98 protein-coding genes, 1 tRNA gene and 1 other RNA gene (1 of these 100 cut by a window edge) are annotated in these 115,343 nt (G+C 64.6%); 31 read left to right on the top strand and 69 right to left on the bottom strand.

All coding sequences use genetic code 11. The features are described from left to right. Positions 1-467: 467 nt before the first annotated feature. The 5 genes from W930_RS0101885 to ffs all read right to left on the bottom strand — a co-directional run bounded on the left by W930_RS0101885 (position 468) and on the right by ffs (position 5,562). A complete protein-coding gene (locus tag W930_RS0101885; RefSeq protein WP_023596549.1) occupies positions 468-1,826 on the bottom strand; it encodes a sigma-54 dependent transcriptional regulator in 1,359 nt (452 codons plus the stop codon). A gap of 248 nt (positions 1,827-2,074) precedes the next feature. Next, positions 2,075-2,671: a recombination mediator RecR gene (gene recR, locus W930_RS0101880; protein ID WP_023596550.1), complete on the bottom strand. Its 597-nt coding sequence runs from the start codon at positions 2,669-2,671 to the stop codon at positions 2,075-2,077. Positions 2,672-2,708: 37 nt separating this feature from the next. Continuing rightward, a complete protein-coding gene (locus W930_RS0101875) occupies positions 2,709-3,035 on the bottom strand; it encodes a YbaB/EbfC family nucleoid-associated protein (RefSeq protein WP_023596551.1) in 327 nt (108 codons plus the stop codon). Positions 3,036-3,230: 195 nt separating this feature from the next. Then, positions 3,231-5,153 carry a DNA polymerase III subunit gamma/tau gene (gene dnaX / locus W930_RS0101870; protein WP_023873920.1) on the bottom strand — a complete coding sequence of 641 codons (1,923 nt, stop codon included), beginning with the start codon at positions 5,151-5,153 and terminating at the stop codon, positions 3,231-3,233. A 310-nt stretch (positions 5,154-5,463) separates the two neighbouring features. Then, an RNA gene (gene ffs, locus W930_RS29420) (signal recognition particle sRNA small type) lies at positions 5,464-5,562 on the bottom strand. A 287-nt stretch (positions 5,563-5,849) separates the two neighbouring features. Between ffs and trxA the strand changes: the two genes are divergently transcribed. The 3 genes from trxA to W930_RS0101855 all read left to right on the top strand — a co-directional run bounded on the left by trxA (position 5,850) and on the right by W930_RS0101855 (position 8,862). Further along, the gene (gene trxA, locus W930_RS0101865; protein ID WP_023596553.1) at positions 5,850-6,176 is read left to right on the top strand and encodes a thioredoxin TrxA; all 327 of its coding nucleotides are present in this window, start codon (positions 5,850-5,852) and stop codon (positions 6,174-6,176) included. A 192-nt stretch (positions 6,177-6,368) separates the two neighbouring features. Continuing rightward, entirely contained in the window at positions 6,369-7,631 is a 1,263-nt protein-coding gene (gene rho / locus W930_RS0101860; protein WP_023596554.1) for a transcription termination factor Rho, read from the top strand. Between the two features lie 229 nt (positions 7,632-7,860). Further along, a complete protein-coding gene (locus W930_RS0101855) occupies positions 7,861-8,862 on the top strand; it encodes a tetratricopeptide repeat protein (RefSeq protein WP_023873919.1) in 1,002 nt (333 codons plus the stop codon). A 169-nt stretch (positions 8,863-9,031) separates the two neighbouring features. Here W930_RS0101855 and W930_RS0101850 read toward each other — a convergent pair whose 3' ends face one another. Next, on the bottom strand, positions 9,032-10,084 hold the full coding sequence (locus W930_RS0101850; RefSeq protein WP_023596556.1) for a Fe(3+) ABC transporter substrate-binding protein: 1,053 nt from the start codon (positions 10,082-10,084) through the stop codon (positions 9,032-9,034). 399 nt (positions 10,085-10,483) lie between these two features. Here W930_RS0101850 and W930_RS0101845 point away from each other — a divergent pair, with 399 nt between their 5' ends. After that, positions 10,484-11,587, top strand: coding sequence for a patatin-like phospholipase family protein (locus W930_RS0101845; RefSeq protein WP_023596558.1), 1,104 nt, complete (start codon positions 10,484-10,486; stop codon positions 11,585-11,587). Positions 11,588-11,714: 127 nt separating this feature from the next. Here the strand turns inward: W930_RS0101845 and W930_RS25630 are convergent, their stop codons facing one another. From W930_RS25630 to W930_RS25625, 5 genes are all read right to left on the bottom strand, one after another. Beyond that, entirely contained in the window at positions 11,715-12,452 is a 738-nt protein-coding gene (locus tag W930_RS25630) for a C40 family peptidase (RefSeq protein WP_080685069.1), read from the bottom strand. 311 nt (positions 12,453-12,763) lie between these two features. Next, positions 12,764-14,359 carry an ABC transporter ATP-binding protein gene (locus W930_RS0101835; RefSeq protein WP_023873917.1) on the bottom strand — a complete coding sequence of 532 codons (1,596 nt, stop codon included), beginning with the start codon at positions 14,357-14,359 and terminating at the stop codon, positions 12,764-12,766. Then, the gene (locus W930_RS0101830; protein WP_023596561.1) at positions 14,356-15,465 is read right to left on the bottom strand and encodes an ABC transporter permease; all 1,110 of its coding nucleotides are present in this window, start codon (positions 15,463-15,465) and stop codon (positions 14,356-14,358) included. The genes W930_RS0101835 and W930_RS0101830 overlap by 4 nt, the downstream gene beginning before the upstream one ends. Before the next feature lies 1 nt (position 15,466). Further along, complete coding sequence (locus W930_RS0101825) at positions 15,467-16,522, bottom strand: microcin C ABC transporter permease YejB (RefSeq protein WP_023596562.1); 1,056 nt, start codon at positions 16,520-16,522, stop codon at positions 15,467-15,469. Between the two features lie 43 nt (positions 16,523-16,565). After that, entirely contained in the window at positions 16,566-18,635 is a 2,070-nt protein-coding gene (locus tag W930_RS25625) for an extracellular solute-binding protein (protein WP_023873916.1), read from the bottom strand. Between the two features lie 255 nt (positions 18,636-18,890). Here W930_RS25625 and W930_RS25620 point away from each other — a divergent pair, with 255 nt between their 5' ends. Further along, a complete protein-coding gene (locus W930_RS25620) occupies positions 18,891-19,742 on the top strand; it encodes an aspartyl/asparaginyl beta-hydroxylase domain-containing protein (protein WP_023596564.1) in 852 nt (283 codons plus the stop codon). 114 nt (positions 19,743-19,856) lie between these two features. On the opposite strand, the gene W930_RS25615 is transcribed toward W930_RS25620, so the two are convergent. From W930_RS25615 to cysS, 8 genes are all read right to left on the bottom strand, one after another. Next, a complete protein-coding gene (locus W930_RS25615) occupies positions 19,857-21,089 on the bottom strand; it encodes an MFS transporter (protein WP_023596565.1) in 1,233 nt (410 codons plus the stop codon). A gap of 133 nt (positions 21,090-21,222) precedes the next feature. After that, positions 21,223-21,564, bottom strand: a complete 342-nt coding sequence (locus W930_RS0101805) for an FKBP-type peptidyl-prolyl cis-trans isomerase (protein WP_023873915.1) — start codon at positions 21,562-21,564, stop codon at positions 21,223-21,225. Between the two features lie 129 nt (positions 21,565-21,693). Then, positions 21,694-21,787 (bottom strand) — tRNA-Ser (locus W930_RS0101800). 235 nt (positions 21,788-22,022) lie between these two features. Beyond that, positions 22,023-23,273, bottom strand: a complete 1,251-nt coding sequence (locus tag W930_RS0101795) for an aspartate kinase (protein WP_023596567.1) — start codon at positions 23,271-23,273, stop codon at positions 22,023-22,025. Positions 23,274-23,504: 231 nt separating this feature from the next. After that, positions 23,505-24,959, bottom strand: a complete 1,455-nt coding sequence (tilS, locus tag W930_RS0101790; RefSeq protein ID WP_028730754.1) for a tRNA lysidine(34) synthetase TilS — start codon at positions 24,957-24,959, stop codon at positions 23,505-23,507. Positions 24,960-25,074: 115 nt separating this feature from the next. Continuing rightward, positions 25,075-26,043 carry an acetyl-CoA carboxylase carboxyltransferase subunit alpha gene (locus W930_RS0101785; protein ID WP_023596569.1) on the bottom strand — a complete coding sequence of 323 codons (969 nt, stop codon included), beginning with the start codon at positions 26,041-26,043 and terminating at the stop codon, positions 25,075-25,077. Positions 26,044-26,197: 154 nt separating this feature from the next. Further along, positions 26,198-27,376, bottom strand: coding sequence for a DNA-3-methyladenine glycosylase (locus W930_RS0101780; RefSeq protein WP_028730753.1), 1,179 nt, complete (start codon positions 27,374-27,376; stop codon positions 26,198-26,200). 24 nt (positions 27,377-27,400) lie between these two features. Continuing rightward, positions 27,401-28,804: a cysteine--tRNA ligase gene (cysS, locus tag W930_RS0101775; protein ID WP_023873911.1), complete on the bottom strand. Its 1,404-nt coding sequence runs from the start codon at positions 28,802-28,804 to the stop codon at positions 27,401-27,403. Between the two features lie 291 nt (positions 28,805-29,095). Here cysS and W930_RS25610 point away from each other — a divergent pair, with 291 nt between their 5' ends. The 4 genes from W930_RS25610 to W930_RS0101755 all read left to right on the top strand — a co-directional run bounded on the left by W930_RS25610 (position 29,096) and on the right by W930_RS0101755 (position 31,892). Further along, a complete protein-coding gene (locus W930_RS25610; protein WP_023873910.1) occupies positions 29,096-29,800 on the top strand; it encodes a tetratricopeptide repeat protein in 705 nt (234 codons plus the stop codon). Positions 29,801-29,883: 83 nt separating this feature from the next. Beyond that, positions 29,884-30,471, top strand: coding sequence for a peptidylprolyl isomerase (locus tag W930_RS0101765; protein ID WP_024788397.1), 588 nt, complete (start codon positions 29,884-29,886; stop codon positions 30,469-30,471). A gap of 44 nt (positions 30,472-30,515) precedes the next feature. Beyond that, positions 30,516-31,010: a peptidylprolyl isomerase gene (locus W930_RS0101760; RefSeq protein WP_023596574.1), complete on the top strand. Its 495-nt coding sequence runs from the start codon at positions 30,516-30,518 to the stop codon at positions 31,008-31,010. A gap of 24 nt (positions 31,011-31,034) precedes the next feature. Further along, positions 31,035-31,892: a UDP-2,3-diacylglucosamine diphosphatase gene (locus tag W930_RS0101755; RefSeq protein ID WP_063504853.1), complete on the top strand. Its 858-nt coding sequence runs from the start codon at positions 31,035-31,037 to the stop codon at positions 31,890-31,892. Between the two features lie 13 nt (positions 31,893-31,905). Here the strand turns inward: W930_RS0101755 and cysE are convergent, their stop codons facing one another. Continuing rightward, on the bottom strand, positions 31,906-32,685 hold the full coding sequence (cysE, locus tag W930_RS0101750; protein ID WP_023596576.1) for a serine O-acetyltransferase: 780 nt from the start codon (positions 32,683-32,685) through the stop codon (positions 31,906-31,908). Positions 32,686-32,995: 310 nt separating this feature from the next. Beyond that, complete coding sequence (locus tag W930_RS0101745) at positions 32,996-33,805, bottom strand: RNA methyltransferase (protein ID WP_023873907.1); 810 nt, start codon at positions 33,803-33,805, stop codon at positions 32,996-32,998. 393 nt (positions 33,806-34,198) lie between these two features. Here W930_RS0101745 and W930_RS0101740 point away from each other — a divergent pair, with 393 nt between their 5' ends. Beyond that, positions 34,199-35,059 (top strand): inositol monophosphatase family protein, encoded by an 861-nt coding sequence (locus W930_RS0101740; RefSeq protein WP_023596578.1) that lies wholly within the window; start codon positions 34,199-34,201, stop codon positions 35,057-35,059. Positions 35,060-35,263: 204 nt separating this feature from the next. Here the strand turns inward: W930_RS0101740 and gltX are convergent, their stop codons facing one another. Further along, positions 35,264-36,655, bottom strand: coding sequence for a glutamate--tRNA ligase (gene gltX / locus W930_RS0101735; RefSeq protein ID WP_023596579.1), 1,392 nt, complete (start codon positions 36,653-36,655; stop codon positions 35,264-35,266). 302 nt (positions 36,656-36,957) lie between these two features. Between gltX and W930_RS0101730 the strand changes: the two genes are divergently transcribed. The 4 genes from W930_RS0101730 to W930_RS0101715 all read left to right on the top strand — a co-directional run bounded on the left by W930_RS0101730 (position 36,958) and on the right by W930_RS0101715 (position 41,596). Beyond that, positions 36,958-37,734, top strand: a complete 777-nt coding sequence (locus tag W930_RS0101730) for an AraC family transcriptional regulator (protein ID WP_023873906.1) — start codon at positions 36,958-36,960, stop codon at positions 37,732-37,734. 103 nt (positions 37,735-37,837) lie between these two features. Continuing rightward, positions 37,838-38,176 (top strand): tRNA-binding protein, encoded by a 339-nt coding sequence (locus tag W930_RS0101725; RefSeq protein WP_023596581.1) that lies wholly within the window; start codon positions 37,838-37,840, stop codon positions 38,174-38,176. Between the two features lie 187 nt (positions 38,177-38,363). Then, on the top strand, positions 38,364-40,070 hold the full coding sequence (locus W930_RS25605; RefSeq protein ID WP_023873905.1) for a phosphoethanolamine transferase: 1,707 nt from the start codon (positions 38,364-38,366) through the stop codon (positions 40,068-40,070). A 143-nt stretch (positions 40,071-40,213) separates the two neighbouring features. Next, positions 40,214-41,596, top strand: a complete 1,383-nt coding sequence (locus tag W930_RS0101715) for an MFS transporter (RefSeq protein WP_235195472.1) — start codon at positions 40,214-40,216, stop codon at positions 41,594-41,596. A 66-nt stretch (positions 41,597-41,662) separates the two neighbouring features. Here W930_RS0101715 and hisC read toward each other — a convergent pair whose 3' ends face one another. From hisC to W930_RS0101590, 25 genes are all read right to left on the bottom strand, one after another. Beyond that, complete coding sequence (gene hisC, locus W930_RS0101710) at positions 41,663-42,736, bottom strand: histidinol-phosphate transaminase (protein ID WP_023596583.1); 1,074 nt, start codon at positions 42,734-42,736, stop codon at positions 41,663-41,665. Between the two features lie 14 nt (positions 42,737-42,750). Next, entirely contained in the window at positions 42,751-43,938 is a 1,188-nt protein-coding gene (locus W930_RS0101705) for an O-succinylhomoserine sulfhydrylase (protein ID WP_023596584.1), read from the bottom strand. A gap of 291 nt (positions 43,939-44,229) precedes the next feature. Continuing rightward, positions 44,230-45,750 carry an amidophosphoribosyltransferase gene (purF, locus tag W930_RS0101700; RefSeq protein ID WP_023596585.1) on the bottom strand — a complete coding sequence of 507 codons (1,521 nt, stop codon included), beginning with the start codon at positions 45,748-45,750 and terminating at the stop codon, positions 44,230-44,232. Between the two features lie 55 nt (positions 45,751-45,805). After that, a complete protein-coding gene (locus W930_RS28960; RefSeq protein ID WP_051399253.1) occupies positions 45,806-46,729 on the bottom strand; it encodes a CvpA family protein in 924 nt (307 codons plus the stop codon). 13 nt (positions 46,730-46,742) lie between these two features. After that, a complete protein-coding gene (locus W930_RS0101690) occupies positions 46,743-47,762 on the bottom strand; it encodes an SPOR domain-containing protein (RefSeq protein WP_051443728.1) in 1,020 nt (339 codons plus the stop codon). 45 nt (positions 47,763-47,807) lie between these two features. Then, on the bottom strand, positions 47,808-49,106 hold the full coding sequence (gene folC, locus W930_RS0101685) for a bifunctional tetrahydrofolate synthase/dihydrofolate synthase (protein WP_023596588.1): 1,299 nt from the start codon (positions 49,104-49,106) through the stop codon (positions 47,808-47,810). A gap of 206 nt (positions 49,107-49,312) precedes the next feature. Further along, positions 49,313-50,188 (bottom strand): acetyl-CoA carboxylase, carboxyltransferase subunit beta, encoded by an 876-nt coding sequence (gene accD, locus W930_RS0101680; protein WP_023596589.1) that lies wholly within the window; start codon positions 50,186-50,188, stop codon positions 49,313-49,315. A 136-nt stretch (positions 50,189-50,324) separates the two neighbouring features. Beyond that, positions 50,325-51,149: a tryptophan synthase subunit alpha gene (gene trpA / locus W930_RS0101675; RefSeq protein ID WP_023873902.1), complete on the bottom strand. Its 825-nt coding sequence runs from the start codon at positions 51,147-51,149 to the stop codon at positions 50,325-50,327. Then, the gene (locus W930_RS0101670) at positions 51,103-52,032 is read right to left on the bottom strand and encodes a site-specific DNA-methyltransferase (RefSeq protein ID WP_023596591.1); all 930 of its coding nucleotides are present in this window, start codon (positions 52,030-52,032) and stop codon (positions 51,103-51,105) included. Before W930_RS0101670 ends, trpA begins: the two co-directional genes overlap by 47 nt. Before the next feature lie 73 nt (positions 52,033-52,105). Beyond that, positions 52,106-53,308, bottom strand: a complete 1,203-nt coding sequence (gene trpB / locus W930_RS0101665) for a tryptophan synthase subunit beta (RefSeq protein ID WP_023596592.1) — start codon at positions 53,306-53,308, stop codon at positions 52,106-52,108. A gap of 56 nt (positions 53,309-53,364) precedes the next feature. Continuing rightward, the gene (locus W930_RS0101660) at positions 53,365-54,030 is read right to left on the bottom strand and encodes a phosphoribosylanthranilate isomerase (protein WP_029754106.1); all 666 of its coding nucleotides are present in this window, start codon (positions 54,028-54,030) and stop codon (positions 53,365-53,367) included. Further along, entirely contained in the window at positions 54,027-54,827 is an 801-nt protein-coding gene (truA, locus tag W930_RS0101655) for a tRNA pseudouridine(38-40) synthase TruA (protein WP_023596594.1), read from the bottom strand. Before truA ends, W930_RS0101660 begins: the two co-directional genes overlap by 4 nt. Positions 54,828-54,910: 83 nt before the next feature. Further along, positions 54,911-58,015, bottom strand: a complete 3,105-nt coding sequence (locus W930_RS0101650) for a FimV/HubP family polar landmark protein (protein ID WP_023873900.1) — start codon at positions 58,013-58,015, stop codon at positions 54,911-54,913. A gap of 179 nt (positions 58,016-58,194) precedes the next feature. After that, positions 58,195-59,325: an aspartate-semialdehyde dehydrogenase gene (gene asd / locus W930_RS0101645; protein ID WP_023596596.1), complete on the bottom strand. Its 1,131-nt coding sequence runs from the start codon at positions 59,323-59,325 to the stop codon at positions 58,195-58,197. A 60-nt stretch (positions 59,326-59,385) separates the two neighbouring features. After that, entirely contained in the window at positions 59,386-60,453 is a 1,068-nt protein-coding gene (gene leuB / locus W930_RS0101640) for a 3-isopropylmalate dehydrogenase (protein ID WP_023596597.1), read from the bottom strand. A gap of 34 nt (positions 60,454-60,487) precedes the next feature. Then, entirely contained in the window at positions 60,488-61,138 is a 651-nt protein-coding gene (leuD, locus tag W930_RS0101635; RefSeq protein ID WP_023873898.1) for a 3-isopropylmalate dehydratase small subunit, read from the bottom strand. 120 nt (positions 61,139-61,258) lie between these two features. Then, positions 61,259-61,387 (bottom strand): entericidin A/B family lipoprotein, encoded by a 129-nt coding sequence (locus W930_RS0101630; protein ID WP_023596599.1) that lies wholly within the window; start codon positions 61,385-61,387, stop codon positions 61,259-61,261. A gap of 55 nt (positions 61,388-61,442) precedes the next feature. Beyond that, positions 61,443-62,852: a 3-isopropylmalate dehydratase large subunit gene (gene leuC, locus W930_RS0101625; RefSeq protein WP_023596600.1), complete on the bottom strand. Its 1,410-nt coding sequence runs from the start codon at positions 62,850-62,852 to the stop codon at positions 61,443-61,445. A gap of 279 nt (positions 62,853-63,131) precedes the next feature. Then, on the bottom strand, positions 63,132-64,433 hold the full coding sequence (gltA, locus tag W930_RS0101620; protein ID WP_023596601.1) for a citrate synthase: 1,302 nt from the start codon (positions 64,431-64,433) through the stop codon (positions 63,132-63,134). A gap of 30 nt (positions 64,434-64,463) precedes the next feature. Then, positions 64,464-64,736, bottom strand: a complete 273-nt coding sequence (locus tag W930_RS0101615) for a succinate dehydrogenase assembly factor 2 (RefSeq protein ID WP_023596602.1) — start codon at positions 64,734-64,736, stop codon at positions 64,464-64,466. Between the two features lie 10 nt (positions 64,737-64,746). After that, positions 64,747-65,451: a succinate dehydrogenase iron-sulfur subunit gene (locus tag W930_RS0101610; RefSeq protein ID WP_023873897.1), complete on the bottom strand. Its 705-nt coding sequence runs from the start codon at positions 65,449-65,451 to the stop codon at positions 64,747-64,749. Between the two features lie 12 nt (positions 65,452-65,463). After that, entirely contained in the window at positions 65,464-67,239 is a 1,776-nt protein-coding gene (gene sdhA, locus W930_RS0101605; RefSeq protein WP_023596603.1) for a succinate dehydrogenase flavoprotein subunit, read from the bottom strand. Between the two features lie 3 nt (positions 67,240-67,242). Next, entirely contained in the window at positions 67,243-67,608 is a 366-nt protein-coding gene (gene sdhD, locus W930_RS0101600; protein WP_023873896.1) for a succinate dehydrogenase, hydrophobic membrane anchor protein, read from the bottom strand. 1 nt (position 67,609) lies between these two features. Beyond that, positions 67,610-68,023: a succinate dehydrogenase, cytochrome b556 subunit gene (gene sdhC / locus W930_RS0101595; protein ID WP_023596605.1), complete on the bottom strand. Its 414-nt coding sequence runs from the start codon at positions 68,021-68,023 to the stop codon at positions 67,610-67,612. 201 nt (positions 68,024-68,224) lie between these two features. Then, positions 68,225-69,067 (bottom strand): GntR family transcriptional regulator, encoded by an 843-nt coding sequence (locus W930_RS0101590; protein WP_023596606.1) that lies wholly within the window; start codon positions 69,065-69,067, stop codon positions 68,225-68,227. Between the two features lie 343 nt (positions 69,068-69,410). Between W930_RS0101590 and W930_RS0101585 the strand changes: the two genes are divergently transcribed. The 6 genes from W930_RS0101585 to W930_RS0101560 all read left to right on the top strand — a co-directional run bounded on the left by W930_RS0101585 (position 69,411) and on the right by W930_RS0101560 (position 78,085). Beyond that, positions 69,411-70,394, top strand: coding sequence for a malate dehydrogenase (locus W930_RS0101585; protein WP_023873895.1), 984 nt, complete (start codon positions 69,411-69,413; stop codon positions 70,392-70,394). A gap of 585 nt (positions 70,395-70,979) precedes the next feature. After that, complete coding sequence (locus tag W930_RS0101580; protein ID WP_023873894.1) at positions 70,980-71,471, top strand: hypothetical protein; 492 nt, start codon at positions 70,980-70,982, stop codon at positions 71,469-71,471. Positions 71,472-71,686: 215 nt separating this feature from the next. Next, on the top strand, positions 71,687-74,395 hold the full coding sequence (acnA, locus tag W930_RS0101575) for an aconitate hydratase AcnA (protein WP_023596609.1): 2,709 nt from the start codon (positions 71,687-71,689) through the stop codon (positions 74,393-74,395). A 350-nt stretch (positions 74,396-74,745) separates the two neighbouring features. Further along, positions 74,746-76,233 carry a DNA-3-methyladenine glycosylase 2 family protein gene (locus tag W930_RS0101570; protein WP_023596610.1) on the top strand — a complete coding sequence of 496 codons (1,488 nt, stop codon included), beginning with the start codon at positions 74,746-74,748 and terminating at the stop codon, positions 76,231-76,233. Next, a complete protein-coding gene (locus W930_RS0101565) occupies positions 76,230-76,793 on the top strand; it encodes a methylated-DNA--[protein]-cysteine S-methyltransferase (RefSeq protein ID WP_023873893.1) in 564 nt (187 codons plus the stop codon). The genes W930_RS0101570 and W930_RS0101565 overlap by 4 nt, the downstream gene beginning before the upstream one ends. A gap of 113 nt (positions 76,794-76,906) precedes the next feature. Beyond that, on the top strand, positions 76,907-78,085 hold the full coding sequence (locus tag W930_RS0101560) for a DUF2863 family protein (protein WP_023596612.1): 1,179 nt from the start codon (positions 76,907-76,909) through the stop codon (positions 78,083-78,085). Between the two features lie 45 nt (positions 78,086-78,130). On the opposite strand, the gene W930_RS0101555 is transcribed toward W930_RS0101560, so the two are convergent. Next, positions 78,131-78,811, bottom strand: coding sequence for a tRNA (guanosine(46)-N(7))-methyltransferase TrmB (locus W930_RS0101555; RefSeq protein ID WP_023596613.1), 681 nt, complete (start codon positions 78,809-78,811; stop codon positions 78,131-78,133). A 316-nt stretch (positions 78,812-79,127) separates the two neighbouring features. On the opposite strand from W930_RS0101555, the gene W930_RS0101550 reads away from it, so the two are divergent. Then, positions 79,128-79,766: a BspC domain-containing protein gene (locus W930_RS0101550; protein WP_023596614.1), complete on the top strand. Its 639-nt coding sequence runs from the start codon at positions 79,128-79,130 to the stop codon at positions 79,764-79,766. A 43-nt stretch (positions 79,767-79,809) separates the two neighbouring features. Here the strand turns inward: W930_RS0101550 and W930_RS0101545 are convergent, their stop codons facing one another. Further along, the gene (locus W930_RS0101545) at positions 79,810-80,958 is read right to left on the bottom strand and encodes a M14-type cytosolic carboxypeptidase (RefSeq protein ID WP_023873892.1); all 1,149 of its coding nucleotides are present in this window, start codon (positions 80,956-80,958) and stop codon (positions 79,810-79,812) included. 79 nt (positions 80,959-81,037) lie between these two features. Beyond that, the gene (gene yaaA / locus W930_RS0101540; protein WP_023873891.1) at positions 81,038-81,817 is read right to left on the bottom strand and encodes a peroxide stress protein YaaA; all 780 of its coding nucleotides are present in this window, start codon (positions 81,815-81,817) and stop codon (positions 81,038-81,040) included. A gap of 47 nt (positions 81,818-81,864) precedes the next feature. Here yaaA and W930_RS0101535 point away from each other — a divergent pair, with 47 nt between their 5' ends. Together W930_RS0101535 and W930_RS0101530 are read left to right on the top strand one after the other, a co-directional pair. After that, complete coding sequence (locus W930_RS0101535; protein WP_023873890.1) at positions 81,865-82,377, top strand: putative toxin-antitoxin system toxin component, PIN family; 513 nt, start codon at positions 81,865-81,867, stop codon at positions 82,375-82,377. A gap of 87 nt (positions 82,378-82,464) precedes the next feature. Further along, positions 82,465-83,652 carry a pyridoxal phosphate-dependent aminotransferase gene (locus W930_RS0101530; protein ID WP_023873888.1) on the top strand — a complete coding sequence of 396 codons (1,188 nt, stop codon included), beginning with the start codon at positions 82,465-82,467 and terminating at the stop codon, positions 83,650-83,652. Between the two features lie 107 nt (positions 83,653-83,759). On the opposite strand, the gene W930_RS0101525 is transcribed toward W930_RS0101530, so the two are convergent. The 5 genes from W930_RS0101525 to W930_RS0101505 form a co-directional block, all read right to left on the bottom strand. Beyond that, entirely contained in the window at positions 83,760-84,299 is a 540-nt protein-coding gene (locus tag W930_RS0101525) for a carboxymuconolactone decarboxylase family protein (protein ID WP_023873886.1), read from the bottom strand. A 74-nt stretch (positions 84,300-84,373) separates the two neighbouring features. Continuing rightward, positions 84,374-85,615, bottom strand: coding sequence for an MFS transporter (locus tag W930_RS25590; protein WP_023873884.1), 1,242 nt, complete (start codon positions 85,613-85,615; stop codon positions 84,374-84,376). Between the two features lie 63 nt (positions 85,616-85,678). Continuing rightward, positions 85,679-86,437 (bottom strand): SDR family oxidoreductase, encoded by a 759-nt coding sequence (locus tag W930_RS0101515; RefSeq protein ID WP_023873883.1) that lies wholly within the window; start codon positions 86,435-86,437, stop codon positions 85,679-85,681. A 336-nt stretch (positions 86,438-86,773) separates the two neighbouring features. Beyond that, positions 86,774-87,724, bottom strand: coding sequence for a GlxA family transcriptional regulator (locus W930_RS0101510; protein ID WP_023873881.1), 951 nt, complete (start codon positions 87,722-87,724; stop codon positions 86,774-86,776). A gap of 173 nt (positions 87,725-87,897) precedes the next feature. Beyond that, positions 87,898-88,554, bottom strand: coding sequence for a glutathione S-transferase (locus W930_RS0101505; protein WP_023873879.1), 657 nt, complete (start codon positions 88,552-88,554; stop codon positions 87,898-87,900). A 507-nt stretch (positions 88,555-89,061) separates the two neighbouring features. Here W930_RS0101505 and W930_RS0101500 point away from each other — a divergent pair. From W930_RS0101500 to W930_RS0101465, 8 genes are all read left to right on the top strand, one after another. Then, entirely contained in the window at positions 89,062-90,609 is a 1,548-nt protein-coding gene (locus tag W930_RS0101500) for a 3-hydroxyacyl-CoA dehydrogenase (protein WP_051399250.1), read from the top strand. 16 nt (positions 90,610-90,625) lie between these two features. Next, positions 90,626-91,405, top strand: coding sequence for an oxepin-CoA hydrolase, alternative type (locus W930_RS0101495; RefSeq protein WP_023596626.1), 780 nt, complete (start codon positions 90,626-90,628; stop codon positions 91,403-91,405). A gap of 167 nt (positions 91,406-91,572) precedes the next feature. Further along, a complete protein-coding gene (locus W930_RS0101490) occupies positions 91,573-92,289 on the top strand; it encodes a histidine phosphatase family protein (RefSeq protein WP_023873875.1) in 717 nt (238 codons plus the stop codon). A gap of 98 nt (positions 92,290-92,387) precedes the next feature. Next, positions 92,388-93,485 (top strand): phosphotransferase, encoded by a 1,098-nt coding sequence (locus tag W930_RS0101485; RefSeq protein WP_023873873.1) that lies wholly within the window; start codon positions 92,388-92,390, stop codon positions 93,483-93,485. 113 nt (positions 93,486-93,598) lie between these two features. Then, a complete protein-coding gene (locus W930_RS0101480; protein WP_023596629.1) occupies positions 93,599-94,852 on the top strand; it encodes an acyl-CoA dehydrogenase family protein in 1,254 nt (417 codons plus the stop codon). 202 nt (positions 94,853-95,054) lie between these two features. Continuing rightward, the gene (locus W930_RS0101475) at positions 95,055-95,747 is read left to right on the top strand and encodes a glutathione binding-like protein (protein ID WP_023873871.1); all 693 of its coding nucleotides are present in this window, start codon (positions 95,055-95,057) and stop codon (positions 95,745-95,747) included. A 426-nt stretch (positions 95,748-96,173) separates the two neighbouring features. Next, a complete protein-coding gene (locus tag W930_RS0101470) occupies positions 96,174-96,512 on the top strand; it encodes a YegP family protein (protein WP_023596631.1) in 339 nt (112 codons plus the stop codon). Between the two features lie 332 nt (positions 96,513-96,844). Continuing rightward, positions 96,845-101,695, top strand: a complete 4,851-nt coding sequence (locus W930_RS0101465; protein WP_145929448.1) for a dermonecrotic toxin domain-containing protein — start codon at positions 96,845-96,847, stop codon at positions 101,693-101,695. A 13-nt stretch (positions 101,696-101,708) separates the two neighbouring features. Here the strand turns inward: W930_RS0101465 and W930_RS0101460 are convergent, their stop codons facing one another. From W930_RS0101460 to nuoE, 14 genes are all read right to left on the bottom strand, one after another. Further along, positions 101,709-102,164 carry a MaoC family dehydratase gene (locus W930_RS0101460; RefSeq protein ID WP_023596633.1) on the bottom strand — a complete coding sequence of 152 codons (456 nt, stop codon included), beginning with the start codon at positions 102,162-102,164 and terminating at the stop codon, positions 101,709-101,711. 117 nt (positions 102,165-102,281) lie between these two features. After that, on the bottom strand, positions 102,282-102,743 hold the full coding sequence (locus W930_RS0101455) for a DUF1178 family protein (RefSeq protein ID WP_023873868.1): 462 nt from the start codon (positions 102,741-102,743) through the stop codon (positions 102,282-102,284). Between the two features lie 70 nt (positions 102,744-102,813). Beyond that, positions 102,814-103,407 (bottom strand): NUDIX domain-containing protein, encoded by a 594-nt coding sequence (locus W930_RS0101450; protein ID WP_023596635.1) that lies wholly within the window; start codon positions 103,405-103,407, stop codon positions 102,814-102,816. 78 nt (positions 103,408-103,485) lie between these two features. Continuing rightward, the gene (locus W930_RS0101445) at positions 103,486-103,797 is read right to left on the bottom strand and encodes a DUF2818 family protein (protein ID WP_024788716.1); all 312 of its coding nucleotides are present in this window, start codon (positions 103,795-103,797) and stop codon (positions 103,486-103,488) included. A 114-nt stretch (positions 103,798-103,911) separates the two neighbouring features. Beyond that, positions 103,912-105,381, bottom strand: coding sequence for an NADH-quinone oxidoreductase subunit NuoN (nuoN, locus tag W930_RS0101440; RefSeq protein WP_023596637.1), 1,470 nt, complete (start codon positions 105,379-105,381; stop codon positions 103,912-103,914). Positions 105,382-105,401: 20 nt separating this feature from the next. Continuing rightward, the gene (locus W930_RS0101435; RefSeq protein ID WP_023596638.1) at positions 105,402-106,883 is read right to left on the bottom strand and encodes an NADH-quinone oxidoreductase subunit M; all 1,482 of its coding nucleotides are present in this window, start codon (positions 106,881-106,883) and stop codon (positions 105,402-105,404) included. 18 nt (positions 106,884-106,901) lie between these two features. Beyond that, the gene (gene nuoL / locus W930_RS0101430; protein ID WP_023596639.1) at positions 106,902-108,953 is read right to left on the bottom strand and encodes an NADH-quinone oxidoreductase subunit L; all 2,052 of its coding nucleotides are present in this window, start codon (positions 108,951-108,953) and stop codon (positions 106,902-106,904) included. Between the two features lie 17 nt (positions 108,954-108,970). After that, positions 108,971-109,282, bottom strand: a complete 312-nt coding sequence (gene nuoK, locus W930_RS0101425) for an NADH-quinone oxidoreductase subunit NuoK (RefSeq protein WP_023596640.1) — start codon at positions 109,280-109,282, stop codon at positions 108,971-108,973. 9 nt (positions 109,283-109,291) lie between these two features. Then, positions 109,292-109,927, bottom strand: coding sequence for an NADH-quinone oxidoreductase subunit J (locus W930_RS0101420; protein WP_023596641.1), 636 nt, complete (start codon positions 109,925-109,927; stop codon positions 109,292-109,294). 80 nt (positions 109,928-110,007) lie between these two features. Further along, positions 110,008-110,499 carry an NADH-quinone oxidoreductase subunit NuoI gene (gene nuoI, locus W930_RS0101415; RefSeq protein ID WP_024788717.1) on the bottom strand — a complete coding sequence of 164 codons (492 nt, stop codon included), beginning with the start codon at positions 110,497-110,499 and terminating at the stop codon, positions 110,008-110,010. 23 nt (positions 110,500-110,522) lie between these two features. Then, positions 110,523-111,587 carry an NADH-quinone oxidoreductase subunit NuoH gene (gene nuoH, locus W930_RS0101410; RefSeq protein WP_023596643.1) on the bottom strand — a complete coding sequence of 355 codons (1,065 nt, stop codon included), beginning with the start codon at positions 111,585-111,587 and terminating at the stop codon, positions 110,523-110,525. Next, positions 111,588-113,900: an NADH-quinone oxidoreductase subunit NuoG gene (gene nuoG, locus W930_RS0101405; protein WP_023596644.1), complete on the bottom strand. Its 2,313-nt coding sequence runs from the start codon at positions 113,898-113,900 to the stop codon at positions 111,588-111,590. It lies immediately after the preceding gene. Between the two features lie 29 nt (positions 113,901-113,929). Beyond that, positions 113,930-115,222: an NADH-quinone oxidoreductase subunit NuoF gene (nuoF, locus tag W930_RS0101400; protein ID WP_023596645.1), complete on the bottom strand. Its 1,293-nt coding sequence runs from the start codon at positions 115,220-115,222 to the stop codon at positions 113,930-113,932. Then, positions 115,219-115,343, bottom strand: partial view of an NADH-quinone oxidoreductase subunit NuoE gene (gene nuoE / locus W930_RS0101395; RefSeq protein WP_023596646.1) — the final stretch only. It continues 376 nt past the right edge of the window; only the last 125 of its 501 coding nucleotides appear in the window; the start codon falls outside the window, past its right edge — the gene reads right to left on this strand; the stop codon is at positions 115,219-115,221. The genes nuoF and nuoE overlap by 4 nt, the downstream gene beginning before the upstream one ends.

Here is a 115,343-nt window from a genome sequence, read left to right as displayed (position 1 = left end):
GCTCCTGTGACGGAGCGATGCCAAATTTGCCGCGCGGGCGCACAACGACACGACGCCGTCACACGGGTTCGCGCGATGCCTTGGCGAATGCGGCGCCACGGATGTTTCATCTTTGATGTGTGCCTCCGACGCGCACGCGGCGCGCGCACCGATCGTGTTGGCGACGCGCTTCAAACGCGCGCTGCATGGCATCGCGTTATGGCAGGCGTGACGTCGCGACATGAGGTCTTTCGAAGCGCGAGAGAACGCATTGCGTACGGAGCGCGCGACAGGCGAAGGCAACGGAAATGGCGCGATTTTTCCGTCGTTATTGGCGACGTCAGGATTCGCGGAATGCGAAGACGCCGCAGCGAGGGCGTGTGTCGCAGCGTGACTTCAATGGTGTGTCAGGGAGATCTTCAGGACCCCAAAAAGAAACGACCGCCCTGTTCATCACAGGACGGTCGCCCTCTCTTCGCCAGAAGATATCAGGCCGGCACGCCCGATTCGTCACCACGCAATCCGTAGCGGCACATGAGCCGATAGAGGGTGATGCGTGAAATGCCCAACTCTGCGGCCACCTCGGTGAGCCGATGACAATGGCGCAGCAATGCTTGCTCGATGGCCGTTCGTTCGGCCTCGGCACGGATTTCCTCGAGCGTGCGCACCTGCGTCGGCACCCACGGCAGCAGGTCGAGATCCTTGGCCGAGATCACGCGACTGTCGGCCATCACGATGGCGCGGCGCACGCGGTTGATCAACTCGCGCACGTTGCCCGGCCAGTGATATTCGTACATCGCCTGCACCGCGCACTGCGTAAAACCGCGGATCTTGCGATGGTTATCGCCCTTGAAGCGTTGCAGCACATGATGCGCCAGGATCTCGATATCCTGGCCGCGGGCACGCAACGGCGGCTCGTCCACACGCAACACGCACAGGCGATGGAACAGATCCATGCGGAACCGGCCTTCCTTGACCGCGGTCTCGAGGTCCACATGGGTCGCGGAAATGATGCGCACGTTCACGGGAATGACTTCATGTCCGCCCAGACGTTCGATCGCACCTTGCTGCAGGAAGCGCAACAGGCTCGCCTGACTCTCGATGGGCAGATCGCCGATTTCGTCGAGGAACAAGGTACCGCCGTTGGCCGACTCGACGCGCCCGACCTTGCGCGCGTTCGCACCGGTGAAGGCGCCGCGCTCGTAGCCGAACAGTTCGGACTGCATCAGGTGCGGCGGAATGGCGCCACAGTTGATCGCCACGAACGGGCCCTTGGCGCGCAGCGAGCGCTCGTGAATCGCCACGGCACTCAATTCCTTGCCCGTGCCCGATTCACCGGAGATGAACACGGGCGCGTCCGTGTTGGCAACCTTGCGGATCGTTCGGAAGAGCTGCTGCATCGCCTCGCACGTGCCGACCATTTCCTGGTCGCCACCGACCTGCGGTGTGATGATCGGCACTTCCGAGAGCGACGCCATGCCCCATGCGTGACCGATCGAATGCGCAAGCTGATCGTTCGTGCAAGGCACGTTGACGTAATCGAAGCAGTAGTCGCGAATCAAACGACGAATCGAGGTCGTCGTCAGTTGCTCGGGGTGCGTTGCGGCAACCCAGCCGACCGTGGCCGGCTGCATGCAAGACTCGAATGCCCCCATCTCGCGGTCGCTGTAACCGCTCGCCAGGTCAATGAGTGCTGCGCTGGTGATCCCCGGATTCAGAATGCGACCGACGTCGCTGGCGCTCTTGGCCGGCATGACTTGCCAGCCTTGCTCTCCCAGAAACGACAGCAACCCGTCGTTGTGCTTTCGGGAGGCGTAAATCAGGGTGCGCCCGGTATCGTTAGCCATACCTTAACTCCCTGCCTAAGCAGTGCCCGCGCGCCATTATTGGGTTTCAGACCGGTTGGCACGACAGGTATACAGCCCCACGCCGCTCGGGAGTTATGGTGTTCCCCGTGTTGTTTGGGTCCCCAAGTCGGCAGGTTCAGTCTAGAAGACCGGAATAGGCGCAGGAATACCGAATAACAACTAATCCGATTGGATGAGAGTACGAGTACCTACGCGCAAGGGCGCGTGGCGTCACGCGAGCTTCATGCTCAGAGCGTATGCCGATCGAGCACGGCGCGGGCGATGGTGCCGGCATCGACGTACTCCAATTCGCCCCCGACAGGCACGCCTCGCGCGAGCCGGCTCACGCGCAGGCCGCGCGCCTTGAGCGTCTGACCGATGTAATGCGCGGTGGCCTCGCCTTCGTTGGTGAAGTTGGTCGCGAGCACCACTTCCTTGACCACGCCGTCGGTGGCGCGGCGAATCAACTGCTCGAAATGGATCTCGCCCGGGCCGACACCGTCAAGCGGCGACAGGTGCCCCATCAGCACGAAATAAAGCCCCTTGAAGGTCATGGTCTGCTCGAGCATGTTTTGGTCGGCGGGGGTTTCCACCACGCAAAGCAGGCTCGTGTCGCGCTCGGAATCGAGGCACGTCTCGCAGATCTCGACTTCGGAAAACGTATTGCAGCGCGCACAATGGCGAATCTGTTCGGACGCATGCACCAGCGCCTCTCCCAGCCGCACCGCCCCTTTGCGGTCGCGTTGCAGCAGGTGATAAGCGATGCGTTGCGCGGACTTCGGACCGACACCCGGCAGCGCGCGCAGGGCGTCGACGAGTTCTTGCAGGCTCGAGAGCTGAGGCATGCGTCGTCTTTCGATACTTGTGACTGGCCGGCGCGGTTCAGAACGGCATCTTGAAGCCCGGCGGCAGCGGCAGACCGGCGGTCAGGCCACCCATCTTTTCCGCGGCAGTCGCCTCGGCCTTGCGCACGGCATCGTTGAACGCCGCGGCCACGAGATCCTCGAGCATGTCCTTGTCGTCGGCCAGGAGGCTCGGATCGATGGTCACGCGACGCACATCGTTCTTGCACGTCATCACCACCTTCACCAGGCCGGCCCCCGACTGCCCCTCGACTTCGATCTGCGCGAGCTGCTCCTGCGCCTTCTTCATGTTTTCCTGCATTTGCTGGGCCTGTTTCATCAGACCCGCGATGTTTCCTTTCAGCATGTCGACTCCTGAGTAAATCGTATGAGGGGCTTGGCGCGCGTTGCCGTTTTGCAGCGTTGACGTCAGGACGACCACCCTGTCCCACGGCGTACAGCGGCGTGCCGCATCGTCGCGCCGCGCCCTGTAACGCGCGTTTGGGTGACGCCCTCCGAAACGCTCGGAAAGCGGCGACCCGGTTATCGAAAACGAACCCGATTATTGTACCGGGCGAATGCTGCCCGGCAGGATCTGTGCACCGAAATCCTCGATCAATTCGCGCACGAGCGGATCCTCGGCAATGGCCTGCTCGGCGGCGCGCTGCCTTGCGGCAGCCGCTTCGGCCGCCAGCGAAGCCGCCGTCGTGCCGACCTGTCCCAGCGCCACGTGCAGTTGCACTTCCGTGCCGAAATGCTCGTTGAGCGCCTGTCGCAGCTTGTCGGTGGTGGCGGCGTCGGCCAGTTGACGCAGCGGCACGCGCAAATGCAGCGCGCGCCCCGCGACTTCCGTCAATTCGCTCTGGAATGCCAGTTGCTGGGCAAGCCCCCGCGCCGGCAGTTCGACCGCCAGCGCCGGCCAATCGCCCGTGAACACGGGCGCCACGCCGTCGGCTTCGCGATAGACACAGGCGTGCGGCGCGACGGCCGGTGCAGGTGCCGGCGGGGCAGGCTCAGGTTCAGGATCGGCGCCGGCCGGGGCATCGTCCGAGGCGCGCGACGGATTGCCTCGGTTGGCGCCTGCGGCAGCGCCCCCGTTGCTGGTGCGCCCGGCCGTGCCCTTGCGTCCGGCATTGAGTGCGGCAAGCGCCGCCCGGGCGGGCGACATCGGTGCGCCGTCGGCCGGCGCGGCGGTACTGCGCGCGGCGGGCACGCGGCGCGCCTCGGGCTGTGCGGGTGCTGCCACGGCGCCCGCCCCCCCCATAGGCGACGATGCCGACGACGTCATGCGGCCCGGCTCACCCGTCGGCACGCGTGCCGGCGCGCCGGTCGAGGGCGCCGCGGCGCGAGCGGCACCGGCGGCCTGGGGCATGGGTGGTTCGGCCAGCGTGCCGCCTGCGAGCAGCGGCGTGAATGCCGCCATGCGCAGTAGCGCCATGGAGAAACCGGTGTATTCGTCGGGTGCGAGACCCAATTCGCCGCGCGCACGCGTGGCGATCTGGTAATAGAGTTGCACGGCCTCGGGCGACAACGCCTCGGCCAGACGCCGCACGTCCGCCGCTTCCGGCCAATCGTCGGAGACGGCCTGGGGTGCGTACTGCGCCAGCGCAATTTTGTGCAGCAGACTCCCGAGGTCCTGGAGCCCGGCGGCAAACGAGAAACTGCGCTCGGCCATTTCATCGGCGATCGCCAGCAGGTCGGTACGCGATTCGTCCTTGAGGGCATCGAGCAAGCGCACGAGCACACTCTGGTCGATGGCGCCGAGCATGCCGCGTACCGCTGTCTCGGACAGCGGCCCCGCCGCATAGGCGATGGCCTGATCGGTGAGCGAGAGCGCGTCGCGCATGCTGCCCCCCGCCGCCTTGGCGAGCAGGCGCAGCGCCTGTGGCTCGCTCTCGATGCCCTCTTCGCCCAGGATATTCGTGAGGTGCGACACGATATGCCCGGCAGGCATCTGCTTCAGGTTGAATTGCAGGCAACGCGAGAGCACGGTGACCGGAATCTTTTGCGGATCGGTCGTCGCCAGGATGAACTTGACGTGTGCGGGCGGCTCCTCGAGCGTCTTGAGCATCGCGTTGAACGCGTGCCCCGTGAGCATGTGCACTTCGTCGATCATGTAGACCTTGAAGCGGGCATCCGCGGGCGCGTAGACGGCCTTCTCGAGCAACGACGTCATTTCATCGACGCCCCGGTTCGACGCCGCATCCATTTCGACGTAATCGACGAAACGGCCCTCGTCGATCGCGCGGCACGCCTTGCACACACCACACGGCTCGGCCGTGATCCCCGTCTCGCAGTTGAGCGCCTTGGCCAAAATACGCGAGAGCGTCGTCTTGCCGACGCCGCGCGTGCCCGTAAACAAATAGGCGTGATGCAGACGCTGTTGCTCGAGCGCGTGCGTCAACGCACGCACGACATGCTCCTGGCCCACCAGGGTCGAGAAGCCTTTGGGGCGCCATTTGCGCGCGAGTACTTGATAGGTCATGCCAAATTGTAACAGTTCGGCGTTGGGCGCCCGCACCGATATCCTGCCGCGGCCGGGTCGTCCGGCACCCGCCCGAGGCGGTGGCTATCAGTGCGATAGAAAAAAATGTTGCGCGATTCTACCAAGGGCATCCCGGACATGCGACACGTCGGCGCCCGCCCATCGTCGCGCGCGTGCGTCTGGCCCGTGTGCACGGCGAGGCGCACCGATCACATGCCCGGCAATGGGTGGCGGCAACGGATTCACGCAAAGGTTTCGGGGGAAAAACGTGCGCAGAACGCGCGGAGAACATCGATAAAACAAGGAGGTAGGTGACGAGCCTGACCCTCGGCACTGGTAGAAAACGGTTGTGGCTGCTTCGTTCCCGACCTGACCAGATTGGCCGCGCCACCATGCGAGGAGGCCCGTCAGTGATAGATTCTACCAGAGTCGACGCGCCAACAGAAGCCCCATTCCGCCAGAAGATGCGTCAGGGCGCCGCCGTGCCCCGGGCACGGGCCGTGGGCGCGCGCGCAAGCGTTTGCGATTTCCGCTAAGATGAGCACAAACTGCATTGGCGGGCGCTATTGAAGCCCGCGATTGCAGCCTCCATATGGGGAATGCACGCCCGGAACGTCGGGTGACATCTCCAGCGTCGGCGAGAGCGAGGGGCTTTCGCCGCACGTTTCCGAATAGTCAGACGAGGCAACAATACTCATGAGCGAAGCCATCAAACACATCTCCGACGCCAGCTTCGATGCGGACGTTCTGAATTCCGACAAGCCGGTGCTTCTCGACTTCTGGGCAGAGTGGTGCGGTCCGTGCAAGATGATCGCGCCCATCCTGGAAGAGGTCACGAAGGAATACGGCGACAAGGTCCAGGTCGCCAAGATGAACGTCGACGACAACCAGGCCACGCCGGCCAAGTTCGGCATCCGCGGTATTCCCACGCTGATCCTGTTCAAGAACGGCGCCGTCGCCGCTCAGAAGGTCGGCGCCCTGTCGAAGTCGCAACTGACCGCGTTCCTCGACGGCAATCTGTAATCCCCGCCGGTGGGAGCATACGCCGGGGCCTTTGTCGCCACAGTGCGACACCCCGGCGGCGCGCAGGCAGGACAGTGCTTGCGCGCCGCGCTGCTTGCTATATAATCCGGCGAAAAGCATCTCAAAGTTCTTCGAGCGTTCGCTCACTTTTCCCTGATCCTTCACTTGTCGTCCGATGGACGGCACCTCCGTATGCATTTATCCGAACTAAAGTCCCAGCACGTCTCCGAGCTGCTTGAAATGGCGAACGGTCTCGAGATCGAGAACGCGAACCGCCTTCGCAAGCAGGAGCTGATGTTCGCCATTCTGAAGAAGCGCGCAAAGTCCGGCGAAACCATCTTTGGCGACGGTACGCTCGAGGTGCTGCCGGACGGCTTCGGTTTCCTGCGTTCGCCCGAAACGTCGTATCTCGCCAGCACGGACGATATCTATATCAGCCCGTCGCAGATTCGTCGCTTCAACCTGCATACCGGAGACACGATCGAAGGCGAAGTGCGCACGCCCAAGGACGGCGAACGCTATTTCGCGCTGGTGAAGGTCGACAAAGTCAACGGCCACCCGCCCGAGGCCTCGAAACATAAGATCATGTTCGAGAACCTCACGCCGCTGCATCCGAACAAGCCGCTGCTGCTCGAGCGCGACATTCGCGGCGAGGAAAACGTCACGGGCCGCATCATCGACATGATCGCCCCGATCGGCAAGGGCCAGCGCGGCCTGCTGGTCGCCTCGCCGAAGTCGGGCAAGACGGTCATGCTGCAGCACATCGCGCACGCCATCACCGCCAATCATCCGGAAGCCAAGCTTTTCGTGCTGCTCATCGACGAGCGCCCGGAAGAAGTGACGGAAATGCAGCGCTCGGTGCGCGGGGAAGTGATCGCGTCGACGTTCGACGAACCCGCCACGCGTCACGTGCAAGTCGCCGAAATGGTGATCGAGAAGGCCAAGCGCCTGATCGAAATGAAAGAAGACGTGGTGATTCTGCTGGACTCGATCACACGTCTGGCTCGCGCCTACAACACCGTGATCCCGGCATCGGGCAAGGTGCTCACCGGCGGTGTGGACGCCAACGCCCTGCAGCGCCCGAAGCGCTTCTTCGGCGCGGCGCGCAACGTCGAGGAAGGCGGCTCGCTCACGATTATCGCCACGGCCCTGATCGAGACCGGCAGCCGCATGGACGACGTGATCTATGAAGAATTCAAGGGCACCGGCAACATGGAAGTGCACCTCGAGCGCCGCCTCGCGGAAAAGCGCGTCTACCCGGCGATCAACCTGAACAAGTCGGGCACGCGTCGCGAAGAGTTGCTCATCAAGCCCGAGATCCTGCAGAAGATCTGGGTGCTGCGCAAGCTCATTTACGACATGGACGAAGCCGAGGCAATGGAATTCCTGCTTGGCAAGATCAAGCAGACGAAGAACAACGCCGAGTTCTTCGACCTGATGCGCCGCGGCGGCTGATCCCACCGACAACGCCACGAAGCATCACGAGAAAAAGCCGCGACCCTGTCGCGGCTTTTTCATTGCGCCCGCCTGCCGGCGGCGCCGACCTCCGCCTTCACGTAGGCCGCCCCTGCCCGCGCTTCACCCGGCGCGGTTCGGGCTGTCACGATGACTGTTATATGATGGGACGTACCGTGCGCCGGTCGCCGGCACGCCTCCCCCCTGCTGTTCCCGAAGGAGAAATGCAATGTCCGAGCAAGACGATTTGATGACGGAAGCCTTTGCCCACCTCGAAGCCGGCGACCCCGAGTCGGCACTGGAGATCGGCAAGACGCTCGAGTCGATGCGGTACTCGGGCGCCTATGAGGTGCAGGCGATGGCCTATGCCGACATGGATGAAATGGAGCAGGCGGTGGCGGTGCTCGAAGCCGGCGTCGCCCATGCACCGGGCGTCTGGCTGCTATGGCAACTGCTTGGCAACTATCGCTCCGATCTGGGGCGTTTCCCCGAAGCGATCGAAGCCTACGAGGCCGCCGCCAACTGCGCCCCCGATGAAGACCTCGTGATCGTCGACTTCAATCACGCCAACGCGCTGGCACGACACGGCGACCTGCCCGCCGCGCAGAAACGTCTCGATCGGGTGCTGGATAGTCCGCATCTCGCCCAAGCGGGGCGGGCATTCATCGAAAACGCCGTGACATTGCGCATGCATCTGTTCAATGCGCAGGGAGAGCCCAAGGCCGCCATCGCGACCTACGAAGCCCTGCACAAGCAGGAGCATGACGAGGAAGGCAGCAACGTGTCGATGGCCGACGTGCTGGCCGAATTGTCGCTGGCTTACAAGCAGTCGGGCGACAACGACAAGGCGCTCGCCCATGCGCTCGAAGCCGTGCAGTTGTACAAATGGAGCGAGGCCGCCCTGTGGGCGCTGCGCGCGGCTCGCGAGGCGCAATCGGACACCGCGCACATGATGCATCTGATCGTGGAAGGCGAGTGGTTCGAGCCGCTCGAAGACGAGGACCCCGACGGCCCGCCGCCGTCGTTCGTGACCACGTACGACGTCGTTGCCGACGACGAGGCGGAGGCGCGTCGCCTGATCGCCGAGTGCGAGCCGCCGCAGGTGCGCGAATCGCTGCGCGTGGTGGAAACGCACCCCATCGAGCACGATCCGGAGGCGCCCACGCCGTACAAGGGTGTCTATGCCACGGGCGACTACCACATGTACCAGCCTGGCGACGATATCGACTGACCGATGACGGACGCGCCGCCGGACGACGATAACGCGCGCGCGGAACACGAATGCCAAGCGGGCACCGGATCATCTCCGGTGCCCGCTTCGTTTCGATGCCGGCATCCCGCATCGGTATGCCGGATGGTGTCCGGACGCCAACGCCCTCGCGTCCGGTGCGCCGCGCTTTTTACTTGTAACCCGCACGATCGAGGATACGCTGCGCTTCGGGCAAGTTCCTGGCGATGGTGCCGATGGATACGTCCTCCGCCTTGAACTCGCCCAGCGCCGCGAGCGCCGGGTTGTCGAGCTTGGTCGTCGGCACGGCGGGCCACTCGTTGTTGCCGTTGGCGAAATACTGCTGCGCCTCGTCGCTGGCGAGGTACTCCAGGAACTTGACCGCGTTCGCGTGATTTGGCGCGTGCTTGGCAATGCCGGCCCCCGCCACGTTCACATGCGTACCCTTGCCGGCCTGATCCGGCCAGATGAAGCCGACCTTCGACATCAGGGCCTTGTCCTCGGGCTTGTCCGAACGCGCCATGCGCACGTAGTAATACGAGTTCGCGAGCGCCACGCCGCACTCACCGGTGGCCACTGCCTTGATTTGATCGGTGTCGCCACCACGCGGCGCGCGCGCGAAGTTCGCCACCATGCCTTCCGCCCACTTCTGCGTGGCTTGCGCACCGTCGCGTGCAATCAGCGCGCCGACGAGCGACAGCATGTAAGGGTGCGAGCCCGAGCGCGTGCAGACCTGCCCCTTGTGCGACGGATCGGCCAGCGAGGCGTACGTCTGGACCGTCTTCGGGTCTACCTTGTCCTTGTTGTAGACGATCACGCGCGCCCGGGTCGAAAAACCATACCAGTCGGTGCCCGCCTTCGACGCCGCGGCATGCAGCTTGGCCGGAATGCGTGCATCGAGCGTTGCCGACTTCGTCGGCTGGAACAGACCCGCTTCGTCCGCCTTGGCCAGACGCGCCGCGTCGACCATCAGGATCACGTCGGCCGGGCTCTTGGCGCCTTCGCTCTTCAAACGCTCGAGCAGCGCAGCGTCGTCTGCCTCGATGCGGTTGATCTTGATGCCAGTCTGCTTGGTGAACGTGCCGTAGAGCTGCTCATCGGTCTGGTAGTGACGCGCCGAGTAGAGGTTCAACACCTTCGTTTCCGCTTGCACGGCGAACGCCGTACATGCTGCGGCGCCAAGCACCGTCAGTCGCGCCAGTTTGCCGATCGTCTTCGCCTTCATGGGCCATTCCCCCGCCGTCGTGGTTTCGTAGAGAGGAACAGCATAATGAAAAACGCCGATCAACGCAAATGATTCCCATTATTGTTAGACAGGATATTCTGGCTTGCCGCTGGAATCGGTGGAGCGTCGGGGCCAGGCGGGGAATCCGCCAGGAATGGGGGGCTCGCGACGACAGCGATCGAGCGATCGCCGCCATGAAGATGTGGCAGATAAGATGAGTCGGCCCCGTAAAGGTTCCACAACATGTCGCCGCTCGTCGATGACACCCTCCAAAAGTGAACTGATTTATGCCCGGGCGGCTCCAATCGCCGTAAAATTGCGCGTCGACGCACCGCCTCCCCACCCTCCCGGGCGATTCGGGGGCGCCGCGCGCTTGTCCTGCCCTGCCGGAGTTTCTCCTTGTTGTCGTTGATCAGAATCCTGCGCCGCGCTGTCACACCGACAGCCGACGGCGCCCCCGCCGTGCCCTCGTTCCCGGAATCGGCATCGCCGCAAGCCCTGCGTCGTACGTCCATCTCCGCTTCCTCCCCGCGCACTGCCCTGAGCGCCCTGGCCATGCTCGCCGTGCTGGGGGGTTGTGCAAGCGCGCCGTCGGTCGACTCTCAGGGCAACGCGCCAGACACGCCGCAGGTGGCACAAGTGCCCGCGTCGCCGACGACCCCGGCGACGCCGCCCAAGGTCGTTCGTCCCCTCAAGATCGGACTGGCGCTTGGCGGCGGCGCCGCACGCGGTTTCGCGCATGTGGGTGTCATCAAGGCCCTCGAAGCGCGCGGCATCCATGCGGATATCGTCGTCGGGACCAGCGCCGGCAGCGTGGTGGGTGCCATGTATGCGTCGGGCCTGAACGGCTTCCAGCTCAACCGGCTCGCCTCGACCATGGATGAAGCCTCGATCAGCGACTGGACGATGCCGTTCCGCTCGCGCGGCATGCTGCGCGGCGAAGCACTGCAGTCGTACGTCAACAAGATTCTCAAGGACCGTCCGATCGAACAGATGCCGCGCCAGTTGGGCATCGTGGCGACCGATCTGCAAAGCGGTGCGCCGATTCTGTTCCGGCGCGGCAATACCGGCCAGGCCGTTCGGGCGTCGAGCAGCGTGCCGGGGGTGTTCGAGCCGGTGCACATCGGCACGCGCGACTATGTCGACGGGGGGCTCGTTGCCCCCGTGCCAGCGGAATATGCGCGCCAGATGGGTGCCGACTTCGTGATTGCCGTCGACATCTCGGCGAATCCGACGGCGCAGGCGACACAGGGGCAGTTCGACATCCTGATGCAGACATTCACGATCATGGGTCAGTCGATCAAGCAGTACGAGCTGGAAAAGAATGCCGATGTCGTGATTCGTCCGTCGCTCGCAAAAATGGGCGCATCGGACTTCCAGGGCCGCAACCGCGCAATTCTGGCGGGCGAGGAAGCCGTCGCGAAGCAATGGCCGCAAATCCAGCGCAAGCTCGCCGAAGCGCAGTCGGATGCGACGCGCGGCATGCCGCAGGCCTCTCGCTGAGCGTTTCGACTCGGGGTTGCGATGCGCGGGCGGTCCCGCGCAAGATCCAGACGCAATCCGGGACGTCCCAATGAAGAATGCCGCCCAAGGGCGGCATTCTTCATGTCTGCGGCAAACGCCGGAAAACTTACATCGGGTGATCGTTCTTGAACAACTGCTCGACGCGCGTCAGTTCGGCGCTGGCCTTGAGCGTTTCGACGCGACGGGCACCGTTGTAGCGAGCCGACCAATACGACTCGCGCAGATCTTCCACACGAATCTTGCCGCCGGTCGCCGGGGCATGCACGAACTTGTCGCCGCCAATGTAAATACCGACGTGCGAAAAACTGCGACGCATCGTATTGAAGAACACCAGATCGCCCGGCTTCAGGTCGGTCTTGGCGATACGCTCGCCGACCTGGCTCATCTCTTCCGAGCGGCGCGGTAGCATGAAGTTGAGCGTGTCCTGAAACACGTAGCGCACGAAGCCGCTGCAATCCAGACCGCTGTCAGGCGTATTGCCGCCGTACTTGTAACGAACGCCGATGTAGTTCAACGCGCCGAGCACCACGTCCGACGCCTTGTCGGTCACGTTCGAGAGCAGCTTCTGCGCCCGTTGCACACGCGTCTCTTCGACGGCTGCCTGCGGGACATCGGAGGCTGTCGTGGCGACGTTGGACGAAGCGTTCTGGGAATTCGCGGCGCCCGCGCTGTTGCCGGACTTCGCGGCCTTGGCTGCCTGAATGGCTTCGGCGGCGGCGCGTGCGGCGGGTGAGGGACCGTTGTTGTAGTCGTCTGCCTTCGCCGTCAACGAGGCGGTGACGAGGCCGGCAGCAGTGAACGCGAGAAGGAGAGTCTTGCGGGTGCGCTTGGGGATCGTCTGCATTGGTCGCCGGGTTGGTTGAGTCGGATGGCCGATGAGTAGCTCGTCAGATACAACAGGATGCTGTGGTGCTGAAACCCTTCGAGTTACGCCCGGCAGTCTCACCGCCGAACCTGTCGCCTGAAATGACCTGGTTAACTCGTTGAATATTCAACTTAATTGGTACGCGATAGTAATGTGAACGTCACATGATGTCAAAAGGTAATAGAAAAAAACAATCAGCACAATCGGAAAATTTTCATTACCAATCAAGCGCTTGTGATTTAGCCGACATTCCGCGACGTTACGCGGTCTTTCACGCCGACGTCACGGACCTACAGCATGGCTGCCGCCACCAGTTCCCGCGTGTAGTCGTTACGCGGATCGAAAAATACCGATTCCGTATCGCCCTGCTCCACCAGACGGCCGTCGCGGAACACCAGAACGCGATGCGCCATCGCGCGCATGACCGCCAGATCGTGACTGATGAAGAGGTAGCTCAGGTTGTACTTGATCTGCAATTGCGCGAGCAAATGAAGCACCTGCTGCTGAATCGACACGTCAAGCGCGCTGGTCGGCTCGTCGAGCACAAGAATCTGCGGATCGACCACGAGCGCCCGGGCAATCGCGATCCGTTGTCGCTGGCCGCCGGAAAACTCGTGCGGATAGCGTGACATCGCCCGTGCATCGATGCCCACCTCGCGCAGCACGTCGGCGACGCGCGCGCGCCGCTCGTCTTCCGTCAAATGCGGACGATGCAGCGCCAGCCCTTCGCCGACGATTTCCTCGATCGTCATGCGCGGCGAGAGCGAGCCGAACGGGTCCTGAAACACGATCTGCATCTGGGAGCGCAACTTGCGCTGTGCGGCCCCGCGATACGACGACAACGGTTCGCCGTGAAATGCGATCTGCCCTTCGCTCGCGCGCTGCAGGCCGAGCAGCGCCATGGCAAGCGTCGACTTGCCGGAGCCGGACTCGCCAACCACGCCCAGCGTCTCGCCCTGGCGCAGCGCGAGATCGACCGGGTGCACCGCGCGAAAGCGTCCGCGCCGGAACCAGCCGCGCAAGCCGGGCTGCGACATGGCGTAATCCACCGCGACCCCCTTCGCCTCGAGCAATACGGGCGCAATCGGCAGCACTGGATGAATCTCCCGCTGCGGACGGCTGTCGATCAGCTTGCGCGTGTATGGATGCTGCGGATTGGTGAAAAGCGTCTCGGTGTCGGCACACTCCACAAGCACGCCCTTCTCCATCACGGCCACGCGCTGGGCGAAGCGCCGCACGAGATTGAGGTCGTGCGTGATCAGCAGCACGGCCATGCCGCGCTTTTCGGCCGCGTCGCGCTGTAGCTCCAGCAACAATTCGATGATCTGTGCGCGAATGGTCACGTCGAGCGCGGTCGTCGGCTCGTCGGCCAGCAGGAGCTTCGGACGGCAGGCGAGCGCCATGGCAATCATGGCGCGCTGGCGCTGCCCGCCCGAGAGTTCGTGCGGGAAATGCGACACGCGACGCTCCGGCTCAGGAATGCCCGTGCGACGCAGCAGGTCGACGGCACGTGCTTTCGCGTCCTTCGGCGAGAGCCCTTCGTGCAATTCGAGCGCTTCCGCGATCTGTTCCCCGATCGGATAGAGCGGATTGAGGGCGGTCATCGGCTCCTGGAAGATCATGGCGATGTCATTGCCACGCATGCCGCGCATCGCGCGCTCGCTCACCGACGCGAGGTCCACGCCGTCGAGCAGTATGCGTCCCCGAACCTGCGCGTCCTGGAGCAGCCGCAGGATCGCCAGCGCGGTCACGCTCTTGCCCGACCCCGACTCGCCGACCAATGCCACGCGCTCTCCGCGCGCGATCGCCAGGCTCACGTCCTTTACCGCCTCGGTGTCGCCAAAGCGCACCGACAGATTCTCGATACTGAGCAGCGGTGCGTTCACATTGCCCTCCCGGCCGCGGCCTGCTTGTCCGCCATGCGCGTGTCGAGCGCATTGCGCAGGGCGTCGCCCATGAACGTGAGCAACAACAACGTGAGCACCAGCACGACGAACGTCGCGAGCGAAATCCACCACGCGTCGAGATTCGCCTTGCCCTGATTGAGCAATTCGCCCAGGCTCGGGGTCGGTGGCGGCACGCCGAGTCCGAGAAAATCGAGACTGGTGAGCGAGAGGATCGCCCCGCTCATGCGGAACGGCAGGAATGTAATGACGGGCGTCATGCTGTTGGGCAGCACGTGGCGCCGGATGATCTGCCAGTTCGAGAGCCCCATGGCGCGCGCAGCACGAACGTAATCGAGCTGCCGATTGCGCAGAAACTCGGCACGCACGTAATCCGACAGTCCGATCCAGCCGAACAACGACAGCAGCACGAAGAGCAGCCACAGATGCGGCTCGAAGATCGACGCAAAAATGATGAGCAGATAGAGCTCCGGCAGCGAACCCCATATCTCGATCAGCCGCTGCAACGTCAGGTCGATGCGCCCCCCGTAAAAGCCCTGCACGGCGCCGGCCAGCATGCCGAGCAGCGTGCCGGAGATCGTCAGCGCCAGTGCGAAGATCACCGACAGGCGAAAGCCGTACAGCAGGCGGGCGAAGACGTCGCGACCGCGGTCGTCCGTGCCGAGCCAGTTCTCGGCCGACGGCGGCGCCGGGTTCGGTACCTTCGCGAAGTAGTTGATGGTGTCGTAGCTGTAGCGCACGGGCGGATAGATCGCGAAGTTGTCGCCCGCGCGAATGCGCGACTCGATGAACGGATCGAGATAGTCGGTCGGCGTCGGGAAGTCGCCGCCGAAGGTCGACTCGGGATAGGTCTTCACCAGTGGGAAATACCAGTTTCCTTCGTACCGCACGACCCACGGCTTGTCGTTGGCGATGACCTCGGCAAAGAGACTGAGGCCGAACAGAATGACGAAGGCGACCAGGCTCCAGTAGCCCAGCCGCTGCTGGCGAAAGCGTCGCCACACGCGCCATCGCGGCGAGCGCGAAGGCGATGCGCTCGACGCGGCAAGGGACGACGGACGAGGCGTTGGCGTGGTGGATCGGGTCACGTCAGTGCTCCAGTCGATCGAATTGAATGCGCGGGTCGACCATCACGTAGCAGAGGTCGGAAATGAGCTTGGTCACCAGACCGATGAGCGTGAAGAGATACAGCGAGCCGAGTACGACGGGATAATCGCGACGCTGCACCGACTCATATGACAGACGGCCCAGACCATCGAGCGAGAACAGGGTTTCGATGAGCAGGCTGCCCGCGAAGAACGCCCCGATGAACGCGGCCGGGAACCCGGTGATGAGCGGGATCAGGGCATTGCGGAACACGTGCTTGAACAGCACCTTGCGCTCGGAGAGCCCCTTCGCGCGCGCGGTAAGCACATATTGACGGCGAATCTCGTCGAGAAACGCGTTCTTCGTGAGCATGGTGATCACCGCGAAACTGCCCACGACGGACGCCGTCACCGGCAGCGTGATATGCCAGAGGTAATCGGTGATCTTCGCGGGCCACGACAGTTCGCTCCAGTTGTCGGAGACCAGTTCGCGCAGCGGGAACAACTGCCAGAACGTACCGCCGCCGAAGAGCACCAGCAGCAACACGCCGAGCACGAAGCCAGGAATGGCGTAGCCCACGAGCACGACCATGCTGGTGAGCGTATCGAAGCGGGACCCGTTGCGCACCGCCTTGGCGATGCCTAACGGCACCGATATCAGATACGTCAGGAAAAACGTCCAAAGACCGAGCGAAATCGACACCGGCAGCTTCGAGACGATGAGCGACCATACGCTCTGGTGGTGAAAGTAGCTTTGTCCGAGATCGAATCTGGCGAAGCGCTTGAGCATCAGCCAGTAACGTTGCGCCGGCGTCTTGTCGAAGCCGTACAGGGCCTTGATCTGCGCGAGCTGCTGCGGGTCGATGCCGCGACGTCCTCGATACTCGCTGCCGCCCCCGCCGCTCGCTTCCCCACCGCCGCCGGCGCGCCCCTTGAGCTCGAGCATGACCTGCTCGACCGGCCCGCCCGGCACGAATTGAATGACCACGAAGGTCAGCGTGATCACGCCGAGCAGCGTCGGAATCATGATCAGCAGTCGTTTGAGGATGTAAGACCACATGGCTGGGGGACGGCTCCTATCAGTGTCTGAAGCGCGGCAAAAGCTATCGGGCGACGCCGGACGCGACGACAGGCGGCGCCACCGGCTGCGGTCGATCCGTCGAAGGGGGCGTGCCGGACGCCGAAGCGCGGCCCCGCTCCAGACGCGAGTCCCACCACATCGACACCAGCCAGCCTTCGGCGGTGAAGTACAGCGGCAACTTGTCCGGGAAGTGCAGATACTGCTTGTAGGCCATGCGATGGGTGGACGAGAACCAGTGCGGCACGATGTAGTACCCATGCATGAGCACGCGGTCGAGCGCGCGTGCGGCCGCGACGAGATCGTCGTAGGTGCGCGCACGCACGAGTTCGCCAAGCAACGTATCGACGGCCGGGTCCTTGAGCCCGATGACGTTGTCGGACCCCTCCACGTCGGCCGAACGGCTGCCGAAACGGTCGAGCAGCTCGGTGCCCGGAATCTGCGAGTCCGGATAACGCAGCGAAATCATGTCGAAGTCGAACGCCTCGAGGCGCTTCTGGTACAGCGCGAAATCGCTCGTGCGAAAGTTCAGCGTGATGCCGAGCTTCGCGAGATTGCGCGCGTAGGCCGAGGCGACCGGCCCCATCGCCCCGCCGTCGTCGAGGAATTCGAACACGAACGGCTCGCCTTTCGCATTGCGCAGCGCGCCGTCGCGATAGGTCCAGCCCGCCTGCGCCAACAACTCACGCGCCTGACGCAGGTTTTCGCGCAGGCTCGCGGGTGGAGCAGTCGTCGGCTGCACGACCATCGGCCCGAACACGGCCGGGTCGAGCGACTTGCGCAGCGGATCGAGCAGCTTGCGCTCGGCCTCACCCGGCATGCCGCGTGCCGCGAGGTCACTGTTGGTGAAATAGCTGTAGATGCGCTGGTACTGGTTGTAGAACAACTGACGATTCAGCCACTGGAAGTCCAGTGCGAGGTCCAGCGCGCGGCGCACACGCACGTCGCGGAACTTGTCGCGGCGCGTGTTCAGAATGAAGCCCTGCATGCCGGCCGCATTGTGATGAGCGAATTCGCGCTTGACCAGTTCCCCGTCGCGAAAGCGCTTGCCCACGTAACTGCGTACCCAACTGCGCGCGCGATATTCGGTGGTAGCGTCGAATTCGCCCGCCTTGAAGCCTTCGAGCCGCACGATATCGTCGGCGTACATCTTGTAGACGATGCGCTCGAAGTTGTAGGTCCCGCGCCGCACCGGCAGGTCGTTGCCCCAGTAGTTCGGGTCGCGGTGGAAGGCAATGCGACGGCCGCCTTCGTACGACTCGATCAGATACGGACCACTCGCGATCGGCGTCTCGAACGTGATGGCGTCGAATGCTTTGCGCTTGCCGTCGGCCCCCACGCCCCACTTCGGCGAGAACACCGGCACCGACGCCGCGAGCAGCGGCAGGTCGGGACTGACACGCCGGAAGTCGAAGCGCACCCGACGATTGTCGATCACCGTCACGCCCTTCACGTCGGCGAGCATCACCTTGTAACCCGGCGCTGCCTGCGGGCTCATGAGGGTGTCGAACGAGTATTTGACGTCCTGGGCGGTCACCGGGTCGCCGTTGTTGAAGTGCGCGGCCCGATTGATGTGAAACGTGACCGACGCCCCGTCGGGCGCCACCGCGATATCGTCGGCCAGCAGGCCGTATACGGTCGCCGGTTCATCCGCGCTGCCAATGCCGAGCGTCTCGAACATCAGGCCCGACACGCCGGGCGGCGACGTGCCGCGCAGCGTGAACGGATTGAATTTATCGAAGCTCGTGCGCCGGTCCGGATTGGCCAGTGTGAGCGTGCCGCCACGCGGCGCATCCGGATTGACGTAATCGAAGTGCGTGAACCCTTTCGGATATTTCGGCTCGCCGTACTGCGCGATGGCGTACTTGGCGTGTGCCTCCGGCGCAAACCACAGGATCGCCGACACAACGATGCCGACGACGGTCATGGCGAAGCGGGTCGAGAAGCGCGCGCCGGACACGATGGACGCAGCGCACGCGAAGGTCTGGACGACCGGCGCGACGACGGCGCGCATCGACGCCGTTCGTCCGGCAATACGTGAGGCGGCAAACGAGGCCTGCGTCGAGTGTGGATGCCGTGTTGTGCGCGCGTTCATGCGTCTCCTGTATTTGTCGGCGAGCCCCCGCCTGCCGGGGCACGGACGCATCCAGCCCCTCCCCCTGCCGCCGGTCGGAATCTCTCGCGGCCCGTGCTCGCGCAGCTTTGCCGCACGAGACTTGGCGTCACGACCAGACCGCGCGACAATTGTACCCAAAAGCCCGGCGATCACCGCACTGAAAGACACATGCGCGCCGGCCCGGTTCCCCCATCCGCGCCCTGGAGGCCGACGTTGCCCGCAACACGATCCCCCGTGCAAAACCCCAACCGCACCCTGCCCCGCTGGCTCGCGAAATTCTTCTTTCAGTGTGTCGAAGCGGCGCAGCGCCTGATTGCCCGGGGTTCGCTGGTCGGCGACAAACCCATCTTCGACAATGCGCAGTTCCCGTGGGTCGAAGCGATCGAAGCGCAGGCACCGGCCATCGCGCGCGAACTCGAAGCGGTGCTTGCCACGCCGGGCCGTCTGCCCGCGTTCCACGAAATCTCGCCCGACGTTGCCACCATCACGCAGGACCATCAGTGGCAGACCTTCGTGTTTCTCGGCTATGGCATGCGCGCCGAGCGCAATCTTGCACGCTGCCCCGCCACCGCTGCCGCGCTCGACGGCATTCCGGGCCTGCGCACCGCCTTCTTCTCGATCCTCTCGCCAGGCAAGCAGATTCCGCTGCATCGCGGCCCCTACAACGGCGTATTGCGGCTGCATCTTGCGCTGAAGGTGCCGCGCGAGCGGGAGAAGTGCTGGATCGAGGTCGACGGCCAGCGCTATGTGTGGCAGGTCAATCGCGCCGTCATCTTCGACGATGCATACCCGCATCAGGTGCACAACGACACCGACGAGACGCGCGTGGTGCTGTTCGTCGATTTCGAGCGCCCGTGCAAGCCACCCGTTTCCTGGCTCAACCGGCTGCTCCTCGCCTTCGCCCCGCTCACGCCCGAGCTTCAGCAAGCCAAGGCGAATCACGAGAAGTGGGAGCGGGACTATTACTCGGCGCCCAAGCCGGCCGCGGGTGATCCCGCCGGACCTGTCGGCGCGTCTGCCGCACCGTCCGGTGCGAGCGACGCACATCGCGCCGAAACGCTGTCGGACGAGCGGGCTCATCACTGAGCGTCGGCCCATGAAAAACCCCCAAGGGTTGGCGGTGCATCCAACGCTTGGGGGGGAATTTCAAAACTCGCTGGCGCCTTTCTTGTCTTTTTTGTTTACCGCGCGGCACGCCTATCACGGCTGGCGTGCCGGATGCGCAAGCGGATCGTGCGCGGGCGGCGGCACGAAATTCGCCGCCAGCACGGCCACCAGCGCCGCGGCCGTCATTGCGCCGATGCCCAGCGCGGCGTCGCCGAAGTGCAGGTACGCCAGCTTCATCGATTCGATCACCGCAACGGCCACGACAATGGTAATCATGCTGAGCATGCCGGCGACCGTGGCACGGTTGGGGCTATCCACCGCGAACAACGACTGGCGATACACCACGCCGTAGCACATGCCCATGCCGAACGCGTGCAACGTCGTGCCCACGAGCAGCGCCGGATATCCCGGCGCGAGAATCGCGGTCCCGATGAGCGAGACGGCCGCGCCGATGAGCATCGCCGCCACACCGGTGGCCAGCACGCGAGCGTTCGACCAGCGACCCACCTGACGCGACAGGAGCAGATTGCCGAGAATCAGCGCCGCGAACACCGGCAACTGCAGCAGTGCATATTGCATCTGCGACATTCCCGCACGCTCGATCAGGAATACCGGGCCGAGCGCAATCCATGTGAGCAGCGGCGTCACCGCCAACCCGGTGAGCACCGCACCGCGCCAAAAGCGCGTGCTCGAGAGCGGCAGCCTGTAACCCTGCCACAACGAGCGGGCGTTGAGCGCGCTGCGATCGTGTCGCGAGAGTTCCGGCATGGTGCGGTACAAGCCGACGAAAGAGACCACGGCGACCAGCGCGATCAGCCAGAAGATGCTGCGCCACGACAGGTACGACACCACGGCGGCGCCCGCGAGCGGGCCGAACATCGGCGAGAGCAGCGAGACGTTCGCCATGAGCGCCATGACCCGCACGGCAGTCTTCTCTTCGAATGCTTCATGGACAGTCGGATAACCCACCGTCAGCACGAAACAGCAGCCCATGCCCTGAAGGAAGCGCAGCAGAATGAATTGCGACATGGTCTGCACATAATGCATCGTCACACAGGCCGCGATGAACATGACCAGTCCCGAGAGCAGCACCCGGCGCCGCCCGAAGCGATCGGCCAGCGGGCCGAGCAGCCACTGCAGGCTCGCATTGCCGAGCATGGCGGCCGTCAGGGCCAGCGTAATCATGTCCGCCGTCGCACCGAACTCGCGCGTGACGAGCGGCATGCCCGGCATGATCATGTCGTTCGAGACGTAGACGGCAAACTCGAAGAGCACCAGCGACAGGGGAAACCAGAATCGTGAGACAGGCTTGGCGAAGTGAGACACCTCGTTAAGGCTCCTTTGTGCGGCCACGGCTCGTGACAATGGCGCACGTAAAAAGACAACACCCCCGGCGCCTGCGAGGCACCGGGGGTGTCTGTTGCATCGACTATGCCGTATTCGTACGGCTTTCGATGGTTCAGACGTCCAACAGTTCAACCTCGAAGACCAGCGTTGCGTTGGGCGGAATCACACCGCCGGCGCCGCGGGCGCCGTAACCGAGTTGCGGCGGAATGACCAGCTTGCGCTTGCCGCCGACCTTCATGCCCTGAACGCCTTCGTCCCAGCCGCGAATGACCATGCCGCCGCCGAGCACGAAGTCGAACGGTTGGTTACGGTCCTTGCTGGAGTCGAATTTCGTGCCGTCGGTGAGCCATCCCGTGTAGTGCACGGAGACGGTCTTGCCTGCGACGGCTTCGGCGCCTTCGCCCACTTGCAGGTCGTCGTATTCCAGGCCGGAAGAGATGGTGATGGTCGACATGTTGATCCTCGCTCGAAAGGCGGATGATGGGATGATACCGACGCGCGAGATATCGCCAACGCGCGAACTCGGGAAAGAAAAAACCCCCGGCTCTCCGCGAAGAGCCGGGGGTGTTCCGCCAAGGCGACTTGGCGGAGACGGAGGGATTCGAACCCTCGATCCAGGTTTTGGCCCAGATGCTCCCTTAGCAGGGGAGTGCCTTCGACCTCTCGGCCACGTCTCCCAAACTTGTCGTCACATCAGGGAGGTGATGTAACGAAGGCGTGATATTACCTACTGTTCGCGGTGTCGTCAAACATTATGCGCATGGAAATCCAACTTTTTTTGCGTACGTGTCATGCACTCGACACGTTAGGGGATTTTTCTGCGCATCACCTGACACCACGGCGCGCATTTCGCGCTTCGGGCCGCACACCTCGCACAGATATGCGGCACCGGTCTTCACGACGCCGGATCGCTTATGCCTGATCGAGCTCGAACGCCTTGTGCAGCGCGCGCACTGCGAGCTCCATGTACTTCTCGTCGATCAGCACCGAGATCTTGATTTCCGACGTCGAAATCAACTGGATGTTGATGCCCTCTTCCGACAGCGTGCGGAACGCCTTGCTGGCGATTCCGACGTGCGAGCGCATGCCCACGCCGACGATCGAGACCTTCGAGACCTTCGGGTCACCCACGACTTCCGCCGCACCGATGTGACCCTGCACGTCGTTCTGCAGCAATGCCATGGCGCGCTGATATTCGCCGCGCGGCACCGTGAACGTGAAGTCGGTCTTCCCCTCGACGCTCAGGTTCTGGATGATCATGTCGACATCGATGTTCGCGTCGGCGATCGGGCCGAGGATCTGATAGGCAATGCCCGGGCGATCCGGCACGCCGCGCACGGTGATCTTGGCCTCGTCGCGCTGGAATGCGATACCCGAGATGATGGCCTTTTCCATTTGTTCGTCTTCCTCAAAAGTAATCAGCGTGCCCGAGCGCGCTTCTTCGTCGAGCGCGATCATCGGATCGGTCAGGCTCGAGAGCACACGAGTCTTGACCTGGTACTTGCCGGCAAACTCCACCGAGCGGATCTGCAGCACCTTCGAGCCGAGGCTGGCCATTTCCAGCATCTCTTCGAAAGTGACCTTGTCCAGACGGCGCGCTTCGTCCACCACGCGCGGATCGGTCGTGTACACGCCGTCGACGTCGGTGTAGATCAGGCATTCGTCGGCCTTGAGCGCGGCCGCCACGGCCACGGCCGAGGTGTCGGAGCCGCCGCGACCGAGCGTGGTCACGTTGCCGTTCGGATCGATCCCCTGGAAGCCGGTAATGACCACCACGCGTCCGGCGTCGAGATCGGCCATCACGCGCTTGTCGTCGATTTCCGAAATGCGGGCCTTCGTGAAAGCACTGTCGGTCTTGATCGGTACTTGCCAGCCGGCGTAGCTCACGGCATCGACGCCCGCTTCCTTGAGGGCAATCGCCAGCAGGCCAACGCTCACCTGCTCGCCGGTGGCGGCAATGGCGTCGAGTTCGCGCGGGTCGGGTTGGGCCGAAATTTCCTTGGCCAGACCCAGCAGACGATTGGTCTCGCCGGACATCGCCGACGGCACCACCACCATCTTGTGACCGGCCTTGTGCCACTTGGCCACGCGCTTGGCGACATTCTTGATGCGCTCCACCGAGCCCATCGACGTGCCGCCGTATTTGTGTACGATCAGAGCCATAACATTGCTAACACATTGATTTAAAACCGTTTATGAATCCTGCGCGGATACCCTCGCCGGAGTATCGGTGACGTTTCGATTCGCGAACTTTTGATTATCGCACGAATGTATCGCGCCTGAGGCAGTTCGGCGCAGATTGCACTGCGCACACCGTCGCCGGCCGCACGCGGCGGCAGATTGTGCTGCATTTCGCAGACGTTTCGGAACGAGATGCTTCCGTGGCTGCGGCGCTCACGCCTCGTCGCGCCACGTCATTTGCCAGCGAGCACCGCCCTGCTCGCCCTGCGATCCGCCATCGATACCGAGGCGAGGCACGAAAAGGATCGCGTCGCCCTGCCAGACGATCGGCACGTTGCGCAACCACGCAGCGATGCCGCGACTCTGATACCAGTGCTTCAGCGAACGCGAGTGCCCCCGCGCATGCTGGCGCCACCGCTCGCCGCCCGCTCTCGCCCGCGCAACCAACGGCCGGGCACGCAGCACATGTTCGTCGACCGTCCCACCGGCGGCGGCCCCCGGGGTCGCCGGCGAGTTCGGTGAAAGCGGTGAAAGCGGTGAAAGCGGCGTGAAGACGATGCTTCCTTTCCACGCGGGCAGGCGCCACTCTCGCTCCCCTGACCAGCGCAACATCACGTCCGGCGCCACGTCGTCGCGACCGGCGGCGTCGTAGACGGCCGTCCACTGCAACGCATCGCGATACAGACGCAACACGGCGTCGCCGTGCGGCAATTCAAGCGACGCGTCGACATGCGCATCGCGAATCTGGCGAACCCACTCGTCGAGTCGCGCCTCCGGGGGCGTCGCCAGGCCGCGGCGCGCCGCCCAGAACCGCAACAGGTTGGCAAGCCTTGCGGCATCGAGCGACTGCAACCGGCTGCGCTGCAATCGTTCCCGCCCGTCCCCATGCGCATCGCACGGCACGCAGGCCATGTCGAAGTCGAGTTGCGCCAGCTGGTCGAGCAGTGTTTGGGCTTGCGCCGCGTGGCGCGCGAATCGCGCAAGCGTCTCGCGATACGCGGGCACATGCCGTGCGATGGCGGGCATGACATCGTGGCGAAGCGCGTTGCGCAAATACTGGCGATCCTCGTTCGACGGATCCTCGACCCAGGACAATGAGCGCGCCTTCGCGTACGCATGCATCGTCTCGCGCGAGACATCGAGCAAAGGGCGCAGCAAACGCGTGCGGGTCGCCTCGCGTGCGGCGCCCGGCAACGACCCTTCCACGGCCATCGCCGCCACCCCCGGCAAACCGGCGCCGCGCAGCATCTGCAACAGGACGGTTTCCGCCTGATCATTCGCGTGGTGCGCCGTGAGCAGTGCGTCGATGTCGTGCTCGCGGCAACTCGCCGCAAGCGCCTCGTAACGCAAGGCGCGTGCCGCACCTTCGGTGCCCTGACGGGCGTCTCGCGGCACGTCGACCCGATGCGATGCGAAAGCGAAGCCGCGCATACGCGCCTCGCGCTCGCATATCGCAAGCCAATCGTCAGCGTGAGGAGACAATCCGTGATGAATGTGGACGGCCAGCGGCTGGGCTACCGCGTCGCCGGCCTGACGTCTCGCGTGCACCCAACGGGCGAGCGCGTCGAGCAACACCATCGAGTCCAGCCCGCCGCTCAGGGCCAGCGCGAGACGCGGCGTGCCGGGCGTGCCGGGCGTGGCGAGCGCCATGCGCAACGCGACGTCCACATGTGCAACTGCCGCGTCGCATCGGGGGGATGCGAACGCGGCAGTGGATGAATCGTGATGTGGCATCGGATTCGGCGTCATCGCCACCAAGGGCGACGACGCATCGGCCATCGAATTACTTCGCGCCGGCTTCCTTGAATTTGCCATAAGTCATCAGGCGCTCGAAGCGGCGCTCGAGCAACTCCTTGTGGCTCATGCCCTGGAACTGACGCAGCGAATCGGCCAGTGCGCGCTTGAGCATGCCGGCCATGCCGAGCGGATCGCGATGCGCGCCGCCCAGCGGCTCATTGATGATCTTGTCGATCAGGCCAAGCGCCTTCAGGCGGTGCGCCGTCAGGCCCAGGGCTTCCGCGGCCTCGGGCGCCTTGGCGGCACTCTTCCACAGGATGGATGCGCAACCTTCGGGCGAGATGACCGAGTAGGTCGAGAACTGCAACATCATGACCGTATCGGCGACGGCCACGGCCAACGCACCGCCCGAACCGCCCTCGCCGATGATCGTGGTGATGATCGGCGTCTTGAGTTCGGTCATCACGTACAGGTTGCGACCGATGGCCTCCGACTGACCACGCTCTTCGGCGTCGATGCCCGGATAGGCCCCCGGCGTATCGACGAACGTGAAGATCGGCAGGCCGAACTTCTCGGCGAGCTTCATCAGGCGCATGGCCTTGCGATAGCCCTCCGGTCGCGGCATGCCGAAATTGCGCATGGCGCGCTCCTTCGTGTCGCGCCCCTTCTGGTGACCGATCACCATGCAGGCCTGACCGTTGAAACGCGCCATGCCGCCCACGATCGCGTGATCGTCCGAGAAGGCCCGGTCGCCATGCAGTTCGTGGAAGTCGGTAAAGATGTCGCGAATGTAGTCAAGCGTATACGGACGCTGCGGGTGACGCGAAATTTGCGAAACCTGCCACGGCGACAGGTTCGTATAGATGTCTTTGGTGAGCTGCTGGCTCTTCTTGGAGAGGCGCTCGATCTCTTCGGAAATATCGACGGCGGAGTCGTCTTGCACGAAGCGCAGCTCTTCAATCTTCGCTTCGAGCTCGGCGATCGGCTGTTCAAAATCCAAAAAGGTGTTCTTCATCAGGTTTCCCCGGAAATGCGGCAGCGTATTGTACCGCCGGCAACGTCTACCCGGTCGACATAGACAACTTTCATCGACTCGCAACTCACAATAGACGTCAATAATGGCTGGATGAAACGGAATGGACGCGGATTATACGTCCTGGGCAAAACAATCAGTATTCGACCGGCACCGGTTCGAGACTTCGCCACATGTACCACGTGGCGACGGAGCGCCACGGCTCCCAGTTGGCGGCCACTTCACGCGCTTCGCTGCGCGTGACGGGTTCGCCGCTGAAATAGTTGACGCTGATGGCATTGATCAGCCCCACGTCGTCGAGCGGAAGCACATCGGGGCGCATGAGGTTGAACATCAGAAACATCTCCGCCGTCCAGCGGCCGATGCCGCGAATGCCGGTCAATTCGGCGATAACGGCCTCGTCTTCCATGCTCGCCCAGGCGTCGACGTGCAGCGCGCCCGATTTGAAATGCGTGGCCAGGTCGAGGATGTATTCGGCCTTGCGGCGCGACAGCCCGCACCCGGCAAGCGCGTCATGACCGGCCTTCATGAACTGCGCCGGGGTGAGCTTCGGACAGACCGCCACCACGCGATCCCACACGGACTGTGCGGCCTTCACGGAAATCTGCTGACCGACAATGGAGCGCGCCAGCGTGACGAACGGCTCGCCGCGCCCGGTCAGATGCGCAGGGCCAAACTGCGGAATCAATTTCTTGAGAATGCGGTCGCGCCGCATCAGATCGGCGCACGCCTGATCCCAGAAGTCGGGGCGCGTTGCGCCCGGCGCGACCGGTAGCGGCACCACGCCCGTCACCGCCTCCTCGACGACATCGTGCTCGATGCGTTCGATCTCCGGCGTGACGATGCGCGTTTCACCGTCGCGCTTCGCGATGACTCGGCGCGCGGTAGCCGCGCCGGCCGCCGCACCCGAGGCCCCGGATGACGCAGGCGCCGTGCGGGACGACTTCGACGCCACTCTCGATGCGACCTTCCGAGGTGTATTCGCACCCGTCTTCGTCGGCGCCTTGACGGACTCCCTGGCCGACACCTTCGCAGGTGTCTTGGCCGGCACCTTCACTGCCGGCCTCGGCGCTGCCTTCCGGGCGTCCTTGCGCGCGACCTTCGGGGAGACTTGCGGCGCCGCCGAGCGCGCACTGCCGGCCTTGGTCGCCGTGGCGGTCTTTCCCCCGGCCTTGGCCACGGTCGTCTTGCCGTCGGACTTGGTCACGCCCTTGGCGGGCGCAGGTCGCACCGACGCCGCCCTGGCGGGCTTCGTTGCGCCCCTGGCGGGAGATTGGGTCGCGGTCTTCGCGGCCACGGATTTACGAGTCACCATGAGTTTTGTCTCGATGCGCCGCGCTCAGGCACGACGCCATTCGGTGGCGCCTCCGGGACGATCTTCCAGCACGATACCTTCGGACAGCAGCTCCGCACGAATACGATCGGCCTCGGCGAAATTGCGATCGCGCTTGGCCTGCGCACGTGCCTCGATGCGCGCCTCGACGGAAGCTCGCAGCGCATCGCCGTCACCGGCCGATTCCGCCCCCGTCGCCCCTTGCAGGAACGACTGCGGATCGCGCCCGAGCAGCCCCAGCGTGGCCGCCAGCCCCTGGAGCTGGCGCACCAGCACGGGATCGCACTGTCGGTTGATTTCGCCGGCGAGTTCGAAGAGGACGGCGATGGCCACCGGCGTGTTGAAGTCGTCGTTCATGGCCGCGGCGAAACGCTGTGCGAATGCCTCGTTCCAATCCAGCGGCGCGCCGTCGCCCACGGCGTCCTTGAGTGCCGTGTACAACCGCGTGAGACCGCTACGCGCGTCATCGAGATGCGCGTCGCTGTAATTGAGCGGGCTGCGATACTGGGCACGAAGAATGAAGAAGCGCACGACTTCCGCGTCGAACTTCTCGAGCACCTCGCGGATCGTGAAGAAATTGCCCAGCGACTTGGACATCTTCTCGTTGTCCACGCGCACGAAGCCGTTGTGCAGCCAGTAATTCACGAACGTCTCGCCCGTCGCGCCCTCGCTCTGCGCGATTTCATTCTCGTGGTGCGGGAACTGCAGGTCGGCACCGCCGCCATGAATGTCGAAGTGATTGCCCAGCAGCTGGCAGCTCATCGCCGAGCATTCGATATGCCAGCCGGGACGGCCCTCGCCCCACGGCGACGCCCACTTGGACTCCTCGGGCTCGGTATCCTTCGCGCGCTTCCACAGCACGAAATCGAGCGGATCCTGCTTCGACGCATTGGCCGCCACGCGCTCGCCCGCACGCAGGTCCTCGATCGACTTGCCGGACAGCTGTCCGTAGCCGGCGAACTTGCGAACCGCATAGTTCACGTCGCCGTCGTCGGCCTGATAGGCGTACCCGTTGCGCTGCAGCGCGCCGATCATGTCCACCATCCGGGGAATGAAGTCGGTCGCACGCGGCTCGTGATCGGGACGCTGCACACCGAGCGCGTCGGCGTCTTCATGCATGGCGGCAATGAACCGCGTGGTGAGTTCGCGCAGCGTCTCGCCGTTCTCGACGGCGCGCTTGATGATCTTGTCGTCGATGTCGGTGATGTTGCGCACATAGGTCACCCGATACCCGAGCGTGCGCAGCCAGCGCTGCACCATGTCGAACACCACCATCACGCGCGCATGACCGACGTGACAGTAGTCGTACACCGTCATGCCGCAGACATACATGCGGACTTCGCCGGGAACAAGAGGTACGAACGGCTGTTTGTCTCGCGCGAGCGAGTTGTAGACGCGGAGTGAATCCATAGATAAGCGCTTGACCATCGTCGCAGCGGGCGCCAGCAGCGCCGGACGCTGCGACGATGTCGGGCGCATCGCCACATGCCGTGACGGGAGCGACATCGCGAGGCGGGCTGCGCGCCGTGCGGTAGAAAAAACGAACCTGCGAACCGAATCCGCCACCACTTCACGAAAGACCGGGAGAAATGGCGCGGGACGAGCGCAGGTGTTTTGTTAGAATGCGGCCGAGTATAGCATCTCTTGCGCACCTCTCAGGTATCCCAAGCACCCACTATGACGCAACGAAGCCGGTCACTTTTGCCCCCTGCAACGCGCCTTCTCTCCCGCCTTCGCCCGGCCGCGGCCATCGCGCGAAGCCCCCGTGCCCTCACGCTCGCGGGCGCCACCCTGGGTCTGGCGGGCGTGCTGTTCGCGCTGCCCGCCGGTGCGCAGGCCATCATCGATCCGCCGCCGCCCGCGCCGCTGCAAACCCCGCAGCAGGCCAGCGAGTCGGCCATCAACAAGCTGGTCGACGCCGGCAAGTTCAACGACGCCCTGACCAGGATCGACGAACATCTGAAGCAGTACCCGCGCGACGCGCAGGTGCGCTTCACGCGCGGTCGTGTGCTCATGGAAATGGGCCGTAACGCGGAAGCCATCGACGACTTCACCGCACTCACCCAGGATTTCCCGGAACTGCCCGAGCCATACAACAATCTCGCGGCGCTGTACGCGCAGGCAGGCGAGTACGACAAGGCGCGCGCCGCCCTGGAAAACGCGATCCGCAATAATCCAGGCTTCGCCGTGGCGTACGCCAACCTGGGTGACATCTACGCCAAGCTTGCGCAACAGGCTTATCAGAAATCGCTCAGGCTCGCGCCCACGGCGCGCGTGTCGAACCGCGAGAAGCTGCTCTCGGACATGCTTGCCCCACAACGCGCCAAGCCGGTCAGCCAGGCACCCGCGCCGGCGAAATCGGGCGAGGCCGGCGCACTCAAAAACATCGGCAAGTCGGGAAATTGAGAACCCGGCGCCCGCCTGCGAATCGAATCGAACTCGATCGCCCCTTCCTCGCAACGGAGACACTCATGTCCTTTCCGAATCGCCTGCGTCGCGCGCTGCTCGGCAGCGCCGGCACCTTCATCGTCGCCGCCGCCCTGTCGGGTGCGAGCGTGAGCGCGATGGCACAGAATGTGCAACCGCAGGTACTGTTCAAGACATCGGCCGGCAATTTCGTGGTCGAAGTCAATCCGAAGGCCGCTCCGAAGACTGTCGACAACTTCCTGCAATACGTCAACAGCGGCTTCTACAACGGCACGATCTTTCACCGCGTGATCAACAACTTCATGATCCAGGGCGGCGGCTTCACGCCCGACATGCAGCAAAAGCCCACGCGCGCGCCCGTGCCGATCGAATCGAAGAACGGCCTGAAGAATCTGACGGGCACCATCGCCATGGCGCGCACGTCCGATCCGAATTCCGCGACCGCGCAATTCTTCATCAATGTGAAGGATAATGCGTCATTGGATTACCCGAACCCCGACGGATATGGCTATACCGTATTCGGCAAAGTGGTGTCCGGCATGGATACCGTCGAGAAAATCAAGGGTGTTGCCACGACCCGCAGTGGCATGTACGCAGACGTGCCGGCCACGCCGGTCGTGATCGAATCGGCCAGCGTGGTCAAGCGCTGAAATCCTCCGGCCCACAGGGACCATTTCTTCAGAAGGAAAGCATCATGGTTGAACTGCAAACGAATCACGGCGTCATCCGCATCGAACTGGACGCCGCCAAGGCGCCGAAGACGGTCGAGAACTTCCTGAACTACGTCAAGAAGGGCTTCTACGACAACACGGTGTTCCACCGCGTAATCAACGGCTTCATGATCCAGGGCGGCGGCTTCGAACCGGGCATGAAGCAAAAGCAGACGGACGCCCCGATCGAGAACGAAGCCAACAACGGCCTGAAGAACGACAAGTACACGCTGGCCATGGCCCGCACGAACGATCCGCACTCGGCCACGGCGCAGTTCTTCATCAACGTGAATGACAACGACTTCCTGAACCACAGCTCGCCCACGCCGCAAGGCTGGGGCTACGCCGTGTTCGGCAAGGTCGTCCAAGGCCAGGAGATCGTCGACCAGATCAAGGGCGTGCAGACCGGATCGAAGGGCTTTCACCAGGACGTGCCGGTCGAGGACGTCATCATCGAGAAAGCAGTGATCGTCGCGTAAGCCACCTGCCGACTGCGACAATCGATGCCCGTATCGACTGCGCGGTGCCCGCAATGCCCTGTGACACCTCGGGGCGACGGGCCCGCGCTTTTCATTTCCGATCTTCACCTCTCGCCGGCGCTGCCGCGTACGGTGCAAGTCTTCGAGGACTTCCTGCGCGGCCCCGCGCGCGAAGCGTCCGTGCTTTTCATTCTCGGCGATCTGTTCGAATACTGGATCGGCGACGACATGCTCGGCGCCGACCTGCCACCCCGCCTCGCCCCCCCTGCCCCTGAAGTGTCCGGCCCCGAACCCCTGGGTGCGTTCGCCCGTCGCATGACGGCGGCCATGGCGGAATTGTCGGCAAGCGGTGTGCCCATCGCCGTGATGCGCGGCAACCGCGATTTCCTGCTCGGCGCGCGATTCGCCCGTGCCGCCGGTGCGGTAATGCTCGACGATCCGTGCGTCTTTTCGTTTCTGGGTCAGGCGCTCGTGCTCAGTCACGGCGACCAGTTGTGCACCGATGACGTTGGGTATCAGCGCTTTCGCCGCATTGCCCACTCGCCGCTCGGCAAGCGCTTTTTCCTGAGCCTGCCGCTGCGCCTGCGCATGGCGATCGCGGAGCGCGTGCGGCGGCGTAGCGCCGCCAAGGGTGCGCACCGCATGGGTTACGCGGACGCCAACGCCCACGCCATCGACGCACTGCTCGACGCCGCCGGCGAGCGCACGCTCGTGCACGGCCACACGCATCGGCCCGCGCGGCATGCCCACGGGCGTCGCGTTCGGTGGGTGCTACCCGACTGGGAGTTCGACGTGGCGCCCCCGCGCGGCGGCTATCTGCAATGGGATGCGCGCGGGTTGCGCGCCGTCGACCTCTCGCCCTCCCAGCCTTCTCAGCCCTGACGGCGCACGTCCGTCACATGTCCTGGATTTCCTTGCCGAGCTTGCGCAGCTCGGCGGTATCGATCTTGCTCGCGCCGAGCGCTTCGAGGTGTGCGCCGAGCTGATTGAGCGCCGCCACCATGACATCGATCTTGTGTGCCTGGTCGGTCGCGTTCTCGATCAACCCATGGATGGCCAGCGATACGGGATCGTCGGCGTTCGGCGCGATGCCGTACGCCGAGAACTCCGCCTTGCGTCCCTGATCATCCCGCCTTGCCTGCGCATCGTCCTTCGGCGCGTTCGGACGAATGACGCGCGCCGGATTCCCCACGGCGGTACCGCCCGCGGGCACGGCCTTGACGACGACGGCGTTCGAGCCGATCTTCGCCCCTTCGCCGACCGTGAAGCCACCCAGCACCTTGGCACCCGCGCCGACGATGACACCGGCCTCCAGCGTCGGGTGGCGCTTGGCGCCGCGCGCCAGCGATGTCCCCCCGAGCGTGACGCCCTGGTAGATCGTGCAATCGTCGCCGATAACGGCAGTCTCGCCGATCACCACCCCCATCCCGTGATCGATGAAGACCCGGCGACCCAACGTCGCGCCCGGATGGATTTCGATCCCGGTGAGAAAGCGGGCGTACTGCGAGACGTATCGACCGAGCCACTTGAAGCCCGACGTCCAGCACGCGTGCGCCACGCGATGCAGCATGACGGCGTGCAAGCCGGGGTAGCACGTGAGGACTTCCCAGTTGCTGCGGGCGGCGGGATCCTTTTGCCGGATGGCGGCGATATCTTCGCGAAGACGAGTGAACATGAGCCTGATTCGATCCTGTGAAGCGCTTCCCGCCCACCCGGCAGAGGAGCGGCGGATCGGCGCGGAGGGTGATGTCTGGAGCAAGGGCACCGGCCGTGATCGGCGGGCGTTGCAGTGCGGTGTGAGTGACGGCGGCGCACGCAGCGGCGCAGGTCACTCGGGTCGGCGCAGGGCTAACAGTGCACGTGATAAGGCAGGGAGGCGGCGCAACGCTGGCGCAAACGGTTCATATCCGCGAAGGCTGATGAGCTTATGACGGGAAATTGTATGGCGTTTTCGCGAAGTTTGCAGGCGCGCAAGGTGCGCCACCTCAGCGGCGCACCTTGCGCTCGAGGATGTGCTTCGCGATACCCCGGAGGATGTTGACTTCCTCGCGCTCCAGATGACTCTTGGCGAAGAGCCGGCGCAGGCGCGTCATGAGCTTCTTCGGATTGTCGGGATCGAGGAAATCGAGGTCGACGAGCGCTCGCTCCAGGTGCGCGAGCATGCCCTCGACGTCGTCGCGCGTGGCGAGCGCCTCGTGCCCCGTGGCATCGATGACCGCGGGCGCCACGATCGGCGTGTTCATCGGCTCGCCCCGTTCGTGCGCCAGACACGCGAGGCGCACTTCGTAGGCGATCAGTTGCACCGCCTGGGAAAGATTCAACGAGCTGTACACCGGGTTGGCGGGGATGTGCACCAGCGCGTTGCAACGCTCCACGTCGGCATTCGAAAGTCCGGTGCGCTCGCTGCCGAAGACGAACGCGACAGTCTCGCCCTGCCCCGCGTGCTGCACCGCCATCGCGGCGCTCTCGCGCGGCTCGGCGTTGGGTGGTCCGTATTCGCGCGAACGCGCGGAGAGCGCCACCGCCCAGCTCACGCCCGCCAATGCGGCGTCGAGGTCGGCCACGACCCGCGCGTTGGCCAGCACGTCGTCGGCCCCGCTCGCAAGCGCCACCGCGTCCGGATCGCGCAGAACGTCCGCCCCGGCACGCGGCGCGGCCAGCACGAGACTGCCGAACCCCATCGTCTTGATCGCCCGGGCTGCGGAGCCGACGTTCCCGGGATGGCTGGTCTCGTTGAGCACGAAACGCACTTGATCGAACAGTGGCGACGAATGAGTGGGAGCGGACAAAGGCATGGGACGGCGATGGTGGCGAAAAAACCTGATGAGGTGGAAAGGCAAGCACCCTGCGGGCGATCCGGCCCCCCTCAATGGGCGGCCCGGCGGCAAACGTCGCTATTTTGCCCTGAAATGCGCACGCTGCGGGCCGACTTACATGGCCCGCCCCCCAACGAAGGGTCCCTCGGCAAAACGTGAAAAAGGGTCAGAATCCACAGACACGCCAGCGCGTCGGCCGTATTTTTGTTAGAATGCGCGTTTTCGCCCGGCAATCGCCTCGACACCTTCGGGGGGTCGTGCTTGTCGGGCATCGCTCTTGCTCAATTTGTTCGCTTTGTCTGCCATGCCTGCCGGCCCGCCCAGAGAATGGGTTGCGCGTATCGTCGGCGGTGGCCTTAACAGGAATCTGTCATGCAGCATCCCATGCTCAATATCGCGGTGAAGGCCGCGCGCCGCGCCGGCAACATCATCAGCCGTGCCTCCCTCGACATCGATACTGTCAAGGTCAGCAAGAAGCAGCACAATGACTTCGTGACGGAAGTGGACAAGGCGGCTGAGCTGGCGATCATCGAAACCCTCCTCCAGGCTTACCCCGACCACGCCATCCTTGCCGAAGAAACCGGCGAGGAACATGGCAATGGCGATTCGGAATATCAGTGGATCATCGATCCGCTCGATGGCACGACCAACTTCATTCATGGTCTGCCCTATTACTGCACTTCGATCGCGCTTGCCCACAAGGGTATCGTCTCGCAGGCCGTGATCTATGACCCGACGCGCAACGAACTCTTCACCGCCTCGCGCGGCCGGGGTGCGTTCCTCGACGGCAAGCGCATCCGGGTGTCGCGGCGCGATCGCCTGGCCGATGGCCTGATCGGCACCGGATTCCCGTTCCGCGATCTGCAGGGCGTGGAGAATTACCTCAAGATGTTCGGCACGATGACCGAGCATTGCGCCGGCATCCGACGCCCGGGCGCCGCCGCGCTCGATCTGGCGAACGTCGCCGCGGGCCGAATGGACGGCTTCTTCGAACAGGGTCTGAACGCCTGGGACATGGCCGCCGGCAGCCTGCTGATTACCGAGGCGGGGGGTCTGGTGGGCAATTACACCGGCGAATCGAACTTCCTGTTCGAAGGCGAGATCCTCGCGGGCAATCCGAAGATCTACGCGCAGATGGTCAACCTGCTCGAAGGCTACTCGCGCACGCAACGACCGGCGTCGACGAAGCGGGCGCCCGCCCCGGCCGCCAAGGAAGACGGCCCACAGGCGTAATCGGCACGCCGCCGCTCACGAACGGATAGCCAAGGGCCGCAACGTACCCTCGCGCCCCGCGTAAAAAACCCCGGCGATGCTCGCGCATCCCGGGGTTTTTGCATGGTACGTCGCCACGTCGCCACGTCGACACATCGGGCGCGGCGGCGTCCGCTTCAGCCGCGCTGGTCGCGCCGGTCGCGCTGGTCGCGATATCGGCGAGTGTCAGTTGCCAAGACGCGCCAGCACCGTGTCGCGGCCGAGCAACTCGAGCACGGCGTCGATCGACGGGGTGTGCGTGGTGCCGACCACCAGCAGACGCACCGGCATCGCGAGCTGCGGCATCTTCATCCCGTGCTGCGCGAGCGTCGCCTTGAACACCGGCGAGATCGCTTCCTTCTTCCACTCGGGCAGTGCCGCGAGCGCCGTGGCGAGATCCTTCACCGCGGCGCGTGCGGCGTCCGTCATGTGTTGCGCGAGGTCGGCGTCCGACGGCGCCGGCTTGCGATAGAACATTTCCGCGCTTTGCGCGATGTCCTTGACGGTATTCGCGCGGTCCTTGAACAGACCCACCACGCCGGAGAGCGACGGGCCGCCCTCGATCGACACGCCCGCCTTTTGCAGGAACGGCTCGGTCAACCCGGCCAGACGCTCGTTGTCGGCCTGCTTCAGGTACTGGTTGTTCAACCACAGCAGCTTTTCGGGATTGTGCTGCGCCGGCGACTTGCCCAGATGCTCGAGGTCGAACCAAGCGACGAACTGGTCGCGCGTGAAGACTTCCGCGTCGCCATGCGCCCAGCCGAGTCGGGCCAGATAGTTCACCACGGCCTCGGGCAGGAAGCCTTCTTCGCGGTACTGCACCACGCTCATGGCGCCATTGCGCTTGGACATCTTCTCGCCCTGGTCGTTGAGCACCGTGGGCAGATGCGCGTAGACCGGCGGCTGCTTGCCGAGCGCTTCGAAGATGTTGATCTGGCGCGGCGTGTTGTTCACGTGGTCGTCGCCGCGAATCACATGCGTGATGTCCATGTCGATGTCGTCCACGACCACGCAGAAGTTATACGTGGGCGTGCCATCCGGGCGCGCGATCACGAGATCGTCGAGTTCCTCGTTGGAGATTTCGATCCGCCCCTTGACCGCGTCCTCCCACACCACGCTGCCCGTGAGCGGGTTCTTGAAGCGCAGCACCGGCTGCACGCCCACGGGCGGCTCGGGCAGCACCTTGCCCGGCTCCGGACGCCAGCGGCCGTCGTAACGCGGCTTCTCGCCGCGCGCACGCTGCTGCTCGCGCAATTCGTCGAGTTCTTCCATGCTCATGTAGCACGGGTAGACGTGACCGGCAGCCTTCAATTGCGCGAGCACCTCGCGATAGCGATCCATGCGCTGCATCTGGTAGAACGGGCCCTCGTCATAGTCGAGACCGAGCCAGGCCATGCCCTCGAGAATGACCTGTACGGCTTCCGGGGTCGAGCGCTCGAGATCGGTGTCTTCGATGCGCAGCACGAACGCGCCGTGGTTGTGACGCGCGAACGCCCACGGATAGAGAGCGGAACGGATGTTGCCCAGATGGATGAATCCGGTCGGGCTAGGCGCAAAGCGGGTGCGGACAGTGGTCATGGTTTGGCTTCGGTGCATCGCGTCGGCAACAAACAAAAACGCCCGCGGCGGAAGGTCTCGCGCAGGCGGGTCGCCAACATTGGGAAGCCATCATTATATCAGCCGAGTGCGTGCATTCGCGGCACAGTCCGAGTGCGGCATCGGAATTTCCCGCCTTGCCCCTCGGACATCGCTCGCCCGCTTCGCATGACCTCGGCGGCAACGGTCCCCTGTAGCGCGCACCAACGCCGCACGTGGGCGATAATGCGCCATAGCCGAGCGTCGTGAGCCTCCGCCACGTGCCTTCCGAACCGCTTTCCGTCATGTCCGGCCCCATCCTCGAACTGCGCGAATACCGTCCAACGCACAGCACCGACATCCACGACTTTCACCAAGTCGTGATCGGGCTCTCGGGACGCATGGCGTTGTCGCTCGACGGCGAGACGGCACAGTCCGGTCGCGTGAGCGCGCGCAACGGCGTGGTGATTCCCGCCGGCGTGCGTCACGACTATCGCGGCGACGGCCCGAATCGCCAGGTCGTGCTCGACGTTCCCGCGCGCGTGGCCGAGATCACCGGCACCGCACGCGCGTTTGCGCATGAGGCCTTCTTCGCGCTCGACGCCCGGCTGCTGGCGCTCGCACAACGTGTGAGTGCGAGCCTCGCTGGCGGGCAGCCGCTCAACGAACACGACCCCGTCGTGCGCGAATGGCTCATGGCGCTGACGTCGCGACTGGCGCCGGCGCGCCACGCGTCTCGCACGGTCCGGTTGAATCTGGCCCACATCGACGCCCGGCTGCATGCCGACCTGGCCGCGCCGCCGGATACCGCGACCCTCGCGCGCGAGGCCGGCATGAGCGTACGCCACTTCCACGACTGTTTCGTCGCCATGGCCGGCGAGACGCCGCACCGTCACCTCATGCGTCTGCGGCTCGCCCGTGCAGCCGCGCTGCTCGTGGCCGACGACACCGCGCTCGCGGACATCGCACTGGAGGTTGGATTCAACGACCAGAGCGCCCTGACCCACGCGTTTCGCCAGCACTTCGGTCTCACGCCCGCGACATGGCGACGCGAACATGGCGCACGCGACGCGGCGCACTGAGGCGCGTCGACGCCCCGTGTGCAGAAATTCACAAGCCGTCGGCCCAGCGCTCCCGATACGCTCACGGAATTTTCAGGCATCGCAACAGAACCGGGAGCAGCCCATGGCCGAGACCATCGAGTGGCAGGATTTCGAGAAAGTGGAACTTCGTGTGGGGACGATCGTGACCGCACGCGTCAACGAGAAGGCGAAGAAGCCGGCCTACGTGCTGGAGGTCGATCTCGGGGAACTGGGTGTGAAGACGTCCAGCGCACAGATCACGGTGCACTACACGCCGGCATCGCTCGTCGGGCGGCAGGTGCTCTGCGTATGCAATTTTCCGCCGAAGCGGATCGCCGGCATCGTCTCGGAAGTGCTCGTGACGGGTTTCGCGGACACTGACGGCGCGATCGTCCTCGCCGGTGTTGAACGTCCCGTGCCCAATGGGGCTCGCCTCCACTGAACGCCCCCCTCGCCCGGCGCCCGAAAGTTCCGACGACCCGACGAAATTCGTCCCGAAAATGACAGGGGGACGGCACCGAATGCCGAATTCCGTGTCAAATGGCGTCGCTGCCCGGCGCGCGACGATGGCGCCGGCAAGGATCGACGGGCACGCCGCGACTTGCCACGGGGTATTGGGGGATGATGGCTTGAAACCACTTCTGTATCGTCTGGGGCTCGGATTGCTCGGGCTTTGTGCGTTCTGGGCGCTGGGCATGCTCAGCGCCAACGAGCTGGGCAAGAGTGCCGCGCTCATGACCACGGCTCTGCCGGGACTGGCGGGCCTGTGCCTGTTGCTGCGGGCGCGGCCCGCCTGGTTCAGCGCGACCACGCTCGGCGTGATCGCCGTTTTCTTTCTCGACGCCGCTACGAAAGGTTTCCTGCGCGATTACTTCGGTTTGCGACCGAATCATCTGCTCGTGCTTCAGGCGGTGTTCAACACCAATGCATCGGAGACCGGCGAATTCTTCCGTCACAACTGGCGCGACGTGGCCGAGGCGAGCGCCGCCTTCGCCGGACTTTTCGCAATGGCCGTGGCGCTGGAGCGCTGTCTGTCACGCCGAGAGGCCGCCGGTGCGCGACCACCGCTGCGCCGTGGCGGCCAGATCGCGGTGGCCACCCTGCTCGCGGGCTTTCTCGCCCTGCATCTGAACCCGACGATGGCCAAGGAGAACCCGCTGCTCTACTGGCCGCTGCGCTATCTCGATTACAAGGGGCAACTCGCGCACGCCGAGAAGCTGCAACGCGAGCTCGAGCAAAGCATGGCGCAGCGCACCGACTGGCAGGTGCAATATCACGGTCCGGACCGCAAGACCGTGGTATGGGTCATCGGCGAGAGCCTGAACCGCAACAACATGTCGCTCTATGGCTACGCGCGCAACACCACACCGATGCTGGACACATTGCGCAGCGACCTGACCGTATTTCGCGACGTGGTGTCGTCCGAGCCGGCGACGATGGCATCGCTCATGAAGATGCTCACCCCCGCGAGCCTCGACGATCCCGACGCGTGGACACGCCAACCGGACTTGATCATGCTGGCCAAGGAGGCCGGTTTCCGCACGTATTGGCTCTCGAATCAGGTGCCCAATGACGGCTGGCTCGGCCTCGTCGCCAATCGCGCGGACGAACGCGTCTTCATCAACAAGGGGTTCGGCCGGGGCGAGAACAACTTCGACGGCAATCTTCTGCCGGCATTCGAGCATGCCCTCGCGAACGATGCCCCCCGCAAGCTCATCGTGGTGCATCTGCTCGGCGCGCATCCCACCTATGACATGCGCTATCCCGAGAGCTTCGCGCGCTTCCACAACACGGACGACACCGTAATGGCCGGGCTCAAGGCCCAGGGGCGCTCGCTCTGGGTGCGGCGCCTGCGCAACGAGTACGACAACGCCATCGCCTACAACGATTTCGTCGTCGCCAGTCTGATCCGCAAGACGATGTCGACCGATGCGTCGGCCGACGCGAGCCTGCTGTTCAGCTCGGATCACGCACAGGAAGTGGGGCATACCCGAAACCACACCGGGCAGTCGGTGGCCGACGCGTCGGGTTACGAAATTCCGATGATCGTCTGGACGCGCAGCGCCATCGATGCGCAACGCCGCGCCTCGCTGGAGTCGCGCCCCTACCAGACCGATCAGCTCGAGCATACGATGCTCGGCCTTCTGGACATCGGCACGCCCTACTATGACGCGTCGCGCGATGTGCTGAGCGATGCGTTCGTCCCCGCGCCACGCCGCATCAACGGCATGGCCTACCGACCGGCGGCAAGCGTGTCCGACGCGGCGTCCGGCGCGCAGCGCGCACGAGGCGCGCAAAGCGCCGGGAGTGGCGGGAAGGGTCGGGAAGGTGCGTAACGCCAAGGGCCCCGCCAACGGTGCCCTTACCAGCGATACCGGTTGAGTCGTCGCGACGTCGAATTCAACCGCAAGAAACGGAGCGTTTGATCGCGGCCATCTGACTAGACTCCCTTCGAGATCCCCGCTTCGAAGAGATGCCGATGACAGACGCACCGCCGCCCCTGCCCCGCCGCCCGTTGCCCGCCGATTTTCCGCCCGATGTACGCGTCGATACGCACATCGATGCGCACATCAATGCGCACGTCGACTCGGAGTCCGATGCACGCGCCGCGCCCTGCACCGGCGAGTCGATGCATGTGCTCGTCACATCGCTCTCGCGCGCGAACCTCGCTGCGCAATTCAGCGAACAGATGACGCTTGCGGTCATCCCGATCGTGGCCGTCATCGCGTTGCGCGCCTCAGCCGAGCAGACCGCCACGTTGCAAGCGGCCACCACGTTGCCGTTTCTGCTGCTCTCTCTGCCTGCCGGCGTGCTTGCGGACCGTTATCGTCGCAAGCCGCTCATGATCTCGACGGAGCTGCTGCGTGCCGCGGCGCTCCTCGTGCTCTTCCTCCTGTTCCGGATGCACTGGCTCACGCTCGCTTCACTGGGCGCGCTGGGCTTCGCGATAGCGACGGGGACCGTGGTCTTCGGCGCGGCGGCCCCCTCGCTGGTCGCCGCGCTCGTCGGCCCGGCCCATCTGCTCACCGCGAACCGGCGACTGGAGACGGCCCGCAGCGTTGCCTTCACCGCCGGACCAGCCATCGGTGGCGTGCTGGCGGGCGTGGCCTCCGGGCTGTTCGCCTTCGCGACCGCCCTCGCGCTGTCGCTCGCCAGCGCATTCTGGCTGTCCCGGCTGCCAGCGGAAACCCCGCGCACCGGTGCGCGACGACACTTCGTTCATGAACTCGGCGAAGGGGTGCGTTTCATCGTCCGCAATCGGTATCTGCGCCCCATCGTGGCGACGGCGTTCGTCTTCAATACCGCGTGGTATCTGTTGTTGTCCGTCTTCGCGTTCCACGCCATCGACGCACTCGGGTTCTCGCCGCAAGCGGTCGGCGCCGCGCTGGGGACCTATGGATTCGGGATGGTGTGCGGGGCGATGGGTTACGCACGTGTGGCAAACCGCCTGCGCTTCGGACGGCAGATCCTCCTTGGCCCGATCTGCGCCGGGCTCGCGGCACTGCTGATGTGCGCCACCACCGTGGTGCCGCGTGGTCCGGGCGCCTACGGCGTCGTGTTCGCGGCCTTCTTCCTGTTTGGCTTCGGCCCGATCGTCTGGACGATCTCCACGACGTCGCTGCGCCAGATCGTCACCCCCGGCGGCCTGGTCGCGCGCGTGTCGGCTGTCACGATGACGGCAACCTGCGGCGCACGACCGTTAGGTGCGTTTCTGGGGGCCGCAATCGCATCCGGGCACGGCGCAAAAGCCTGTCTTTTTGCCATGGCCGTCGGCTTCGGCATGCAGCTTGCCATCATCGCCCGCTCGCCCGCGGCGCGCCTTGCGTCGCTCGAAGCCGCGGATAGCGGCCAATCGCGTTAGACGCGGCTGGGATCGCCCGGCCGTCGGGACGATCTCGCATGACGCGTAGTCGTCCCGAAGCACCGTTCATTGTGCGTGCAGCACCTCGCGAAGCGCATCGGTCAGCGCCTGGCACTCCGCTTCCGTCCCCACCGTAATGCGCAGGAACTGCGCAATGCGCGCCTGCTTGAAGTGACGCACGATGATCGAGCGCTCGCGCAGCGCGGCGGACAGTTGCGCCGCGTCGTGCGACGGGTGACGCGCGAACACGAAGTTCGCGGCAGACGGCAGCACCTCGAAGCCGAGGGCCGTCAGCCGCGCCACCAGCGCCTCGCGGCTGGCGATCACCGCGCGCCGCGTCTCGTCGAAATACGTCTCGTCCTCGATGGCCGCCACACCGGCCGCTTGCGCGAGCCGATCGAGCGGATACGAGTTGAAGCTGTTCTTCACGCGCTCGAGCGCTTCGATCAGGTCGGGATGCCCCATGGCGAAGCCCAGGCGCAGCCCCGCGAGCGAGCGGGACTTCGACAGCGTTTGCACGACCAGAAGATTCGGATATCTGCCGATGAGCGTCGCGGCGCTCTCGCCACCGAAATCGATGTACGCCTCGTCGATCACCACCACCGAATCCGGATTGCCCGCCAGCAGCCGTTCGATCTCGCCCGAGGCCAGCACGCGCCCCGTCGGGGCATTGGGGTTGGGGAAGATGATGCCGCCGTTGGGCTTCAGGTAATCGTCGACACGGATTTCGAACGTCTCGGTGAGCGGCACGTTCTCGAAGGCCACGCCGTACAGCCCGCAGTACACCGGGTAGAAGCTGTAGGTGATGTCCGGATAGAGAATCGGCTTGTCGTGCTTGAGCAAGCCTTGAAACACGTTTGCCAACACCTCGTCGGACCCGTTACCCACGTGCACATTCGCCACGTCCAGACCGAAACGCCTGGCAATGGCCTGCTTGAAGCGACGCGCGTCAGGATCGGGGTAAAGCTTGAGCGCGTCCGCATCGCTGCCGAGCGCCTCGCGAATCGCGGCGAGCACCCGCGGCGACGGCCCGTACGGATTCTCGTTGGTATTGAGTTTGATGAGCCGCTGCATCTGCGGCTGCTCACCGGGGACGTACGGCGTCAGGTTGGCAACGCCCGCACTCCAGAATCGGCTCATGACGTCGGCTCCACTCACTTTGCGAAACCGCGCGCCAGATCCGCCTGGATGTCGGCCGGCGACTCCAGCCCCACGGCCAGGCGAATCAGCCCCTCCGTGATGCCGGCGGCCGCGCGGGCCTCGGGCGTGATGCGACCGTGCGTGGTGCTCGCCGGATGCGTGATCGTCGTACGCGTATCGCCGAGGTTACCCGTGATCGAACACACCTGCGAGTTGTCGATCACACGCCATGCGTTCTCGCGTTGCTCGGCCGGCGTTGCCCCCTTGAGCTCGAAGGCCACGATCGCGCCGCCCGCCTTCTGCTGACGCTGGGCCAGGGCGTACTGCGGGTGCGACGGCAGCCCGGGGTAGTACACGCGCGCGACCTGCGGCTGTTTCTCGAGCCATTGCGCAATGATCAGTGCGTTCGCGGATTGCTTCTCCACGCGCAGCGACAGCGTCTCCATGCCCTTGAGCAGCACCCATGCGTTGAACGCCGAGAGCGTGGGGCCCGCGCTTCGCACGAACGGGAAGACCTTGCCCATGATGAATTCCTTCGTACCGACGATCGCGCCGCCCAGCACGCGGCCCTGGCCATCCAGATACTTGGTCGCTGAGTGCACGACGACGTCGGCGCCATACTCGATCGGGCGCTGCAATGCCGGGGTGCAGAAGCAGTTGTCGACGACGAACAGCGCGCCCGCTTCCTTCGCGATCTTGCCGATGGCGGTAATGTCGGCGATATCGGTGAGCGGGTTCGACGGCGTTTCCAGGAAGAACATCTTCGTGTTCGGTCGAATCGCCGCGCGCCAGGCGTCGAGATCCGTGGGATCGACGAACGTGGTCTCGACACCGAAGCGATTGAAGATCGTGGAGAAAACGTTGAGCGTGGAGCCGAAAATACTGCGCGAACTCACGAGATGGTCGCCGGCGGACAGCGCCGACATCACGACCGAGACGATCGCGCTCATGCCCGAGGCGGTCGCCATGCACGCCTCGGCGCCTTCGAGCGCGGCCAGTCGATCCTGGAACATCGACACGGTCGGATTGGTGAAGCGCGAGTAGGTGAAGCCCTCCTCCGAATGCGCGAAGCGTTCGGCGGCTTCGGCCGCGCTCTTGAAGACAAAGCTCGAGGTCAGGTACAGCGCCTCGGAATGCTCACCAAACTCGGAGCGCTGCGTGCCCGCGCGCACCGCCAGGGTGTCGAAATCGAAGGAGTCCATCGTATATCTCGTCATTGGATCGGCCCGCCCGTCGGCCAAAAAAAGAAAAGCCCGTTTCGCTGGTCAGCAAAACGGGCTCGAAATCCATCTGTCTAGGCCTCGCTTTAGCTGTTTCGGGGAGATTCCCCCACGTCCGCAAGCTGAAATCAAATCGACGTGAGAAGCAGTGTAGCACGTTGCCGGCAACGCAGAAACTTTGGCGCCGCGCACCCGGATCGCGTCCGGCCCAAGCCCGCGGTCCGCCCCGGATTCCCGAAGCTTGCCGCCATGGCCGGCCCGGCGACGCGTCTGTCAGAGGCCAAGCTGAGCCCCGCGCGGCTCATTGTCATCGCCCTCGTTAGCTTCCACGACAGGCGCCTTCGGCGCCTTGCGCTGCTGCTCCAGGCGATTGAGGTATTCCGGCGTGACATCGCCCGTGATGTAGTTGCCGTCGAAGCACGAGGCGTCGAAGTCGGTCAGCGCCGGATTGATGTCGCGCACGGCGGCCTTCATGTCCTCGACGTCCTGATAAATCAGTTCGTCGGCGCCGATGATTCGCGCCACTTCCTCGTCGCTGCGGTCATGAGCGACCAGTTCGCTGCGCGTGGGCATGTCGATGCCGTACACGTTCGGGAATTTCACGGGCGGCGCGGCCGAGGCGAAGATCACCTTGCGGGCGCCGGCGTCGCGCGCCATCTGCACGATTTCCTGGCTGGTCGTGCCACGTACGATCGAATCGTCGACGATGAGCACGTTCTTGTCCTTGAACTCGACGCGCATCGCGTTGAGCTTCTGGCGCACCGACTTCTTGCGCATGGCCTGACCCGGCATGATGAAGGTGCGGCCAACGTAGCGGTTCTTGAAAAAGCCTTCACGGTAGTTCAGGCCCAGACGCTTGGCGACCTGCATGGCAGCCGGACGGCTCGAGTCCGGAATCGGCATGACCACGTCGATGTCCTGGTAGTCGAGTTCGCGGCGGATCTTCTCGGCGAGATAGTCGCCCATGCGCAGGCGGGCATCGTAGACCGGCACGCCGTCGAGCACGGAGTCCGGGCGCGCCAGATACACGAGTTCGAAAATGCAGGGATGCATCGACGCCGACGTCGCGCATTGCTGCGAGGTCAGCTCACCGTCGTTGCTGATGAAGACCGCTTCGCCCGGCTTGACGTCGCGCTCGAACGCGAAGCCCATGCCTTCGAGCGCCACCGATTCCGACGCCACCATCCACTCCGTGCCGTTCGGGCCGTCGAAGCGGCCGATACACAGGGGACGAATGCCGTTCGGATCGCGAAACGCGAGCAGGCCGAAGCCCGAGATGATCGAGACGATCGCGTACGATCCGCGTAGCCGGCCGTGCACCTTGCCGACCGCCTCGAACAGCGACGCGACGGTCAGGCCATCGCGCGAACTACGTTCGAGTTCGTGCGCGAGCACATTGAGCAGCACTTCGGAATCGGAGGTGGTGTTGATGTGGCGACGGTCGACCCGGAACATCTCGTCCTTGAGCTGTTCCCAGTTCGTCAGGTTGCCGTTGTGGGCGAGCACGATGCCGTACGGCGCATTCACGTAGAACGGCTGGGCCTGCGCGGCACTCGACGATCCCGCCGTCGGGTAACGCACCTGGCCAATGCCGACGCTGCCCGGCAAGTCGCGCATGTTGCGCGTGCGGAACACGTCCCGCACCATGCCGTTGCCCTTGTGCATGTAGAAGGACTGGCCATCCGTCGTCGCGATACCGGCGGCGTCCTGGCCGCGGTGCTGCAGGAGCAGCAGACTATCGTAGATGAACTGGTTGACCGGGGATTTGGAGACTACACCGACGATGCCACACATGGCATGAATCCTTCAAAAAACATCGAAATCTGCATCAAACGGACTGTATTATCCGTCATTCGGAAACCTTGTGCAGGCCGGTCGACGGCGTGGACGATCCGCCCACCCCACCGCTGCGCATGCCCCAGCCCGGCGACCCATCGCCGCCGCCCTGCACGCTCAGGCCGCTGCCGCCCGACGATCCGGTACCTTGCCCGGCCAGCGCATTCGCCGCTCCGCTCACCGCATTCGTCGCGCCGCCCATCAGGTTCGACAATCGGCTCGACATCGCACCACCGCCCGCGCCGCCCGTTTTGTCCACGTCGCTCATCGCGCCGGCCGCCCCCGTGTTGCCTGGCCTGCCGCGCACATGACCGCCCTCGATCACTTCCGGCCCTGCCCGCCCGCCTGGCGACGTCATGCCCCGGTAAGGCTCCAACTGGGGCAAGGGGATCGACGTCCCCAACGGATTCGTGCTCGGTATCGCCGCATCGGGCTTGTGCAGGTAGTGCTGCACCGGTTCGGGCAGGTAAGGCATCAGACGTTCGAGCCCCGCTTCCACCCAGGGCCTCACCAGCGAGTTCTGCCAGACCGGCTCCTTGGGCAATGCCGTTAACTTGGCGGCGACCATCAGGACCATCAAGAGCAAAACACCGCGAACAATACCGAACAACATGCCTAATCCGCGATCGGCCGGTCGCAGGCCGATCAAATCGGTCATGCGCCCCACCAGCGCGCTCACGATTCCCGCGCCGAACACCACGGCAACGAGCACCAGCAGGAAGCCCAGTGCACCCTGCGTCATCTCGCCGCCCGGCAGGTCCGCCGGCAGCCAGTGCGCCACCGTCGGGCCGAAAGCGCGCGCGACGAAGAACGCAACCACCCAGCCGACGAGATTGAACAGCTCGCGCACCAGACCGCGCAGCATACCCAGCAACATCGAACCCAACAGGATCGCAATGGCCGCGTAATCCACCACGGTCAGCAGACCGCCATGCATGGAATTGCCCAACTCAGCCTGCCTCGGCGACCTGCGCCGTCAGTCCGGCATCGCGAATCTTCTTGCCCGCGGCTTCCGCACTCGCGCGATCGGGGAAGGGACCTGCGCGCAGCAGGTAAAGCTCACGACCGTCGACCGCGCTCTTCACCATATAGCTCGGCACGTTCACGAGCTTGAGCTTGACGAGCCACGCCTGGGCACGATCCTGGGTCGAGAACGCCCCGATGCGCACGAGGTATTTGCCACCCGACGCGGCCGGCTTTTGCGTCGCGTCATGATTGTCGGCCGACCTGGCGGGCCTGGTGCCCGTGTTGTTCTGGGCGAACTGTGCGATCGGGTCAGCGGCATTGCCGGACTGGGGCTTCGCCTGGGCTCGCGCGGTGTCGTGCGTGTCCGGCTTGGCCGCCGGCTTCGCATCGGCGTGCTGCTCGGGCTTTTTCGCGTCGGGTTTGTGCGCTTCAGGCTTGACTTCCGGCTTCACCTGCGCGACCTGCGGCTCCGGCACTGCGGTCGGCGCCGGGGCCGGCGCCGGGGCCGGGGCCGGGGCCGGGGCCGGGGCCGGGGCCGGCTTGGCCGCGTTGGCCAGTGTGCTGCTGTCGACGGCCTCCTCGCCCTTGTCGAGCGACGCGTCGGACGGCGGCGTCGCGGCGGCCTGCGGCTTCACGCGCACGGGCGGCGAGCCGGCATCCTTGCCGGGAATCTGGATCGCGATGTCGTCGGCCGCCGGCTTAGGCTCCGGCGCGAGGACCATCGGCAGAATAATGACGGCGGCGAGCACCAACGCCAGCGCGCCGACCAGACGGCGGCGCGCACGTTGCTTCTCGGGCAGCAGCGGATCGAGTTGCTCGTGCTCGCTGTACTCGCCCCCTCCCGCCGCACGGGTGCCGGTTCGGCCGCTCCTGCGGCTACCGCGCTTCGGGGGAACGGCTTCGGCGTCTTTCTTGCGGAAGGAAAACAATCCCATAGGCCCTTGGCTCTGGTCGAAACTCGCGTCGTTGGACTGATCATCGCGCATCTGGTGCGGCATGCGCATGACATTTCTCGTAAGCAAATGTCACGGCAAAGGCACCTTCACGCATCAGTGGCGTTGCAGCTTGCGGTGCGACATCACACCCGCCACCGTAAAGAACGATCCAAAAACCACAATTCTATCATTCTCCCCGCACTGCTCGAGCGCGGCGGCATAGGCTTTCTCGGGGGATTCGAAGCTTTCGACGGAATGGTCGGCGTCCGGCTTGAACCCGACGGCCCGCAACTTCTCCTCGAGCACCGCCGGCCCTGCCGCGCGCCCGGTCGGCAGTGCGCACAGGCGCCAGTGATCGACCTTGTCGACCAGGTGGCGCAGCACGCCTTCGATATCCTTGTCGGCCATGGCGCCGAACACCGCATACGTGTACGGAAAGTAGCCCATGCCTTCGAGGTTGTGGCCAAGTGCCGCCGCGGCGTGCGGGTTGTGCGCCACGTCCAGCACCACCGCAGGGCGCCCCGGCAGCACCTGAAAGCGTCCCGGCAGTTCCACCGAGGCGAGTCCCAGACGAATGTCCTGTGCGGAGACCGGCAGCACGCTGCGCATCGATTCGAGCGCCGCGAGCGCCGCCGATGCGTTGAGCAACTGGTTCGCCCCGCGCAGCGCCGGGTATGCCAGCGCAGGACGGCGCATCTGGCGCCCGCCGTAGCTCCATTGCTGCTTGTCGCCCTGATAGTTGAAATCGCGGCCGAAAAGCCACAGGTCGGCGCCAATGCGCTCGGCCTCGGAGACGAGCGTGGCGGGCGGCATCGGATCGCCGCAAATGGCCGGCTTGCCCGCACGGAAGATGCCGGCTTTCTCGATGGCGATCGCCTCGCGCGTGTTGCCCAGGTAGCTCGCGTGGTCGATGTCGATGCTCGTGACGACCGCGCAATCGGCATCGACGATATTCACCGCGTCCAGGCGCCCGCCGAGCCCCACCTCGAGAATCACGGCATCGAGCCCGGCGGTGGCGAACAGATGCATGATCGCAAGCGTGGTGAACTCGAAATACGTGAGCGAGACCGGCGTCTCGAAGCTGGTGCGCGCCCGCTCGACCGCCTCGAAGTGCGGCAGCAGCGTAGCGTCGTCCACGACTTCGCCGTTCACTCGCGCGCGCTCATTGAACGAGATCAGATGCGGCGACGTGTGGCAGCCGACGCGGTACCCGGCCGAGAGAAGAATGGCCTCGATGAGCGCGCAGGTCGAACCCTTGCCGTTGGTGCCGCCGACCGTGAAGACGGGGCACGGGAATTTGAGCCCTAGTGCGTCTTTCACGCGGCCAATGCGCGCGAGCCCCATGTCGATACCCACGGGGTGGGCGGTTTCGAGGTGGGCCAGCCAGGCGTCGAGAGTGGAATATGTCGGCATGAATATACGGGGCAGAAAACAAAAACGCGGACGTCGTGTAACGTCCGCGCTGTTTGCTGCGAAATAAGGCGAATGATGCAAACGATGCAATCAGGCGCTGCTGGTGCCGCGCCCGCGTGGCGTTGCGTCATTCTACGCCGTTGCACCGCCCTTTGGGGCACAGCAACGGCGCACGCCGCTTCACCGTGCGGCCGATGCCGCGGGCCTCAGGCGACCGCGTCGGCCGGCTGGCACTGCATCAGCGCGATCAGGCGAGCGATCTCCTCGCGCATGTTGCGACGGTCGACGATCATGTCGATCGCGCCCTTTTGCAGCAGGAACTCCGAGCGCTGGAAGCCTTCGGGCAGTTTCTCGCGCACGGTCTGCTCGATCACGCGCGGGCCCGCGAAGCCGATGAGCGCCTTGGGCTCGGCCATCACCACGTCGCCCAGGAAGGCGAAGCTCGCGGACACGCCACCCATCGTCGGATCGGTCAGCACGGAGATGAACGGCAGCTTGGCGTCGGACAGCTTCGTGAGCATGGCCGTGGTCTTGGCCATCTGCATGAGCGAGAGCAGGCTTTCCTGCATGCGCGCGCCGCCCGAAGCGGTCACGCAGATGAAGGGCACGCCCTGTTCGAGTGCATTCTGTGCGCCGCGCACGAAGCGCTCGCCGACCACGGAGCCCATCGAACCGGCCATGAACGAAAACTCGAAGCAGGCCACCACGACCGGCAGCGTGTGGATCGCACCGCCCATGACAACCATGGCATCGGTCTCGCCGCTATCGTCCATCGCTTCCTTGATGCGGTCCGGATACTTGCGGCTGTCCTTGAACTTCAGCGCGTCGACCGGCACGATCTCCTGGCCCAGTTCGTAGCGGCCTTCCGGATCGAGCAGCGCGTCCAGACGCGCGCGCGCACCGATGCGCATGTGATGGTCGCACTTCGGGCAAACGTGCAGATTCGCTTCCACGTCGTTGCGATACAACACCGCTTCGCACGACGGGCACTTGATCCACAGCCCTTCCGGGATGCTCTTGTTGCGCTGCGTCGGATCGGTTTGCTTGATCTTCGGGGGCAGCAGCTTATCGAGCCAGCTCATAGTTTCTCCTTGGCAAACGCCCGCTCCACAGGGGGCGGGCGTTTCTGGCGACCGTATGATACGGTCGTTTCAATTCAGCGTTTCACCGGGCGGGTCGGGCGCCCCTCGGGCCGTCTCGACCCCGGACGCCGCGAATTTACGCCGATTTGGCGCCCTCGTCGAGCGCCTGACGGATACCGCCGATGAATTCAGCCAGCGATTTTACCGCGTTCTGGCCTTCCAGATCACGCGGCGTGTTTTCCAGACGCTGCACGATGGCACTGCCGATGACCACGGCGTCGGCCACACTGGCGATGGCGCGGGCCGTTTCGGCGTCGCGAATCCCGAAGCCCACGCCGACCGGCAGCGCCGCGGCCGCCTTGATCTGGGGAATCTTGGCGGCCACGCTCGCCAGATCCAGGCTCGCCGCGCCGGTCACGCCCTTGAGCGAGACGTAGTACAGGTAGCCGCTCGCCTGACGTGCCACGGCGGCGATACGCGCATCGGTCGACGTGGGCGAGAGCAGGAAGATCGGATCGATGCCGTGCGCGCGCATGGCGCCCGCGTAGGCTTCGGCCTCCTCGGGCGGGTAATCGACCACCAGCACGCCGTCCACGCCGGCCCTGGCGGCGCGCTCGGCGAAAGCCTCGAGGCCCATCGCCTCGATCGGGTTGGCGTAGCCCATGAGTACGACCGGCGTGCGATCGTTGGTCTGACGGAACACGGCCACGTAGCCGAGCACCTCGGCCAGGCTCACGCCGCGCGCCAGCGCGCGCTCCGAGGCGCGCTGAATCACGGGGCCATCGGCCATCGGGTCGGAGAACGGCACACCGAGTTCGATGGCGTCGGCACCGTTGTCAGCCAGCGCGTGCATCAGCTTGACGGACCACCCCGGCTCCGGATCGCCGGCGGTGATGAACGGAATGAGGCCCTTCTTACCCTGCGCTTGCAAGGCTTGGAACGTCGCTTGAATGCGGGACATGATCGGAAAGTCTCTGAAGTCGTTGGTTGGCGAGCGCGTGATAGTGCGCGTTGAGCTCGAAGCCGACGAAACGCCGGCCGTGCAGCGCGCACGCCACGGCCGTCGTGCCACTGCCCATGAACGGGTCGAGCACGAGTCCGCCGGGCGGGCAACTGGCCAGCACCATGCGCTCGATGATATGCAGCGGTTTCTGCGTCGGATGATCGACGCGTTCGGGGTCTTGCCGGTGCAATCGCGAGATCGACCACAGATCCTTGGGGTTGTAACCCAGTTCCAGCCACTTGCTGCCCTCGAAGATGCGGCGCGAGCGCGCCTTCTTCGTCGCGGCGTCATACGGCACGCGCACGGCATCGAGGTCGAAATAGTAGTCCTTCGACACTGCGAAAAAACCGATGTTGTCGTGCACGGACGAGAATCGCCGCGTACTGCCGCCCATGCTGGGCACGCGGCGATCCCAGATGATCTCGTTGATCATCAGCATGCGCTGCTTCAGAAACACGAAGAGCTCGGGGGCGTACTGCCACGTACAGAACAGGTAGAGCGAGCCGCGCGGTGCGAGCTTCGGAATGGCCGCCTCCAGCCAGCCATACGTCCAGCCGAGAAAGTCCTCGCCGGAGCGCTTGTCCGAGTCGTTGCCGTAATCCTTGCCAAGCCCGTAGGGCGGGTCGGCCAGAATCAGGTCGACGCTGCCGTCTTCCAGTTCATGCACGTGATGCAGGAAATCAGCGTGACGCAAATCGATGTCGCCCGGCGCCCATTGCGCCCGCAGCTCGCCGGCAGCCTCCAGGGCTTCGAGACGTGCGGCGGCGGCTTCGGTGGCGTCCACGGGACGCTCGGTCCCGAGGGCGTCATTCTGTGCCTTGCGATCAGTCAGATCGGTCATGCTGGTTCGGTTGGTGTCAGGAAGGATCAGGGAATCCGTGGCATCCCGCCGCAATGCGGCAATGCAACGGCGCTTACGCGCCCGGGTGCGCCGGCTTGGCCAGCGCCATCACGGTGTGCATGTCCTTGTCGCCGCGCCCCGAGAGATTGACCAGCACGATCTGATCGCTCGGCAGCGTGGGCGCAAGCTTGCACGCGTAAGCGAGCGCATGACTCGACTCCAGTGCCGGGATGATGCCCTCGATGCGACAGCAGTCATGAAAGGCCCGCAGCGCCTCGGTGTCGGTAACGCCCACGTACTCGGCACGCTTGATGTCGTGCAGCCACGCATGCTCGGGCCCCACCCCGGGGTAGTCGAGACCGGCAGAGATCGAGTGCGTCTCGGTGATCTGACCGTGCGAATCCTGCAGCAGATACGTGCGGTTCCCATGCAGTACGCCCGGCGTGCCACCGAGGATCGACGCCGCGTGGCGGCCGGTCTCGATGCCCTCGCCCGCCGCTTCCACGCCCACGAGCTTCACGTCGGGCACGTCGATATACGGGTAGAAGATGCCCATGGCGTTGGAGCCGCCGCCCACGCACGCGAGCACGTAATCCGGCTGACGACCGGCCAGTTCGGGCATCTGCACCTTGCACTCCTCGCCGATCACGCTCTGGAAATCGCGCACGAGCATCGGGTACGGGTGCGGCCCGGCCACGGTACCGATGATGTAGAAGGTACTCTCGACGTTCGTCACCCAGTCGCGCATCGCTTCATTGAGGGCATCCTTGAGCGTCTTCGATCCGGACTCCACCGGAATCACGGTCGCGCCCAGCAGTTGCATGCGGTACACATTGGCGGCCTGGCGCTTGACGTCCTCGGCGCCCATGTAGACCACGCACTCCATGCCGAAACGCGCGGCGATGGTCGCGGTGGCCACGCCGTGCTGCCCCGCCCCGGTCTCGGCGATCACACGACGCTTGCCCATGCGGCGCGCAAGCAGCGCCTGTCCGATCACGTTGTTGACCTTGTGCGCGCCGGTGTGATTCAGGTCTTCGCGCTTGAGGTACACCTGCGCACCGCCCAGTTCCTGGCTCCAGCGCTTGGCGTGATAGATCGGCGACGGTCGGCCGACGTAATGCTTCAGTTCGTAGTGGAATTCTTCGAGGAAAGCCGGATCGTGCTGATACCGGGCATACGCCTCGCGCAGTTCGTCGAGCGCGTGAATCAGCGTCTCGGCGACAAAGACACCGCCGTACGGGCCGAAATGGCCCCGGGCGTCAGGAAAATCGTACATGGTCGTCACTCTTCGCAGTACCGGTGCGCGGCCCTTGCGGCCGCCCCGGCGGGTTGCTATTCGGTGTCGGCGGCACGCACTGCGTGCACGAACGCCGTCATGCGGGCGGGATCCTTCACGCCCCGCGACGCCTCCACACCGCTCGACACGTCGACGGCGTACGGCGCCACCCGGCCGATGGCTTCAGCAACGTTGTGTGCGTTCAAGCCACCACTCAAAACGGCCCGACGCGCGATGTCTTTTGGAATAAGTGACCAATCGAAAACCTTTCCTCCACCGCCATAGCCCTCGACCAGGGCGTCGAGCAAGATGCCTTGCGCGGCGGTGTATGCCTGAGCGAATTGTAGCAAATCGCCGCTGTCTTTCGTCTCCGGGCCGATACGCATGGCGCGCATGTAGGGACGGTTCCCGGCCGCGGCCGACAACGCCGCGCATTGCTCGGGCGTTTCGTCCCCATGGAACTGGAGGCTGGTGAGCGGCACGGCCTCGACGGTTCGGGCGATCTCGTCGGGTGCGGCGTTGACGAACAGGCCGACCAGACTCACGTACGGCGGCACCCGCCGGGCCAGTTCGGCCGCACGCGCCAGCCCCACATAGCGGGGACTGGGCGGATAGAACACGAGGCCGATCGCGTCGACGCCAAGCGCCACCGCGTGGTCGATGTCCGCCGCCTGAGACAAGCCGCAGATCTTGATTCGCGTACGGGAGTTGAAGGAATTCATGAACGGGCCCACGGCATCGGAAATGGCCACGCAGCCCAGTTGGGCTCGGGCACGGCGAAACGCTCAGGATACCCCACGCGTGCCAGATACAGGCCATCGGGCATGAACGTCGGCGCGGCCTGACGGCGGTCCAGACTCGCGAGCACGTGCGCCATCCAGCTCGCCGGCTGGCGCCCACGGCCGATCGCCACCAGGCATCCCATGATGTTGCGCACCATGTGGTGCAGGAAGGCGCTTGCGCGAAAGCGGAACACGAAGAAGTGCCCCTGCTGCTCGATATCGATGCCATAGAGATGCTTGACCGGCGTTTTCGCCTGGCATTCGGACGACCGGAACGCTGAGAAGTCGTGCTCGCCCACGAGTGCCTGGCCGGCGGTGCGCATGGCGTCGAGATCGAGCGGCGTGTGCAGCCAGCCGCAGCGACCGTCGAGCAGCGGGGAGCGCACCGGATGCACGTACAGCACATAGAAGTAGGTGCGCTCGAACGCCGCGAATCGTGCGTGAAAATCGTCCGGCATCGCCTGCGCCCATTGCACGGCAACCGTTTTCGGCAGGAACGCGTTGACGCCGCGCACCCACGAAAACATCGCCCGGTCCAGTTCCGTGTCGAAGTGTACGACCTGACCAATGCCGTGCACACCGGTGTCGGTGCGGCCCGCGACCGTCGTGGGCAACGCCACGCCGCCGAATTCCCGCAATGCGGCTTCGAGCGCCTGCTGCACGGTGTTGCCGTGCGGCTGCGATTGCCAGCCGGAGAACGCCGTGCCGTCGTAATGGATGCCCAGTGCGATTCGCATATGAAAAAGAAAAATGGGCGCCCAAGCTTCGGGCGCCCCAAACTACGGTCAATCTGTGGTGTGTTCGCCGGTGTGCCGCCGCGTCACTTGCCAAGCTCGGCCAGCCGCGCACGCGCGACCGACTGTTGCGCGGCGTCGCCGCCGGCGATCACCTCCTCGAGCAGCTCGCGCGCGCCATCGTCGTCGCCGATGGTCTGGTACGCCGCCGCCAGTTCGAGCTTCGTGTGGAACTCGTCGGGCACGTCCGCCTCTGTCGCGCGCGGGACAATCGGCGCGGGCGACACGTCCTGCGCCTGCGGTGCCGCGGGCTCACCTGCATACGACGTGGCAGGCGTGGTCGGTGACAACGGCGCATGGGCCTCATGCGCCACGAGCGCCTCGGTCCCCGTTGGCACGGGCAATACCGGCGCGCTCGCCGATGCGGACGCCGGTGAAGCCTCGTCGCCCTTCAGGTCGAGACTGAAATCGGACAGGTCGAACGACAGCGGCTTGAGCGACGGCGCCTCGTGTGCGGCGTCGGTGTAGCTACGCGGCGCTTCCTCGGCGCTGGCGGCCTGCCGCATCGCGGCATCGAAATCCTCGTCGCTGAGTTCGTCGCCCGGCTCGTCGGCGGCGTCGTTGTTCGCGTCGTCCGATGCGTCGGCGCCGTGATGCGCGGCCGCCTGCTCATGCAACGGATGCCCCGGCGGCGCCATCGTGAACTGGACCGAACCGATGCCCTGCGAGAGCGACGGCAAGGCGCCGCTGGAAATCGTCCCCACATGCGCCGGCTGGCCCGGAATGCCGAGATCCAGATCGCCAAGCATGCCGGCAACGCCGCCCTTTGGCGCCGCTTGCGTGGACAGTTGGGCCAGCAGTTCCTCGCTCGTCCCGGACGCCGGTTCACGCGAGCTCTCCGACGCAGGCACGGCCTCGAGCTCGGATGCCGGTTCGGCATGTGCTGCGAATGCGGCCGTCGGTTCGGGAGCCACACTGCCAACAGCCGCCGCCGCGTTCAGGGCTTCGAGCGATGCGAGGCTCGCCGCCATCGGATCGGGATGTGCGGCAGGCGCATCGCCCACGGCGACGGTCGGCTCCACCTCGCCGGCTTGCTCCGCAAAAGCGGCATCCCAATCAATGTCCTGCTCGTCGGCGCCGTCCGCTGTCGATTCCCCGGCGTGGGCGCCGTCGGCAACCAGGTGCTCGTGATCAATTTCAGACGCTTCAGCCGTTTCAGCAGGTTCAGCCGTTTCAGCAGTTTCAGCCGTTTCCAAAGGCGGGAACGCCTCGGGCGCCCTGGATGCCTCGTCGAGGCCCGCGGCAAGCTCGTCGTCCGGCGAGTCCTGCGCCGCCTCCCATTCGTCCGGCACGACGGATTCAGCCGCGGCCAGCGTATCCTCCGGCGTCGACCACGCATCGTCGGCCGACGGATGCAGATGTTCGTCCGCCTCCGCCTGATTTGCCGCGTAAAGCGCTGCCGCGCCGGCGGCGGCGCCCGCAACACCGGCAGCCGCGACGCCATGCACGCCCGGCGACGCGCTCTCGGGCGCATGGTGTCCCGCGGGATCGTCGTCATACCCCCGCGAAGCTTCGGGCCCCTCGCGACCGTCGTCGTACGGCCCGGGCTGCCCCACTGGCGGCTCGGCGCGGCGACGGCGCATCAGCGCCCACAAGCCGAGCAACACCACCAGCACGCCCGCGCCGGGAAGCACATAGGGGTTCTGGGTCACGGCACGCCAGTTCATCCCCGCGTTCGGCGTGGCATTTGCCGCGGCGGCTGCGCCCGCCGATGCACTGGCCGCTAACGGCGCGCTGGCGGCGGTCGCATCGCTTGCGGACGCTGCCGCGGTTGCCTCGGACGCGGTTGCCGAGGCATCCGAGGCGGCTTCGCCGACGATGGCCGTGGCTTCGGAGGCCGTCGCGGCACTGGCGCCCGCGCCCTCCGCCTTCGCGTCCGGCACTTGCGCGCCGTCGGCTGCCTTCGGCGCCGTCTGGGCCACCGCAGGTGCGTTCTTACTGCCTTCCGCAGGCTTTGCCGTCTTGTCCTGCGCAGGCGCCCCGGAAGCGGTGGCGGCCTGCTCCTCCAGCTTCGCGGCGGCCTGATTCTTCATCGCCAACAGCTTCTGGAGATCTGCTACGTTCTTCTGCAACTCATTCACCCTGCCCTGGGCCTCGGCCTGTGCCTTGCCCTGGGCGATTTGCTCTTCTTCGCTGCCGCCGGAGCGTCCGGCCGAGCCGCCCGCCCCACCCTTGCCGGGTCGCGACAGCTTCAATTCATCGCGCGTGGCGGGGGCGGCGGCTTCCGGCGCCTTGCCCGCTTCGATCGCGCCCTGTGCACTGCGGCCACCGGCCGGTGCCGCCTGCTGCGCCGTCGAATCGGCCAGCCGCGCGCGATACGCATCAAACTGTTCCCGCGCGGCAGACACGAACTTGTGCGCCTGCGCGGGAGGAATACTCTGCACCTGTGCATCGGCAGGACGCGTCAACGTCACGCCCTGGCGCAACCGGTTCGGATCGTTGCCAATGAATGCCGAGCGGTTCGCTTCGAACAGCGCGGTCATCATCTGCGCAAGGGTCGTGCCGCCCTCGCCGCCCGTAAATTCGCGGGCGATCGACGACAGTGAATCGCCACGGCCGACCTTGCGCGTGTCTTGCGCGTCTGCCGCGCCGCGAGCGGCGCTGGCCGCCGGGGCAGGCGCAGTCGGTACCGGGGCCGACGCCGACGCCGCCGACGCCGCCGACGCCGCCGACACAGGCGCTGCCGCCTGCGTCGTTGCCGCCGGCACGACTGCCTGCGGCTGCGCCAGACTGGCTTCAGGAATCGCCGAGAGGGTCACGGCGTTGGACTGTCGACCGGTACGCCATTCGACCACCAGCAACAGATCGAGGAATGACGTACTGACCGGCTCGGCCGAGTCGACGTGAACGAGATACGTTCCGCTATAGCCCGGCTCACGCCCACCGGTCGGCGAGACCGATACCGAGAGCTTGTCGAGCGTGGGGTCGTAGCGCAGACCGGCCTGCCTGAAGGCGTCGCGCGGCGCGAGTTTCACTGACAACCCGTCGGCTTCCGCCGGCGACACGTTGCCCAGCACGATCACGGCGCGCAACGGCTGGCCTGGGCCCGAGCGCACCTGTTGCGGGCCGAACTCGGCAGCACCGGCGTTGAGGAGCCCCAGGCTCCACAGGACAGCCGCCGCTGCGCTCAAGCGAAACGAATTACGGGACGAATTTGCGCGCTTGCCGGTCGAGTATTTCCGCACTGTGATCTTGTTTGCCTGTCAGTCGTTTGTCACTGGCAGCCCCTCACACGAGGGGTGCCTCCCAAAGCGCGGACGGCGGCCTCGCGGGCCGCCGTTCTTCATGCGCTACCGATGCACGACGACGCTCAAGCGTCGAGCAGGATCCGCAGCATGCGGCGCAGCGGCTCGGCCGCGCCCCACAGCAGTTGATCGCCCACCGTGAACGCCGACAGGTACTCCGGACCCATCGACATCTTGCGCAGGCGTCCCACCGGAATCGTCATCGTGCCGGTCACGGCGGCAGGCGTCAAATCGGTCATCGACGCCTCGCGCGTATTCGGCACCACCTTCACCCAGTCGTTTGCCTGGCCGATGATGTCGGTCAGTTCATCTAACGGCACATCCTTCGTAAGCTTGATGGTCAGTGCCTGGCTGTGGCAACGCATCGCACCGACACGCACGCACAGGCCGTCGACCGGAATGGCGCGGGTGCCCGGGAAGCCGTCGCCCAGACCCAGGATCTTGTTGGTCTCGGCGCCGCCCTTCCACTCTTCCTTCGACTGACCGTTGCCCAGGTCCTTGTCGATCCACGGAATCAGGTTGCCACCCAGCGGCACACCGAACTGCTTCGTTTCCTCGGCCGTCAGCGCGTGCTGCTTGGCGAGCACCTTGCGATCGATCTCGAGAATGGCCGAATGCGGATCGTCGAGCAGCGCCTTGACTTCGGCATTGATGCTGCCGAACTGCGTGAGCAGCTCGCGCATGTGCTGCGCGCCGCCGCCCGATGCCGCCTGGTACGTCATCGACGTCAGCCAGTCGACCAGACCGTGCTGGAACAGGCCGCCCAGACCCATCAGCATGCAGCTCACCGTACAGTTGCCGCCGATGAAGTTCTTCGTGCCCTTGGACAACGAATGCTTGATCACGTCGAGGTTGACCGGATCGAGCACGATGATCGCATCGTCCTTCATGCGCAGCGTCGATGCGGCGTCGATCCAGTAACCGTTCCACCCTGCCGCGCGAAGCTTCGGGAAGATCTCGGTCGTGTAGTCACCGCCCTGGCAGGTAATGATGATGTCGCATTTTTTCAGCTCGTTGACATCATTGGCGTCTTTCAGCGAAGTCTCGTTCTTCGCCATCGACGGGGCTTTGCCGCCCGCGTTGCTGGTGCTGAAAAACACCGGCTCGATCAAGGCGAAGTCGTTCTCCTGCTGCATGCGCTGCATCAGGACCGAACCGACCATGCCCCGCCAACCTACCAGACCTACGGTTTTCATTTATCCACTCTCTTATCGTTGCAATTGCGCCAAGGGGCGTCTCCCGACGCCCCGTCAGCGTTATAGCGCGGCAACCACCGCCGCGCCCATTTCGCGCGTACCGACCTTGGTCGCGCCTTCCTGCCAGATATCGGGCGTGCGCAACCCCTGCGCCAGCACCTTCTTGACTGCATTCTCCACGCGGTCGGCCTGTTCGGCCTTGCCCAGCGTGTAGCGCAGCATCATGGCGGCCGACAGGATCGTCGCCAACGGATTGGCCACGCCCTTGCCGGCGATGTCGGGAGCCGACCCGTGCGACGGCTCGTACAGCCCCTTGTTGTTGGCGTCGAGCGACGCCGACGGCAGCATGCCGATCGAACCGGTGAGCATCGCGGCCTCGTCCGACAGAATATCGCCGAACATGTTGCCAGTCACCACCACGTCGAAGTTCTTGGGGGCCTTGACCAGCTGCATCGCGGCGTTATCGACGTACATGTGCGACAGCTCGACCTCCGGATACTGCTTGGCGACCTCGACCATCGTGTCGCGCCACAGCTGCGAAGTCTCGAGCACGTTGGCCTTGTCGACCGAGCACAGGCGCTTGCCGCGCTTGGCCGCCGCCTGGAATGCCACGTGCGCGATGCGCTCTACTTCGGGCACGCTATAGCGCATGGTATCAAAACCTTCGCGCGCGCCTTCGAAAGCGCCGTCCGGCGACTGACGAAACCCCTTCGGCTGACCGAAGTAGATGTCGCCGTTGAGCTCACGGATGATCAGGATATCGAGCCCCGCCACGATCTCCGGCTTCAGGCTCGACGCGTCGGCCAGCTCCTTGTACAGAATGGCCGGACGGAAGTTAGCGAACAGCTGCAGATGCTTGCGCAGCCCCAGAATCGCCTGCTCGGGACGCAATGCGCGCTCGAGCGAATCGTACTTCCAGTCGCCCACGGCGCCGAACAGGATCGCGTCGGCTTCCTTGGCCAGCTTGAGGGTGGCCTCCGGCAACGGATGGCCCGCGGCCTCGTAGCCGGCGCCGCCCACGGGCGCTGCCTCGAGTTCGAACTTTTCGCCAAGCGCATTGAGCACGTTGACGGCTTCCGTCACGATTTCCGGACCAATGCCGTCACCCGGCAACACAGCGATTTTCATGCAATCTCCTTGGATATGCCTGGAATGCGCGGGCTCAGCCCGGCAAACGCGTTGCGAGCCACGGCTGCCTGGCAAGCCGCTCGGCCTCGTAGGCGCGAATCTTGTCGGCGTGACGCAGCGTCAGGCCGATATCGTCGAAGCCGTTCAACAGGCAGTACTTGCGAAACGGCGCGATATCGAACTCATAGGCGCGGCCGTCCGACGTGATCACGGCCTGCTTGTCCAGATCGATCGTCAACTGATAGCCGTTGAATGCCGCCGTCTCGTTGAACAGGTGATCGACCTGCATCTCGCTCAGCGCGATCGGCAGCAAGCCGTTCTTGTAGCAGTTGTTGAAGAAGATGTCGGCAAAGCTCGGCGCGATCACCGCGCGGAACCCGTATTGTTGCAGCGCCCACGGCGCGTGTTCACGCGAGCTGCCGCAGCCGAAGTTCTTGCGGGCGAGCAGAATCGTCGCGCCCTGGAAGCGAGGCTGGTTAAGCACGAAGTTCGGGTTGAGCGGACGCGTGCTGCAGTCCTGGCCCGGCTGACCGACATCGAGATAACGCCACTCGTCGAACAGGTTCGGACCGAAGCCCGTACGCTTGATCGACTTCAGGAATTGCTTGGGGATGATCGCGTCGGTATCGACGTTCTCGCGATCCAGCGGTGCCACCAGCCCCGTATGGACGGTAAATTTTTCCATCACGAACCACCTGATCAAAACAGTTCGGCTGCGGCCCGCATCCGCGATGCGCAAGCCGTCACAACCGGAAATTTCGTAGGTGCGCGCGCCGGGAATCCCCGCGCGACGCGCACCGTCGCATCACTTCTTCGCGGCGTTTTCGAGCGCCGAGCCAGCGGCTTGCGTATCCTTGCCCAGGCCCGCCATCGTGTTGCAACCTGCCACACCCAGGAGCAACACCGCACCGATCAGCATCCACAGTTTCTTCATGGTTTTGTCTCTGTCAAAGCTAGTGTCAAACGACGGATAAATCGATGCGAACGCGTCAAACGAGGCGACGCACGTCGACGAAGTGCCCCTCGATGGCCGCGGCGGCCGCCATGGCCGGGCTCACCAGATGGGTGCGTCCTCCGGCGCCCTGACGGCCTTCGAAGTTGCGGTTCGAGGTCGAGGCGCAGCGCTCGCCCGGTTCGAGCCGGTCGGCATTCATCGCCAGGCACATCGAGCACCCGGGCTCGCGCCACTCGAAGCCGGCCGCCTTGAAGACCTGGTCCAGCCCTTCCTGCTCGGCCTGATGCTTCACGAGCCCCGAGCCCGGCACGACCATGGCCAGACGCACGTTCGACGCCACCCGGCGCCCCAGCTTCTTCACGACGTAAGCCGCTGCGCGAATGTCTTCGATGCGCGAATTGGTGCACGATCCGATGAAGACCTTGTCGACGTTGATGCTCGACATGGGCGTGTCCGGCGTGAGTGCCATGTACTCGAGCGCTCGCTCCATGGCGCTGCGCTTGACCGGATCCTTCTCTTTCTCGGGGTCGGGCACGCGGTCCTCGATGCTCACCACCATTTCCGGCGACGTCCCCCAGCTCACCTGCGGACGCAGCGTGCTGGCGTCGATCTCGACCACATGGTCGAACTTGGCCCCGGCGTCGGTGTGAAACGTGCGCCAGTAGGCTTCGGCCTGCTCGAACTCCACGCCGGACGGCGAAAACGGTCGGCCCTTCACGTAATTGATGGTCGTGTCGTCCACCGCCACCAGACCGGCACGCGCGCCCGCCTCGATGGCCATGTTGCACACGGTCATGCGCCCTTCCATCGACAGCGCGCGGATCGCCGAGCCCGCGAATTCGATCGTGAAGCCCGTGCCGCCAGCCGTGCCGATCCTGCCGATGACGGCCAGCACGATGTCCTTGGCGGAGCAACCGCGCGGCAGCGTGCCTTCGACCTTCACGAGCATGTTCTTGCTCTTCTTCATGAGCAACGTCTGCGTGGCGAGCGTGTGCTCGACTTCGGAGGTGCCAATGCCGAACGCCAGCGCGCCGAACGCGCCGTGCGTGGACGTATGCGAGTCACCGCACACTACCGTCATGCCGGGCAACGTGGCGCCCTGCTCCGGGCCGATCACGTGCACGATGCCCTGACGGACGTCGTTCATCTTGAATTGGGTAATGCCGTAGTTGTCGCAGTTGCTGTCGAGCGTGTCGACCTGCAGACGCGAAATCGGATCGGCAATGCCTTGCGTACGGTCGGTGGTCGGCACGTTGTGGTCCGACACCGCGAGGTTGGCGGACAGGCGCCACACCGGACGCTGTGCGAGTTTTAGCCCCTCAAACGCTTGCGGACTGGTCACCTCGTGCAGCAGGTGACGGTCGATGTAGAGCAACGTGGTGCCATCGTCCTCGGTATGCACGACATGTGCATCCCACAATTTGTCATACAGCGTCTTGGCCATGATAAAAACGCGGGGCTAAATATGGTTCTGAGAACAAATATCGTTCTGGGAACTTTTGATTATGCCATAGCGCTTTCGCGCCGGCGGAATACGAAATCCCCGGAAAACCGGGCGGTAAACGCACGATCAACCGGGGATTTGTGCGAATCACGGCAGCGTGTGCCGTGGATTCGAATATAGCGCAACGAGGGCTCGCTGCGGGCCGCACCGCCTTGCCGTTTCGGCAAGGTTGCGGTGCCGGCACGGCAAGCGGGGGCCGTGCCGGGGGCCTCGACTCGCTTAGCGCTTGTCGATTGCCGTCACTTCGCGCGGCGTGTGGCCAATGAACAGCTGACGCGGACGACCGATCTTCTGGTCCGGCTCGCCGATCATCTCGTTCCACTGCGCGATCCAGCCCACGGTACGGGCCAGTGCGAAGATGCAGGTGAACATCGAGGTCGGGATGCCCAGCGCGCGCTGCACGATACCCGAGTAGAAGTCGACGTTCGGGTACAGCTTGCGCGACACGAAGTATTCGTCTTCCAGGGCGATCTTCTCGAGCTGCATGGCCAGCTTGAACAGCGGGTCGTCGTGCAGGCCCAGTTCGTTGAGCACTTCGTAGCACGTCTCGCGCATCAGCTTGGCACGCGGGTCGTAGTTCTTGTACACGCGGTGACCGAAGCCCATGAGCTTCACGCCCGAGTTCTTGTCCTTCACCTGCTTGATGAACTCGGGGATCTTGTCCGGCGAACCGATCTGCTCGAGCATGTTCAGCGCGGCTTCGTTCGCACCACCATGCGCCGGGCCCCACAGACAAGCGATACCGGCGGCGATACACGCGAACGGGTTCGCGCCCGACGAACCGGCCAGACGCACGGTCGACGTCGAAGCGTTCTGTTCGTGATCGGCGTGCAGGATCAGGATACGGTCGAGGGCGCGCACCAGCACGTCGTTGACTTCGTACTCTTCGCACGGGTTCGCGAACATCATGCGCATGAAGTTCGCGCTGTACGACAGGTCGTTGCGCGGGTACACGAACGGCTGACCGATGCTGTACTTGTACGCCATGGCCACGAGCGTCGGCAGCTTGGCGATCAGGCGGATGGCCGAGACTTCGCGATGCGTCGGGTTATTGATGTCGAGCGAGTCGTGGTAGAACGCGGACAGGGCGCCGACCGAGCCGGTCAGTACGGCCATCGGGTGCGCGTCGCGACGGAAGCCACGGAAGAAGAAGTTCATCTGCTCGTGAACCATCGTGTGACGGGTGACCGTCTTCACGAACTCTTCCTTCTGCTGCGCGTTCGGCAGCTCGCCCTTGAGCAGCAGGTACGAGGTCTCGAGGAAGTCGCAGTGGGTCGCCAACTGCTCGATCGGGTAGCCGCGATACAGCAGCTCGCCCTTGTCGCCATCGATGTAGGTGATGGCCGAATTGCACGACGCCGTCGACATGAAGCCCGGGTCATACGTGAACTTGCCAGTCTGGCCGTACAGCTTACGGATGTCGATTACATCCGGGCCCATCGTTCCCTTGTAGATCGGCAGCTCGACGCTAGGCGAATCGTCAGAGAAAGATAGGGTGGCTTTAACTTCAGACGGAGTCATATCGCTTCCTCAAAAAAATACTGTAAACCCCTACACGGCACGCAAAAGCGCCAGCAGGCGCTGCACGTCCGGCCCGTCCAGATCCGCCTCGGGCTCTTTACGCGCTAGCAGCAGATCCATCAAATCGTTGTCGCTCAAATCGAGCAGCTTCGTGAGCGCGCCCACATCCTCGTCGGTCATCGACGCTTCGTATTTGGCGAAGAACCGTTCGAGGATAAGGTCGTTTTCCAGCAAACCGCGGCGTGCCCGCCAGCGCAGGCGGGCACGTTTGACCGGATCGGACTGGTGAGTGGTATCCGGCATGATCGATGGGTCAGACGGCGCGACGCACCATCAGCTCCTTGATCTTGCCGATCGCCTTCGTCGGGTTCAGCCCCTTCGGGCACACGTCCACGCAGTTCATGATCGTATGGCAGCGGAACAGGCGATACGGATCTTCCAGGTTGTCCAGACGTTCGCTGGTCGCCGTGTCGCGGCTGTCCGCGATGAAGCGATAGGCCTGGAGCAGACCGGCCGGGCCGACGAACTTGTCCGGATTCCACCAGAAGCTCGGGCACGACGTCGAGCACGAAGCGCACAGGATGCACTCGTACAGGCCGTCGAGCTCGTCACGCTGTTCGGGCGACTGCAGACGTTCCTTCTCCGGTGCCGGCTCGGGGTTGATCAGATACGGCTTGATCGAGTGGTACTGGTTGAAGAAGTGCGTCATGTCGACGATGAGGTCGCGAATGACGGGCAGGCCCGGCAACGGCTTGAGCACGATCTTGTTCGGCAGATCGTTCATGTTGGTCAGGCAGGCCAGACCGTTCTTGCCGTTGATGTTCATCGCGTCCGAACCGCACACGCCTTCACGGCAGGAGCGGCGGAAGGCGATACCTTCGTCGAGCTTCTTGAGCTTGACCAGGGCGTCGAGCAGCATGCGCTCATGACCGTCGAGTTCGACCTCGTAGGTCTGCATGTACGGTGCGGCGTCCTTGTCCGGATCGTAGCGGTAGACTTCAAAAATGCGTTTCATGATCTTGCGAATCCCTTAGAACGTCCGCGCCTTGGGCGGGACCGAGTCGACGGTCAGCGGCTTCATCTGCACCGGCTTGTATTCCAGACGGTTGCCTTCGCTGAAGAACAGCGAGTGGCGCATCCAGTTGGCGTCGTCGCGCTCCGGATAATCGCTGTGCGCGTGGGCGCCGCGGCTTTCCTTGCGGGCTTCGGCTGCGATCATGGTGGCCTTGGCCACTTCGATCAGGTTGTCGACTTCGAGCGCTTCCATGCGCGCCGTGTTGAACACCTTCGACTTGTCCTTCAGGTGGACGTGCGAGACACGCTCGGCCACTTGCTTGATCTCGTCAACGCCTTCCTTGAGCAGGTCTGACGTGCGGAACACGCCGGCGTGCTTCTGCATCGTCGCGCGGATATCGTTGGCGATGTCCTGGGCGTATTCACCCGAGCTCGACGCTTCCAGACGCCCCAGACGCGCGAGCGCGTTCTCGCCGGCATCGGCGGGCAGCGGCTTGTGTTCGCCGTGGTTCTTCACGAAATCGACGATGTGGTTGCCGGCCGCACGGCCGAACACCACCAGGTCGAGCAGCGAGTTCGTGCCCAGACGGTTCGCACCGTGGACCGACACGCACGAGCACTCGCCCACGGCGTAGAAGCCGTTGACCGGCACCGATGCGCCGTCCTTCTGCATGACGACCTGACCGTTGTAGTTCGTCGGGATGCCGCCCATCTGATAGTGAATGGTCGGCACGACCGGGATCGGTTCCTTGATCGCGTCCACGTTGGCGAACTTCAGCGCGATTTCACGGATCGACGGCAGACGCTTCATGATCGTCTCGGCACCGATGTGCGAGAGGTCGAGCAGCACGTAGTCGCCGTTCGGGCCGCAGCCGCGGCCTTCCTTGATTTCCTGGTCCATCGAACGCGACACGAAGTCACGCGGCGCCAGATCCTTCAGCGTCGGGGCATAGCGCTCCATGAAACGCTCGCCGTTCGAGTTGCGCAGAATACCGCCCTCGCCGCGCACGCCTTCGGTAATCAACACGCCCGCGCCGGCCACGCCGGTCGGGTGGAATTGCCAGAATTCCATGTCTTCGAGCGGAATGCCCGCACGCGCCGCCATGCCCAGACCGTCGCCGGTATTGATGAACGCGTTGGTCGACGCCGCGTAGACACGGCCGGCACCGCCGGTCGCGAACAACGTGCACTTGCCTTCGAGCAGGTAGACGTCACCGGTTTCGAGCTCCAGCGCCGACACGCCGAGGACATCGCCCTCTTCGTTGCGGATCAGGTCGAGCGCCATCCATTCCACGAAGAAGTGGGTCTTGGCAGCCACGTTCTGTTGATACAGCGTGTGCAGCAGCGCGTGACCGGTACGGTCGGCCGCCGCGCAAGCGCGCTGAACCGGCTTCTCGCCATAGTTGGCCGTGTGGCCGCCGAACGGGCGCTGGTAGATCGTGCCGTCCGGGTTACGGTCGAACGGCATGCCGAAGTGCTCGAGCTCGTAGACGGCGTTCGGCGCCTGGCGGCACATGAACTCGATCGCATCCTGGTCGCCGAGCCAGTCGGAACCCTTGATGGTGTCGTAGAAGTGATAGTGCCAGTTGTCTTCGCTCATGTTGCCGAGCGAAGCACCAATGCCGCCCTGTGCGGCGACGGTATGCGAACGGGTGGGGAACACCTTGGACAGCACGGCGACCGACAGACCGGCCTTGGCCAGTTGCAGCGACGCACGCATGCCCGAACCGCCTGCGCCCACGATGACAACGTCAAAGCGGCGGCGCGGCAGCGAATTTTTGATTGCAGCCATTCTTTACACTCTCCACAGAATCTGCGCGGCATAGCCGGCACAAGCCAGCAGCCAGACGATCGTCAGCGCGTACAGCGCCAGTCGCACACCGACCGGCTTGACGTAGTCCATCCAGATGTCGCGCACACCGACCCACGCGTGATAGAACAGCGCGAGCAGCGTGACGAACGTGGCCAGCTTCATCCACTGATGAGCGAAGATGCCGGCCCAGCCTTCGTAGGAGAAATCCTTGGCGGTGAAGAACCACACCAGCAGGATCACGGTGTACACGGCCATGATGACCGCGGTCATGCGTTGAGCGATCCAGTCGCGCAGGCCGTAGTGAGCCCCGACGACGAGACGCTTCGAACCAATATTGTTCTGTGCCATCTTAGAACGCTCCGAACAGCTTGAGGGCGACGGCCAGCGTCAGCACCAGCGACACGGCCAGGACGACCACCGCCGAATTCTTGCCACCTTCCTTGCTCACGGCATCGTGATTGAAGTCCATGCGCAGATGGCGCAGGCCAGCGCAGAAGTGGTGCAGGAAGCCCCACGACAAGGCAAGGATGACGAGTTTGACAAACCAGTTGGAGGCGATGCTTCGCAGAACGTCGAAGCTGAGTTCCGACGTGAGGCTCTGTTCGAACAAGAAAAGCGCGAACGGCAACAGAAGGAACAAGATCACACCGCTAATACGGTGCAGAATGGAAACGATACCAGCCGGCGGAAGACGGTACGTGACAATCTGTCCGATACCGATATTCCTGTAGACTGGCCGCTCTTTTTTTACCACTTCAGCCATGCTAGACCCCATGTAGTTACATCAGCTCCGGATTTTAGCGCCGATTCTAGTGCGTTGCACCATACCGGTTCCAAAGCGTCCGGAAATTCCTGCCAACGGCGCACGACACGCCGCCCCTCAAGCCCCCGACTCACGGTCGCGCACCGGCCACGACACCGACGCGCTCCCGGATGAGCCGCCCTACCTCTCAATTCAACGCTTTCAGCTCAGTTCGTTCTGGTAATGGTGTTCCGTGGTGACATACCAGCCCCGGCGCACTTCCACCGGCTTGTCCCCGTAAGTGTAGGAAACTCGTTCCACACTCAACAGCGGGAAACCCTTCGGCACCTTCAGCAAATCCGCGGTCATGTCGTCCGCGGCCACGGCGCGAACCTTTTCCACGGCGCGAATCATGCGCGTGCCGAACTCGTCTTCGAACAGGCCGTACATCGGCCCCTTGTATTCGTTGAGCTTCTCTGCGGTCAGGCCACGAAACAGCGCCCCCGGCAGCCAGATTTCGTCGAGGACCGTCGGACGGTCCGAGAAATCCATCATGCGCCGGATCAGGATCACGCCGTCGCCCGCGCGCAGCTCCAGCTGACGAGCGATCTCCGCCGGTGCGCGCATGCGGCGGCACTCGATCAGGCGACTTGGCGGGTGGTGAGGTTCGCCCGAATCGGGCGCAAGACGCAGAAACCGGAACTGCACCCGGTCCTCGTGGTGTGTCGCAACGAACGTGCCCCGCCCCTGACGGCGCACAAGCAGATTCTCGGCCGCAAGCTCGTCGATGGCTTTGCGCACCGTCCCCTGACTCACCTTGTAGCGGGCGGCCAGATCGACTTCGCTGGGAATGATTTCGCCGGGCTTCCACTCGCCGGCCTGCAGGCTCTGTGTGATGAGCCCCTTGATCTGCTGATAAAGCGGGCTGAAGGTCGGCGACGCTCCCGCGCCGGCCGCGCCCTGCTGAGCCTGGGAGCCCGGTGCGGCGTCGCGCGCGCTGTCCGGTCGCTGCTGGACATCGACGGGCGGCGTGGGGTTGGATGTGTCGCGAACGTTCGCATTCATGGCGGCGATTTGACCACAAATCAAGGCCTTCGTCCATCGAATAACAGCAATAATCCTATGTCTTATATAAGACATAAGATAGAGTTGACATTCGTGATGACGACTCCTACACTGACGCGGGCTAACAGGGGCCTGCAGCCGCAGCACCGCTATCTTATAAGAGAGTCGGGCGCTTCGCACACGTCGACGGCAGCACACCCCGCAGCCCGCAAGCTTCCGTAGGTCAAGGAATTTTAGAAGCTTCATATGACGCGGCGCTGTCAGCCTGGCAACCAAGATGCCACCCGGACGGCGAGCTTCTTCTGAGCTTCGCAGGAATTTGTACACGTCTGGAGAGATTCTCATGGCAAAACCCGCAATGCGTGTCGCCGTCACCGGCGCCGCTGGCCAAATCGGCTACTCCCTGCTGTTCCGCATCGCCAACGGCGACATGCTCGGCAAGGATCAGCCCGTCATCCTGCAACTGCTCGACCTCCCGCAAGCTCAAGCCGCCGTCAAGGGCGTCGTGATGGAGCTCGAGGACTGCGCGTTCCCGCTGCTCGCCGGCGTGGTCGTGACCGACGACCCGAAGGTCGCCTTCAAGGATGCCGACGTCGCCCTGCTGGTTGGTGCCCGTCCGCGCTCGAAGGGCATGGAGCGCAAGGATCTGCTCGAAGCCAACGGCGCGATCTTCACGGTGCAGGGCAAGGCCCTGGACGAAGTCGCCAGCCGCAACGTGAAGGTGCTGGTGGTCGGCAACCCGGCCAACACCAACGCCTACATCGCCATGAAATCGGCGCCGAACCTGCCGAAGGAAAACTTCACCGCGATGCTGCGCCTGGATCACAACCGCGCCCTGTCGCAGATCGCCGCGAAGACCGGCAAGCCGGTCGCCAGCATCGAGAAGCTGGCCGTGTGGGGCAACCACTCGCCGACGATGTACGCCGACTATCGCTTCGCCACGATCGACGGCAAGAGCGTCAAGGAAATGATCAACGACGACGTGTGGAACAACGACGTGTTCCTGCCGACCGTCGGCAAGCGCGGTGCGGCGATCATCGAAGCCCGCGGGCTGTCGTCGGCCGCTTCGGCTGCCAACGCCGCCATCGACCACATCCATGACTGGGTGCTCGGCTCGAACGGCAAGTGGGTCACGATGGGCATTCCGTCGGACGGCTCGTACGGCATTCCGGAAGACGTCATCTATGGCGTGCCGGTGATCTGCGAGAACGGTAAGTACAAGCGCGTGGAAGGCCTCGAAATCGACGCCTACTCGCGCGAAAAGATGGACTTCACGCTCAAGGAGCTCGAAGAAGAGCGCGCCGGCGTGGCACATCTGCTGGGCTAATCCCCCGGGGACCCGGCACCGTGCGACGCCACAAGCGTTGCACGGTGCCGGAACTGCGCCGGCGACCACCCCCAGCGCCGGCGCACTTCCCGCGCACTTCCCTTTATTGCACGGAAGATCCCAGCGCCTCTCGAATTTACAGTGTCGCGACGCCGCGCAGCCATCGCGGTATGCTAGACGCACTGTTTCTCGCAATATCGAGCGATTCCTTGGCCAAGCGAATGCAACGTCCGACTGCTGCAGAACGTGCATGGCACCGGCTCCCTGGTGTGCTGCTCGCGGCGTCCCTGCTGCACCGCCACATCCGGCGCCGTCCGCCGCGTTTGCTTCGCCAAGTTTTCCGCCCTTCGCGCACCGCGCCCCACCCAGACGGCTTGTCCGCGCACCAGCGTCTTCCCGACACGCCAGTCTTCCGGGTTCCATACCGCAATACCCACGCTCGCGCGACGCCGGCACCTGCCGTCGTCGCCGGTGGCGTCTGGCGCGAAGGAATTGAAAAAATTTGTATGGTGACGTCGAACGACGCGGACTTCGTACGATAATCTGCGCTTTTGTCAGCCCTTACTTTGTTTTCGGAGACTCACCATGAAGAAGCTTTGCCTGACCGCGCTGGTTGCCCTGTGCTCCACGGCGCTCGTACCGGCCGCGTTCGCTGCCGACACCCCGGCTCCGAAGCACAAGACGACCAAGAAGGCCGCGCCGAAGAAGAAGGCGCCGGCGAAGAAGGCGACGGTTGCTGCCGCCCCCGCCCAACCGGACGAAGGCTCGGAACTGTGGAGTTGCAAGGACAACGAGCGCCTGTTCCTGAAGGGCGACATGAAGCGCGACCAGATCCTGACGCTGTTCTGGTCGGGGCGCAATTACAAGTTGCCGCGCCAGCAGACGACGACCGGCGCCGACCGCTTCTATGACGCCGCCAGCGGCCTGGACCTGGTCGTGATTCCGGCCAAGGCCATGCTGTTCACGCACCGCGACGGCGGCGCCCGTCTGGCCGACGAATGCATGACGCACGCGATGGCCGAGCAGAACAAGCTGGCTCCGACGCAATCGAACGAACTGATCAAGGTGGCCAACTGAGCACCACCGGGTTGACGCCAACACGGAACGCATGACGCACCAGCCGCTTTCCTGCCGCTGCATCTGCAACATTCGCAATCTCTGCAAGACCCGTCGCACCGGCCATCCGGCGCAACGGGGCCGCAGCGGGCACACACGCCAGTGCCCGTGCGAAGCTGGCCCCCATTAATCGAATCACCACCGCTTCGTTTTTCTGTATCACTCAAGGAAAGATCATGGCCCACAACCTCCACAAAACGCTGAAAGAGTTCAAACTCGGCGGCGGCAAGAAAGGCAAGTTCTATTCGCTGCCCCAACTCGGTGAAGCCCTGGGTGTGAATGTCGCACGCCTGCCCGTGTCGATCCGTATCGTGCTCGAGTCGGTGCTGCGCAATTGCGACGGCAAGAAAGTGACCGAGGAGCATGTCCGCCAACTGGCTAACTGGAAGCCGAACGCCGAGCGCGTCGACGAAATCCCGTTCGTCGTGGCGCGCGTCGTGCTGCAGGATTTCACCGGTGTGCCGCTGCTGGCCGACCTTGCCGCCATGCGTAACGTGGCCGAACGCCAGGGCAAGAACCCGAAGCGCATCGAGCCGCTCGTGCCGGTGGATCTTGTGGTCGACCACTCGGTCCAGATCGATCACTTCCGCGAGAAGAAGGCGCTCGATCTGAACATGAAGCTGGAGTTCCAGCGCAATAACGAGCGCTATCAGTTCATGAAGTGGGGCATGCAGGCGTTCGACACGTTCGGCGTGGTGCAGCCCGGCTTTGGCATCGTGCACCAGGTGAACCTGGAATATCTGGCTCGCGGCGTGCACAAGAAGGACAACGTGTTCTATCCGGACACCCTCGTGGGCACGGACAGCCACACGACCATGATCAATGGCATCGGCGTGGTGGGCTGGGGCGTTGGCGGCATCGAAGCCGAAGCCGGCATGCTGGGCCAGCCGGTGTATTTCCTTACGCCGGACGTCGTGGGCGTGGAGCTCACGGGCCGTCTGCGAGAAGGCGTGACCGCGACCGATCTGGTGCTGACGATCACGGAAATGCTGCGCAAGGAGAAGGTCGTCGGCAAGTTCGTCGAGTTCTTCGGCGAAGGCACGACCAGTCTCGCGCTGCCGGACCGCGCCACCATCGCGAACATGGCGCCGGAATACGGCGCCACGATGGGCTTCTTCCCGGTCGATGAAAAGACGATCGATTACTTCAAGGGCACGGGCCGCACGAAGTCGGAGATCGACGCGTTCGAAGCGTATTTCAAGGCCCAGAAGCTCTTCGGCATTCCGAAGACGAACGAAATCGACTACACGAAGACGCTCACGCTGGACCTGGGCACGGTCGCACCGTCGCTGGCCGGACCGAAGCGCCCGCAGGACCGCATCGAGATCGGCAACGTAAAGTCGACGTTCAAGGATCTGTTCACGAAGCCGGTCGCCGAGAACGGTTTCAATCAGACCCAGGAGCAGCTCGACGCGACTTACAAGACGGAAAGCGGCATCGACGTGCGCAATGGCGACGTGCTGATCGCGGCCATCACGTCGTGCACGAACACGTCGAATCCGAGCGTGCTGCTCGCGGCCGGCCTGCTCGCCAAGAAGGCGGTGGAAGCCGGCCTGAAGGTCGCGCCGCACATCAAGACGTCGCTCGCCCCGGGAAGCCGTGTGGTTACCGAGTATCTCGAAGCCGCCGGCCTGCTGCCGTACCTGGAGAAGCTGGGCTTCGGCGTGACGGCATACGGCTGCACGACCTGTATCGGTAACGCCGGCGATCTGACGGCCGAGCTGAACGAGACGATCGTGAAGAACGATCTGGTCGCCGCCGCGGTGCTGTCGGGCAACCGCAATTTCGAAGCGCGCATTCACCCGAACATCCGCGCCAACTTCCTCGCTTCGCCGCCGCTGGTCGTCGCGTACGCCATCGCCGGCAACGTGACCCGCGACCTGATGACGGAGCCGGTCGGCAAGGGCAAGGGCGGCCGCGACATCTACCTGGGCGACATCTGGCCGACCAGCGAAGAGATCCACAAGTTGATGAAGTTCGCGATGAACGCGAAGGTCTTCAAGGCGAACTACGACACGGTGAAGGACCCGAGCCCGCTGTGGGCGAAGATCAAGGGCTCGAAGGGCCAGGTCTACGATTGGCCGACGTCGACGTACATCGCCGAGCCGCCGTTCTTCGAGGGCTTCGCGATGGAGCCGAATGCCGACATCAAGCCGATCCACGGCGCACGCGCGCTGGGCGTGTTCGGCGACTCCGTCACGACGGATCACATCAGCCCGGCGGGCTCGATCAAGGAAACGTCGCCGGCAGGCAAGTGGCTGCTCGAAAACGGCGTGCTCAAGGCGGACTTCAACAGCTACGGCTCGCGCCGCGGCAACCACGAGGTGATGATGCGCGGCACGTTTGCCAACGTGCGCATCAAGAACCTGATGATCCCGCCGAAGGAAGACGGCTCGCGCGTCGAAGGCGGCCTGACGATTCACCAGCCGAGCGGCGAGCAGTTGTCGATCTACGACGCCGCCATGAAGTACGTCGGCGAGAACACCCCGACGGTGGTGTTCGGCGGTGAGGAGTACGGCACGGGTTCGTCCCGCGACTGGGCAGCCAAGGGCACGCAACTGCTGGGCGTGAAGGCCGTCATCGCCCGCTCGTTCGAACGCATCCACCGCTCGAATCTGGTCGGCATGGGCGTGTTGCCCCTGCAGTTCAAGGGCTCGGACAGCGCGCAGTCGCTCGGCATCACGGGCGACGAGACGTTCGACATCGAAGGGCTGTCGACGGACATCAAGCCCCAACAGGATGTCACGCTGGTGATCCATCGCAAGAACGGCGATACGCAGAAGGTGCAGGTTCTGCTGCGCATCGACACGCCGATCGAGGTGGACTACTACAAGCACGGCGGCATCCTGCCGTTCGTGCTGCGTCAACTGCTCGCGGCCGCCTGATCGACATCGGCACAACGCCGATCCGCACTGCCGGGTAACGGGCCTCGCTCGTTGTCGGCAGTGCTTCAAAACCCGGCCTCGTGCCGGGTTTTTGTCGTTTACGGTTGCCGGAGATCATCGCTCCTTCCGCTAAATTGCCGCCCCCACGCCCCCCCGCCCCCCCGCTAACCCCGACCCCATCCGACCCATTCGACCCATCCGCAGCATTCGTCGCCATCTCCCCACGCCCCGGCGCACGAACCAGCGTTCGCCGCACCGGTATGCCGCTGTCATGTCCGAAAATGACTAGCCCGCGCCCTGTCTGGCGCGTAGAGTGGTGTCATGTTCCCCCGCCCTGCCGGACTTCTCCCATGACGCTCGACCCCGAGGTCTGCTACAAGGCCGTCTCCGCCCGCGACCGGCGCTTCGACGGCTGGTTCTTCGTCGGTGTCGCGTCGACCGGTATCTATTGCCGCCCGGTGTGCAATGTGCGCACGCCCCGCTTCGAGAACTGCTCGTTCTACGGCAGCGCCGCCGCTGCGGAAAAGGCCGGGTTCCGCCCCTGTCTCAAGTGCCGGCCGGAACTCGCCCCCGGCAGTGCCCGCTTCGATGCCACGCGCGAGCTCGCCGACGCCGCGGCGGCAATGATCGACGAAGGTTTTCTGAATCACGCGGACCTGCCGGCGCTCGCGGCACGCATCGGCATCACGGAGCGACATCTGCGCCGGATCTTTGCAGACGAATTCGGCGTATCGCCGGTCGAGTACGCGCAAACCCAGCGCCTGCTGCTCGCCAAGCGACTGCTCACCGACACGGCACTCCCCGTGACGGAGGTCGCGATGGCCGCAGGCTTCGGCAGCGTGCGACGCTTCAATGGCCTGTTCAAGACGCGATACGGCTTCCCGCCAGGACGCCTTCGCCAGAACGCCCGACATGCCGCCCTGCCCGACGGGGATCTCGTCTTCCAGCTCGCCTATCGCCCGCCGCTCGCGTGGCATGCCCTGCTCGATTTCCTCGGCGAGCGCGCCATCGAAGGTGTGGAGGTGCGCGAGGCGGACACATACACGCGAACCCTCGACATCGAACGTCAGGACGGCCGGATCGTTGCGGGCTGGTGCCGCGTGACCCCGCTGCCGGATCGCCACGCCCTGCAGGTGACCCTGCCACCGGCCCTGGCGGGGAGCGTGCCGCAGGTGCTGGGCAAGCTGCGTCACCTGTTCGATCTGGGCGCACGCCCGGATGTGATCGATTCGCACCTGGGCAAGCTGGCCGCCGCCACCCCGGGACTTCGCGTGCCCGGCGCCGTCGACGGGTTCGAGATCGCAATGCGGGCGATCGTCGGGCAGCAGATCACGGTCAAGGGCGCGCGCCGTCTGCTTGGCCGTCTGGCGCAGCGCTTCGGCACGCCGCTGCCCTCACCCGTGCATGGCCTGACCCATACGTTCCCGAGCGCGACGCAGATGCTTGCGGCTCCCGCGGACGCGATTGGCGAAGCCGGTATCATTCGAAGTCGAATTGCCGCGATTCACGGCGTCTCGAGGGCGATCGTGGAGGGCCGCCTGCGACTGGACCCGCTCGCACCGCTCGAGACGACCGTCGCCGCGTTGCTGGCGATCAAGGGCATCGGCCCATGGACGGCGCAGTACATTGCGATGCGTGCCCTCGGTTCGCCGGACGCGATGCCGGTGGATGATCTGGTGCTGCGCCAGGCGCTGGGCGTGGCGGACGGTCGTGGCGTGGCCGCACGCGCGGCCCGCTGGGCGCCCTGGCGTGCATACGCGGCGCTACATGTCTGGCGCGCGGCGGCACAGGGACCGGCAGGGCAACCTGTCGGGATTTTGCTGGAGGAAAGTGCATGACCCGCTATGAAACGTTCTACGACAGTCCGTTCGGTGAAATGCTGCTCGTCGCAAACGGCGAAGCGCTCACCGGCGTGTATTTCTCGCACCAGAAGGATTGGCCCGACAGCCAGGACGTGCGCCGTGACGGCGACGATCTTGCCGTGCTCGCCACGGCGAAGCAGCAACTCGATGAGTACTTTCACGAAGGCCGCCGCCTGTTCGAGCTGCCGCTCGCCCCGCAAGGCACCTCGTTTCAGCAGCAGGTGTGGGCCGAACTGCAACGCATTCCCTTCGGTGAAACGCGCAGCTACGGCGATCTCGCGCATGCACTGGGCGACGTCAACAAGTCGCGCGCGGTCGGCGCCGCAAACGGGCGGAATCCGATATCGATCATCGTCCCCTGCCACCGCGTGATCGGCGCGGACGGCACGCTGACAGGCTACGCCGGCGGACTGGAGCGCAAGCTGGCGCTGCTCTCGCTCGAAGGCGCCGCACTCGCGCCGGTCACCGGCACCGGCGCCCCGGCCACGCGTCGCACGCGACTGTCGGCGCCGGCCAATCTGGCCTTCGATTTCTGACGCCCGCCCCTCCCCGATCCGACGGGGACGACGCGATTCGGCGGTACGTACCATCAATCGCGTTCACGCATGCCGTACAATCGTGAGTTCATGTGTTTCTGCTTTGCACGACTATGCGCTCACGCACCGCCAAACGACTGACTCCCGACGCCGAAAAGCTGGTCGGCCACGCGCTCGCGCTGGCCGCCTCGGGAAGCCGTATCGAAGACCGCTTCTGGGAAGCCCAGCTCGATACGCTCCTCACCCGCGTATTGCGCACGGGCAACCAGCCCGCCATCGACGCCGCGCTCGACCACCTGCAGGCCAATCACAGCGAGGCCTACGGCGCGCTGGCCGACCTGATCGAATCGCAAAGCGAATCGGCCGAGCCCGAGGCCGACGGCCAGGTCTGGGACGGCCTGCTCGTCGCCGTGCCGATTCTCGCCTGGACACGCTATGCGATTCCCTCGGGCCCCGTGAAAGGCGACGCCCTGATGCCGATCCGCGCGCACCTGCATGCGCACGTGCTGGCCGAATCGGCCCGTGTGGCGATTTCGCCGTACCTCTACAGCATCGATCAGCTCCCGCGAACGCATTGCGAATCGTGGAAAGTCACGCAGCAGCTCGTGCGTGCGGCCGTCGACAACGCCGAAGTGAAGCAACCGGGCGGCGATCTGCCGGAGACCGCGCCCATTCTCGCGGATCCGCGCTTCCTTCTCGCTGCCGTCACGGTGCCCAAGGGCGCGCCGATGTTCCGCTGGCAGGAAGACGGCGCGCGTCACGCCGAGCGCGGCCAATGCCAGGAAGCCTGGTCGGCACAGGGTGGCCCGAACCTGAACGCACTCCTGCCCGGCTGCGAAATCGAATGCCTGCTGCCCGACGCCTACTATGCGAGCTGTCGCGAGGCCGACGAACGCATTCGCCCGCACACGATCCGCACAGCGCTGCGCTATCTCGAAGACGTGCTCACGCTCACGCCGCCGGAGTTGCGCGCCGTGATCGCCGGGTTCGGCGAACAGAACATCGACGAGTACCGCATCAGCTTCACGCAACGCGGTAGCAACGACGTGATCTACGGCGTCGTATGGCCGCTGTACGGCCGCGAGAATGGGGAAGTCGAGGGCGGCGCACTCGATGAGGTCACGGACTTGCTCAAGGCGTGCGGCGTGACGGAGATTCGCAAGCATCCGGGCCGCTTCGATCCCGAGTATTGCGACGATTGCGGCGTGCCGCTGTATCCCGATCCGGTGGGCGAGGTGGTCCACGCCGAAATGCCGGAAGACGCCGAACCGAGCCGTCCGCATTTCCACTGATCGCGTCGGCGCCGACATGGTGCCGGGGACGGTGCGGCCGTGCGCTCACGGCAACGTCACCACGCAACGATGCAGTCCATGGCCGGACGCGAGGTACTTGCGCTCGAACGGCGTCATGGGCGCATCGCCGGGCGTCGGGGCCCACGTCTCGACGCTCGGGCGCACACCGCTGAGCCACTCGGTGGCCAGGGCGAATTCCTCGATGTAGAGGTGCCAGTTGCTGCGGCACTCGAGCACGCCGCCCAGCGCGATGACCGTGGGAAACACGGCGTGCGCGTGCCAGCGACGCGAGAGCTGCCCGATCTTCGGCCACGGATTCGGATAGAGAAGGTAGTGGCGTGCCGGGCGAACGCCTGCGTCGGCCAACTGCCGCCAGAAGTCGACGAGATCCGCACGCACCCACACGAAGTTCTCGGGCCACACGCCTTCCCACCAATCCTTGCCTCGCACGATGCGACTCTCCGACTGGTCGATGCCGATGACGAAGTGATCGGGAAACTGCGTTGCCAGACGTAACGTGCTTTCGCCTACGCCACAACCGGCGTCGACGATGAGCGGCGCGGCGCCGGCGGTGCGCCAGGCGTGCATCGCCGCGTCGAAAGCCGCCGCGCTGTAAGCGGCCAGCGGTTTGCGGAACACCGCTTCGCGATGACGATGCACGAGGTCCGCGAGCTTGTCGTGCGGACCGGTTTGAGCACTCTCGACAGTGCGTGAGTTTGCGAACATGCGAAAGGAATGCGGTGCGAACGCGCGAAGTTTGCGCAGGCCGGCGTGGCATCGAAGCGTGAATCAGGCCCGCATTGTAACGCGCCGTCACTTTCCCGCCCTGCCCTGTTACGTTTGCGGGCTTACCCGGCGGGCGTGAGCGGCGCTTTTTTCGGTTAAGATGGGAGCCGCCTGGCCGCTGTCTTTCAAAATGCGGCCAAGCCTCTTCGCGAGCGGCGCACGCAATCGGCTCATACGATGGACCACCGCGTGCCCGCATTGCTCTGCAATGCTCGGGTCTGTCCAGACCCGTCCGCCCCCGAGACTACGTCAAGTAATGTCGAATCGATTTTTTCAACGCGCCGTCGGCGTCGTGATGCGAGCCGTGCGCCAGGTCGCCGCTTCCGCCTCGATCGCCGTGGCCGCGCCGTTTTGCCTGTCGGCCTTCGCGGCTCCTGCACAGGCCTTCACGCTCGAGCAGCATCGTGCGCTGGTCGAGCAGTTCATCAACACGCGCCACGCCGACCCGCTGGTCGCCGACTGCGCCGCGCATGCGAGCTTCGTCGTGGCGACGCTGCCCGGGTACGAGAGCGTCGAGTACGCCGACAACGCCCTCGACGCGGACCACGCCAAAGTCGCGCCATGGTCGGGGCCATTCGACGATCGCAAACAGCGCGTCGACGTCACGCAGATGGTCGAGCTCGACGGCATCGGCAAACGCACCACCGGCCAGACGGACAACATCCACATACGTTGTGGCTACGCGGACGGCCGCATGATGGGCTTCGATTACACGTCGCCGCTGCCGCAGGTCGAGCAACCGGTCAAGCGCGCGTCACGCGGTCACACGCGCGGCAAAGCATCGCACGCCACCGCGAAGTCGGGCAAGCGGAGCGCTGCGAAGTCGTCGGGCAGCAAGTCGTCGTCGAAGTCGTCCGGCACCAAAAAGGCCACGACCAGGAAGAAGGCGCACTGATCGCACGATGCGGCGTCCGCGGACGCCGTATCGCGTTCACGGCTTACTTCTGGTCCGCCTGCATCTGCGCCCAGATCGCCGCCAGCATCGACGCACCGAGCGCCGCGCTGCGCGCGCCGTTCCAGCCTGTGTGCGTGTCGGGCCGGTTGGCGTTGTCCTTGAACGGCATCTCCAGCGTCAACGCCAGACAACCAAAGCGGTGGGCAACCCACTTCGACGCGAGCTTGAGCGACTCCGGCCCGTGCTTGCCCGGCGGATAGCCGAACTTGTCCTGGAAGTCGAGGCTGGCCGCCTTGAAACGTTCGCCGAATGCCTTCTCGCGGGCGAGCAACTCGGGCGATGCCGTCTCGACCCCATCATTGCCGGCGAGGAACACGTAGGGCAGCGCCTCGTCGCCGTGAATGTCGAAGAACATGTCGCAGCCGAGCGCCTCGATGGCTTCGCGTACCACGAAGACTTCCGGGCTGCGCACGGGATCGGGCTCGAGCCATTCGCGATTGAGGTTCGCGCCCGCCGCATTGGTACGCAGATTGCCGCGCGCCGCGCCGTCGGGATTCATGTTCGGCACGATGTGCAGCGTCGCTTCGTCCAGCACGGCCCGGGCGAGCGGGTCGCCGGCCCAGTCACCCGCGCCCAACAACCGCCGCAGCATGCCTTCCACGAACCACTCCGCCATCGTCTCCCCCGGGTGCTGACGTGCAATCACCCACACGTTGCGCTTGCCGGCACGCGGCTCGCCCACCGTGAGCAACGTCATGTCGCGGCCGTCGACGGTGCGCCCCAGCGAGCGCGTTCGGGCGAGCGGTGAATTCTGCGCCGTGCCGACCAGCGCGAGGTGGCGTTCATCCGAATAGGGTTCGAAATAGGCGAGGTAGACGCTGTCATGCGCGGGCGTGAACGCGACGGTCATGACACGCCCGTCGTACGACGTCGGCACGCGAAACCAGGTCACGCGATCGTACGATGCGACCGCACGGTAGTTCTCCCATCCGCACGGGTATGACGTCTGCCCCGCGTTATCGAACACGATGCGGCAGGGCACACCCGCCACGCCCTGCACCCGGAAGTGAAACCACTGCGCGAACGCCGCGGCGTTGTCCTGGGGAATGCGCACGTGGATATCGTTCGCCTGCGCGGCGCTGACAACTTCGATGGCGCCGCTGTCGAACCGGCTGCTGATGTGAACGGTCATGGCTTGTCTCACTGACGCAAGGACTGGCAAAAACGAAGAGGCCCCGGCGCATTGGCTCGGGGCCCGTGGTGGTCTGGCGCTATGCCACTCGGCGGCGGAAGACCCAGAGCGCATCGTTCGACACGCTGTCGTCGAACGCGTAGCCCTCGCTGTCGAATGCCTTGAGCTGCTGCACGTCGGTCACGCCGCGCTCGATGGCGTAGCGCGCCATCAGCCCTCGCGCCCGCTTGGCGTAGAAACTGATGATCTTGTACTTGCCGCTCTTCCAGTCTTCGAACACCGGCGTGATCACGGGCGCCGCCACCAGACGTCGCTTGATGACCCGGAAGTACTCCTCGGACGCCAGATTCACGAGCACGCGACGCGGCTCGGCATGCTCGGCAAGCGACGCATTGATCGTATGCGTCACGCGCTCGCCCCAGAACGCATACAAGTCACGCCCGCGCTTGTTGGCAAAACGCGTGCCCATCTCCAGACGATACGGTTGCAGCAGGTCGAGCGGCCGCAGTACGCCATACAGGCCGGAGAGAATGCGCAGATGCTTCTGTGCGAAGTCGAGTTGGGTTGCGCTCAGGCTGCGGGCGGCAAGACCTTCATAGACGTCGCCGTTGAAAGCGAGCACGGCTTGCTTGGCGTTGGTGGTGTCGAAGCGCGGGGACCACTCGGCATACCGGTTGGCGTTGAGGACGGCCAGTTGATCGGAGATGCTCATGAGCGAGCCGACTTGCGCCGGGCTCAGTTCGCGCAGGCCCTCGATCAATTCGGCCGCGTCGTCAACGAACTGCGGCACGGTGTGCGTGCTCACGTGCGGCGGCGTTTCGTAGTCGAGCGATTTGGCCGGCGAAAGAACAATTATCATATTGGGTGCAGCGTTCCTGCAAAAACGAGAAACCGACATTCTATCCAATGCTTCAAAACGCTGTTGCCACGCCCGCCGACCGGGCCTTCGCCGAGCATCTCGACACCCTGGCCACACCGCCGCGCGTGGTGCTCGACACCAATGTCTGGATCGACCTGCTGGTTTTCGACGACCCTGTCGCCCGGCCGGTGCGCGACGCGCTCGTGGAGCGCCGCCTCACGGCACTCATGGCGCCGCGCTGCCGCGACGAACTCGCCGTGGTGCTGACCTACCCGCAATTCGCCTCGCGCGAAATCGACAACGCGGCGGCACTCGCCTGGGTCGACGCCCTCACGCACCGTATCGTGGTGCCGGACGACGCTGCCCCGCCCGCGTCCCTGCCCCTGTGCCGTGACCGCGACGACCAGAAATTCCTCGAAGCCGCGCGCGACGGCCATGCGCATTGGCTCGTCAGCAAGGACAAGGCCGTGCTTAAACTCCGGAGCCGCGTGGCACGCCAGTTCGGCTTTCGTATCGTGACGGCCAGCGCCTTCACGTCGCTGCTGGCCATCGGCAGGTAGTGCGTCGAAGCGGGGTCGAAGCAGGGGCCGAAGTGAGGCCGAAGCGTTAGAATGACGTCCTGATCACTGCTTCGTCCCACCGTATAAATGAACGCGCCTCACACTGCTTCGCCCTCGCCGACGCTGGTCGCGCCGCCGCTCACGTCGCGCCTGCCGAATGTCGGCACCACCATTTTCACCGTGATGTCGGCGCTCGCCGCCGAGAAGCAGGCCGTGAACCTCGGCCAGGGCTTCCCCGACTTCTCGTGCGATCCGAAGATCGTCGACGCCGTCTCGCGCGCCATGCGCGAAGACCACAACCAGTACCCGCCGATGGCCGGCGTTCCGGCGCTGCGTCAGGCGATTGCGGACAAAATCGGCCAGCTTTACGGACAGGCATACGACTGGAACACGGAAATCACGGTGACGGCCGGCGCCACGCAGGCACTGCTCACGGCGATTCTCGCCACGGTGCATCCGGGCGACGAAGTGATCGTGTTCGAACCGACGTACGACAGCTACGTGCCTTCGATCGAGCTGGCCGGTGGCAAGCCGGTTTACATCACGCTCGAGGCGCCCGACTTCCGGATTCCGTTCGACAAGCTGGCTGCCGCGATCACGCCGCGCACGCGCCTCATTCTGTTCAACACGCCGCACAATCCGAGCGGCACGGTGTGGCATGAAAAGGATCTGGCGAAGCTTGCCGAGATCGTGGCCGGCACCGACATCCTGCTGATCTCGGACGAGGTCTATGAACACATGGTGTACGACGGCAAGCGCCACGAGAGCGTGGCGCGCCATCCGGAGCTCGCGCGCCGCAGTTTCATCGTGTCGAGCTTCGGCAAGACGTATCACGTAACGGGCTGGAAGGTCGGTTTCGTGGCCGCTCCGGCGGCGTTGTCGGCTGAGTTCCGCAAGGTGCATCAGTTCAACGTGTTCACCGTGAACACGCCGATGCAGGTCGGACTCGCGGACTACATGCGCGACCCGACGCCGTATCTGTCGCTCCCGGCCTTTTATCAGCGCAAGCGCGACCTGTTCCGCGAAGGGCTCGCCGCCACGCGTTTCAAACTGCTGCCGTGCGAAGGCACCTACTTCCAATGCGTGGATTACAGCGCGATCAGCGATATGAGCGAGGCCGACTTCGCGCTTTGGCTAACGGGCGAGATCGGTGTGGCCGCCATTCCGGTGTCGGCGTTCTATCATTCACCGCACGAATCCGGCGTGGTGCGCTTCTGCTTCGCCAAGCAGGACGCCACGCTTCGCGAAGCGCTCGCGCGACTCGCGAAGATCTGAGCGGCGCGCGGCATCGCGCCGCCCCCGCTCGACCTCCGTTCTCCGTTCTCCGTTCGCCGGTCGATAGCCGGCCGGCAAATGGAGCGCCGGCACGCGGGTTGGCCGCCTCACTTCAGTGCAGGGAAGTCCACCGTGGTGTCGTTGACGCGATTGAATACGTTCGTGAACGTGATGATCGCAATGGCCAGTGCAACGTCGACGACCGCCTCGTCCCCAAAACCCGCTGCCTGGAATGCCTCGAACTCCTGCGGCGCAATCGTTCCCCGGCTTTCCTGGAGCACACGGACGAATCTCACCAGGGCATCCCGGCGCACATCTCCCGTCGGCGCCAATGCCTGGATCGCACGAACGCCGTCGACCGGAATTCCGGAGGCTTTGGCGGCAAGGCTGTGTGCCGCCACGCAATAGTCGCAACCGGCCACGGCGCTCACCACCAGCTTGACGATTTCGCGTTCCTGCGCCGACAGCGTTCCACGGGAGAGGACCGCATCGGCGGAAAGCATCGCCTGCAGCGCGGGCGTGTTCAGGGCGCCGATGGCGGCGTAGGCGTTTGGCACCATGCCAATGGCCTTGCGGATCGCGGCAAAAACGTCGGCAGTGTTGCCCGAGGCAACGGTTGCGGCGGGCGTCTGGATACGTGAAGTCATTACGGGTTTTCCTTTCGAGAGAGTCCGCGCGGGCGAAAGCGTCGCCTTGCGAGGACGTTGAAAATCAGCGGTGCTCAACCATCCAGTCCGGTCGTTGCGTTCCGATGGAGGGACTTCGCGGCTTGGGGCCATGTCCCGAGTCGGGCGTTCAGGCCCAGGGCAATGGCTTCGGCAAGTGCCGCGACGAGACCGATGCCCCAGAGGGCGCCGGTGCCCAATACGAGCGCGCCCAGGGCGCTGCCAATCGAGAAGCCGAAGTACATGGTCGACGTGTTGAGCGCCAGGGCGACGGTTGCCTGCCCCGGGGCACCGGCGCCGATCAGGCGCGACATCTGTGCCGGAAAAAATGACCACACAGTGAAGCCCCATAACGCGACGGCAACGAGTACCGGCACAAAGGCAATCCGCGCAGGCAACCCGGACGCGGCGGCCAGTGCCAGGAACGAAAGAGCGAGCAGCACCAGCGAAGCGCGCACCACGCGTTCGGCACCGAACCGGTCATTGAACACGCCTCCGGTCATCACACCGGCGGCCGCCGCCAGCCCCCAAAGCGAGACCGTCGCGGTCACCGCATTCGGATCGAAGTCGAGAACGGCCGCCAGGTATTCGGCGATGTACGGATATACGGCAAACGCGCCGATGGCCCAGAAAAGGCTGACGGCCAGGAGGCGCTGAATGGCTCGTTGGCGTGTCACCGACACGCGCTCGCGCAGGCTCGCCACCACGACGCCCTGCCCCGCCTCGCGTGCGATGCCCGCCGCGATTCCCACGATTGCGATGGCGCTCATCGCGCCGACCAGCCCGAACGTCGCCCGCCAACCGAATGCGTGGCCGATCACACCGCCCAGTGGCAGTCCCAGCGCAATGGCCAGTGTCTGCCCCGCGCTAACGATGGCCAGAGCCCGGCCACGCATGCCGGGAGCCACGATGACGCCGGCCAGCCCGTTGGCCGCCGGCACATAGAGGCCCGCGGCAACGGCCATCAGCACGCGAGCGCCGAGCAGTACGGCGAACGAGGACGACAGCGCCGCGGCGGCATTACCGATGGCGAAGAGCGACATGGCCAGCAGCAGCACCCGCTTGCGCGCCATCCGGCCGGTGGCCACGGTGGCGACCGGAGAGGACAGCGCCAGCACCAGCGTGAATACGACAACCAGCAACGCTACCCTCGGGACCGGCATGGCGAAATCGCGCGCCATGACCGGCAGCAATGGCGCGATCATGAAACCTTCCGTGCCGATGGCGAAGGTGCCAAGGGCCAGAAAGCCGGCGGGAAGCAGGTTGGCACGGGTATTCAGGGCAAGCGACGCGGCCATGGCGCGGGTCTCCGAGGGAAGCGGGCCCGCTCGGCAGCAGGCCCGTGTGATTGCGCGGTCGTGTCAGACCGGGATCGGGTTGGCGGCGATCTCGGCGTTGAAGCCGTCGACCAGGGCGTGCTCGCCCAGGCCGGGGTTGTCGCGCAACGCGCGAACCGCCTCGACGAAGACCTCCGGCGCATCGGTCGCCAGGCCCTTCATCGTTTCGGCGATGAAGGCGTCGAGTGGCATGGCGCGCGGATCGCCGCTCTTCTTGATCAGGTCGGTGTCCACCCACGGCGGCGCGATTTCCTGCACGGACACGCTGGTGTCTTTGAGCATGAAGCGCTGCGACAGCGCGTAGGAATGGAGCGCCGCCTTCGAGGCCGAATACACGGCATTGGTGGCGATCGGCACGTACGCGAGGATCGAGGTGTTGTGGATGATGGTGGCGCGCGGCTGTGCCTTGAGGTGTTCGACCAGCGCCGAGGTCAGGCGGATGGGGCCCAGCAGGTTGGTATCCAGAATGCGCCGCGAGACAGCGTCGTCGATCCGGCCGGATGCGTCGTCGAACGGCATGATGCCGGCGTTGTTGATGAGTACATTCAGTGTCGGGTAGTCGCGGATCAGTTGCGCGGCCACGCGGTCGATGTCGGCTGCATCCGAGATGTCGAGCGCCACGCCGTCAATGCCGGGATGGGCGGCGGCGACTTCGTCGAGCAAGGCCTGACGGCGGCCGGCAATGATCACTTTATTGCCCAGCGCGTGGAACTGCTCTGCGAGCGCGCGGCCGATGCCGGAGGTGCCACCCGTGATGAAAATCGTGTTGCCGGTCGTTTGCATGATTGTCTTCCTTGTCGTGCGCCGCACCGGCGCTGTTTGTCGATGGATGCACTATGCGCGCTCGGCAGGAAGTCTCAAATGACATATAAACGTCGATAACGGACATCCCCGTCATCAGGCGGCATGCACGCAAAAAAGCCCGGGGAGCAACCGGGCCGACAAGGACGTTTCGAACGATCGCGAATACCGCGGGACGACGACCGGATCACGCCGGAGCGCGACGGGCATCGCGGCTTCCCGGATCGAGGCGGAAAGGGATGTCACACGTTGGGTGGCGATGCGGGCGGGCGCACCGTGCACCGGTCGGCCCGAATGACATCGTTCCGGCGTATCAGGTCACGCCGCTTCGTCACCGTCCATCAGCTTCAGGTGACGTTTGAGGCTCGCGGGCGGCTGTCCGTAGTTGCGCAAAAAGGCACGTCGCATGCGATCCCGATCCGTGAAACCGGTATCGCGGGCAACGACATCGAGCGGATGACGGCCATGCTCGAGCATTACGCGCGCGGCCTCCAGACGCAGCATCTCCACGGCCTTGGCGGGGGACTGCCCGGTTTCCTCCCGAAACACCCGGCTGAACTGACGCGGGGACAGACTGGCGGCGTCGGCCAGTTCCTCGACGGAGAGCGCGTTGCGCAGGTTCTCGCGCGCATACGTCAGGGCCCGTCGGACCCGATCCGAGCGTGGTTCCAGTTCCAACATCGCCGAGAACTGGGATTGGCCGCCCGGCCGGCGGTGGTACACGACCAGCTTTCGCGCGATGGCGCGCGACAGCGCCGGGCCATGGTCGTCTTCGAGCAGGGCCAGCGTGAGGTCGATGGCCGAGGACATGCCGGCCGACGTCCAGATGTTGCCGTCGCGGATGAAGATGCGGTCCTCGTCCACGCGAACTTTCGGAAAGCGCGCCTGCAGCGTGCGCGCATGTGCCCAGTGCGTGGTGGCTGCGCGGCCGTCGAGCAGGCCCGCCTGGGCCAGGACGAAGGCGCCGGTGCACACCCCCGCTACCCGGCGTGCCTCGTCACCCGCTCGGGCGACGTAATCGTTCAGCCCCGGCGAGACTTCCTGGGGCAGCAGTTCCCCTGCCACCATAAGCGTATCGGGCATGACCCCGATGGGCACCGTTTCGATCCCCGCGTTCATCGACGAGCGGATCGTACCGCCGCGCTCGGACAATATCGTCAGACGATAGCCCTGCGCCCCCAATTCGGCGTTGGCGAATTCAAAGGCCGTCAACGCGGCCAGCCCCATGAGTTGAAAGCCATCTTCGAGAATCAGGCCGACCTGTCGCATCGCGTTCCCTTCCTGAAATGCCGGATCAGCCCCATCCTGCCACCGAAGTGCTCGGCTGTGTGGCGCGTTGGCCGCCAATGGCCGGAAATGCCGCCTTCGTGTCTGCAATCTGCGCAGCCGACGCATGAACCGATGGCGGCCCGTATCCTTTGGCGACCCACGCCCCGACGACGTTACTTCGCCGCCTTCTCCTTCTGCGCTTGCTGATATGCCTTCTGCTCCGCGCGCATGCGCTGGAACGACTCACGTTCGGCCATCAGCTTGGCGTAAGCCTTCCAGTCGATGCCGACGGCCTGCAGGAAGTCTTCGCCGTACACCGCTTGCGTCGCCATGCCGAGAATCGGCAAATGGATGGCCGCCGCAATGTCTACCATCGTGAAAGTGTCGCCCGCGACATAGGGTGCGAACTTCGCCAGACGCTTGAAGGCCGCGATATTGCGGCGCAGCAGCTTTTCCGTGCGCGAGCGCGTGCCCTCCGACACCGTGCCGCCGAAGAACGCCTGCGTGTACACCTCGCGCACGACCAACTCCAGATGCAGTTGCAGCATCGTCAGTAATTCGCGCTCCTTGGCCTGACGCCACGGATCGGCCGAAAACAAGGCCGGCGACGGATGCGCGGCGTCCAGGTAATCGCAGATCACCTGCGATTCCGCCAGATAGCCATGCTCGGTTTGCAGATACGGCACCTTGCCAAGCGGCGAGCATTGCAGCAGCGGCTCTTCCTGGCTCGGAATGGACTCCGACTCCTCAAAGGACAGGCCCTTCTCGTACAGCACAACCTTGACCTTGTTGTAATAGTTGCTGATAGGAAATCCGTACAGCTTCAACATGATGTCTCCCATGCGGCACGGCCGGCGTCATCGGCGTCGAGGCGCCGTGCGACGTGCGCAATGTTCATGATGCGTCCCAGATGCACTGCCGCCCTCAGGGCGACGGCTCGTTAGCGGCCGGGCTCGACCGGCGGCCAACCGAAGTGTAACGGCATTGCGGGACCCTTCGTGAAACACCGGCGTGACGGCGTGTCCCGAAATCCGGCGGCACCGCCCGCGGAGCGATCGGTTTCGCCATCTTGCAGGCTGACCGCGCAGCGGAACAAGCGCTGGCAGCGTGCGCCAGATCGGCGACAATAGCGGCAACGCATCAGGCGCATCGGTTTGCATTGCTCGCGAACTCGGCAGGAAATTCATTTCCCGACCGACCGGTCGGACGATAGAATGGCGAGTCACGTTCGCGCGGCGTCCCCCACGACGTCGTTGCGGCGCCGGTCCAACGGCGCAACCGTACCTGCATGACGATTTCGATCGACGACAATCGACACCAACCTCGAGACACTCCGAATGACTGCATCCTCCGCATCCCCCTCCTCCGGCACGACCATCGACGTATTGGGCATCGTCGGCGCAGGCGCCATGGGCCGGGGCATCGCCCAGATCGCCGCGCAGGCCGGACTGCGCGTCAAGCTCTACGACACCAACGCGAAGGCCGTGCAGGCCGCGCTGGACGCGCTGCGCGACACGCTCGACAAGCTTGCCGCGAAGGGCAAGATCGAGGCATCGAGCGTCGAGGCGACGATGGGGCGTTTGCAGGCCTGCGGCGCGCTCGAGGATCTCGCCGACTGCCAGCTCGTGGTCGAGGCCATCATCGAGAAGCTCGAGATCAAGCGCGATCTGTTTCGCTCGCTCGAAGGCATCGTGGCGCCCGATGCGATCCTCGCATCGAACACGTCGTCGCTCTCGATCACGGCCATTGCCGCGGCCTGCGAGCGCCCGGAGCGCGTGGCCGGCTACCACTTCTTCAATCCGGTCCCGCTCATGAAGGTCGTCGAGGTCATCGACGGGCTGCGCACCGCGCCCGAGGTCGGCGACGCCCTGCTCTCGCTGGGTCGTCGAATGGGCCACACCGCCGTGCGCTGCAAGGACATGCCGGGCTTCATCGTCAATCACGCCGGCCGCGGCATGAACACCGAAGGCCTGCGCGTGGCCAGCGAGGGCATTGCTAGCTTCGCGGACATCGACCGTATCCTGCGCGAGCAGGCCGGCTTCCGTCTCGGCACGTTCGAGCTGCTCGACCTCACGGCGCTCGACGTCTCGCACCCGGTGATGGAATCCATCTATCACCAGTTTTACGAAGAGGCGCGCTTCCGCCCGTCGCCGATCACGGCAGTGCGTTTCGCCGGTGGCCTGCTCGGACGCAAGGTCGGTGAAGGCTTCTACCGCTATGTCGACGGCAAACAGCAGGTGCCGCCCGAGGCCAGCGCACCGAAAACACTGCCCGCGAGTGTGTGGGTGAGCCGAGCCGATTCGCGCAGCTTCGCGGCCGTGGTGGAGTTGCTCGGTGCCACGGGCGTGACCATCGAAGCCGGCGACAAGCCGTCGGACTCGGCGTTGATCGTCGTCACCCCCCTCGGCCTCGACGCGACGACATGCGCGGTCGAGCAGGGCCTCGACGCCACGCGCACTGTAGCTGTCGACACCCTGCTGCCGCTCGCGGGCGCCAAGCGTCACACGCTGATGACCACGCCCGTGACCACGGTCGACGCGCGCGACGCGGCGCACGCGCTGTTCGCGCATGATGGCACGCCGGTGACCGTGATTCGCGACTCGGCCGGATTCGTCGCCCAACGGGTGATCGCCACGATCGTCAACATCGGTGCGGACATCGCGCAGCAGCGCATTGCCTCGCCGGGCGACATCGACCGGGCCGTGACGCTGGGCCTGGGCTACGCCAAGGGACCGCTCGCGCTGGGCGACGCCGTGGGCGCGCGCCAGTTGCTCACGGTGCTGCGCAATCTGCAATCGTTCTACGGCGACCCGCGCTATCGTCCGTCGCCGTGGCTCACGCGCCGCGCGCAACTCGGCGTGTCGCTGCTCACCGAAGAACAGTGATCCGGAGAATCGCCCCATGAGCGCCGAACTGCTTGCCGAACGCATCGACCATACGCTGGTGCTGACGCTGTCCAACCCCGGAGCGCGCAACGCGCTGCATCCGGACATGTACGCTGCGGGCGTCGAGGCGCTGGCCACGGCCGAGCGCGATTCGTCGATCCGTGCGGTGGTGATCACCGGCGCCGACAACTTCTTCTGCGCCGGTGGCAACCTCAACCGTCTGCTCGAAAATCGGCAGAAAGACCCGTCCGTGCAGGCCGCGAGCATCGACGCGCTGGCCGAGTGGATCGAAGCGCTGCGCGCCTGTCCGAAGCCGGTCATCGCCGCCGTCGAAGGTGCCGCCGCGGGCGCGGGCTTCTCGCTCGCCCTTGCCTGCGATCTGCTCGTGGCGGCCGACAACGCCAAGTTCGTGATGGCGTATGTCAAGGTCGGCCTCACCCCGGACGGCGGCGGCTCGTGGTTCCTCTCGCAAGCCCTCCCTCGGGCGCTGGCCACCGAGATCCTGCTCGAGGGCAAGCCGGTGGCTGCGTCGCGTCTGGCGGCCGCGGGTGTGGTCAACCGCGTGGTCGCGCCGGGTCAGGCACGCGCCGAAGCCCTGAACTGGGCTACCGATCTCGCGCAGCTCTCGCCGAACGCCGTAGGCCGTATCAAGTCGCTCATCGAGAGCGGTGCCAGCGATTCCCTCACCTCGCAACTCGGGGCCGAGCGCGACAACTTCGTCGCATCGCTGCACCATGCCGACGGTCTGGAGGGCATCAGTGCCTTCCTCGAGAAACGTCCGGCAAAATACACCTGATCGCGCGAACGACGACGGCGCGGGCGGCACGAACGCCCCGTGCTCCCACGCCGGCGTCCCACGCGCGGCCGCCACCCCGGGGTGGCGGACACCGGTATCCCTCATACCCCGTTCAGGAGATTGACCGCATGAGCGCTCTCGGCCACCCCGGCACCGCCGCCGGCCCGCTGACTTTCACTCCGCCCGCGCGTCGCCGCATCTATCTGATGCGCCACGGCGACGTGACCTATTTCGACGACAGCGGCAAGCCCGTCGACGCCGACACCGTCCCCCTGAACGCGCTTGGCCGTGAGCAGGCAAGCGCCGCCGGCCGTGCCTTCGCCGCCGAGAATATCCGTTTCGACCGCGTGATCGTGAGCGGCCTGCCGCGCACGCGCGAGACCGCCGAGCGCGTGCTGGCCGAGACGGGGCAGCGGATCGATATCGAGACGTGGACCTGCTGGCAGGAAATTCGCGCGGGCAGTCTTGCCGACGTGCCGCCGGCCGAGTTGGCGCAGGCGTTCCTGAGCGCCTTCGACGGACTCGTGCCCGAAGAGACCCGCTTCATGAACGGCGAGTCGGTGAGAGAGCTGCTCGATCGCGTGGTGCCGCCCCTGGCGGAGTTGCGTGCCGACCCATCGTGGGACACCGTGCTGCTGGTGCTGCATGGCGGCGTGAACCGTGCGATTCTCTCGCATGCGATGCATCCGCACGGACGGCTATTCCTGGGGCAGCTCGCCCAGACGCCCGCGTGCATCAACGCCCTCGACGTGGGCGACAAGCCACAGGACTGGGTGGTACGGTTGATGAACTTCGCGCCACCGCAGCCGCTGCATCGCGACAACCGGCTCACCGTCATGGAGAAGATCTTCGCGTCGTTCCTGCGCACACGTCGGCGAGACTGAGCGCGGCCGAACGCGGCGCATCTCGCCGGGTAGTCGTCGAGTTACCGAATCGTAGCAATCGTCCCGATCCACGTTGCACCGGAAATGCAGGAGACAGCATGGCCGAGGAGCTTCCACAGGACTTTTCCGCATTCGCAGGCGAGCGCGCGCTGGGTTCGCGCGTGCCTTTCGACGCCGCCGCGCTGGAGCGCTGGCTCATTGCGAACGTCGACGGCTTCGCCGGGCCGCTCGCGATCACGCAATTCAATGGCGGCCAATCGAATCCCACCTACCGCCTGAGTACCCCCGGCGCGGCGTACGTGCTGCGCACCAAGCCCGCGCCGGCGGCCAGACTGCTGCCGTCCGCGCACGCCATCGAGCGCGAGTATCGCGTGATGGATGCGCTCGCCGGCACCGATGTGCCGGTAGCGCGCATGCGCGGTCTGTGCGAGGACGAAGGCGTGATCGGTCTCGCGTTCTACGTGATGGACTTCGTCGAGGGGCGTGTCCTGTGGGATCCGGCCCTGCCCGGCATGACGGCGGCCGAACGCGGCGCCATCTACGACGAAATGAACCGGGTGATCTCGGCGCTGCACCGCGTGGACTACCGGGCGATCGGCCTCGAATCGTACGGCAAGCCCGGCGACTATATCGCCCGCCAGATCGCGCGATGGAGCAAGCAATACCGCGCGTCGGAGACCGAGACCATCGATGCCATGGATCGCCTGATCGCGTGGCTGCCCGAGCATTTGCCCACCGACGCACCCGAGCGCACCACCATCGTGCACGGCGACTTCCGGCTGGACAATCTCATCTTCCATCCCAGCGAGCCGCGCGTGCTTGCCGTGCTCGACTGGGAACTGTCGACGCTGGGCGACCCGCTCGCCGACTTCAGCTACCACTGCATGGCCTGGCATGTCAGTCCGGGCGTGTTTCGCGGCATTGCCGGTCTGGATCGGGAGACGCTGGGCATTCCCGACGAATCCGACTATGTGAGGCGTTACAGCGAACGCACGGGGATCGCGCGACCGTCGCAATGGAACTTCTACCTCGCGTACAACATGTTCCGCATCGCGGCGATCCTGCAAGGCATCATGAAGCGCGTGAGCGACGGTACCGCCGCGAGTCAACAAGCGCTGGACGCCGGCCGACGCGCCCGCCCGATGGCCGAACTCGCCTGGCAGTACGCCCAGCGCAGCGATGCGCAACGTGCGTGAAGGCGCACCGCGGCCTCGCACGCTTCGTGGCCGCTCGATGCCCGCACCGACCTTGATTTGCAAAGACTTCGCATGCCCTTCGCACCCGTAGTCCGCCACTGACCGGAGACGTCATGGATTTCAGCTACAGCCCCAAAGTCGACGCGTTGCGCGCGCGTCTGAGCGCGTTCTTCGATGAACACATCTTTCCGAACGAGCGCCGCTATCTCGAGGAAATCGACATCGCGCGGCGTCAGGGCGACGCCTGGCAACCGTCGCAGGTCATCGAACGCCTCAAGCCGCTGGCACGGAAGGCGGGCCTCTGGAATCTCTTCCTGCCCGACTCCGCGCGCGGCGCCGGCCTGACGAACGTCGAATACGCGCCACTGTGCGAGATCATGGGACAGGTGCCGTGGGCGCCCGAGGTGTTCAATTGCAATGCGCCCGACACCGGCAACATGGAAACGCTGGAGCGCTACGCCACGGACGCCCAGAAGGCGCAATGGCTGGCGCCACTGCTGCGCGGCGAGATCCGGTCCGCGTTTCTCATGACCGAGCCGGACGTGGCATCGTCCGATGCCACCAATGTGCAATGCCGGATTCGTCGCGACGGCGACGACTATGTCATCAACGGACGCAAGTGGTGGTCGACCGGTGCGGGCGACCCGCGCTGCGCGCTTTATATCGTGATGGGCAAGACCGACCCGGACGCGCCGAAACATGCGCAGCAGTCGATGATTCTGGTGCCGGCGGATGCGAAGGGTGTCTCGCGCGTGCGTCCGCTCACCGTGTTCGGTTACGACGACGCGCCGCACGGCCACATGGAAATCGTGCTCGACGACGTTCGCGTCCCGGCCAGCAGCATCCTGCTCGGCGAGGGCCGTGGCTTCGAGATCGCGCAAGGCCGCCTCGGGCCGGGACGCATCCACCATTGCATGCGACTCATCGGCCTGGCCGAGCGCGCCTTGTCCCTCATGTGCCAACGCACGCTCTCCCGGGTGGCGTTCGGCAAGCCGATCGCCGCGCAGGGCGTCACACGCGAGCGCATTGCCGAGGCGCGCTGCCTGATCGAGCAGGCGCGTCTGCTCACGCTCAAGGCGGCGTACATGATGGATACCGTAGGCAACAAGGCGGCGCGCGCCGAGATCGCCATGATCAAGGTCGTGGCGCCCAACATGGCGTGCCAGGTGCTCGACTGGGCGATGCAGGCGCACGGAGCGGCTGGGCTGTCGGGTGATTTTCCGCTCGCGTACGCCTACGCGAGCGCACGCACGCTGCGCTTTGCCGATGGCCCCGACGAGGTGCATCGCAACGCCATCGCCAAGCTGGAACTGGCACGCCACATGGCGGCCGACGACGACGCTTCGGCGGGCGTGGCACGAGGCTGACCCCGCGTCCGGCAGGGAAAAACGTTCTGTGGTGTAATTTCCGGGCAGTTTTCCCGAGGGCGCCTGACGCGCGCCCTCGTCCTGTTTCGTCATCCGTGTCGTCACCGTGCCGGGCGCCTGGCGGGATCGTCGCAGCGCTGGCCGGGGAGACGGTCGTCCGCCCGCGTGGCGGCGCCCCAGACGGCCCCACGAGGAGTCGCAATTGATTCAGGTCTATTCCTGGGCCACGCCGAACGGCCACAAGGTCCACATCATGCTCGAGGAGTGCGGCTTGCCGTACCACGCCCATGCCGTCGATATCGGCGCGGGCGACCAGTTCAAGGAAGAATTTCTCGCCATCTCCCCGAACAACAAGATCCCGGCCATCGTCGACGAGGACGGTCCCGACGGCAAGCCCATTTCCCTCTTCGAATCCGGGGCTATCCTGCTCTATCTGGCGGGCAAGACCGGACGATTCCTTCCCGAGGACGTGCGCGGCAAGTACGAGACGCTGGAATGGCTGATGTTCCAGATGGGCGGCGTGGGGCCGATGCTTGGCCAGGCGCACCATTTCCGCATCTACGCTCCCGAGAAGATCGACTACGCGATCAAGCGCTACACGAACGAGGCGCGCCGGCTTTATGGGGTGCTCGACAAGCGTCTGGGGCAACACCCCTATGTGGCGGGCGACATGTACACCATCGCGGACATCGCGATCTGGCCGTGGCTGCGCTCCTGGAAAAATCAGGGCGTGGAGTTGTCCGATTATCCCAATGTGCAGAAGTGGTTCGAGGCAATCGAAGCGCGTCCGGCGGTGCAGCGCGGGGTGAAAGTGCTCGCCGATGCCCGCAAGCCGCTGCAGGACGAAAAGGCCCGTGAAATCCTGTTCGGCGCCACGCAGTACGCGCGACGCTGAGTGTTATGTGCCGCCGACGATCGGGCGATGTCGGGCCTGCCGCAGGGCAATGTCAGGGGCAGGCCGACGCCGGAGCAACGATCCGCCCGGGATCCCTGCGCCAAGGGGGGAAGATCGCCGGACGATCCGCGGCCGGTACGCCGGCACGCCGGCGATTGGCCGCTGCGGCGCTGCAGCACATGGCAGGGTTTACACTTCGAAACAAAGTGCGGTTTCGTCCGGGCGCGGGCGGTGCTAATCTAGGCGCTGTCCACACGGTGCGTACGCCCTACGGACAAGGGTGAAGCCGGCGCGCCGGTGCCAATTGCCTCGGACCGGCTCGATTCTGGATGCATCGGCAACGCCCGGCGCCGGCCATACACCGCCGGCCCTCAGCCGTTCGCAGTTCCTCGCCGCTGGCTTTTGGAAGATCCGGGAGATCCACATATGTCAGGCAAGTTCGAACTCAAGCGCAGCCCCAACGGTGAATTCCACTTTCACCTGCTGGCCGACAGCGGGCAGATCATTCTCTCCTCCGAGACCTACAAGGCGCGTGCGTCGGCGCAAAACGGCATCGAGTCCGTGCGCAAGAACGCCGTCGACGACCACCGGTTCGAGCGCAAGACATCAACATCCGGCCGACCGTATTTCGTGCTCAAGGCCCGCAATGGCGAGATCATCGGTCAAAGCCAGATGTTCTCGACCGCCGATCAGATGGAAGATGGCATCTCGCAAGTCAAACGCGATGCGCCGGCGGCGTCGGTGAGCGATTTGTCGCATACCTGATCGTTGTGATCCTGTCGCATTGGCGCGGCGCGGTTCGACTTCCCGCGATCGGTAATATGCACGGTCTGAACGTGACCGCGCACTACGGCTCAACGTGAGCAAAAGCGCCGCCTGGCAGCCCTCGCGATTGTCTGCCTTTTGCCCGATTCGTCCCCTTCCTTGAGCGCGAATTCCCGACATGCCTGAAGCGGCGTGCCGGCCGTCGTCACTCGCGGACAAGCGATATCTGGTAGTCCTTGCCGGGGGGGCGCCACCAACATGGCGCGGACCACGTTCGTGCCTCGTCGCCATTGCGCGAACGCCCGATCCCCTCTCGCCAAAGTCGATATCGCATGCCTCGTCTCGATGCCTGCCCGACAGTCGTGCCACTCCCGGTGGCAAGTGACCGCTCTCGCGATCTCGCGCTCCCCGGATCGACGGTGGCGGCGCATCCGGCTGATGAGGTCAATGGGACTGACATCCTCCGGTCGCTCTACATCACGACGCCGCACACCGAAGTGCTGCGCTGGAAGTCAGCGCTGGAGGATGTCTATCGCGCACACGCCGGCATTCGCACCAGCCTGCCACTGTTGCTGAGCGATGCGCCCATGGACGACATCGCACAATTTCTCGAGGGGGATATCGATCAACTCGTCGACGCGCTCAACACGTTCCCCGAGCTGTCTCACGACATTGCCGCTTCATGGGAACGGGCGTTGGCCGCGCGCCGTCCCTATGAGACGCTGGAAGAAATCGCGAGGCGAGTGACGTCGACGCGCAATCTTCGCAGCATTCAACGCTCCTTCGAACGAGCAGCGACGCGCGGGATCTCCTCCGACACGCACGACGTCGAGGCGCCCGGCGACCGTTGGGTGCATCGCGTGCGCGACGCCTTTCGCTGGTGCCTCCTTGCGGGCAGCGGCCACGATCCCCGCTGTGACGGGCATGATCTTGCGCCGTGGGCACATCCCCTCGCGCAAACTTTCAGCGCGGGGCCTCCCCTGCTTCGCCTGGAACGGCATGGCGCGGTGGGCACCCTTACCGGACTGCTTTACGCTTACGCGGGCGTGACGCAGATCGTGAGGGAGATCGGTTGCGCCGAACCGCTGCACGTGTGTCAGTCGCGACAATTCGCACGAGACCTTCGCTTCGCCGACGCCTTCGCAATGGAGCAACAAAGATGGCGCGTCGACCGCGCCGTTCCTCGCTCACACGCCAAGGACGCCCGCGCCGCAAGCGACACCGCGTCCGGCCCGTCTTCTCCGGAGTCATCGGGTGCCACGGGCGCCATGGCGTTGCGCGAGGTCATCGGCAATGCCGTGGACGCGTGTCTGGCTACGCTCGCCGATGCTGCCGGTCAGATCGGGCAACAGGCACTCGCCTACGATCCCCTGCGGTTCCCCGCCGCTGACGCGATCGCACCAGCCTCGCCCACCTTGTCCGATGCCCGCTCGTCCGAAGCGACTGCCGCGCATCGCATACGGCATGCATCCCATCATCACCCTTCATCGCGCACTGGCGGGACCTGGAGCGCCCCGTGGGAAGCATCGGAAGCCGTTCAACGCATCACCGCGCTCGCAGAAACCCAGACCGAGCGTGACGACGCGCGCAGGCGGGTCTCGGAGACGCTCGCGCCCATGCTGAACCTGCGGAAGTTGCTCCACGAGGGACTGGTACAGCGCCTGGCACCGGGCAAGACACCGTTCGATCCCGACGCGTTGTATCTCAACCGGTTCCGGTATTTCGTTCGCCCAATACACCTGCACCTGCCCGCAGGCACCTTCGCACGCCGGGGACTGCTTGACTCGATCACGCTGTCGGAAGCCGCGTCCCGATTCTTCGCCGGGAGCGATCGGGTGCACGACACGACGCTGGCGTATGGGATCTATACACGCAATGTCACCGACCACCCGTATGCCCTGCCCTCCGACGAGTTCGCCGACCTGTCCGTGGACGGCTTCGTCGCGGCCATCGGCCTGAGCCGGGCGCGCTGGGAGGCAAACCTTGGGGCGATGGCAACGTCAAGCATCGATGCGGCCGGCCTGACATCGATATACGAATGCGCGCGGAACGCGCTCGAACAAGAATCAGTGCTCGCGTATAACGCCGGACAGCTCTCCATCGACGGGCTGACCCTCGCGCAGATCGTGGCATACGCCCCCAGCGCGGCCCAACGCTCGGATTCGCTCGACAGCGCCCTGAGCCACGTCAAAGGATACGGCATAGCGATCGAGTTTCCCGGGCAGGATTCACCTGTGCACCCGGCCGGCATGTTCGCGATTTCCGAGAGTCCGTCGACGCTCACCAGGCATCGGCAACGCGTACTCATGGTCGTTCCGGGCAGCGAATGGCCGCTCCGGGAGTACGCGTCCATGGACAGCCTTCTGGCCGACGTGGCACGTGGCAACGCGTCACGTCTGTACCGCGAGCTCGTACGGCGCCTGCCGCTGGACGCGCAGCATGTCGGCGCGGCGCATCCTCCCGGGCGCATCACGTTCCAGATGTGGCACGGCGACATTCTGCAAATGTCCGTGCAGACCAGCGTCGACGTGATCCGTCGCGACGAGGCCCGCAGCGATCCGCATCGGCTCGACGATCGTCGCAGTGAGGAATGGATATCGTGGCTGGCGGGCACCGCAACCGATACCAGCGCCACGTCGACCCACGACGCGTCACCCGCCGAGACCGGATTTCCGCACAGATATCCCCCGGAGGCGCTCAAACGCGGTGAGCGTCTGACGGTCGATCTACGGACAATGCAGCAAGTGCGCCAACTTGGTCAGTTGCGTCTGGCGTTATCGGCGGCGTTGCCGGATATCGATGCGGGCGCCGGGCAGTACATGGCCAACCTCGTCGACCGCCTGGCAGGTGTGACGATCGATGCGTCCCGCGTCTATCTGCACATCTATCGCAGTGGCATGTCGGCGTCGGGACAGCCGGCCATGTCCGCGAAGCGCCGGTTGCAATGCGTCGAAACCTCCTCCCTGCAGCAACTGATGACCGGTCTGGCGAGCGGCAGCCGGCAGGCGACGCTGCCTGCGCACACCGTGGCGATGTTCTCCATGGATGAGCATCCCGTCGGGGCAAGACCGATGGCCATTGGGCAGTTGACACCCGCGACATTACTCGCAGCCGTCGACGTGAACGCCTTCATCAACCGGCAATGCGATCTTTTCGACGCATTCTGGTCACAGCAATCGCACGACATATACCGATCTCTCAAAGGCGCGTTCATCATCGAATCGTTCGTGCAAGCGCAGGATGGCCGTTTGCCCGCACCGGCAGCGAATATCGCGCAAAGAATCGCTGGCGTGAGCCAGTCGCACACACTGGATCTCGATGGAATCGACACGCCACTTCCCCCACCCGCCGGCATCGAGATCGGGTGGCTACGCGTTGGCACCGCCGTCTCGGATATCCAGATCTTCGCCGACATGCGCTCCGGCTGGCGGCTCGTGTATGCGCCGGGCCTGCTGCCCGGCACAATGGCGGCGGTCGAAACACAAGGTCAGCTTCACCACTGGCTGCTCAGCCAGATTCGCGACCCCGACAGCCGCCAACGGTTGGCCGGTGCGTTTACCGTTGTCGATCGGCGCAATGCAAATGAGAAGGGCATCTCCGCCATCACGACGCCCGACGCCCGCTTCCCGCCGGACGGACTCGAGACATCCATCGTCCCGATCCGTGGCGATCCCTTCCAGGCCTATTCGCAAACGTTTCGGGCGAGGGCGGAAACGGAAAGCCGACCATCAGGCTCACTTCGTGAAGTCGGGGGATCTCTGGCCACCCTGCTGCACTGGATGGCCACGACGAATTTTGTCACCGGCATGGGCACCTTCATGCGCGCTCCCTTGCCGGGGATGACACCACTGCATCTGGCCCTTTCGATGGGGAATTTGTTCATCGGCGCTACTTCGCTCGCCTTCGAAGATTCGAGGATTCGCGAAGCCGCCGTGAACTCGCTGGTCATTGGCGCATGCGGCATTCCGATCGGTTGGTACTACACGGCCAATGCCGCGTTGCGCAGCCGCCTGCAGCGCTTCGTGACCGCCACGCCCCTGGGACGCCTGCGAGAACTCATGCCGAACCTCTATCGCGGCGAACACGGCATGGTGCTGCGCTCCGGCGATCAGTATTTCGATGTCGAATATTGCGCGCAGGAACGAACATGGCAGATGGTCGACACCGGAAACCCAACAACGCCCGGGCCCCAGGTTCGGCAGAATGAACACTACGAGTGGTATCTCGACGACACGCCAGCCATCGCACCAGCCTCACATGCCGCGCAGGAAACCGTCTTTCACGAGGCGGTAAACCGAAAGTTCCTGGATCTCGGCTACCGCTCGAAACTCACCGCACAGCGCCAATCGGCATCGCTCGAGCGTCGAGCTGCATTCGCGGCCGGGCGCCGTGATGCCCAACAAAGCCCGCTATTGCCATCGGACACGGCCAGACCGTCGGAACTCCTTAAACTGGATTTCGTCGACCCGTCGCTGACCGACCCCCGGCTTCTGGGCATTCTGTCGCGCAGAATCGAAGAGGCTGAACGCGCCGAGGCAACGCTACGTGCGGCGATGAGCTCGCGCATCGTTGCCAGCGAGATTCGCGATGCCGGGGGAAAATTCACCGCACTGCCTCAGTCCGCCTACGTCAACACCAACGGCGATGGCCACACGGGGTTCTGCCTGCCGCTGGTGCGTCTGATGGCCGTGGCACGGCACGCGGGGCGCGAAGGCGAATTGGTCGCGAAGCTCGAACGCGCCGTGCTCGCGCCCAAGTCGAGCGAAGCGCTCGAATTGCGGCAGCAACTGGCGAAGCTGCACTCCAACGAGGCCGCCAGCGTGGCGGAAACGAACCTGGGGCTGCGCGACATCGGCTCACTCAGCGATGCCATCCGCAGCGGTCCGACGCACGCCACCTATATCGTCAGCACGTGCGCACATTCGCTGTCAGTAATGGTGACGCCGGACAAGTCGGTCTTCTACGACCCCAACTTCGGATTGGCAGAGTTCTCACGCATCGCGGATGCCGTTGCCGCATTTGCCGCACACCTCCAACGACACGACCTGCCAAGGCTGTACCGGGCGTTCGATAGCGGCGGCGTCTGGCAATTCTCCGTCAGGCGGGTCCATCTCAAGGCGCTCGCGGAGGTCGATGTCGGCGGCAAGACGGTGATGGAGGTCGTGCGCGCCGCGCCCGGGTGAGCGACGTTGGCGCTCAGGCGCCGCGCTTCCGATACAGGCCGGTGCCGCGAAACCGGCACACTTCCTCCCCGTGCTGATTGGTCGCGGTCCACAGCTGGCGCACGATTCCCCGGTCTGGCCGGCTCTTCGATTCACGCACTTCCAACGTACTGCTCGTCACGCTGAGGGTGTCGCCCGGGCGCACCGGCTTGAGCCACTCGATCTGCTCCACCCCCGGTGAGCCCATGCTCGATGAGCGCGAGAGCAACTTGTCGACGTTCAGTCGCATCATGATCCCGCACGTGTGCCATCCGCTCGCCACCAGGCCGCCGAAGTGCGACTCCCGCCCGGCCGCGTCGTCGACGTGAAACGGCTGCGGGTCGAATTGCTGCGCGAATCGCACGATCTCGTCGGCCGTGAACGTGTATTCCCCCAGATCGAAGGTGTCTCCGACGGAAAAGTCTTCGAAGTAATACTCGAGCGTTGTCATTCCATCCTCCTGCTTCACGTGTCTGCAACGATGCGCGGACCGCGCGACGCAAGGTCACGTTCGCAACGAATTCTCCCGGACACTGATTCCGGTGCCGAGACGAGACGGCCGAGCGGTCTATTGAAGCGTTTCCTTCACACTGTCCGGCAAAGGCAACGCCATGATGTCGATGCCCTCTTCAGCAAGCGCCTCAGCTTCCTCACGCGACGCGGTGCCGCGAATGTTGCGCTCCGGGGCTTCCTGGTAATGGATCCTGCGCGCCTCTTCGGCGAACTGGTTGCCAACGTCCTCGGTGTTAGCGATCACGTGACGCACGGCCTTCGTCCAAAGGGTCTGCAGTGCACGATGCGCCTCTGACGCGGCCGGCTGCCGCGCGTCGCCCGCCGGGACGGCGTCGGTACGCGATGTGGCACCGGACAGATTCAAGCGCGGCGCCGACGGCATGCGTGCCACCGCCGTGTCGCCACAGACCGGACACGCGACGAGGCCGCGCGCCTGTTGCGAAAGATAGTCATCCTCCGAGCCGAACCAGCCCTCGAAGGTGTGCTCATGGGCACAACGCAGATCAAAAACCTTCATGACGCGATGCTTGTGCTCCCGCCCTGCCACGCAGGTGCGCCAGGGCGCGGGATCGAAAAATGACCGGAAATCAGCGCAGCGGCGAACGCTCGTTCGGCTGCCAGACTCCAGATAATATCTTTTCCAGCCAGAACGCGCCGATGATCGTTTTGACGTCGGTAATACGGCCGTCGCGCACCCATTGCAGCAATTCGGTGGCGGGCATCCTGAACACGTCCAGGAATTCGCCTTCGTCGAGATTCTGCTCGCCATGTGACAGGTCTCGCGCCAGCCAGATGTCGATAAACTCGGTCGAATAGGAGATCACCGGGTGGATGCGCGTGAGGTAATCCCAGCGTCCCGCGCGGTACCCCGTCTCCTCGAGCAGTTCGCGCTGGCCACAGGCCAGCCCCCCTTCGGCGTCGTCAAGCTTGCCCGCCGGAAGCTCCGTCATCACGCGCTCGAGCGGATAGCGATACTGGCGCTCCATGAGCACTTGCCCGTCGTCGAACAGCGGAATGACCATGACCGCGCCCGGGTGGGTCGTATACTCGCGCACCGCCTGCTTGCCATCCGGCAAACGCACCGTATCGCGCTTGATGGTCAGAAACGCACCCTCGTACACCGTATCGGTCGCGAGACGCGACTCGATCAAATGCTGGTCGTCGACTTGACGTTGGGTCATATGCCCTCCACGGCAAAAAAATTGGCGATCCCAAAACAAAACGCCGCCCAATGGGCGGCGTCTTGCGAAGCAGACATCTCAGGCGGCAGCCGCCGGTCGATGACGCCACAAATACCGGTAGACGAAGCCCGGAAACGCGAACACGACGAACAGACTCGCCGTTACGGCGTAAAACTCCCATCCCTGCGCGAACACGTTGCCGATGCCGGCCTCGATCAGGTAGCCCAGTGCCCCCACAACGAAGTACGCCACCACCATCTCGATCAAGCGCCACCACAATGGCTTGACCCCGCGCCTGAGTGCGACCAGGCCAAACAGGCGCTGGTTGACGAACGGCAGGTTCGCCCCCAACAAGGCCAGCAGAATCACGAGCGTACCACCTGCCGACATGCCCATGGTTGTTGTCTCCGTCCGTTCGTGCTTTCGTTCGCACCGGCGGCGGCGTGACCGATTCAATGCCCCGTCACGCTTGCGCCGCCACCGTCTGTCCCGACGCCCGCCCGCTCAGCTGGCCAGCGTCAGTTTGATGGTGCGCAGGCACCAGTCCATCAGCGAGCCGGGCATCAGGCCGAGATACAGCAACGCCAGGCCGTTGAGCGACAGCACGAAGCGCATCGTACCGCTGCCTTGCAGCGCGTTGGTGTCTTCCGGCTTGTCGAAGTACATGAGCTTCACGACACGCAGGTAGTAGAACGCGCCGATGAGCGAAGCGATGACCGCCACGACCGCCAGCCACACCATGCCGGCCTTGACCACCGCCTGCAGCACGGCCAGCTTGGCATAGAAGCCTGCCAGCGGCGGAATGCCCGCGAGCGAGAACATCAGCATCAGCATGACGAACGCAAACCACGGGCTGCGTTGGTTCAGGCCCTTCAGATCCGAGAGGTTCTCGGCTTCGAAGCCCTGACGCGAGAGCAGCAGCACGATACCGAAGGTGCCGAGCGTCGTGAGCAGGTAGATCACGCTGTAGAACAGCGACGAACCGTAAGCGTCGGCGATGCCGTCGATCTTGCCGCCGACCACGCCCGCGAGCATGCCGAGCAGCACGAAACCCATGTGCGAGATCGTCGAGTAAGCCAGCAGACGCTTGACGTTGGTCTGCACGATCGCCGTCAGGTTACCGACCACCAGCGAGAGCACCGACAGGATGATCAGCATCTGTTGCCAGTCGAGCGCCAGCGGCAGCATGCCTTCGACGAGCAAACGCAGCAGCAGCGCGAACGCACCCAGCTTCGGCGCGCCGCCGATGAGCAGCGTGACGGGCGTCGGTGCCCCCTGGTAGACGTCGGGCACCCACATGTGGAACGGTGCGGCGCCCAGCTTGAACGCCAGACCGGCGACGATGAACACCACGCCGAACACCAGCACGATCTTGTTCACCGCGCCGGAGGCGATCACCTCGAAGACCTTGGCCAGTTCGAGCGAACCGGTCGCGCCGTACATCATCGACATGCCGTACAGCAGGAAGCCCGAAGCCAGCGCACCCAGCACGTAGTACTTCATGGCCGACTCGGTCGCGTTCGTCGATTCGCGCCAGACGGCGGCCAGCGCATACAGCGACAGCGACATCAGCTCCAGACCGAGATACAGCGTCAGGAAGTTGTTGCCCGAGATCATCACCGACAGGCCCAGCAGCGAGAACAGGCTGAGGACGTAGAAGTCGCCACGGGCAAGACCGCGCGCTTCGAGATACTTCTGACCGTAGATGAACGTGACGAACGTTGCCAGGCCGCCGAAGGCCTTGAGCAGATTCGACATCGGGTCGGCCACGAACACGTTGCCGAACAGGTAATGCGATGCCGGGTCGGCGGCATTGCACGCCCACAGCACGGAGACGACCGCGCTGGTCAGCAGCGCCAGCACGTAGTTCAGCTTGCGCGTCTGGCCGAGGAACGCGTCGCACATCATGATCACGAGGATCATGAGCAGCAGGATGGCCTCGGGCAGCGCAGGCAGCAGATTGATGTTTTGCATGATCTAGATTTCCTCCCCGATTACGGCAGCTTGGTCTGCGCCACGTGGGCGAGGAGGTTAACCACTGAGGTGTGCATCAGGTCGGTGAAGGGCTTCGGATAGATACCCATGAACAGCGTCAGCGCAGCCAGCACGGCCAGCATGAAGAACTCGCGCTTGTTGACGTCGACCAGTTCGCGCACGTGATCGTTGGCAATGGCGCCGAAAATCACGCGCTTGTACATCCACAGCGAATACGCGGCACCGGTGATCAGCGAGGTCGCCGCCAGCAGGCCGACCCAGAAGTTCAGCTTCACGGCGCCAAGGATCACCAGGAATTCGCCCACGAAGCCCGACGTCGCCGGCAGACCGCTGTTGGCCATCGCGAAGAGCATGAACAGCGCCGCGAACTTCGGCATCGTGTTCACCACACCGCCGTAGTCGGCGATGTTGCGCGAGTGCATGCGGTCATACAGCACGCCGATACACAGGAACATGGCGCCCGACACGAAACCGTGCGAGATCATCTGCACCAGCGCGCCTTGCATGCCGATTTCGCTGAACATGAAGAAGCCGAGAATCGCAAAACCCATGTGCGCGATCGACGAGTACGCCACCAGCTTCTTCATGTCCGTCTGCACCAGGGCCACCAGGCCGATGTAGACCACGGCGATCAGCGCAAGCGCGATCATGAAGCCCGACAGGTAGTGACTCGCGTCCGGCGCGATCGGCAGCGAAAAGCGCAGGAAACCGTAGGCGCCGAGCTTGAGCATGATGGCGGCCAGCACCACCGAGCCGCCCGTCGGCGCTTCCACGTGGGCGTCGGGCAGCCAGGTGTGCACCGGCCACATCGGCACCTTCACGGCGAAAGCCATGAAGAAGGCCACGAACAGCAGGATCTGCACGTTCATCGGCAGCTTCGCGGCGTACCAGTCCGTCAGCGTGAACGAGCCCGTCACGTTGTACAGATAGATCAGCGCGACGAGCATCAGCAGCGAACCGAGCAGCGTGTACAGGAAGAACTTGAAAGCCGCGTACACACGGTTCGGACCGCCCCACACACCGATGATCAGGTACATCGGGATCAGCGTGGCTTCGAAGAACACGTAGAACAGCAGGCCGTCCTGCGCCGAGAACACGCCGATCATCAGGCCCGACAGGATCAGGAACGCGGCCATGTACTGCGCCACGCGCTCGGTGATCACTTCCCAGCCCGCGATCACCACGATGACCGTGATGAGCGCCGTGAGCACCACCAGCCACAGCGAGATGCCGTCGATGCCAAGGAAGTAGTTGATATGGAAGCGTTCGATCCAGCTCGATTTCTCGACGAACTGGAACGCGGCCGTATCGGCGTTGAAGTTCGAGATCAGCGGCAACGTGACCAGAAAGCTGGCCAGCGAACCGATGAGCGACAGCACACGTGCGCCGCCCGGGTTGCGGTCGTTACCCACCGCGAGGACAACGATCCCCGAAATGATGGGCAGCCAGATGGCCAGACTCAGAAGCGGTAGCGATTGCATTGTTATTGGCTCCCCCTATTACTTGCCGTTCAACGTCACAAACAGCGTCAGGAGCCCGAGCATGCCGATGATCATGGCGAACGCGTAGTGGTAGATGTAACCGGATTGCACGAAGCGGATGACACCGGCGAACCAGCCCACCAGGCGCGCGCTGCCATTGACCACGGCGCCGTCGATGAGACCCTGATCGCCCGCCTTCCACAGGCCGCGGCCGATCTTGAGCGCGCCCTTGGCGAAGACCACTTCGTTGATCTTGTCCATGTAGTACTTGTTGTCGAGCAGGTTGTAGATGCCCGAGAACCGGTTCTTCAGCGCTTCCGGAATGTCCGGACGCTTCAGATAGAAGAATGCCGCGAGGAGAATGCCCAGCGCCGACAGCGCGATCGGCAGCGTGCCGAACGAGTGCAGCGCCATCGCCACCCAGCCGTGGAACTCCTGGCCGAGCTCTTCCATCGCCGGGTGATTCTCGCCGATGAAGATCACGTCCTTGAACGCCACGCCCTGCTTGAAGAAGTCGCCGAAGAGCATCGGGGCAATCGCGATGGCACCGATGATGACCGACGGGATGGCCAGCAGAATCAGCGGAATCGTGACGACGGCCGGCGACTCGTGCGGCTTCTGCCCAGGCGCCAGACCATGATGGTGGTCGTGCGAATCCTCTTCTTCCTCGTGGTGCGCGTCGTGATCGTGGTGCGCGTGCGCCTGACCGAAACGCTCCTTGCCGTGGAAGACCAGGAAGTACATGCGGAACGAGTAGAACGCCGTGACGAACACACTGGCGACCACGGCGAAGTAAGCGAAGCCCGAGCCCGGCAGATGCGAGGCGGCCACCGCTTCGATGATCGAATCCTTCGAGTAGAAGCCCGAGAAGAACGGCGTGCCGATCAGGGCAAGCGAGCCGAGCAGCGACGTGATCCACGTGATCGGCATGTACTTCCACAGGCCGCCCATGTTGCGCATGTCCTGATCGTGATGCATGCCGATGATGACGGAGCCGGCGCCGAGGAACAGCAGCGCCTTGAAGAACGCGTGCGTCATCAGGTGGAAGATGGCGACCGGGTAGGCCGACACGCCGAGCGCGACCGTCATGTAACCGAGCTGAGACAGCGTCGAGTAGGCCACGACACGCTTGATGTCGTTCTGGATCATGCCCAGGAAGCCCATGAACAACGCCGTGATCGCGCCGATGATCGTGATGAACGACAGCGCGGTGTCCGACAGTTCGAACAGCGGCGACATGCGGCTCACCATGAAGATACCGGCGGTCACCATGGTGGCCGCGTGGATCAGTGCCGAGATCGGGGTCGGGCCTTCCATCGAGTCAGGCAGCCAGACGTGCAGCGGAAACTGCGCCGACTTGCCCATCGCACCGATGAACAGGCAGATGCAGGCCACGGTGATCAGGCGCCAGTCGGTGCCCGGGAACGACAGGGCCGCGACCTCGTTGGCCTTGGCGAACACTTCCCCGTAGTTCAGCGTGCCGGTGAAGGCCAGCAGCAGGCCGATGCCGAGCAGGAACCCGAAGTCGCCGACACGGTTGACCAGGAACGCCTTCATGTTGGCGTAGATCGCGGTCGGACGCGTGTACCAGAAGCCGATCAGCAGGTACGAGACCAGGCCCACCGCTTCCCAGCCGAAGAACAGTTGCAGGAAGTTGTTGCTCATCACGAGCATCAACATCGAGAACGTGAACAGCGAGATGTACGAGAAGAAGCGCTGGTAGCCGGGATCTTCGGCCATGTAACCGATGGTGTAGATGTGCACCATCAGCGACACGGAGGTCACCACGCACATCATGGTGACGGTCAGCGTGTCGACGAGGAAGCCGATCTCGAGCTTCAGATCGCCGATGCGGGCCCATTCGTAGACCGTGGCGTTGAAGCTCGCACCGTTCATGACGTCGATGAACGTCATGACCGAGAGGACAAATGCGACCAGCACGCCGAGGATCGTGACCGTGTGGGCGCCCGCGCGTCCGACTTGCTTGCCGAACAGGCCGGCGATCACGGAGCCGACGAGCGGCGCCAGCGGGATCGCGAGCAGCAGGTTGGGATTCAATGTGGATGCCATAACAGCGTTCGCTTTTGTTAACCCTTGAGGCGGTCGAGATCTTCGACGTTGACCGTTTCGAGCTTACGGAACAAGGTGACCAGAATGGCCAGACCGATCGCGGCTTCCGCGGCGGCCACCGTAAGAATGAAGAACACGAATACCTGGCCGGCAATGTCGCCCAGGTAATGCGAGAACGCGACGAAGTTCAGATTGACCGCGAGCAACATCAGCTCGATGGCCATGAGCAGCACAATCACATTTCTGCGGTTGAGGAAGATACCGGTAATGCTGATCGCGAAAAGAATCGCGCCAAGCACCAGGTAGTGCGCTAGCGACAACGACATCATCCTGTCTCCTTATTCCGCCGCCGGCGTGTCGGCGCCGGTGGACTGCTGACGGGCTTCGGCGGGCATCGACACCAGACGCACACGGTCGCGCGCCTTCACGCGCACCTGCTGGCTCGGGTCGGTCTGTTTGTGATCCTTGCGGCTACGCATCGTGAGCGCAACGGCTGCCACGACGGCCACCAGCAGGATCAGACCTGCCACTTCGAAGGCAAAGATATAGTCGGTGTACAGCGCAATGCCCAGGGCCTTCGTGTTTGCCACGTCCGGCGCCGAGACCGCCTTGACCGGCGCACGCGTGGCACCGTAACCGCGCATGAGCACCAGCGCCGCTTCCACGATCATGATCGCGCCAACGGCGCTCGCGAGCGGAATGAACTTGCCGAAGCCGCGTCGCAGTTCGTCGAGGTTGATGTCGATCATCATCACCACGAACAGGAACAGCACCATCACCGCGCCCACGTACACGAGCACCAGCATGATCGCGAGGAACTCGGCCTCGAGCAGCATCCAGATCGCCGCGGCGTTGAAGAAGGCCAGCACCAGGAAGAGTGCCGACTGCACGGGGTTGCGCGAGGTCACGACCTTCAGGCCCGAGACCACGAGGATCAGCGCAAACACGTAGAAAAGAAAGGTTGTGAATTCCATAATCACCGGGTGTCGCGAGAATTAGCCAACGTCAATTTGCCGTACCGGGCGCGCCATCGAGACGCCGCGCCCTGCCCTGCTTAACGGTACGGCGCATCGGCCGCCTTGGCCGCCGCGATTTCGTTTTCGTAACGATCGCCCACCGCGAGCAACATCTCCTTGGTGAAGTACAGATCGCCGCGCTTCTCGCCGTGATACTCGAGAATGTGGGTCTCGACGATCGAGTCCACCGGGCAGCTCTCTTCACAGAAGCCGCAGAAAATGCATTTCGTCAGATCGATGTCGTAACGCGTGGTACGGCGCGTGCCGTCGTCGCGCACATCCGACTCGATCGTGATGGCCATTGCCGGGCACACCGCCTCGCAAAGCTTGCAGGCGATGCAGCGTTCTTCACCGTTCGGATAGCGGCGCAGCGCATGCAAGCCGCGAAAGCGCGGCGACAGCGGCGTCTTCTCTTCCGGGAACTGCACCGTTACCTTGCGTGCGAACGTGTAGCGCCCCGTGAGCGCCATGCCCTTGAGCAGTTCCAACAACAGGAAACTGCCGAAAAAGTCCTTCATTGCCCTTACCATGGGATTCCTCTACTCCGTTCGCCTCAGCCCCAGATGTTCCAGGGAGACATGATCCAGACACCCACCACGATCACCCAGACGATCGTCAGCGGCAGGAACACCTTCCAGCCCAGACGCATGATCTGGTCGTAGCGGTAGCGCGGGAACGTCGCACGCACCCAGATGAATACCGACAGCAGCAGGAACACCTTGAACGCGAGCCAGAACACGCCCGGGATGAACGACAGGAAGCCGAACGGCGCACTCCAGCCACCCAGGAACAGCACCGAGGCCAACGCCGAGATGATGATCATGTTGATGTACTCGGCCAGGAAGAAGAGCGCGAAGCCCATGCCCGAGTACTCGATCATGTGACCGGCCACGATTTCCGATTCGCCTTCCACCACGTCGAACGGGTGACGGTTCGTTTCCGCAATGCCCGAAACGAAGTAGATGACGAACATCGGCAACAGCGGCAGCCAGTTCCACGACAGCAGGTTCAGCCCCATGCCCGCGAACATACCGTGCTCCTGCGAGCGCACGATGTCCGACAGGTTGAGCGAGCCGGCCGTCATCAGCACCGTGACCAACGCAAAACCCATGGCGATTTCATACGAAATCATCTGCGCCGACGCACGCATGGCGCCAAGGAACGCGTATTTCGAGTTCGACGCCCAGCCGGCGAGAATCACACCGTACACACCGATCGACGAAATCGCGATGGCGTACAGCAAGCCGGCGTTCACGTCGGCCAGCACGGCGCCCGGCTGGAACGGGATCACCGCCCAGATGGCAAACGCGGGCAGCACGGCCATCACCGGCGCAATGGCGTAAATGCCCTTGCTGACCTGCGTCGGTGTAATGACTTCCTTGAGCAGCAGCTTCAACACGTCGGCGATCGGCTGGAGCAACCCGCCCGGGCCCACGCGATTCGGACCGAGACGCACGTGCATCCAGCCGATGAGCTTGCGCTCCCACAGAATCAGATACGCCACGCACAGCAGCAGGATCACGGCCACGACGAGGATGCGGACCAGTGCCCACACCGTCGGCCAGGCCACGCCCAGCAGCTGCGTGCCGTATTGATTGATGACTTCGTTCAGGCTCATTTACGCCTTCTCCACCGAAATTTCACCGAACATCGCGCCAAGCGCGGCAGACGCCGGCGTGGCTGCCGGTACGCGTACCACGTTGGCAGGCAGCGATTCCGAGCGCGCGGCCGGCAACGTGACCACGGCGTCGCCCTGACGCACGCGCACGGCGTCGCCGGCGGCCAGGCCGAGGCTGTCGAACAGCGCGGCCGGCAGCGTGGCGCGCAGCGCGGCCTTGGCGTCGTTGGTCAGTTGCAGCGACGGGGCGCGGCGCACCAGGGCGTCGGCCGAGTAGATCGGCACATCGGCCAGGCGCTCCAGGCCCTGACTCGCCGCCTTCGGCGCGACCAGCGCGGCCTTGGCGCGGTTGTCGAGCACCGCTGCCGAGAAGCCGGCGAGCGCTTCGTCACGCACCTGCTCGGCGGTGTCCTGCTCGAAGCCTTGCAGCTTGAGGAGGTTGCCCAGCACACGCAGCACCTTCCAGCCCGGGCGCGTTTCGCCCAGCGCGCGCACCACACCGTTGAAGTGTTGCGGCAGGCCTTCGGCGTTGATGAACGTGCCAGCCGTCTCGGTGAACGGTGCGATCGGCAGCAGCACGTCGGCGTACTCGAGGCCGTGCTTGAACGGCGAGAGCGAGACGACCATCTTCGCGGCGTTGAGCGCGGCGAGGGCCTGCTTCGCGTCGGCCGAGTCGTATTCCGGCTCGGCGTTGAGCAGCAGGTAAGCCTGGCGCGGTTGTGCGAGCAGTGCCGCCGCGCCCTTGGCGTTCGTGGCTTTCACGACATGACCGCCCACCGTGTTCGCGCCTTCCGTCAGGAAGCCCAGCGATGTGCCCGTGATGTCGGCGATCACCTGCGCGATGGCGTGCAGTTGTGCGAATTGCGGGTGCTGCACCACGGCGTTGCCCAGCAGAATCGCGCGACGCTCGCCATTGACCAGCGATGCGGCGATGGCCTTGGCGGCATCGCTGGCACTCACGCCGGCCAGCTCGGCCGGCGCGGCCACGCCCTTGGCAGCGGCAGCCGCGACGGCGATACCGGCAAGCTCGCTCACCCAGGCGCTCGGCGCCGCGATGATCTTGTTGGCGAGCTTCACAAGCAGATCGTCGTCCGCCGCGTGCAGGACATTGAGCTGACCGCCGGCCTTGACGGCCGAGCGCAGTCGCGAAGCGAACAACGGATGATCCTTGCGCAGGAACGAACCCACGACGAGCGCGCTTTGCAGCTTGTCGAGCTCGGCGATCGGCAGACCGAGCCACGGCGCGCCTTGCGTGCCGCCCGAAACGTCCGTTTGACGCAGACGGAAATCGACGTTCTCGCTGCCCAGTGCGCGCACGAACTTTTGCAGCAGATGCAGTTCCTCGACGGTGGCGTGCGGCGACGCCAGCGCCGCAACGGCGTCGGCGCCGTGGTCGCGGATGATGTCGGTGAGCCCATGCCCGACGTATTCGAGCGCCGTCTGCCAGTCGACTTCGTGCCACTCGCCGCCCTGCTTGAGCATCGGCTTGGTCAGGCGATCATCGCTGTTCAGACCTTCGTACGAAAAACGATCCTTGTCCGAAATCCAGCATTCGTTGACCGCTTCGTTCTCGAGCGGGACCACGCGCATGACCTTGTTGTTCTTCACCTGCACCACGAGGTTCGCACCCACGCCATCGTGCGGGCTCACGGACTTGCGGCGCGAGAGTTCCCAGGTGCGGGCGCTGTAGCGGAATGGCTTCGACGTGAGCGCACCGACCGGGCACAGGTCGATCATGTTGCCCGACAGTTCGGAGTCGACCGTCTTGCCGACGAACGACGTGATTTCCGAGTGTTCGCCGCGCCCCAGCATGCCGAATTCCATGACGCCGGCCACTTCCTGGCCGAAACGCACGCAGCGAGTGCAGTGGATGCAGCGCGACATCTCTTCCATCGAGATCAGCGGGCCCACATTCTTGTGGAACACCACGCGCTTCTCTTCCTGGTAACGCGATGCCGACTTGCCGTAACCCACGGCCAGATCCTGGAGCTGGCATTCACCGCCCTGATCGCAGATGGGGCAGTCGAGCGGGTGGTTGATCAGCAGGAACTCCATGACCGATTGCTGTGCCTTCACAGCCTTCTCGGAGTTCGTACGCACGATCATGCCGTTGGCCACCGGCGTGGCGCAGGCCGGCACGGCCTTCGGGGCCTTCTCGACCTCGACCAGGCACATGCGGCAGTTCGCCGCGATGGAGAGCTTCTTGTGGTAACAGAAGTGGGGAATGTAGGTGCCGTTCTTCTTGGCAGCCTGGATCACCATGCTGCCTTCGGGCACCTCGACCTTTTGGCCGTCAATTTCGATTTCAACCATAGCGGTTCAATGCCAAGCGTCAAAAGGGATTAGTGAGTGCCGACCAAGCAATGCTTGTGCTCGACGTGGTAGGCGAACTCGTCCCAGAAGTGTTTGAGCATGCCGCGCACCGGCATCGCCGCGGCGTCGCCTAGCGCGCAAATGGTACGGCCCATGATGTTCTCGGCCACCGAGTTGAGCAGGTCCAGATCTTCCTTGCGGCCTTCGCCATGCTCGATACGGTTGACCACGCGCCACAGCCAGCCGGTGCCTTCGCGGCACGGCGTGCATTGACCGCACGACTCTTCGTAGTAGAAATACGACAGACGCAGCAGCGAGTTCACCATGCAGCGCGTCTCGTCCATCACGATCACGGCGCCCGAACCCAGCATCGAACCTGCCTTGGCGATGCTGTCGTAATCCATCGTCGTTTCCATCATCAGCCCGGCCGGCACGACCGGCGCCGACGAGCCGCCCGGAATCACGGCCTTGAGCTTCCTGCCACCGCGCATGCCACCCGCGAGTTGGAGCAGTTCGGGGAACGGCGTGCCCAGCGGCACTTCATAGTTGCCCGGCAGCTCGACGTCGCCCGACACCGAGAAGATCTTGGTGCCACCGTTGTTCGGCTTGCCCATTTCCAGATATTGCTGCGGGCCGGTGGCCAGCAGGAACGGAACGGCAGCGAACGTCTCGGTGTTGTTGATGGTCGTGGGCTTGCCGTACAGACCGAAGCTCGCCGGGAAAGGCGGCTTGAAACGCGGCTGGCCCTTCTTGCCTTCGAGCGATTCGAGCAGTGCGGTTTCTTCGCCGCAGATGTACGCGCCATAACCGTGGTGGGCATGCAACTGGAACGAGAAGTCCGTACCGAGGATGTTGTCCCCCAGATAGCCGGCCGCGCGGGCTTCCTCGAGCGCCTCTTCGAAGCGTTCGTACACTTCGTAGATTTCACCGTGGATGTAGTTGTAACCGACGGTGATGCCCATGGCGTAACCGCCGATGGCCATGCCCTCGATCAGCGCGTGCGGGTTGTAGCGCAGAATGTCGCGATCCTTGAACGTGCCCGGTTCGCCTTCGTCCGAGTTGCAGACGAGGTATTTCTGGCCAGGAAACGCGCGCGGCATGAAGCTCCACTTCAGACCGGTCGGGAAGCCCGCGCCGCCACGACCCCGCAGGCCCGACGCCTTGACGTCCGCAATGACCTGCTCCGGCGTGATGCCTTCCTTCAGGATACGTGCGAGCTGCTGGTATCCGCCGCGCTTGACGTAATCTTCGAGATGCCAGTTCTCGCCGTTCAGATCGGCGAGAATCAGCGGTTTGATGTGACGATTGTGCAGCGACGTCATGCTTTCTCTCCGGCAGCGGCCTTGGCCTTGAGCTCATCGAGGAGCGCGTCGACCTTCTCTTCGTTCATGAAGCCGCACATGCGATGGTTGTTCACCAGCATGACGGGCGCATCGCCGCACG

The sequence above is a fragment of the Pandoraea sp. E26 genome (assembly GCF_000681415.1).
Lineage (GTDB): Bacteria > Pseudomonadota > Gammaproteobacteria > Burkholderiales > Burkholderiaceae > Pandoraea > Pandoraea pnomenusa.
The sequence above is the reverse complement of the archived record's forward strand: the minus strand, read 5'-3'. Positions and strand labels throughout refer to the sequence as shown.

What these genes read in the sequence shown, in the direction of transcription:
- W930_RS0101885 (WP_023596549.1), bottom strand. Translation starts at nt 1,826, where the DNA reads ATGGCTAACGATACCGGGCGCACCCTGATTTACGCCTCCCGAAAGCAC.
- recR (WP_023596550.1), bottom strand. Translation starts at nt 2,671, where the DNA reads ATGCCTCAGCTCTCGAGCCTGCAAGAACTCGTCGACGCCCTGCGCGCG.
- W930_RS0101875 (WP_023596551.1), bottom strand. Translation starts at nt 3,035, where the DNA reads ATGCTGAAAGGAAACATCGCGGGTCTGATGAAACAGGCCCAGCAAATG.
- dnaX (WP_023873920.1), bottom strand. Translation starts at nt 5,153, where the DNA reads ATGACCTATCAAGTACTCGCGCGCAAATGGCGCCCCAAAGGCTTCTCG.
- trxA (WP_023596553.1), top strand. Translation starts at nt 5,850, where the DNA reads ATGAGCGAAGCCATCAAACACATCTCCGACGCCAGCTTCGATGCGGAC.
- rho (WP_023596554.1), top strand. Translation starts at nt 6,369, where the DNA reads ATGCATTTATCCGAACTAAAGTCCCAGCACGTCTCCGAGCTGCTTGAA.
- W930_RS0101855 (WP_023873919.1), top strand. Translation starts at nt 7,861, where the DNA reads ATGTCCGAGCAAGACGATTTGATGACGGAAGCCTTTGCCCACCTCGAA.
- W930_RS0101850 (WP_023596556.1), bottom strand. Translation starts at nt 10,084, where the DNA reads ATGAAGGCGAAGACGATCGGCAAACTGGCGCGACTGACGGTGCTTGGC.
- W930_RS25630 (WP_080685069.1), bottom strand. Translation starts at nt 12,452, where the DNA reads ATGCAGACGATCCCCAAGCGCACCCGCAAGACTCTCCTTCTCGCGTTC.
- W930_RS0101825 (WP_023596562.1), bottom strand. Translation starts at nt 16,522, where the DNA reads ATGTGGTCTTACATCCTCAAACGACTGCTGATCATGATTCCGACGCTG.
- W930_RS25625 (WP_023873916.1), bottom strand. Translation starts at nt 18,635, where the DNA reads ATGAACGCGCGCACAACACGGCATCCACACTCGACGCAGGCCTCGTTT.
- W930_RS0101805 (WP_023873915.1), bottom strand. Translation starts at nt 21,564, where the DNA reads ATGTCGACCATCACCATCTCTTCCGGCCTGGAATACGACGACCTGCAA.
- W930_RS0101795 (WP_023596567.1), bottom strand. Translation starts at nt 23,273, where the DNA reads ATGGCTCTGATCGTACACAAATACGGCGGCACGTCGATGGGCTCGGTG.
- W930_RS0101785 (WP_023596569.1), bottom strand. Translation starts at nt 26,043, where the DNA reads ATGAAGAACACCTTTTTGGATTTTGAACAGCCGATCGCCGAGCTCGAA.
- W930_RS0101780 (WP_028730753.1), bottom strand. Translation starts at nt 27,376, where the DNA reads ATGGTGACTCGTAAATCCGTGGCCGCGAAGACCGCGACCCAATCTCCC.
- cysS (WP_023873911.1), bottom strand. Translation starts at nt 28,804, where the DNA reads ATGGATTCACTCCGCGTCTACAACTCGCTCGCGCGAGACAAACAGCCG.
- W930_RS0101760 (WP_023596574.1), top strand. Translation starts at nt 30,516, where the DNA reads ATGGTTGAACTGCAAACGAATCACGGCGTCATCCGCATCGAACTGGAC.
- W930_RS0101755 (WP_063504853.1), top strand. Translation starts at nt 31,035, where the DNA reads ATGCCCGTATCGACTGCGCGGTGCCCGCAATGCCCTGTGACACCTCGG.
- cysE (WP_023596576.1), bottom strand. Translation starts at nt 32,685, where the DNA reads ATGTTCACTCGTCTTCGCGAAGATATCGCCGCCATCCGGCAAAAGGAT.
- W930_RS0101745 (WP_023873907.1), bottom strand. Translation starts at nt 33,805, where the DNA reads ATGCCTTTGTCCGCTCCCACTCATTCGTCGCCACTGTTCGATCAAGTG.
- W930_RS0101740 (WP_023596578.1), top strand. Translation starts at nt 34,199, where the DNA reads ATGCAGCATCCCATGCTCAATATCGCGGTGAAGGCCGCGCGCCGCGCC.
- gltX (WP_023596579.1), bottom strand. Translation starts at nt 36,655, where the DNA reads ATGACCACTGTCCGCACCCGCTTTGCGCCTAGCCCGACCGGATTCATC.
- W930_RS0101730 (WP_023873906.1), top strand. Translation starts at nt 36,958, where the DNA reads ATGTCCGGCCCCATCCTCGAACTGCGCGAATACCGTCCAACGCACAGC.
- W930_RS0101725 (WP_023596581.1), top strand. Translation starts at nt 37,838, where the DNA reads ATGGCCGAGACCATCGAGTGGCAGGATTTCGAGAAAGTGGAACTTCGT.
- W930_RS0101715 (WP_235195472.1), top strand. Translation starts at nt 40,214, where the DNA reads ATGACAGACGCACCGCCGCCCCTGCCCCGCCGCCCGTTGCCCGCCGAT.
- hisC (WP_023596583.1), bottom strand. Translation starts at nt 42,736, where the DNA reads ATGAGCCGATTCTGGAGTGCGGGCGTTGCCAACCTGACGCCGTACGTC.
- W930_RS0101705 (WP_023596584.1), bottom strand. Translation starts at nt 43,938, where the DNA reads ATGGACTCCTTCGATTTCGACACCCTGGCGGTGCGCGCGGGCACGCAG.
- purF (WP_023596585.1), bottom strand. Translation starts at nt 45,750, where the DNA reads ATGTGTGGCATCGTCGGTGTAGTCTCCAAATCCCCGGTCAACCAGTTC.
- W930_RS28960 (WP_051399253.1), bottom strand. Translation starts at nt 46,729, where the DNA reads ATGCATGGCGGTCTGCTGACCGTGGTGGATTACGCGGCCATTGCGATC.
- W930_RS0101690 (WP_051443728.1), bottom strand. Translation starts at nt 47,762, where the DNA reads ATGCGCATGCCGCACCAGATGCGCGATGATCAGTCCAACGACGCGAGT.
- folC (WP_023596588.1), bottom strand. Translation starts at nt 49,106, where the DNA reads ATGCCGACATATTCCACTCTCGACGCCTGGCTGGCCCACCTCGAAACC.
- accD (WP_023596589.1), bottom strand. Translation starts at nt 50,188, where the DNA reads ATGAGCTGGCTCGATAAGCTGCTGCCCCCGAAGATCAAGCAAACCGAT.
- trpA (WP_023873902.1), bottom strand. Translation starts at nt 51,149, where the DNA reads ATGTCCCGCATTCAAGCGACGTTCCAAGCCTTGCAAGCGCAGGGTAAG.
- W930_RS0101670 (WP_023596591.1), bottom strand. Translation starts at nt 52,032, where the DNA reads ATGACCGATCTGACTGATCGCAAGGCACAGAATGACGCCCTCGGGACC.
- trpB (WP_023596592.1), bottom strand. Translation starts at nt 53,308, where the DNA reads ATGTACGATTTTCCTGACGCCCGGGGCCATTTCGGCCCGTACGGCGGT.
- W930_RS0101660 (WP_029754106.1), bottom strand. Translation starts at nt 54,030, where the DNA reads ATGAATTCCTTCAACTCCCGTACGCGAATCAAGATCTGCGGCTTGTCT.
- truA (WP_023596594.1), bottom strand. Translation starts at nt 54,827, where the DNA reads ATGCGAATCGCACTGGGCATCCATTACGACGGCACGGCGTTCTCCGGC.
- asd (WP_023596596.1), bottom strand. Translation starts at nt 59,325, where the DNA reads ATGAAAACCGTAGGTCTGGTAGGTTGGCGGGGCATGGTCGGTTCGGTC.
- leuB (WP_023596597.1), bottom strand. Translation starts at nt 60,453, where the DNA reads ATGAAAATCGCTGTGTTGCCGGGTGACGGCATTGGTCCGGAAATCGTG.
- leuD (WP_023873898.1), bottom strand. Translation starts at nt 61,138, where the DNA reads ATGGAAAAATTTACCGTCCATACGGGGCTGGTGGCACCGCTGGATCGC.
- W930_RS0101630 (WP_023596599.1), bottom strand. Translation starts at nt 61,387, where the DNA reads ATGAAGAAACTGTGGATGCTGATCGGTGCGGTGTTGCTCCTGGGTGTG.
- leuC (WP_023596600.1), bottom strand. Translation starts at nt 62,852, where the DNA reads ATGGCCAAGACGCTGTATGACAAATTGTGGGATGCACATGTCGTGCAT.
- gltA (WP_023596601.1), bottom strand. Translation starts at nt 64,433, where the DNA reads ATGACTCCGTCTGAAGTTAAAGCCACCCTATCTTTCTCTGACGATTCG.
- W930_RS0101615 (WP_023596602.1), bottom strand. Translation starts at nt 64,736, where the DNA reads ATGCCGGATACCACTCACCAGTCCGATCCGGTCAAACGTGCCCGCCTG.
- sdhA (WP_023596603.1), bottom strand. Translation starts at nt 67,239, where the DNA reads ATGGCTGCAATCAAAAATTCGCTGCCGCGCCGCCGCTTTGACGTTGTC.
- sdhD (WP_023873896.1), bottom strand. Translation starts at nt 67,608, where the DNA reads ATGGCACAGAACAATATTGGTTCGAAGCGTCTCGTCGTCGGGGCTCAC.
- sdhC (WP_023596605.1), bottom strand. Translation starts at nt 68,023, where the DNA reads ATGGCTGAAGTGGTAAAAAAAGAGCGGCCAGTCTACAGGAATATCGGT.
- W930_RS0101590 (WP_023596606.1), bottom strand. Translation starts at nt 69,067, where the DNA reads ATGAATGCGAACGTTCGCGACACATCCAACCCCACGCCGCCCGTCGAT.
- W930_RS0101585 (WP_023873895.1), top strand. Translation starts at nt 69,411, where the DNA reads ATGGCAAAACCCGCAATGCGTGTCGCCGTCACCGGCGCCGCTGGCCAA.
- W930_RS0101580 (WP_023873894.1), top strand. Translation starts at nt 70,980, where the DNA reads ATGAAGAAGCTTTGCCTGACCGCGCTGGTTGCCCTGTGCTCCACGGCG.
- acnA (WP_023596609.1), top strand. Translation starts at nt 71,687, where the DNA reads ATGGCCCACAACCTCCACAAAACGCTGAAAGAGTTCAAACTCGGCGGC.
- W930_RS0101570 (WP_023596610.1), top strand. Translation starts at nt 74,746, where the DNA reads ATGACGCTCGACCCCGAGGTCTGCTACAAGGCCGTCTCCGCCCGCGAC.
- W930_RS0101565 (WP_023873893.1), top strand. Translation starts at nt 76,230, where the DNA reads ATGACCCGCTATGAAACGTTCTACGACAGTCCGTTCGGTGAAATGCTG.
- W930_RS0101560 (WP_023596612.1), top strand. Translation starts at nt 76,907, where the DNA reads ATGCGCTCACGCACCGCCAAACGACTGACTCCCGACGCCGAAAAGCTG.
- W930_RS0101555 (WP_023596613.1), bottom strand. Translation starts at nt 78,811, where the DNA reads ATGTTCGCAAACTCACGCACTGTCGAGAGTGCTCAAACCGGTCCGCAC.
- W930_RS0101550 (WP_023596614.1), top strand. Translation starts at nt 79,128, where the DNA reads ATGTCGAATCGATTTTTTCAACGCGCCGTCGGCGTCGTGATGCGAGCC.
- W930_RS0101545 (WP_023873892.1), bottom strand. Translation starts at nt 80,958, where the DNA reads ATGACCGTTCACATCAGCAGCCGGTTCGACAGCGGCGCCATCGAAGTT.
- yaaA (WP_023873891.1), bottom strand. Translation starts at nt 81,817, where the DNA reads ATGATAATTGTTCTTTCGCCGGCCAAATCGCTCGACTACGAAACGCCG.
- W930_RS0101535 (WP_023873890.1), top strand. Translation starts at nt 81,865, where the DNA reads ATGCTTCAAAACGCTGTTGCCACGCCCGCCGACCGGGCCTTCGCCGAG.
- W930_RS0101530 (WP_023873888.1), top strand. Translation starts at nt 82,465, where the DNA reads ATGAACGCGCCTCACACTGCTTCGCCCTCGCCGACGCTGGTCGCGCCG.
- W930_RS0101525 (WP_023873886.1), bottom strand. Translation starts at nt 84,299, where the DNA reads ATGACTTCACGTATCCAGACGCCCGCCGCAACCGTTGCCTCGGGCAAC.
- W930_RS25590 (WP_023873884.1), bottom strand. Translation starts at nt 85,615, where the DNA reads ATGGCCGCGTCGCTTGCCCTGAATACCCGTGCCAACCTGCTTCCCGCC.
- W930_RS0101515 (WP_023873883.1), bottom strand. Translation starts at nt 86,437, where the DNA reads ATGCAAACGACCGGCAACACGATTTTCATCACGGGTGGCACCTCCGGC.
- W930_RS0101510 (WP_023873881.1), bottom strand. Translation starts at nt 87,724, where the DNA reads ATGCGACAGGTCGGCCTGATTCTCGAAGATGGCTTTCAACTCATGGGG.
- W930_RS0101505 (WP_023873879.1), bottom strand. Translation starts at nt 88,554, where the DNA reads ATGTTGAAGCTGTACGGATTTCCTATCAGCAACTATTACAACAAGGTC.
- W930_RS0101500 (WP_051399250.1), top strand. Translation starts at nt 89,062, where the DNA reads ATGACTGCATCCTCCGCATCCCCCTCCTCCGGCACGACCATCGACGTA.
- W930_RS0101495 (WP_023596626.1), top strand. Translation starts at nt 90,626, where the DNA reads ATGAGCGCCGAACTGCTTGCCGAACGCATCGACCATACGCTGGTGCTG.
- W930_RS0101485 (WP_023873873.1), top strand. Translation starts at nt 92,388, where the DNA reads ATGGCCGAGGAGCTTCCACAGGACTTTTCCGCATTCGCAGGCGAGCGC.
- W930_RS0101480 (WP_023596629.1), top strand. Translation starts at nt 93,599, where the DNA reads ATGGATTTCAGCTACAGCCCCAAAGTCGACGCGTTGCGCGCGCGTCTG.
- W930_RS0101470 (WP_023596631.1), top strand. Translation starts at nt 96,174, where the DNA reads ATGTCAGGCAAGTTCGAACTCAAGCGCAGCCCCAACGGTGAATTCCAC.
- W930_RS0101465 (WP_145929448.1), top strand. Translation starts at nt 96,845, where the DNA reads ATGCCTCGTCTCGATGCCTGCCCGACAGTCGTGCCACTCCCGGTGGCA.
- W930_RS0101460 (WP_023596633.1), bottom strand. Translation starts at nt 102,164, where the DNA reads ATGACAACGCTCGAGTATTACTTCGAAGACTTTTCCGTCGGAGACACC.
- W930_RS0101455 (WP_023873868.1), bottom strand. Translation starts at nt 102,743, where the DNA reads ATGAAGGTTTTTGATCTGCGTTGTGCCCATGAGCACACCTTCGAGGGC.
- W930_RS0101450 (WP_023596635.1), bottom strand. Translation starts at nt 103,407, where the DNA reads ATGACCCAACGTCAAGTCGACGACCAGCATTTGATCGAGTCGCGTCTC.
- W930_RS0101445 (WP_024788716.1), bottom strand. Translation starts at nt 103,797, where the DNA reads ATGTCGGCAGGTGGTACGCTCGTGATTCTGCTGGCCTTGTTGGGGGCG.
- nuoN (WP_023596637.1), bottom strand. Translation starts at nt 105,381, where the DNA reads ATGCAAAACATCAATCTGCTGCCTGCGCTGCCCGAGGCCATCCTGCTG.
- W930_RS0101435 (WP_023596638.1), bottom strand. Translation starts at nt 106,883, where the DNA reads ATGCAATCGCTACCGCTTCTGAGTCTGGCCATCTGGCTGCCCATCATT.
- nuoL (WP_023596639.1), bottom strand. Translation starts at nt 108,953, where the DNA reads ATGGCATCCACATTGAATCCCAACCTGCTGCTCGCGATCCCGCTGGCG.
- nuoK (WP_023596640.1), bottom strand. Translation starts at nt 109,282, where the DNA reads ATGATGTCGTTGTCGCTAGCGCACTACCTGGTGCTTGGCGCGATTCTT.
- W930_RS0101420 (WP_023596641.1), bottom strand. Translation starts at nt 109,927, where the DNA reads ATGGAATTCACAACCTTTCTTTTCTACGTGTTTGCGCTGATCCTCGTG.
- nuoI (WP_024788717.1), bottom strand. Translation starts at nt 110,499, where the DNA reads ATGGTAAGGGCAATGAAGGACTTTTTCGGCAGTTTCCTGTTGTTGGAA.
- nuoH (WP_023596643.1), bottom strand. Translation starts at nt 111,587, where the DNA reads ATGAGCCTGAACGAAGTCATCAATCAATACGGCACGCAGCTGCTGGGC.
- nuoG (WP_023596644.1), bottom strand. Translation starts at nt 113,900, where the DNA reads ATGGTTGAAATCGAAATTGACGGCCAAAAGGTCGAGGTGCCCGAAGGC.
- nuoF (WP_023596645.1), bottom strand. Translation starts at nt 115,222, where the DNA reads ATGACGTCGCTGCACAATCGTCACATCAAACCGCTGATTCTCGCCGAT.